At 60.1% G+C, this 115343-nt stretch carries 88 protein-coding genes and 1 pseudogene (2 of these 89 cut by a window edge); 37 read left to right on the forward strand and 52 right to left on the reverse strand.

Annotated elements, in window-relative coordinates:
- The 4 genes from nuoD to CRI93_RS02805 form a co-directional block, all read right to left on the reverse strand.
- On the reverse strand, nt 1–455 hold the 5' end (the start) of the coding sequence (gene nuoD, locus CRI93_RS02790; protein ID WP_098061098.1) for an NADH dehydrogenase (quinone) subunit D. Its footprint begins 928 nt before the window's first position; only the first 455 of its 1383 coding nucleotides appear in the window; the start codon lies at nt 453–455; the stop codon falls past the left edge of the window.
- 50 nt (nt 456–505) lie between these two features.
- Nucleotides 506–1198: an NADH-quinone oxidoreductase subunit C gene (locus CRI93_RS02795; protein WP_098061099.1), complete on the reverse strand. Its 693-nt coding sequence runs from the start codon at nt 1196–1198 to the stop codon at nt 506–508.
- A gap of 73 nt (nt 1199–1271) precedes the next feature.
- Nucleotides 1272–1871, reverse strand: a complete 600-nt coding sequence (locus CRI93_RS02800; RefSeq protein ID WP_098061100.1) for an NADH-quinone oxidoreductase subunit B — start codon at nt 1869–1871, stop codon at nt 1272–1274.
- A gap of 293 nt (nt 1872–2164) precedes the next feature.
- Nucleotides 2165–2542, reverse strand: a complete 378-nt coding sequence (locus CRI93_RS02805) for an NADH-quinone oxidoreductase subunit A (RefSeq protein ID WP_098061101.1) — start codon at nt 2540–2542, stop codon at nt 2165–2167.
- A gap of 272 nt (nt 2543–2814) precedes the next feature.
- On the opposite strand from CRI93_RS02805, the gene CRI93_RS02810 reads away from it, so the two are divergent.
- Together CRI93_RS02810 and CRI93_RS02815 are read left to right on the forward strand one after the other, a co-directional pair.
- Nucleotides 2815–3876, forward strand: a complete 1062-nt coding sequence (locus tag CRI93_RS02810; RefSeq protein ID WP_098061102.1) for a DNA-methyltransferase — start codon at nt 2815–2817, stop codon at nt 3874–3876.
- Nucleotides 3877–4363: 487 nt separating this feature from the next.
- On the forward strand, nt 4364–5320 hold the full coding sequence (locus CRI93_RS02815) for an aldo/keto reductase (protein WP_098061299.1): 957 nt from the start codon (nt 4364–4366) through the stop codon (nt 5318–5320).
- 59 nt (nt 5321–5379) lie between these two features.
- Here CRI93_RS02815 and CRI93_RS02820 read toward each other — a convergent pair whose 3' ends face one another.
- The gene (locus tag CRI93_RS02820; RefSeq protein ID WP_176521644.1) at nt 5380–5853 is read right to left on the reverse strand and encodes a DMT family transporter; all 474 of its coding nucleotides are present in this window, start codon (nt 5851–5853) and stop codon (nt 5380–5382) included.
- A gap of 57 nt (nt 5854–5910) precedes the next feature.
- On the reverse strand, nt 5911–6345 hold the full coding sequence (locus CRI93_RS02825) for a DMT family transporter (RefSeq protein WP_176521645.1): 435 nt from the start codon (nt 6343–6345) through the stop codon (nt 5911–5913).
- Between the two features lie 289 nt (nt 6346–6634).
- On the opposite strand from CRI93_RS02825, the gene rpe reads away from it, so the two are divergent.
- The 3 genes from rpe (at nt 6635) to CRI93_RS02840 (ending at nt 10055) form a co-directional block, all read left to right on the forward strand.
- Nucleotides 6635–7309: a ribulose-phosphate 3-epimerase gene (gene rpe, locus CRI93_RS02830; RefSeq protein WP_098061105.1), complete on the forward strand. Its 675-nt coding sequence runs from the start codon at nt 6635–6637 to the stop codon at nt 7307–7309.
- Between the two features lie 52 nt (nt 7310–7361).
- Nucleotides 7362–8240: an SDR family oxidoreductase gene (locus CRI93_RS02835; RefSeq protein ID WP_098061106.1), complete on the forward strand. Its 879-nt coding sequence runs from the start codon at nt 7362–7364 to the stop codon at nt 8238–8240.
- Nucleotides 8241–9299: 1059 nt separating this feature from the next.
- Nucleotides 9300–10055 carry an SDR family NAD(P)-dependent oxidoreductase gene (locus CRI93_RS02840; protein ID WP_098061107.1) on the forward strand — a complete coding sequence of 252 codons (756 nt, stop codon included), beginning with the start codon at nt 9300–9302 and terminating at the stop codon, nt 10053–10055.
- Nucleotides 10056–10531: 476 nt separating this feature from the next.
- Here CRI93_RS02840 and CRI93_RS02845 read toward each other — a convergent pair whose 3' ends face one another.
- From CRI93_RS02845 to CRI93_RS02950, 23 genes are all read right to left on the reverse strand, one after another.
- On the reverse strand, nt 10532–12976 hold the full coding sequence (locus CRI93_RS02845; protein WP_098061108.1) for a T9SS type A sorting domain-containing protein: 2445 nt from the start codon (nt 12974–12976) through the stop codon (nt 10532–10534).
- Between the two features lie 128 nt (nt 12977–13104).
- On the reverse strand, nt 13105–13320 hold the full coding sequence (locus tag CRI93_RS15030; RefSeq protein ID WP_141491535.1) for a hypothetical protein: 216 nt from the start codon (nt 13318–13320) through the stop codon (nt 13105–13107).
- Nucleotides 13321–13417: 97 nt separating this feature from the next.
- Nucleotides 13418–19786: a T9SS type A sorting domain-containing protein gene (locus CRI93_RS02850; protein ID WP_098061109.1), complete on the reverse strand. Its 6369-nt coding sequence runs from the start codon at nt 19784–19786 to the stop codon at nt 13418–13420.
- A 1241-nt stretch (nt 19787–21027) separates the two neighbouring features.
- Entirely contained in the window at nt 21028–22188 is a 1161-nt protein-coding gene (locus tag CRI93_RS02855; RefSeq protein WP_098061110.1) for an ARMT1-like domain-containing protein, read from the reverse strand.
- A gap of 51 nt (nt 22189–22239) precedes the next feature.
- Nucleotides 22240–23292, reverse strand: coding sequence for a zinc-dependent alcohol dehydrogenase (locus CRI93_RS02860; RefSeq protein ID WP_217992490.1), 1053 nt, complete (start codon nt 23290–23292; stop codon nt 22240–22242).
- Between the two features lie 287 nt (nt 23293–23579).
- Nucleotides 23580–24284, reverse strand: a complete 705-nt coding sequence (locus CRI93_RS02865; RefSeq protein ID WP_098061112.1) for an L-ribulose-5-phosphate 4-epimerase — start codon at nt 24282–24284, stop codon at nt 23580–23582.
- A gap of 3 nt (nt 24285–24287) precedes the next feature.
- Entirely contained in the window at nt 24288–25973 is a 1686-nt protein-coding gene (locus tag CRI93_RS02870; RefSeq protein ID WP_098061113.1) for a ribulokinase, read from the reverse strand.
- Nucleotides 25974–26037: 64 nt separating this feature from the next.
- Complete coding sequence (locus CRI93_RS02875; protein WP_098061300.1) at nt 26038–27084, reverse strand: LacI family DNA-binding transcriptional regulator; 1047 nt, start codon at nt 27082–27084, stop codon at nt 26038–26040.
- Between the two features lie 107 nt (nt 27085–27191).
- Nucleotides 27192–27872, reverse strand: coding sequence for a fructose-6-phosphate aldolase (gene fsa / locus CRI93_RS02880; protein ID WP_098061114.1), 681 nt, complete (start codon nt 27870–27872; stop codon nt 27192–27194).
- Between the two features lie 63 nt (nt 27873–27935).
- On the reverse strand, nt 27936–29951 hold the full coding sequence (gene tkt / locus CRI93_RS02885; RefSeq protein ID WP_098061115.1) for a transketolase: 2016 nt from the start codon (nt 29949–29951) through the stop codon (nt 27936–27938).
- A 64-nt stretch (nt 29952–30015) separates the two neighbouring features.
- Nucleotides 30016–31026: an arabinan endo-1,5-alpha-L-arabinosidase gene (locus tag CRI93_RS02890; RefSeq protein ID WP_176521646.1), complete on the reverse strand. Its 1011-nt coding sequence runs from the start codon at nt 31024–31026 to the stop codon at nt 30016–30018.
- A 110-nt stretch (nt 31027–31136) separates the two neighbouring features.
- The gene (locus CRI93_RS02895) at nt 31137–32810 is read right to left on the reverse strand and encodes a sodium:solute symporter (protein WP_098061117.1); all 1674 of its coding nucleotides are present in this window, start codon (nt 32808–32810) and stop codon (nt 31137–31139) included.
- Between the two features lie 167 nt (nt 32811–32977).
- Nucleotides 32978–34396 carry an L-fucose/L-arabinose isomerase family protein gene (locus CRI93_RS02900; RefSeq protein WP_098061118.1) on the reverse strand — a complete coding sequence of 473 codons (1419 nt, stop codon included), beginning with the start codon at nt 34394–34396 and terminating at the stop codon, nt 32978–32980.
- 91 nt (nt 34397–34487) lie between these two features.
- Nucleotides 34488–35579, reverse strand: coding sequence for an aldose epimerase family protein (locus CRI93_RS02905; RefSeq protein WP_217992491.1), 1092 nt, complete (start codon nt 35577–35579; stop codon nt 34488–34490).
- Between the two features lie 115 nt (nt 35580–35694).
- Nucleotides 35695–37245 (reverse strand): alpha-N-arabinofuranosidase, encoded by a 1551-nt coding sequence (locus tag CRI93_RS02910; RefSeq protein ID WP_098061120.1) that lies wholly within the window; start codon nt 37243–37245, stop codon nt 35695–35697.
- Nucleotides 37246–37313: 68 nt separating this feature from the next.
- A complete protein-coding gene (locus CRI93_RS02915; protein WP_098061121.1) occupies nt 37314–38462 on the reverse strand; it encodes a glycoside hydrolase family 43 protein in 1149 nt (382 codons plus the stop codon).
- Nucleotides 38463–38502: 40 nt separating this feature from the next.
- Complete coding sequence (locus CRI93_RS02920) at nt 38503–39546, reverse strand: arabinan endo-1,5-alpha-L-arabinosidase (RefSeq protein WP_098061122.1); 1044 nt, start codon at nt 39544–39546, stop codon at nt 38503–38505.
- A 115-nt stretch (nt 39547–39661) separates the two neighbouring features.
- Entirely contained in the window at nt 39662–40696 is a 1035-nt protein-coding gene (locus CRI93_RS02925; RefSeq protein WP_217992492.1) for an arabinan endo-1,5-alpha-L-arabinosidase, read from the reverse strand.
- A gap of 44 nt (nt 40697–40740) precedes the next feature.
- On the reverse strand, nt 40741–42330 hold the full coding sequence (locus CRI93_RS02930; RefSeq protein WP_098061123.1) for an alpha-N-arabinofuranosidase: 1590 nt from the start codon (nt 42328–42330) through the stop codon (nt 40741–40743).
- 73 nt (nt 42331–42403) lie between these two features.
- Complete coding sequence (locus tag CRI93_RS02935; RefSeq protein WP_176521648.1) at nt 42404–43897, reverse strand: RagB/SusD family nutrient uptake outer membrane protein; 1494 nt, start codon at nt 43895–43897, stop codon at nt 42404–42406.
- Nucleotides 43898–44001: 104 nt separating this feature from the next.
- Nucleotides 44002–47058, reverse strand: a complete 3057-nt coding sequence (locus CRI93_RS02940) for a SusC/RagA family TonB-linked outer membrane protein (protein WP_098061125.1) — start codon at nt 47056–47058, stop codon at nt 44002–44004.
- Between the two features lie 916 nt (nt 47059–47974).
- Entirely contained in the window at nt 47975–48673 is a 699-nt protein-coding gene (locus CRI93_RS02945; RefSeq protein ID WP_098061126.1) for a type 1 glutamine amidotransferase domain-containing protein, read from the reverse strand.
- 151 nt (nt 48674–48824) lie between these two features.
- Complete coding sequence (locus tag CRI93_RS02950; protein WP_098061127.1) at nt 48825–50006, reverse strand: pyridoxal phosphate-dependent aminotransferase; 1182 nt, start codon at nt 50004–50006, stop codon at nt 48825–48827.
- A 464-nt stretch (nt 50007–50470) separates the two neighbouring features.
- Between CRI93_RS02950 and CRI93_RS15580 the strand changes: the two genes are divergently transcribed.
- From CRI93_RS15580 to CRI93_RS02970, 5 genes are all read left to right on the forward strand, one after another.
- Nucleotides 50471–50995, forward strand: coding sequence for a TIR domain-containing protein (locus CRI93_RS15580; RefSeq protein WP_098061128.1), 525 nt, complete (start codon nt 50471–50473; stop codon nt 50993–50995).
- Nucleotides 50992–51849 (forward strand): macro domain-containing protein, encoded by an 858-nt coding sequence (locus tag CRI93_RS15035; RefSeq protein WP_141491536.1) that lies wholly within the window; start codon nt 50992–50994, stop codon nt 51847–51849. The genes CRI93_RS15580 and CRI93_RS15035 overlap by 4 nt, the downstream gene beginning before the upstream one ends.
- Nucleotides 51850–52158: 309 nt before the next feature.
- Nucleotides 52159–52947 carry a hypothetical protein gene (locus CRI93_RS02960; RefSeq protein WP_141491537.1) on the forward strand — a complete coding sequence of 263 codons (789 nt, stop codon included), beginning with the start codon at nt 52159–52161 and terminating at the stop codon, nt 52945–52947.
- A gap of 203 nt (nt 52948–53150) precedes the next feature.
- A complete protein-coding gene (locus tag CRI93_RS02965; RefSeq protein WP_141491538.1) occupies nt 53151–54095 on the forward strand; it encodes a DUF2971 domain-containing protein in 945 nt (314 codons plus the stop codon).
- Between the two features lie 240 nt (nt 54096–54335).
- Nucleotides 54336–55295, forward strand: a complete 960-nt coding sequence (locus CRI93_RS02970) for an OmpA family protein (protein WP_098061130.1) — start codon at nt 54336–54338, stop codon at nt 55293–55295.
- A gap of 324 nt (nt 55296–55619) precedes the next feature.
- Here the strand turns inward: CRI93_RS02970 and kbl are convergent, their stop codons facing one another.
- The 10 genes from kbl to CRI93_RS03020 all read right to left on the reverse strand — a co-directional run bounded on the left by kbl (nt 55620) and on the right by CRI93_RS03020 (nt 65475).
- Nucleotides 55620–56798 (reverse strand): glycine C-acetyltransferase, encoded by a 1179-nt coding sequence (gene kbl / locus CRI93_RS02975; RefSeq protein ID WP_098061131.1) that lies wholly within the window; start codon nt 56796–56798, stop codon nt 55620–55622.
- Nucleotides 56799–56929: 131 nt separating this feature from the next.
- Entirely contained in the window at nt 56930–57889 is a 960-nt protein-coding gene (locus CRI93_RS02980) for an NAD-dependent epimerase/dehydratase family protein (RefSeq protein WP_098061132.1), read from the reverse strand.
- 159 nt (nt 57890–58048) lie between these two features.
- Nucleotides 58049–58939 carry a mechanosensitive ion channel family protein gene (locus tag CRI93_RS02985; protein WP_098061133.1) on the reverse strand — a complete coding sequence of 297 codons (891 nt, stop codon included), beginning with the start codon at nt 58937–58939 and terminating at the stop codon, nt 58049–58051.
- Between the two features lie 355 nt (nt 58940–59294).
- On the reverse strand, nt 59295–60152 hold the full coding sequence (locus CRI93_RS02990) for a hypothetical protein (protein WP_098061134.1): 858 nt from the start codon (nt 60150–60152) through the stop codon (nt 59295–59297).
- A gap of 98 nt (nt 60153–60250) precedes the next feature.
- Nucleotides 60251–61192, reverse strand: a complete 942-nt coding sequence (locus CRI93_RS02995) for a porin (protein WP_176521649.1) — start codon at nt 61190–61192, stop codon at nt 60251–60253.
- Between the two features lie 164 nt (nt 61193–61356).
- Nucleotides 61357–61719, reverse strand: a complete 363-nt coding sequence (locus CRI93_RS03000; protein ID WP_098061136.1) for a NirD/YgiW/YdeI family stress tolerance protein — start codon at nt 61717–61719, stop codon at nt 61357–61359.
- A 151-nt stretch (nt 61720–61870) separates the two neighbouring features.
- A complete protein-coding gene (locus CRI93_RS03005) occupies nt 61871–63298 on the reverse strand; it encodes a HAMP domain-containing sensor histidine kinase (protein ID WP_176521650.1) in 1428 nt (475 codons plus the stop codon).
- Complete coding sequence (locus CRI93_RS03010) at nt 63291–63968, reverse strand: response regulator (protein WP_098061138.1); 678 nt, start codon at nt 63966–63968, stop codon at nt 63291–63293. The genes CRI93_RS03005 and CRI93_RS03010 overlap by 8 nt, the downstream gene beginning before the upstream one ends.
- 52 nt (nt 63969–64020) lie before the next feature.
- On the reverse strand, nt 64021–65226 hold the full coding sequence (locus tag CRI93_RS03015; RefSeq protein WP_176521651.1) for an NAD(P)/FAD-dependent oxidoreductase: 1206 nt from the start codon (nt 65224–65226) through the stop codon (nt 64021–64023).
- A 36-nt stretch (nt 65227–65262) separates the two neighbouring features.
- The gene (locus CRI93_RS03020) at nt 65263–65475 is read right to left on the reverse strand and encodes a YgaP family membrane protein (RefSeq protein WP_098061140.1); all 213 of its coding nucleotides are present in this window, start codon (nt 65473–65475) and stop codon (nt 65263–65265) included.
- A gap of 127 nt (nt 65476–65602) precedes the next feature.
- On the opposite strand from CRI93_RS03020, the gene CRI93_RS03025 reads away from it, so the two are divergent.
- Complete coding sequence (locus CRI93_RS03025) at nt 65603–65965, forward strand: DoxX family protein (RefSeq protein WP_098061303.1); 363 nt, start codon at nt 65603–65605, stop codon at nt 65963–65965.
- 182 nt (nt 65966–66147) lie between these two features.
- On the opposite strand, the gene CRI93_RS03030 is transcribed toward CRI93_RS03025, so the two are convergent.
- Nucleotides 66148–67803: a S8 family peptidase gene (locus CRI93_RS03030; protein WP_217992493.1), complete on the reverse strand. Its 1656-nt coding sequence runs from the start codon at nt 67801–67803 to the stop codon at nt 66148–66150.
- A gap of 394 nt (nt 67804–68197) precedes the next feature.
- Here CRI93_RS03030 and purB point away from each other — a divergent pair, with 394 nt between their 5' ends.
- On the forward strand, nt 68198–69493 hold the full coding sequence (gene purB / locus CRI93_RS03035) for an adenylosuccinate lyase (RefSeq protein WP_098061141.1): 1296 nt from the start codon (nt 68198–68200) through the stop codon (nt 69491–69493).
- 317 nt (nt 69494–69810) lie between these two features.
- Here the strand turns inward: purB and CRI93_RS03040 are convergent, their stop codons facing one another.
- Together CRI93_RS03040 and CRI93_RS03045 are read right to left on the reverse strand one after the other, a co-directional pair.
- The gene (locus CRI93_RS03040; protein WP_098061142.1) at nt 69811–71124 is read right to left on the reverse strand and encodes a 1-acyl-sn-glycerol-3-phosphate acyltransferase; all 1314 of its coding nucleotides are present in this window, start codon (nt 71122–71124) and stop codon (nt 69811–69813) included.
- 54 nt (nt 71125–71178) lie between these two features.
- Nucleotides 71179–73032, reverse strand: coding sequence for an ABC1 kinase family protein (locus tag CRI93_RS03045; protein ID WP_245850279.1), 1854 nt, complete (start codon nt 73030–73032; stop codon nt 71179–71181).
- A gap of 242 nt (nt 73033–73274) precedes the next feature.
- On the opposite strand from CRI93_RS03045, the gene CRI93_RS03050 reads away from it, so the two are divergent.
- Nucleotides 73275–74336: an SDR family oxidoreductase gene (locus tag CRI93_RS03050; protein WP_245850281.1), complete on the forward strand. Its 1062-nt coding sequence runs from the start codon at nt 73275–73277 to the stop codon at nt 74334–74336.
- A 1096-nt stretch (nt 74337–75432) separates the two neighbouring features.
- Here the strand turns inward: CRI93_RS03050 and CRI93_RS03055 are convergent.
- Complete coding sequence (locus CRI93_RS03055; protein WP_098061144.1) at nt 75433–76662, reverse strand: MFS transporter; 1230 nt, start codon at nt 76660–76662, stop codon at nt 75433–75435.
- A gap of 188 nt (nt 76663–76850) precedes the next feature.
- Here CRI93_RS03055 and trxA point away from each other — a divergent pair, with 188 nt between their 5' ends.
- Entirely contained in the window at nt 76851–77189 is a 339-nt protein-coding gene (gene trxA, locus CRI93_RS03060; protein WP_098061145.1) for a thioredoxin, read from the forward strand.
- A gap of 339 nt (nt 77190–77528) precedes the next feature.
- Entirely contained in the window at nt 77529–79292 is a 1764-nt protein-coding gene (locus tag CRI93_RS03065) for an alkaline phosphatase family protein (protein ID WP_098061146.1), read from the forward strand.
- Nucleotides 79293–79645: 353 nt separating this feature from the next.
- Here CRI93_RS03065 and CRI93_RS03070 read toward each other — a convergent pair whose 3' ends face one another.
- Both CRI93_RS03070 and CRI93_RS03075 read right to left on the reverse strand, forming a co-directional pair.
- Complete coding sequence (locus CRI93_RS03070; RefSeq protein WP_176521652.1) at nt 79646–80650, reverse strand: glycosyltransferase family 4 protein; 1005 nt, start codon at nt 80648–80650, stop codon at nt 79646–79648.
- Between the two features lie 5 nt (nt 80651–80655).
- Nucleotides 80656–81315 carry a DUF2459 domain-containing protein gene (locus tag CRI93_RS03075; protein ID WP_098061148.1) on the reverse strand — a complete coding sequence of 220 codons (660 nt, stop codon included), beginning with the start codon at nt 81313–81315 and terminating at the stop codon, nt 80656–80658.
- Between the two features lie 116 nt (nt 81316–81431).
- Here CRI93_RS03075 and CRI93_RS03080 point away from each other — a divergent pair, with 116 nt between their 5' ends.
- From CRI93_RS03080 to CRI93_RS03090, 3 genes are all read left to right on the forward strand, one after another.
- Nucleotides 81432–81914 carry a DinB family protein gene (locus CRI93_RS03080; RefSeq protein WP_176521653.1) on the forward strand — a complete coding sequence of 161 codons (483 nt, stop codon included), beginning with the start codon at nt 81432–81434 and terminating at the stop codon, nt 81912–81914.
- A 356-nt stretch (nt 81915–82270) separates the two neighbouring features.
- Nucleotides 82271–85468, forward strand: a complete 3198-nt coding sequence (locus CRI93_RS03085) for a transglutaminase domain-containing protein (RefSeq protein ID WP_098061150.1) — start codon at nt 82271–82273, stop codon at nt 85466–85468.
- Nucleotides 85469–85715: 247 nt separating this feature from the next.
- Nucleotides 85716–86234 carry a Uma2 family endonuclease gene (locus tag CRI93_RS03090; RefSeq protein ID WP_098061151.1) on the forward strand — a complete coding sequence of 173 codons (519 nt, stop codon included), beginning with the start codon at nt 85716–85718 and terminating at the stop codon, nt 86232–86234.
- Nucleotides 86235–86269: 35 nt separating this feature from the next.
- On the opposite strand, the gene CRI93_RS03095 is transcribed toward CRI93_RS03090, so the two are convergent.
- Nucleotides 86270–86545 (reverse strand): polyhydroxyalkanoic acid system family protein, encoded by a 276-nt coding sequence (locus CRI93_RS03095; protein ID WP_098061152.1) that lies wholly within the window; start codon nt 86543–86545, stop codon nt 86270–86272.
- Between the two features lie 244 nt (nt 86546–86789).
- Between CRI93_RS03095 and CRI93_RS03100 the strand changes: the two genes are divergently transcribed.
- Complete coding sequence (locus CRI93_RS03100) at nt 86790–89363, forward strand: M14 family zinc carboxypeptidase (RefSeq protein ID WP_098061153.1); 2574 nt, start codon at nt 86790–86792, stop codon at nt 89361–89363.
- Nucleotides 89364–89989: 626 nt separating this feature from the next.
- Nucleotides 89990–90235 carry a GIY-YIG nuclease family protein gene (locus tag CRI93_RS03105; protein ID WP_098061154.1) on the forward strand — a complete coding sequence of 82 codons (246 nt, stop codon included), beginning with the start codon at nt 89990–89992 and terminating at the stop codon, nt 90233–90235.
- Here CRI93_RS03105 and CRI93_RS03110 read toward each other — a convergent pair.
- On the reverse strand, nt 90232–91221 hold the full coding sequence (locus tag CRI93_RS03110; RefSeq protein WP_098061155.1) for an integron integrase: 990 nt from the start codon (nt 91219–91221) through the stop codon (nt 90232–90234). The genes CRI93_RS03105 and CRI93_RS03110 overlap by 4 nt on opposite strands.
- 163 nt (nt 91222–91384) lie before the next feature.
- On the opposite strand from CRI93_RS03110, the gene CRI93_RS03115 reads away from it, so the two are divergent.
- From CRI93_RS03115 to CRI93_RS03165, 10 genes and pseudogenes are all read left to right on the forward strand, one after another.
- Nucleotides 91385–91819 carry a hypothetical protein gene (locus tag CRI93_RS03115; protein WP_098061156.1) on the forward strand — a complete coding sequence of 145 codons (435 nt, stop codon included), beginning with the start codon at nt 91385–91387 and terminating at the stop codon, nt 91817–91819.
- Nucleotides 91820–91866: 47 nt separating this feature from the next.
- Complete coding sequence (locus CRI93_RS03120) at nt 91867–92217, forward strand: hypothetical protein (protein ID WP_098061157.1); 351 nt, start codon at nt 91867–91869, stop codon at nt 92215–92217.
- A 539-nt stretch (nt 92218–92756) separates the two neighbouring features.
- The gene (locus tag CRI93_RS03130; RefSeq protein ID WP_098061159.1) at nt 92757–92987 is read left to right on the forward strand and encodes a type II toxin-antitoxin system Phd/YefM family antitoxin; all 231 of its coding nucleotides are present in this window, start codon (nt 92757–92759) and stop codon (nt 92985–92987) included.
- On the forward strand, nt 92984–93379 hold the full coding sequence (locus tag CRI93_RS03135; RefSeq protein ID WP_098061160.1) for a type II toxin-antitoxin system VapC family toxin: 396 nt from the start codon (nt 92984–92986) through the stop codon (nt 93377–93379). Before CRI93_RS03130 ends, CRI93_RS03135 begins: the two co-directional genes overlap by 4 nt.
- Nucleotides 93380–93571: 192 nt before the next feature.
- Nucleotides 93572–93853, forward strand: coding sequence for a DUF2442 domain-containing protein (locus tag CRI93_RS03140; RefSeq protein WP_098061161.1), 282 nt, complete (start codon nt 93572–93574; stop codon nt 93851–93853).
- Nucleotides 93846–93995 (forward strand): annotated as a pseudogene (locus CRI93_RS03145) (DUF4160 domain-containing protein); the annotation flags it as partial. The gene CRI93_RS03140 and the pseudogene CRI93_RS03145, both read left to right, overlap by 8 nt.
- A gap of 231 nt (nt 93996–94226) precedes the next feature.
- On the forward strand, nt 94227–94769 hold the full coding sequence (locus CRI93_RS03150; protein ID WP_098061163.1) for an OsmC family protein: 543 nt from the start codon (nt 94227–94229) through the stop codon (nt 94767–94769).
- Nucleotides 94770–95480: 711 nt separating this feature from the next.
- Nucleotides 95481–95885, forward strand: a complete 405-nt coding sequence (locus CRI93_RS03155; RefSeq protein ID WP_098061164.1) for a hypothetical protein — start codon at nt 95481–95483, stop codon at nt 95883–95885.
- A gap of 57 nt (nt 95886–95942) precedes the next feature.
- Nucleotides 95943–96344 (forward strand): hypothetical protein, encoded by a 402-nt coding sequence (locus CRI93_RS03160; RefSeq protein WP_098061165.1) that lies wholly within the window; start codon nt 95943–95945, stop codon nt 96342–96344.
- Between the two features lie 37 nt (nt 96345–96381).
- Nucleotides 96382–97017, forward strand: coding sequence for a hypothetical protein (locus tag CRI93_RS03165; RefSeq protein ID WP_141491539.1), 636 nt, complete (start codon nt 96382–96384; stop codon nt 97015–97017).
- A 22-nt stretch (nt 97018–97039) separates the two neighbouring features.
- On the opposite strand, the gene CRI93_RS03170 is transcribed toward CRI93_RS03165, so the two are convergent.
- Nucleotides 97040–101341 (reverse strand): two-component regulator propeller domain-containing protein, encoded by a 4302-nt coding sequence (locus CRI93_RS03170; RefSeq protein ID WP_098061167.1) that lies wholly within the window; start codon nt 101339–101341, stop codon nt 97040–97042.
- A 218-nt stretch (nt 101342–101559) separates the two neighbouring features.
- On the opposite strand from CRI93_RS03170, the gene CRI93_RS03175 reads away from it, so the two are divergent.
- Both CRI93_RS03175 and CRI93_RS03180 read left to right on the forward strand, forming a co-directional pair.
- Complete coding sequence (locus CRI93_RS03175; RefSeq protein ID WP_141491540.1) at nt 101560–102582, forward strand: cation diffusion facilitator family transporter; 1023 nt, start codon at nt 101560–101562, stop codon at nt 102580–102582.
- 165 nt (nt 102583–102747) lie between these two features.
- Complete coding sequence (locus CRI93_RS03180; RefSeq protein ID WP_098061169.1) at nt 102748–103455, forward strand: PPC domain-containing protein; 708 nt, start codon at nt 102748–102750, stop codon at nt 103453–103455.
- Between the two features lie 33 nt (nt 103456–103488).
- Here the strand turns inward: CRI93_RS03180 and CRI93_RS03185 are convergent, their stop codons facing one another.
- The 4 genes from CRI93_RS03185 to CRI93_RS03200 all read right to left on the reverse strand — a co-directional run bounded on the left by CRI93_RS03185 (nt 103489) and on the right by CRI93_RS03200 (nt 109850).
- A complete protein-coding gene (locus CRI93_RS03185) occupies nt 103489–106089 on the reverse strand; it encodes an efflux RND transporter permease subunit (RefSeq protein WP_098061170.1) in 2601 nt (866 codons plus the stop codon).
- 314 nt (nt 106090–106403) lie between these two features.
- Entirely contained in the window at nt 106404–107441 is a 1038-nt protein-coding gene (locus CRI93_RS03190) for a hypothetical protein (protein ID WP_098061171.1), read from the reverse strand.
- 234 nt (nt 107442–107675) lie between these two features.
- Nucleotides 107676–108410, reverse strand: coding sequence for a DUF3047 domain-containing protein (locus CRI93_RS03195; RefSeq protein WP_098061172.1), 735 nt, complete (start codon nt 108408–108410; stop codon nt 107676–107678).
- A 375-nt stretch (nt 108411–108785) separates the two neighbouring features.
- Complete coding sequence (locus CRI93_RS03200) at nt 108786–109850, reverse strand: hypothetical protein (RefSeq protein WP_141491541.1); 1065 nt, start codon at nt 109848–109850, stop codon at nt 108786–108788.
- A 213-nt stretch (nt 109851–110063) separates the two neighbouring features.
- Between CRI93_RS03200 and CRI93_RS03205 the strand changes: the two genes are divergently transcribed.
- From CRI93_RS03205 to CRI93_RS03230, 5 genes are all read left to right on the forward strand, one after another.
- The gene (locus CRI93_RS03205) at nt 110064–111188 is read left to right on the forward strand and encodes a glycosyltransferase (protein ID WP_098061174.1); all 1125 of its coding nucleotides are present in this window, start codon (nt 110064–110066) and stop codon (nt 111186–111188) included.
- A 33-nt stretch (nt 111189–111221) separates the two neighbouring features.
- Nucleotides 111222–112766 carry an oligosaccharide flippase family protein gene (locus tag CRI93_RS03210; RefSeq protein ID WP_098061175.1) on the forward strand — a complete coding sequence of 515 codons (1545 nt, stop codon included), beginning with the start codon at nt 111222–111224 and terminating at the stop codon, nt 112764–112766.
- A gap of 544 nt (nt 112767–113310) precedes the next feature.
- Complete coding sequence (locus CRI93_RS03220) at nt 113311–113814, forward strand: hypothetical protein (protein ID WP_098061177.1); 504 nt, start codon at nt 113311–113313, stop codon at nt 113812–113814.
- 55 nt (nt 113815–113869) lie between these two features.
- Nucleotides 113870–115000, forward strand: a complete 1131-nt coding sequence (locus tag CRI93_RS03225; RefSeq protein ID WP_098061178.1) for an HTTM domain-containing protein — start codon at nt 113870–113872, stop codon at nt 114998–115000.
- 120 nt (nt 115001–115120) lie between these two features.
- A protein-coding gene (locus CRI93_RS03230) for a hypothetical protein (RefSeq protein ID WP_098061179.1) crosses the window boundary here: on the forward strand, nt 115121–115343 show its 5' portion. 284 nt of this gene lie beyond the right edge of the window; only the first 223 of its 507 coding nucleotides appear in the window; the start codon lies at nt 115121–115123; the stop codon falls past the right edge of the window.

The raw sequence follows: 115343 nt of genomic DNA on the forward strand, positions 1-115343 counted from the left end.
TCTACCGCCAGGCACCACGCCACGTTGTTGGAGTAGGGCGAGAGGTAGTCCATGCGGTCGGTGTACGGCATGAACTCCTGGTACGTCTTGTGCTCCGCGAGCTTCTCGATGCCGCGGTGCAGGTAGCCAATGTCGAGCACGGCCTTCTCGATGGTTTCGCCATCGAGCTTCACCACACAGCGCAGTACGCCGTGCGTAGCCGGATGCTGTGGCCCAATGTTGAGCGTCATCTGGTGGTCGAGCGGGTCCTCCGCTTCGAGCGGCGCGCCATCGCCCGAGGGCTGCGTCGTCAGGGCTTCAGGCGATCCGTCGCCTGCGGCTTCGGCAGCCGCACGCTTCTCTTCGATCCAGGCGTGCTTGCTCTCCAGCCGCTCGTAGATCTTCTCGTTGTGCTTCGGCCAGAACCGAAACTTGTCGCCTAAGTCGAGTCCAGGAAAAGACGGAGCTTCAGCCATAACAGCGGGGCAAGAAGGAAGTAGGGGGAGGCAAAGGGCGCAGCAGGGTGCTACTCGTCTTCGATCTCAGGTTCGTTGTAGCTTTTAGCCGGCTTGGAGCCATGCGCTGCAGCAAACGGATCCATCGTAAGCTCGCCGTCGGGCGCCTGGGGCGGCAGCGGCAGTGAGCCGGGCACGCCAAGCTGCGGAAATTCTTTGCGCAACGGATAGTACTCGAAGTCCTCGGGCATGTACATGCGCCGCAGGTCGGGGTGGCCGTCGAAGATGAGCCCGAGCATGTCGTAGGCTTCGCGCTCGTTCCAGTTGGCCGAGCGATAGACCGAGGTGACGGTGGGCACGTGCAGGTTGTCTTCGTCGACACGCACCTTCAGGCGGAGGCGCTGCTTTGCCTCCATATTAACCACGTTGTAGAACACCTCAAAGCGCCCCTCCTGCGTAAACCGGTCGATGCCGCCCAGGTCTGCCAGGTAATTAAAGCCCTGCTCTTCCTTGAGGAAGCGACACACATCGGCAATGCGATCCTTGGACACGTACACCGTGTCTTCGTTGGCATACGTCTCAACCGGACCGATGACCTCGTCGCCAAAGGATTCGGTCATTGCGTTAATGACCGCCGGGTTGTGCGTGGTGGCCTTGGCGTGTGGGTTGTCCTCACTTCCCGAAATGGCCGTATCGGCCGGGGTGTAGTGGAACTTGAGGGCCTCCGACTTGGAAGGCGCGTTCGAGGATTCGTCAGCGGGCATGGGGCACAGCAGCGAGACAAGGAAACAGAGCAGCAGGCAGACGCCGTATGCGGCAAGCTATTCGTTCAGCAAGCTATGCAGCAACAGGCGTCACCGGCGCTGAAGGCGTATTGGGTTTTTCGAGCTGTCCGGGATACTGGACTGTGTTTTCCGGAATCAGGGGCGCGTTTTTGTACGGGTCGCCGTGCGTATAGTCTTGCGTGATGGAGTACTCGTTGCGCACCTTCTCTTGGATGTCCATGAGCGCATGCAGCACCGCCTCTGGACGCGGTGGGCAGCCGGGGATGTACACGTCGACCGGCAGGAAATTGTCGCAGCCCTGCACCACGCCGTAGCAGCGATGCATGCCACCCGTGGAGGCGCAGGCGCCCATCGCAATGCACCACTTGGGGTCGGCCATCTGATCCCATACGCGGCGCACAGCATGGCTCATTTTGTAGGAGACCCAGCCCGCCACGATCATAAGATCGGCTTGGCGAGGCGAGAAGCGCATGGCTTCGCTCCCAAAGCGCGCCGAGTCGTACTTCGGTCCTGCAAAGGCCATCATTTCGATGGCGCAGCAAGCCAGCCCCATGGGCATGGGCATCAGTGAGTTGGAGCGGGCCCAGTTCACGACCGCATCCACGCGCGTCGTGAAGAAGTTTTCACCGCCAAACGGGGAGGAACCAGCCATGACAAACGTTGAAATCTGTGGAGAAACAGGCGGACTGCAGAACGCACGCCCTAATCGATTTTCGTATCGGTTCTAATGGTAGAGGCGCGCGCCCTGTTTCAGTACACGACCGCGCATCCCTTAAATTATTGCAAGGCGGGCACAATCCAACCCTTCTTTTTAACGCGCACTCGCTTCATGCACCTATCCACACATGTTTAGGGTATTAGCACCCTGCTGGAAGTCACGTGCGCTGCCCCTGCGAAGCGCCCCCGAACCTGCCTATTGGAGATGCCAGGGCCAGATTGAGCCACTCAGTCGAACTCCAGTCCGCCTTTCTTGATGTCGTAGACCAGACCCAGCGTGAGAATGCCCACGAACAGCCCGACTACCGTCATGACGCCGACGGTAGCCACGAGGCCGGCATCAATGAAGTCGTGGAAACTCACGGCCCACGGATACATGAACACGACCTCCACATCAAACACGATGAAGATCATGGCTACCAGGTAAAACTTAACTGAGTAACGCTCGCGTGCCGACCCAATCGGATCCATTCCGCTTTCGTATGGCGTACGCTTGATCTTGTTGGGCCGCTTGGGTCCAATCCACGACGCTGCTGCCAGCAGCGTAAGGGCAAGCCCCAGCGCAATGGCGATAATGACAAACAGCGGGATGAAGTCAGCAAACATGGGCAGGCGGGTCGGTAGTGGCAGTATGCCAGACGGGTCTGTAGCATATCCAGCCTACCAAGACCACACGCCGGATGCAACGCACGGCTGCCCTTCCATTCCGAAAAGCCGGTAAAGAAGAAGGGCTGCCGTATTCCTTCCGTACAGATAGCAGCAGCGAAGGCATTTGCTCACGTTCTTGCACTGATGGGATACGGTTGTTCTTGGGCACATGCAGGTAATCGCGCCGTAACAATGGTATGTTCTGGTTTTGCTCTTTCGGCTCCTGCTTCATGACAACGACAACACAGCTCCACATCGGCAACGCAGCACAGATGGAGGCGATCGACGATGCTTCCGTCGACCTGATCGTAACGTCACCGCCGTATCCCATGATTGAGATGTGGGACGACCTGTTTGCGGATTGGGTGCCCGAAAGCGAGCAGGCGCTGACGGGTGGTGACCCGGATGCCGCTTTCGACGTCATGCATCAGGCTCTTGACGCTGTATGGGCAGAGTGCGCACGCGTCTTGCGCACAGGCGGCATCTGCTGCATCAACATGGGGGATGCGACACGCACCATCGGCGGCACCTTTCAGTTGTATCCAAACCATGCCCGTACGGTTCAGGATATGACAGCGCACGGGCTGCACCAGTTGCCTGGTATTCTGTGGCGCAAGTCGACCAACAAGCCCAATAAGTTTATGGGATCTGGCATGATCCCGCCCAATGCGTACGTGACGCTTGAGCACGAACACATCCTGATCTTCCGCAAGCAAGACAAGCGCACCGTAAAGCCGAACCGGCGCGCAGACCGCTACGAAAGTGCCTACTTTTGGGAGGAGCGTAACCGCTGGTTTTCGGATTTGTGGACGGATCTGCGCGGCACTACGCAGTCGCTTGCAACCAGCCATGGCGATCTACGCAGTCGCTCTGCGGCCTTCCCGCTGGCCCTTCCGCTTCGCCTCATCAATATGTACTCCATTGCGGGCGACACCGTACTCGATCCGTTTTGGGGCACCGGTACCACCTCCCTGGCTGCCGCTATGCTCCGCCGCCACTCAGTCGGGTACGAACTGGAGCCGGGGTTCGCCGCCGTATTTGAGGACACGGTACACACGCTCCCTGAGCGATCTCATCGCTACAACACGGCCCGCATCGAGCGGCATCGTCGCTTTTTGCGTGAGCGCGACACTCCATGCAAGCATACGAATACGTTCTACGACTTTGGGGTCATCACCAAGCAGGAAACCGAACTGGTCTTCCACGATGTGGACGACGTGACCCGCACGGCCCCCAATCAGTACGATTTTGCGTATCAGCCCCATGGGGTGCAGACGGAAGCCTTTGCGTAGGGACACTGATGCACTTGGGGACTACTGATGGATCCAGGCTTCGCTATTCTTGCGCGTGAACGGGGCAGAGCCCCTAAACGAATGCGTCACAAGGCAGAGCCTTGCGACGAGAGAGGCGGTAGCCCGTATCATTGGTCACTTCCATAGCCGGATAACTTGTGCCGAACGCTATAGGCATCGCTTGCATCTCCGGGGACGATGCAAACGAATAGATCCGACGCTGCTGGTCAAACGCAGGAGAAACGTCATCCTGAACTTGATTCAGGATCTACCCACGGGGCATGCAGACGTGTGCATTTTGTCCCCGACTGGCGCAGGAAGTGGCCGGTCTCCGTCCACTTTGAATGCACCGCCAGATCATATTTATCTACCTCCCCTGACCGTTACAATCGTCTGATACGTGGGCATACGAGGAACTCCTTGTTGCAACGCACGCTATGGACACTCGGCATCACGCGCTGTTTTTCTCTTGACCGCTCCCGACTTTATGCAAACCCTTTCCTTCCGCAACGACGATGAGATGCCGATTCTTGGACTGGGCACCTGGAAGTCGGCCCCGGGCGAGGTGTACGATGCGGTGAAGGTGGCACTGCAGGCCGGGTATCGCCACATCGACTGTGCGCTCATCTACGGCAACGAAGCCGAAGTGGGGCGTGCGCTCACCGAGTCGTTCGAACACGGCGTGGTCGATCGCGACGATGTCTGGGTGACGTCCAAGCTCTGGAATGATGCCCACGCGCCTGAAGACGTGCGTCCGGCACTAAAAGAGACGCTGAGCGACCTCCAACTCGACACCATCGACCTGTACCTGATGCACTGGCCCGTGGCGCTGAAGCCCGGCGTGGGCATGCCACAGTCACCCGACCAGCTTATCAGCCTGGAGGAGCAGCCGCTTGCTGAAACCTGGGCGGCTATGGAAGACCTTGTGGATGACGGGCTGGCGCGCCACATCGGCGTGTCTAACTTCAGCGTCCCCAAGCTGCAGTCGCTGCTGGAGGATGCAGAGCGCTATACTCCCGAAATGAATCAGATTGAGCTGCATCCGTATCTGCAGCAATCTGATATGCTCGACTTCGCACAAGCGCACGGCGTCCACCTGACCGCCTACTCGCCACTCGGGTCCTCGGATCGCCCCGACAATATGAAGGCCGATGACGAGCCGGTGCTGATCGATGATGAGACGATTGCCTCCATTGCCAGCAAGCACGACGCCACGCCCGCACAGGTGCTCATCAGTTGGGCCATCCATCGGGGCACAGCGGTGATCCCCAAGTCGGTGAACGAGGGCCGCATCAAGGAGAACCTGGCCGCGGCTGATGTTGACTTGACCGACGCCGACATGCAGGTGATCGCCAAGCTCGATCGCGAACGCCGCTACGTGGATGGCGGTGCCTGGACGATAGGCGACAGCCCGTACACGATGGCGAATCTGTGGGATGCGTAGGTTCGCTGTGGGCGATGAGCGCATCGCTGTGTACAGAGCGGTGCGCTGCGCCTCCCCCCTTACGACGCTGTGCTATCGTGCTGGTCGGCGTGTCGCATCTGGCGGCCCTTCAACGTAAGTGCCACACCGCCCAGAAGAAGCGTGAGCCCCAGCAGACGCAGTCCGCTCATGGGCACCGGCTGTCCGCCCAGCACACCGTAATGGTCGAGCACTGCCGACCCGATGAGTTGCGCAGCCACGAGCAGCATGCTGCCCAGCACCGCGCCAATGCGGGGAATGGCGTAGTTATTGGCCGCCACAACGAGCACGCCCATGCATCCGCCCGCAAAGTAGAACCACGCCAGGTTGGGTGTGCTCCACGCGGTTACGCCTACGCCAAACGCCACCACCACGCTCGCCACCACCGCACCGACCAGGTGGTTAATCCCCGATCCCAGCAGCGCTCCGGTCGCCATAGCCAGCACCGCATTGGCCAGGCGACTCCCGGCCTCGCACAGGCCGTTAATCACGGTAAGTAGAAGCATCCAGGCCATTGGAAGGAGCCGATCGTTTAGGAGATTCGAAGGGTACGGGATGCGCATCCGCGCTGCTTATCCCAATGTGACGCACACTACCCCTGCTACAATACAGACGATACCCAGTGCTGTGCGCACCGTCATGCGGTGCACCGGTAAACCAAACCATCCGAAATGATCGGCCAGAGCAGATACGGTGAGGCTCGTGGCAATAACGATGCTCAGCGTAAGCGCCAGTCCCAGCACCGGCACCACGGCATTGGCCAGCGCCACGATAGCTACCCCCAGCACGCCGCCCGTCCACGCATACCACGGAATGCTACGCCAGTCGATGGGGCGCGGGCGCCGGGGGTCGAGCACGGCTCGCGCTGCCCAGAGCAACGCAGCGAAGAGCGTGCCCACCACGTGCACCACCCAGCTCGATGCGACTACGCCCATGTGCACCCCGAGCGTCGCGTTGAGGCGTACCATAAGGGCCACAAGCGCTCCGGCTCCCAGCGATATGATCACAGCTATAAGCGCACTCGGTGTGAGAGACATACGCGACGAGACATCGGAAAACAAAGACATAAGCACCGAGGTTAGGATAGCCATGGACAAGAGGGCAACGTTGAGCCCCTGCAACATACGTTGCGTGCTGTACATTGCACCTTCTGACTAAATGTAGCGATGCGCAGCCCCCGTGCACAGGGATCGGACACAGGTTCACGGAAAGATAGCGAACCCTACCCGTTGCCTCGCGTGCGCCCGCTTGTGTTCTCTATCTGTCTTTGCTTTCCCCTGCTCTACCTGCTGCCCCATGGCCCTGCTTGCGTCCTCTGTCATCGCTGCCGACTACGGTCACCTACACACCCAAACCAACGATGCGCTGGAGGCCGGCGCCAACTGGCTTCATCTTGACGTGATGGACGGCCAGTTCGTGCCCAACCTTACCATTGGTCCGGGCCTTGTGCAAGCCATGCGCCCCATTGCCGATACCCATGATGCCTGGCTTGACGTACACCTCATGATCGACGATCCAGGTCGCTTTGTGGATACGTTTGCTCAAGCCGGGGCCGATGTCTGTACCGTACACGTGGAGGCCTGCACGCACCTGCACCGCGTCGTGCAGCAGATCCAACAAGCCGGGATGAAGGCGGGTGTAGCTCTGAACCCCGGCACGCCCCTTTCAGCACTTGACGCTGTGCTTCCGCTGGTCGACCTCGTGCTCGTTATGTCTGTCAATCCTGGATTTAGCGGACAGCAGTTTATTCCGCAGAGCACCCCACGCATCCAAACACTACGACGACAGCTTAACGCCCTTGGCTCTGATGCCTTCCTGCAGGTAGATGGCGGCGTAAAGCCCGCTAATGCCAAGCGGCTCATACAGGCCGGTGCCGATGTCCTCGTAGCCGGAAGCGCCATCTTTGGTGGATCTGCTTCCATATCCGACAACATAGCGGCGTTTCGAAGTGCCCTCACGCTCAAAGCGTAATTGCTTTTCATCTCCACCATGTTAACCATGTTAGGCCGCTAACGGCTTTTTTATGGATACGCCTGTTGCACTCGTTACCGGAGCAAGCTCCGGCATTGGCAAGGCCACCGCGCGGGGCCTCCTGCAACGCGGCTACCACGTTATTTTGTGGTGTCGTACCACCGCCTCGGCCCACGACACTGCTGCCACCCTCCGCCGCGACGAACACTCTGCCGCCCTTGATACTGTAGCGGCCGACCTTACGGACTTCACCGCTGTCCGCCGCGCCGCGAAAGACCTGAAGGCGCAGTACAACCAGATTGACGTGCTTATCAATAACGCGGGGGTGCTCAAAAAGGAGCGCGCTACAAACGAAGAGGGCGTCGAAGAAACGTTTGCCGTAAACTATCTGGCCCCGTTTCTGCTGTCGCACCTGCTGCTCGATCCACTCTTACGCGCTGCCAATGCCACCGGCGAGGCGCGCATCGTGAACGTGGGGTCGGATGCGCACCGCGGGGCCGTCAACTTCAGTGCCGACGCCATGAGCGACGGCGACGCGGGTCTCACCGCGTACATGCAGTCGAAGCTGGCGCTGGTGCTCTTCACCAACGAGCTGGCACGGCGCCTGAAACCTACCGGTGTAACTGTAAACTGTGTACATCCGGGCGTGGTAGCCACTAATATCTGGCGCGGACCGGGCCTGCTCTCGTGGCTTGTACGTCGGATACAATGGTTCTTGAACTCGCCTGAGACTGGTGCCGAGGGGCCCCTCTACCTGGCCACCTCCAGCGAGATCGAGGGGGTCACCGGTGCTTATTTCGATGGCACCGACCGCACCACTCCCTCCATTGCTGCCTTCGACGAAAAGGCCGCCGCTGAGCTCTGGGACCGCAGCATGGAGCTGGTGGATCTCGATCCCAACGATGTTTCATATAACCACGACAGAATATAGATGGATCCTGCAACTGTATAATATGGTACCATTTCATATATACATGTAGCCGTGCATCGCCTGTTATCTTCTCTGTTCAGCACCTCTCCACGTTCAGGTCGCACCCTACATCTCCTTCTTTCCCTGAAATCAAACGCTTCCAATCGCCTTTAATTGGCTCTTCTATGAAGAAGTCTGCCCATTCCCAAAAAAATCAGTCGTCATGTATATATGTTGCAACGCGCAAAAACATTAGGAATGGGGCTGTGTATCGGGGCCTTGAATAATCCAAATTTACCGATCGCACCCGCACAATGCATTCCACAAAGCGAATAACAAGACGTTCACGTTTTAACTTCCGTCATGCGGTCGGCCTGATTGGCTTGCTCATAGGTCTGCTTGTGAGCAGTTACGCTCCACTTCCAAGTGTAGCCCAGCATAACACCTCTTGGGCTAATCCTTTTGACGCGTCGTCGGCACAGGGCACCAACGCTCCTGCATCATACAACGCCTGGGATGCGCCCCGCACAGCCTCAACCACCGAAGGGTATGATGCGGATGATCCATGGGGTACCGAGAATGCGTGGAGCACGGATCACCACCGAGACGAGTCTTTCTCAGATGGAAACTGGTCCTCTGATTTTTATGAGAGTAGCCCCGGCGATCATTCTCGTCCGGCAGGCAATAGCCCCACCACGCACTCCGCCTCTTGTGGGTCACCTGGCAACCCTAACAACAAGGCCTGTGTAAAGGCTTGCAGCAGGTCCAATCCGCCTCCAACCTGTAACTTGGCCTGCAATACCGATCCAGGTGGGGAAGCCTGTGAGGCCTTTCAGGATTCATGTAGAGAAAACCCAAATACCGCCGCCTGTCAGCGATTCGGCTCTCAGGGAACAGGCAACCCCGCCAATGCGCCCATCCCTGGCCTCGTCTACTTGCTCTTGGGAGGCCTCGGGTACGGCGGATACAAACTGCGCAACACGCAAACAGCATAACGCATCGGTTGCACCTCACCGGTAGAATCAGTTTGTTGGATGCGTTGACTCGTTCGCTTTGTAGACCGTCCCAGCGCCTCCCCCTATGCTCGACCTTTCCGGACAAACCATTCTCGTAACCGGTGCCAGTCGCGGTATCGGAAAAGCCATCGCAGAAACGTGCGCTCGCGCCGGGGCCGCCGTGGCCGTGCACTACGGACACAGCGCCGACGCCGCGCTGGAGGTCGCCGATACCTGTGGCTCCGACGCCCACCTCTTCCAGGCCGACCTCACCGACCTCGACGCCACCGACGCGCTGTTCAACGCCGTAGCCGACACCTACGGGCGCGTTGACGGACTCGTGCTCAACGCCGGTGTAGCCCGCCACATGCCGCTCGATGCCACCACCGACGACTGGCACACCGACTGGCAGAATACCATGCAGGTAAACCTGCGTGCCCCCGAGCTGCTCTGCCGCCACGCGCTCCGCCACTTTCGCAACCAGGGCGGTGGGCGTATCGTGGGCATCGCCTCGCGGGCCGCCTTCCGCGGTGACACACTCGACTACATGAGCTACGCCGCCTCCAAAGCCGGACTCGTTGCCCTCATGCGCTCCATTGCCCGCGGCGCCGGATCCGACAGCGTGAAAGCCTTCACGATTGCACCTGGCTTCACCCGCACCGACATGGCGCAGGACTTCATCGACGAGTACGGCCCCGGCATCGTGCGCGACGACCTGGCGCTGAATGACCTCACCGAGCCCGCCGACCTCGCCCCCATGGCTGCGCTCTTGCTCTCCGGCCACGCCGACCACGCCACCGGCTGCACTATCGACATGAACGCGGGGAGCTACGTGCATTGAAAACCTGTTTGGGTTTTGGTTTGACGGCAAGAGCGAGCGCCGGTGGAGCGAAACGAGAACCACGATAGTCATCCCGGCCTCTTCCACCTCACGGGATCGGAGAATCCCGCGGGTGCGAGCCAGATCCAGAAGCGCCTTAACATGAGCAGACATGATGGAGGAACGTGTGATGGGGCCCGGTTGCGCCGCTTTATGCAGCAACTGCTTTACGCAGCATTAGATATCACGAGCGTGACAAAACGTAGGCAGGTCCGCAGAACTGCCTACGCTTTGCTTCTTGTCGATGGCCTGTACAGTTTGAGTTGTAACGGACCGGATAGGGCACAATGCCTGATAACAGACAGGGACTATGAGGGGTCTCGTGCGTCGCTCAACGGCCTATCCAACAAACTGCGGAGGCGCACCTCAGTGGCACACCTCCGCAAGCAATTGTTCAGAATCGGTCGGTTTTGTAGATACCCGTTACCGCACATCGGCTACCGCACGACGGTGATGCGCTGGGTTTCGGTATGGCCCTTGGTTTGCATACGCAGGAAGTACGTGCCGCTCGCCAGATCGCTCACATCAAGCTGCGCTTCCGTGCGGCCCTCCACATTGGTATCTACCACCGTGCGGATACGGCGGCCCATCAGGTCATACAGGTCGATGCGCACATCCTGCCGCTCTGGCACTGCAAACCGCACGGTGGCCTGACTGCGCACCGGGTTCGGATACGTCGGCAAGAGCTCTGTGGCCTGCACCGGACGCGCAACCGTGATCGCTTCACTGAAGGATTCGGTGCCGTCGGTGTCGATCTGGCGCAGGCGATAGCTCAGGCTATCGACGGCATAGGGCAGATCGGTGTCTGTGAACTGGTAGGACTGCGGGGTGTCCGTGGTGCCTGCGCCGTCGAGGGTCGCGATGGTCTGCCAGGATTCGCCTGTAGAGACGCCCCAGTGGGACGTCTCTACGGATTCATTTACAGACCCGGCCGCGCGCTGCACCTCAAAGCCCGCGTTGCCGGTTTCGGAAAGGGTTTCCCACACGAGCACGGCGTCTTCGTCGTTTAGCGTGGCATCAAAAGCGCTGAGTTCGACCGGTAACGGACCCGATGTGCTCACGAAGACGAATTCGCTGAAGCCGTCCACGGTGGCGACGAGTTCGGTGACCCCGTCGTTCGTTTCGACGGCGGTCGGCACATCAGTAAAGGGGCCGGTGCCGACGTCAGGGCGCGAGTAGACGGTCACGTCACCCGGCGCGGTGATGCCGCCGAACTGGCTCACGTCGAAGCGCACCTGCGTTCCGGGGCCAACGGTAAGGCCCGCGTCGGCAGTGATGACGATGCGGTAGCTACTCACGTTGTCGCCTGCGGGGAGGCCGTCGGTGTCTGTGGGCGGATCATCGAACGGTGAGACGACAAGGCACGCGCCTGGTCCGGTGGTGCCCGGGGCAAAGTCGATAGTCACCCCTGTCGCGCCGTAGGAGAGCAGGCCGGGCCCGGACACACAGGTCGGGCTCCCATCCAGCGACAGCACGTACGCCGTTCCGGAATTGAGCAACCCGTCGTCATCACGCCGGGCGCCAACGAGCACATCGGGCACGCCGTCCCCGTCGACGTCTCCAAGTCCCGCCGCGCCACGGCCGAACTCGTCGCCGTCCGCGATTGTGCTGCCCGACAGTCCGCCATTCCCATTGCTGATCTTCTGCTGGGTGTTGACTGTGCCGTCGGCATTCAAAAACAGCACATACGCCGCTCCAACATTGATCCCCCCGTCGTCGTCCTGGGTGGCGCCAACGAGCACGTCGGGCACGCCGTCGCCATCAATGTCCCCAAGTCCTGTCGCGTCGATGCCGAAGGCGTCGTTCTCTTCGAGGAGGCCGCTGGGCAGCCCACCGGCCTCGTTGCTAATCTTCTGCTGAGCGTCAACTGTGCCGTCGGCATTTAAAAACAGCACGTACGCCGCCCCGGAATTACTCGCCCCGTCCTCGTCCCCGTAGGCGCCGACGAGCACGTCGGGCACGCCGTCACCGTCGATGTCCCCGAGTCCCGCCGCGCCGTTGCCAAAGAAGTCGCCATCCGCGAGCGTACCTGGAGCCAACCCACCGGCCTCGTTGCTGATCTTTTGCTGGGTGTCAACCGTGCCATCGGCATTCAAAAACAGCACGTACGCCGCTCCGGCATTGCTCGCCCCGTCGTCGTCCTCGACGGCGCCAACGAGCACGTCGGGCACGCCGTCCCCATCGATGTCCCCGAGTTTCGTCGAGCCGATCCCGAAGAAGTCGTTCTCTTCGAGGAGGCCGCTGGGCAGCCCGCCGGTGCCGTTGCTGATCTTCTGCTGGGCGTCAACCGTGCCGTCGGCATTTAAAAACAACACGTACGCCGCCCCGGCATTGCTCGCCCCGTCGTCGTCCCCGGGGGCGCCAACGAGCACGTCGGGCACGCCGTCCCCGTCGACATCTCCGACTCCCGTCGCGCCGATGCCGAATATGTCGACCTCCGCAAGCGTGCCCGAGGCCAACCCACCGGCCTCGTTGCTGATCTTCTGCTGGGTGTCAACCGTGCCATTGGCATTCAAAAACAGCACGTACGCCGCTCCGGCATTGCTCGCCCCGTCGGCGTCTCCAGGGGCGCCAACGAGCACGTCGGGCACGCCGTCACCGTCGACATCCCCGATCTTCGCTGCGCCACTGCCGAAGTTGTCGCGATTTTCGAGCGGGCTCCCCGCCAGTCCGCCAACCCCGTTGTTGATCTCCTGGAAGCTCAGCACCTCGCCGGGTGTCTGCGCGCGAACGGGCAGAACCAATGCCCACAGGAGCAGTGCGCTCAGTGCACCCACTGTAGCATAGAAGGGCCAGACCATTAAGGAGGAAGTCGCTGTAACGGTTTTGTATTGCATAGTGTAGAGACGTACCGGATTGATCAGAAGAAAGAGAGCAGACATTTTGTTTCTTTCGGCGGCCTATACAGTTTGAGATATACCTCTTATACGCAGTGTCTTACACGCAGTGTATCACTCAGCCTATACAGGAGATGCCGCAGGAAGGGGGCGCATGAGATTCCTCTCGGCCATCACCCCGGATTGCTGGGCAGTGGGGGATTGGCCATCACAGACGTCGCCATGCCTGTGCGCTTTGGCAGGGTGCCCAAGGGCTTCAGCATGGGCGGCTCATACCCGGTGGGCGGTCGGGCCTCCGTATCCACCTCGGAGCGATTCGACGCGGGTGGTGCATGAGAGGAGGCCCTATGCAGTGTATTATGCGAGATACTACTATCAGAACGAGCCATGGCAACGGGAGACTGTGATTGAGAACAAATAGGTTGACAACAAACAGAAGAGGGGATTAGCGGCTAACTCCCCTCTGCAGCACGGCTACGGTGCCCGTCACCGCACAACGGTGATGCGCTGGGTTTCGGTGTGGCTCTCGGTCTGCATCCGCAGGAAGTAGGTGCCACTGGCCAGGCCGCCTACGTCGATGGTCTGCTCGGTGCGGCCCTCCGCGTCGGTGTCGACTACGGTTTGCACGCGGCGCCCCAGCATGTCGTAGAGCTGAATGCGCACCGGCTGCTGCTCGGGAACCGCAAACCGCACGGTCGCCTGACTGCGCGCTGGGTTCGGGTACGTGGGGAGCAGCTCGGCCTCGGTCACCTGCCGCGCGATGGTCACCGGTTCGCTAAACGACTCCGTGCCGTCGGTGTCGATCTGCCGCAGGCGGTAGCGGAGACTGTCGGCCGCGTAGGGCAGGTCGGTGTCTTCGAACCGGTAGGACTGCGGCTCATCGGTGGTGCCGGCGCCGTCGAGGGTCGCGATGGTGTGCCACGATTCCCCCGTAGAGACGTCCCACTGGGGCGTCTCTACGGATTCATTCACAGACCCGGCCACACGCTGCACCTCAAACCCGGCGTTGTTCGTTTCCGAGAGGGTCTGCCATTGCACGGTGATGGCCTCATCGCCCGAGCGCTGCGCTTCGAAGCGGGCCAGTTCTACCGGCAAGGCGCCGGTGTTCGGCGCAATCTGCACGACGAACCGTTCGGTTTCCGGATTGGCGCTGAGGCTGCTCACGTCCACCGGGTAATCCATGCCGGGCTCCAACGGCACCGTCTGGTCGTCGCTGGTATCAGAGGTGCCTTGCGTGTCGATCAGTTCCGCGGCCCACGTGTCGGGCAGGTCCCACTCGCGCACCTGAAGCGTGAGCGTGCCATCGGAGGGCAACGCATCGCCTTGAACAGCTACCGGTACCGCCGTAAGGTCCGCGTCTGAGTCTGGGTCTGCAGCGTCCTGTGGCCACGGGCGGCTCTCGACCGCTTTGGCAACGTCGCCGCCGCTCTCGCCTGGGCCCTGTGCGCTGAGCGCTACGGAGGGCGCTTCCAGCGGCGCGAGCTTCGAGGTATCCCATGCGTCCCACCCATCGGTCGCGTTCTCGTGAAAGCGCACCCCAATGGCCTGGTCGGTGGCCACCGGGTCGCCCGACGCGTCAGTCACGACCCCTTTCAGCCACAGCGTGCCCCGCTGCACGCCTTCCGAGGCTGCCGTTGGGCCTTGCATCTCACTGCCGATAAACGGCGCACTGGCATCGGTGCGCCCGCCGGGGTCGAACGTGACCTCTGTGGGTCCAGTGCCGGGAGTGCTCCGCTCGATGAATGCGCCCTGCCACGCGGCCAGCGTCTCGGTTTCTGTGTTTATGATCGCCCATGTGCCGCGGGTCGCGTCATAGACCTGGGCATCTGCCTTGAAGCCGTTGCCCGCCAGGGGACTGCCACCGGTCGGACTGCTGCCGGTGGTGAGCGCTGACAGCTCGTAGTCCGTCGGGTACGGGTTGCCCAAAAGGTGCCAACGCGCGCTCTGCGTGAGATCGTCGCGCACAACCGCGCTGGTGCCGTGGCGCGTAGCGCTGGAGCTCTCATTCAACGAGACAGTGAGCCCACTGGACTCGACCGGGTCGCGGGCGTCGTCTTCGAGGTAGAGCAAGAGGCCATCGCCCAGGCCCAGCGGCGTGCTGGCGTCGGCCGTCGTGTACGCCCCGGTGCCGCCGGTGCTTTCGTCGGGGTCGCTGTCGTCCCATACGGCCATGACGTTCAGGTTGAAGCGCGGGGCGTTGGTGCCCGCGGAGGAGGCCATGCGCACATCGCCCGCCACCGCGCCTGTGTAGGGCACGCTCAGCACGCGCCATCCGGCGTCGTTTTCGGTGCCGTTGGTGCCGGTGATGGTGACGCTGGGGGCAATGGGCAGACCGGGCGTTTCGTAGGCGCCCAGGTTCACGTCGTCGGTGCCGTCCTCGTTGCCGTCTTGGGTGCGCAGGTCGCCGATCAGGTCGGTCGTGACGCCGTCCGGCACCGCGCTGTTGTCGCCGGCGTCGACGGCGGGCGAGTTCTCGGCGATGCGCAGCCCGTCGTCAGCGGTCGCAAAGCGGCCGTCGGGGCCTGCGGGCTGCCCTGCATCCACAAAGAGCGGGTCGGTGTTGAGGTTACCCGGGCCTGCATTCGCGTCGCCGCTGCCTTCCGCATACGTGGCTTCGTCCACAACAGAGTAGGTCACGTCGACCGCGGCGTCAGGGTCACTCACCGACTCGGTCGTCCCGGCCATGCCTCCGTTGCCCCAAAGAATGGAGTTGACGACCTGTAGGGGCGTCCGCCCGCTGTCGTAATACCGGATATCGAACGCGAAGTCCGTTGCGCCAGTGAAGGTCGAGTTGATGAAGACTGGAGATTCGCCGGCGTTGCCGTCATCGAAGGCAATATGATCGGCCCCGTTATCCACAAAGATGCTGTTTGCGATCTCAGCCGCAATGGAGCCTCCATCTCCAAAGAAGTAAAACGCGCCGCCCTGGCTGGTGGCTGCATTGTTGACAAAGGTGGCGTTTGTGATCTGTGGGGCTGCTTCGCCGCTTTCTCCGTAGAAATATATTGCTCCCCCGCGGTTAGCCTCGTTGTTCGTAAAGGTGGCATTTTCGATCTCTGGTTTGCCTGTACCAAAGTTGCCATCAATGTATATCGCACCGCCCGAAGTCTGCGCAATGTTTCCGTCAAAAGTCGCCGACCTGATTACAGGGTTGCTTTCGCCATTGGAGACCTCACCAGCGATCGCTGCACCAAATGTGGCGGAGTTGCTCGTAAAAGTCGAGTTGATGACATGCGGACTGCTCGTCCCCAAGAAGGCATCATTAAAGAGTGCACCGCCCTCTTCGCTCGCCGCATTCTGGCTGAATGTGATGTTTGCCAAGGTTGGGCTGCATTCGTTGCCGGAGCTCCCTCCGTCGCAAAAGATACCGCCGCCCTGACTGTTCGGATCACTACTCTCATTTGCATTCCCTCTCGTTACCGTTACTCCATTCAGTTCGGTGCCTGTCGTAATGTTAGGGGCTGTATTATCGCCGATGCGGTTTCCCCCGTTGAAGACAACAACATGATAGGCGTTATCGGAGGCATCGCCTGTCGTGCCGATATCGCCGGAGAGAATGGTTTCGTTCGCAGCCGGGTCGCGCTCGCTACGGGTGGTTTCGGTGCCGTCGAATCCGCCGTAGATCTGCAGCCCGTCGAGGGCGCCGGTAATCTCAAAGGTCGCCGTGCGCGGTTCGTCTGCATCGAGCGGTTCGCTGGGCAGATAGGTGCCTTCGGCGACCCAGATCTGGTCGTTGGCTGTCGCCGCATCGAGGGCCGCTTGCAGCGTGGCGAAGGCCCCGCTCCAGGACGTGCCCTTGTTCGCGTCGTCGCCCGTCGCGGCATCGACATAGAACGTCAGGGCCAGGTCGGCGCCCCCGCCTTCGTAGGCCCCAAGATCAATGGCGTCGTAGTCGCTGTTTCCGCCCGAGCTCGACCCTTGCACCCGCGAGGCGCCGGTGAGGTCGGTCGTGATTGTGCGCAGCGAGTCGACGGTGCCCGTGCCGCGTGCGACGTTGTTCGGCTGCAGATGCAGACCGTCGTCTGCGGTGCGGTACGTGCCGTCGGGGCCTGCGGGCATGGTCGGCGCGACAAACTTCGGGTCACCCGTCTGGTTGGAGCTGTTGGCGAAGTCCACCGGATCGCCGCCGAAGTCGAGATAGGTGGTGGTGCCGCCGTTGGTTGTGCTGGTGCCTGCGTCTCCGCCTTGCACGAGGGTGTGGGTGAGCAGCGTGGTGCCCTGTGCCTGCGTTGCGATTTCGTCGCCGGTGCCGCCCGAGCTCACTTGGTTATCGTGGAAGAGGCCATTGGTGACCGTGACCGTTGCGCGTGAGTCAGGAAAACGGTCGTTGCCTCCACTATACAACGCGCCTCCTGCATCCTCAGCGGTGTTGCCAGTAAAGGTCACGTTCGTCAGTGTAGTGCGGAGACGGCTTTCACTAAGGTTTACCCTGTTGGCGATAGCCCCGCCTTTCCCTCCAAAGGTATCTCCATCGGGGTTTAGGGACCGGTTGTTGACGAACGCCACATTGGTGAGGCGCGCCCTGGACGCCCCAGCAATATCCCCTGCGCTGATCGCGACCCCTCCTCCATCATTGTTAGAGGCTTCGTTCCCGACGAAGACACTGTTTGTGATGCGAGGCGCATCCAATGCTCCGTCAAGGCGGAGAGCCATACCCCCTCCTCCCACATCCGACCGGTTCCCGGCGATGACGAGGTTGCGGAACTGGGCACTGCAGCCCCCCGAGTCGTCGCTCTCGCATGTGATGCCACCTCCTACGCTCGAGAGAAGATTGTCTTTTCCGGCGGTGATCGTCAGCCCGTCAATCACCGTCTGCGAGGTGATCGGCTGATCACTGGGGCCACTGGACCCTTCCCCATCCAGGACCAGGACCGAGCGATTGGTGCCGACCTGGTCGCTGGCATCCATAATGATGCCGTCCCCATCGGGGTCCACGTCGTCGCGGCCTACATCGCCGCTGAGGATGCTGCGGTGGGTGGTGGGTGCGCGCTGGTCCCAGCGCGTCTCAGAGCCTGAAAACCCGCCGTACAGCTGGATGCCGTCCTGATCTCCTGTAATCCGAAACGCTTCGTCTCCGAGATTCCCATCGGGAAAGTCGGGCGCTTTGTCGGGCGTGTACACGCCTTCAGCAATCCAGAGCTCATCACCAGCCTGGGCTGCGGCGAGCGCATCCTCCAGCTCGTTGAAGGCGGTGCCCCAGGAGGCCCCATCGCCCCCGGGGGCCGCGTCGGTATCCACGTAGACCGGCTCCACCGGACGGCTTCCCGCGTAGGCCCCGAGCGATACCGCACCGTTTGCCCAGGACGCCCCGGTCAGATCTGGGCCGGTAGGCGCCGCCCCGATGCCTGCGCCCACGGCCGGGCTGGTGTCGCGCAGCTGCAAGCCGTCGTCGTCGGTTGCAAAGGCGCCATCGGACCCGGCGGGACTGTTGGGCCGATAGTAGCCAGGCTCATCCTGCTGGTTGGTGCTCTCATCGAACGGCACAGGCTGCCCGGACGCGTTGAGGTACTGGACGGATCCGCCGTCATCAAGCTTCACGTCGTCGGGGCCCCATTGTAGCAGCGAATTCGTCATGGTCATTGACCCGCCATTGAAGACCAGAACAGCCGTTCCATCTCGGGGACCATCGGTCTCAATCGGCGAAGGTCCGGAGACCATGACATTGGTGAGCGTCACGTCATGTGTGGTTACGATTGCCTTTCCGCCTCCCACTCCATTTTGGCCGTCAGATACGGAGTAGTTTTGTTCGAACGTCGTGTTTGTAATCTGTAGATCGAATTGGTCGTAATTGACTGCCCAGAGGCCTCCGCCTTGACGTTTCGCCGCATTGTAGGCAACCAATGATCCAAAAATTTCGGCTTCGGACGCAAGAGCTCTTCCAGAGAAATATCCTCCGAAGTTGATACCGCCCCCAGGTAGGATGTTGGGTTCAGCAGTGTCGTCAACATCGATAATATCGACGACCGTATCGTTACCTACTACCGCCGTGCGGGCAATGCGGGGACTGGTCTCGCCGCCATCAGCCCTGAACAGGATGCCGGCTCCCGTCGCAGCCCGGTTGCCCACTACCCGCAGACGCGACAGAGTTGGGCTGCATTCAGCTCCATCCCCCTGGCAATAGATTCCACCGCCACCGACCTGTGGACCGCTCACGTTTGCCAGTGCGCCTGTCATCGTCAGCCCGTTGAGGACGGTGCCCCGCGTGATGGGCCCGGAGCCGCCCTCTGCGCCACTACGCCCGTCTATGTAGACCACCGTGTAGCTGTTCTCCCCAACGATATGATCGGAGCCGTTGGGCGTGCCCGAAATGCCGTCGCTGTCGGTGGTGGGATTGAACGGGCGGTCGTTTGCGTCAATGTCGCCGGAGAGGACCGTCTCGTTGGCCACCAGGTCGCGGCTGCCCAGTTGGGCATCCACATCTGCAGGACCTGTAAACGACTCGGTTCCACTCCATCCGCCGTAGATCTGGAGGCCGTCCTGGGTGCCGGTAATCCGGAAGCGGTCGCTGCGGTCGGAGCCGGGCGTGTAGGTACCCTCGGCAATCACAATCACATCATTGCCGGTGGCAATGTCCAGCGCGCTGTTCAGGTCAGAGAACGCCGTCTCCCAGCTATCGCCGGGGCCGCCGCCTACATCGGCATCCACGTAAATGATGTCGCCGGACTGCGCCTGCGCAGCGGGTACGCCAACCAGCGGCGTGCAGACAAGTAGGGCGCCGAGGATCATGCCCAGCATCATACCGCAGGAACGAGTCAGGGGCAACAGGCGAGCCAGCCCCTGGGAAAGGAGACGGATGTCCTGAGAGCACACGTTGGAGCCGGGCGTATCAGTGAAGCTGGGCGTATCAGTACGCATACCAAGGAAGTAGTTGTAAAGTGCACATTCGGCCTGCAATGCCTCGGGCCCTGAGCAATGCACGCGATGAAGCAGCGCGGGCGATGAAGCAACGTGCACTTATTCTACCGGATACGCGGCCGTATTGCGTTATCTGAGCGTGTCAATCTGTTGCGTGAGCGTGTCAACCCTGTGTCCCATCAGTGCCAGACGGCCTCTTAGAAGCGCTGAGCGGGGATTTGCGGGTGGTCCCTGTTTTCAGGGGGATATGTCAGGCATTGCCTCCTCCGAGTCCTTCGCATCGCCTGAATCTGTCGTCTCTGAACCTAAATCACGCAGTGTGCGAGTTTTTCGATGGTCCTTTTGGGTTGGGCATCCCCCTTTGTCGCTGCGCGACATTTCCCCCTTCGCGAAGGGGGAAAGGCCCGAACAGCGTGAGGGAATGGGGGATGTCAGGACCGCGCATTCTACCACAAGGCGGCGATCAACAAAGGAGGAAGGAAACCTGCACATGCCGTTAAATCGGTCCGTTCATCCGAGGTGCGCAGCGTGGCTTTTAGGATGCTCAGCTCCAGGCGCGTACGCTGTGAGAGCATGCCAAACGCTGCTGATGACAGGCCGGGTTTGCTGGACGAACTGGGTTCGCTCGTAGTGTTGCCGTTGCCTGTAGGGCGATGGGGGGCCGGCAGGGCTATGCGATGAATGGGCCGGAGGCCTCCTATCTGGATAGGTCGGCTATTCCCTGCTCCCCTGTTCCTTCGATTCTGGCCGATGAAGCTGCTTACTAACCCCTTTTCTGATCTCGATGACCCGCGCGAAGACGGAAACGTCCGCTACCCGCTCTCAAGTGTTCTGCCTCCCAAGCATTCTGGTGATTGCCACACAGATCATAGATCAGAAAGCCAATGGGCACCGCTTTCTTACTTACTCACGTTGAAGGCCAGTCACAAAACGGCCTATAGAGGCGTTCAGGACCACTTTGGAGACCGTTGCTTCATCCTGGGGCGGCGAAGCGCAAGGTAGACTCCGAGGACGCCGCAAAAAGGCCGGCTGGGACAATGCCTACATGAGCAAACTCCTTCACAATAATCCCATGCGTTAGCCCTGGGGGTTGCCGTTCGGATAGGCAAAATCAACCAGAAACGACCCAGACTGTGATCCGCCGGTCGAGTCACGGATCGTGTCTGGGGGCAGCTATCTTCAGACCAACTCGCGTTCGCCTCGACTTCTCTTTTCCAGGCCTATCTTTCAGAAAGGACACGTCAGGACGCAAACTGGACAACCCCGTAGGTGCCTTTCGTCCGCCAATGTTCTTCTTCCTGGTTCAGCCGACGGACCGTGGCGGGCTCAACGCCAACCAGGGTATCGCTCTTGATGGTGCGGAGCGCGAGGAGGGGAGCCGGGAAGGGCCCTGCGGCATCGGCCAGCGTCGCCTCCTCAGGCCAAAGGGCATCGTTGGTGATACGCCGGTAATTCGCGTCGCCTTTGGATATGACCAACTGTGCCCTGCGAAATGGCTTCTCTAAACGCGACGGAATCTCGCGGAGACTGGCGTCGGTGCCCCAGAAGAAGTCGGGCACGATGTGAAGACGTCCTTCTTCAATGCATGCCCGTACCCGACTGGCCAGCCGATCCAGGGGAGCACCGTATTTCTCCATCACGTTGAGCAGCCAGAAGACGTCTTTTCCTAACACGTCGCTCACCAGAATCGGTGCCATCTTGACGTGAAGCGTAACAGTCTGAGCGATGTCTTCCTCCAGCAGTAGCGCCGCCAGCGCAAGGTCAAAGGCTTCCTCGGTACCAGCATTGTCCATAATCACATGGACGTGTCCGGCGGGCCCTTCCATCAGATGATCGACGACCTCAGGGACGTCATTGGACAGCAGGTGTTCGGCCTTTGCGCTCGTCCCCTGCTCCAACACACTCTGCATGCTCAGGTCCATCCGGTTTCCCCAGAGGCAATCCACGAGACGGTGTCCCAGCCGCTCGCGGAGCGTTCCTCCTTTGGTCAGTGCCTCGCCGACGGCGTCTCGCAGTTCGTCCGAGTGGAGTTCCTCTTTCTTGTACGGATGAAAGGGGTCACGCTGCGTGGTCCAGTAGCGGCAGGCCGCCAAAAGCTGACGATAAGCGAATGTTTCTGCAAAAAACCACGTCGTATCCAGCCACGATTCCTCCTCATGCGGCTCGAACCGGCGCGTCCAGAGGTCGTGATCAGGCGCGGGCGGGTCAAAGAGGGTCAGCGGCTCATCGTTCTCAATTGCATCGCGCAGGGCTTGCACGTTATCCTGAATGGCTGTCGGATAGTCTGGATTGCGCACAAGAACCTCTTGGAAGATCCCCGATACACGTTCGGCCATCGACCGACGGGCAAAGGCATTGCTCCCATCGGTGCGGATTGGAGCCGGATAAGGAGGATGGGGCATAAACGTGTGTACTCAGTTCGTAGTATGAAGTGGATAAAAACATCGGGTGAGTCACAAGCCTGCCTCTTGATAGACGGCTGCCTTGATAACACCATCGTCGTAGCGTGACTGCAGCGCGAGGGCTTCCGGGCTTTCACTCAGCGGGAAACGGTGGGTGATAAGCGGGTCGATCGCCACCCGGCCGGACTGTACCATACGAATGGCGCGGGGGTAGACGTGTCCCATTCGCCGCGACCACTTCACAGTTGCCCCCTTTCGTCGGGCGGTGGAGGCCGTAAGGATATGCTCGTTACCTTCGGGGATGCCTACCAGCACCACGTCTCCCCCGATTCGTACGCTGTGTAGAGCGTCCCCGATTCCCTTCGGGTCGTTCGTCGCCTCGATCACCACGTCCACCCCGCGCCCGCTAGTCCACTCCTCGATGGCCGAAAGATCTGTGGCGACCGCGTCGGCCCCAAGGTCAGCAGCCATTTCGGTCCGGTATTCAAGGGGATCGACAACGTAGCACGATCCCGCTCCTACCGCCTGAGCGACCTGAGCGCAGAGGAGCCCGATGGGCCCTGCTCCCAGTACCGCAACCGTGTCCATGACACGGAGCTTGGCGAGGTCCAGGGCGTGAATGGCAACGCCCAGTGGTTCGAGGAGAGCTGTTGTGTCGGCGTCAAACGACTTCGGCACCGGGATAATCTCGTCTGGATACGCCATCAGATACTCGGTGAGGCCGCCACGGTGGGCCTCCACGCCCTTAAACTCGACGTGGGGACACAGATTAGGGTGGCCGCGCTCACACCACTCGCATCTTCTGCAGGGATGCGCCGGGTCGACGGCCACCAGCGTGCCCGCTTCCAAGCCCAGCGTGTCGGCACTCTCGGGCGGTACCTCCGCCGCGATTTCGTGGCCGAGGACAAGGGGGCTGTCCGGTGCGTTGCCGCCCGTGCTGCCTTCGCGGTAGTGATGGAGGTCGCTTCCGCAGATGCCCACGCTCCGCATGCGTAGGCGCACCTGCCCGTTCGCGACGGGCGACGGGACTTCGACTGATTCAACGCGCACGTCGCCAGGCCCGTGCAGCCGCACCGCTCGCATCGTTTCGCTGAAAGCAGTCATCACTGATCTGTTCTCATTAGAAGATGGGTAGCGGTTCAATGGTAAGTGATTGTCATATGGCCGACATCATCGGAGCCAGACAACCCCCTCTGTCTATCGACATCTCCCCCTTGGAAAAGGGGGAGAAACCCAAACGAGTCCGCAGGACGACTCATGGAGCGCAGCGGAATAAAGGGAGAGGGGGTTCGAACAATACAAACCTACATTCTGCGATAGCCTTATCACTTAGCGTCTACCCACTACCAGAAGATGTTGTCTCGCTTCTCTCCACCTCTTGCTCCCTCGCTTCACCTCTCCTGACCGTAGTACGCATTCTCACCGTGCTTGCGCAGATAATGTTTGTCAAGGAGCGTCTGGTCGATCGGCTTGGCGTTCGGGTTGATCGTGTAGGTCTGCATTGCCTTCTGGGCCACCGATTCGAGGACAATGGCATTCTCGACGGCATGCGCCACATCCGCGCCCCATGTGAAAGGGCCGTGGCCTGCCACCAGCACACCTGGGACCTGCGCTGGGGCTATGTCGTCATCACGAAAGCGCTCCACGATGACCGCCCCGGTGTTGTGCTCGTAGTCGGACTGGATCTCGTCTTCCGCCATGCGGCGCGTGACTGGGACTTCGCCGTAGAAGTGATCGGCGTGGGTAGTACCAAGACAGGGAATCGGCTCCGCGGCCTGTGCCCAGCTTACTGCCACGTCGGAGTGGGTGTGTACGACCCCACCAATTGACGGAAACTGTTGGTAGAGGACGCGATGGGTGGGCGTATCAGACGACGGATTGAGGTCGCCCTCCACCCGCTCGCCGGTCTCTATCGACACCAGCGGAATGTCGTCGGGACGCATCGCGTCGTAGTCTACCCCGCTGGGCTTAATGGCGAAGACTCCGGCGTCGCGGTCCACGGCGCTGGCGTTGCCCCAGGTGAGCTCCACGAGGCCGGCCTCCACAATGTCGAGGTTCGCCCGGTAGACCAATTCCTTGAGTTCATGGTGTGCCATGAGTTAACTCCGTACTTTGTCGCGAATATCGAGCAGGGTCTTCATTACGTCGTAGAGGTCGTCCTCCGTGCCCTTCACCCCAAAGGCGTCGTGCACGCGACGGTAGAGGTCATAGAGGCGATCATAAATCTTGCGATGTGCTGGGTCGGGCTCGAAGACTACGTCCTTTGTGCTCGTCATGGCGTCGATGGCCGCATCGAAGTCGGGGTGCCCGCCTGCCACAACGGTCCCGGAGATGGCGGCGCCGAGGGCCGGGGTCTGCGAGCTACTGGAGATGCGGAGGGGCCGCCCCAACACGTCAGCGTAGATCTGCATCACCATCGGGTTCTTGTCCGAAATCCCCCCGCAGTTGACGATGCGTTCAACCTCCACACCGTATTCCTCGTAACGCTCCATGATGACGCGCGCGCCAAAGGCCGTCGACTCGACGAGAGCGCGGTAGATCTCGGCCGGGGTGGTGTGGAGCGTCATTCCCATCAGCATGCCCGTGAGGCGCTGGTCCACCAGCACCGTCCGGTTGCCGTTGTGCCAGTCGAGCCCCAGCAGTCCACTCTCGCCCGGGGCCAGTTCCTTCGCCCCCTCTGTGAGCTCGTCGTGACTCATGCCGTCTGGCTTCACCACGCGCACGAACCAGTCGAAAATGTCACCGACGGCGGACTGTCCGGCCTCCAGGCCGTAATGCTCCGGCATTACCGAGCCCGGGACGATACCACAGAGCCCGGGAATGTCGGCCAAGTCCCGCTCGATGGGGGTAATCATGAGGTCACAGGTGGAGGTCCCAATGATCTTCACCAGCGTATTGGTCTCGATGCCCGCCCCCACTGCGCCCAGGTGTGCGTCGAACGCTCCTACCGCTACGGGAATGCCCGTCGGCAGTCCCAGTCGCTCGCTCCACTCCTCCGTGAGAGTACCGGCTGCCTCAGAGGCGTCGTAGGTCTCCTCAGGAAGCGTCTCCCGTAGTTCCACCAGTCGCTCGTCCAGCTCAGCCAGGAATTCGGCATCTGGGTAGCCTCCCCACTCTTCGTTGTACATCGCCTTGTGGCCCGCTGCGCACACCGAGCGCTTTAGGGTATCGGGATGGTCGGTGCCTGTGAGGACAGCAGGGATCCAGTCGATGTGCTCGATCCAGGTGTGGGCCGCCTCGTATGTCTGTGGCGCTGTGCGCAGGCAGTGCAGAATTTTTGACCAGTACCACTCGGAGCTGTACGTGCCGCCGCACTTCGCCAGATACTCCGGGCGCAGTTTCCGAGCCGTTTCGGTGATCTCCTCCGCCTCGGCGTGGCCGGTGTGGTCTTTCCACAGCCACACATGGGCGCTCAGTTCATCCGAAAACGCATCGTGTAGTGCGAGAGGAGTCCCCTCTTTGTCTACTGGCATCGGTGTTGAGCCCGTTGTGTCGACCCCGATGCCAATCACCTGCTCTCTCGAAAAGGCATCGTGGGTCTCGGCCTCAGCCAGCGCCCGAGCCGTGCTTTTCTCCAACCCTTCCAGGTAGTCTGCCGGGTTCTGGCGGGCGAGGTGAGGGCGATCCGGATCTACCAGTATCCCATTCTTACCGGAAGGGTACTCAAACACACCGGTGCCTATCTCCGTCCCCGTCGCTACGTCTACGACGATGGCACGCACCGATTGCGTTCCGTAATCCAATCCAAGGGCGTAGCGTCCCGTCTCAGCAGTCGAATCCGTCATCGAAATGTGGCTTTCTATTTCGTAGGGTCAGTGTGCTCCTGCTTCCGTGCAAAGTCCGTTCGGACTACGCCTTTACCGTCGTGGGGGCCGGCGCCGTAGAGGCGCGTACTGTCATCTTTGGCTCCAGATTGACCACCTCTGGGGTGTGGTCGCCCTCCGACTCGATGTGGCGTAGCAGCACCTCCACCGCCGTTTGGCCCATTTCCTCGGTGGGCACTCCTATCGTGGTGAGAGGCACTGGTGCGTACTCGCAGATCTCAATGTTGTCAAAGCCCGCCACCGACACCTCCTCTGGCACGCTTACCTCCAATTCGCGGAGAGCACGGAGCAGTCCGATAGCCACGAGGTCGTTATAGCAGGTGACCGCTGTGGGCCAGTCCGCCCGGTCCGTCTCCTGGAAGTACGTCATACCGGTCTCGTACCCGTCTCGGAGGTGTGCTCCAGCCCGTACCACGTAGTCCTCACTATAGACGAGCCCCGACTCGAAGAACGTGCGCCGGAAGCCTTGAACTCGCTCTTCGCTGTGCATCGAGTACTCGGGACCAGAAAAGTGGATGATGTCCTCGTGACCTCGATCAATCAGATACGTGGTCAGTTCCTGGGCGGCCTCTACGTTGTCGATGTCAACCAGACTCGCTTTGAGCCCATGTACCTCCTCCAGCAACACAAACGGAATGTTGCGCCGCTTGAGTTCGAAAAGGTGGGACAGGTCCGCTTCCCGGTCCAGCAGCGGGTTGATAATGATGCCGTCGACATCCTTCTCTACAAACAACTCCACGATCCCGCGCTCTGTCTCTCGGCGGCCCTCGGAGCTGGACAGCATAATCTCATAGCCCTCTTCCTCAGCCTTTTTCTGGACGCCCACCGTCACATCCGCGAAGTAAGGGTTGTGGATCTCTTTCACCACGAGCCCGATGCTGCTCCGCGTTCCCTTCTGAAGGCGGCGCTGAGCCGACGCATTCGGGCGGTAATTGAGCGCCTCGACGGCTTTGAGCACCGTCTTCCGCGTGCTCTCGCTCACCTTCCCCTTGTCGTTCATCACATTGGAGACGGTGGCGCTCGATACTCCTGCTCGCTCCGCTACATCTTTGATTGTGGTTTTAGATCCCATCGCGAATAGATGTTGTTTAGTTAATCGCTTCACCGCCATGGAAGACTTAACCTCTCCAGAAGGTCCATTCGGTGCAGGCAATTGCCAGCGAAGACGGTGTAGCGGTATCAACTTGCACTCACGGTCGTGCGGGTCTCTTTGTACGCCTCCCAGTCTTCAAGAAAGCGCTCCAGACCTCGGTCCGTAAGCGGATGGTCCAGAAGCGACGTGAGCGTTCCGAATGGCATCGTGGCCACATCTGCTCCCGCGAGCGCCGACCGCTTCACGTGCGTTGGGTGTCGGATCGACGCCGCCAGGATCTCGGTGTCCAGCGCTTCATAGTTGTCATAGATCTGGCGGATCTCCTCGATCAGCCCCATCCCGTCGGAACTGATGTCATCGATTCGACCGATGAACGGGCTGATATAGTCTGCTCCTGCCTTCGCTGCCAAAAGCGCCTGCGTCGGCGAGAAGCACAGTGTGCAGTTCGTCCGGATTCCCTCCTGGTCGAGCGCCCGCAGAGCTTTGATTCCTGCCTTGATCAGGGGAATCTTTACCACCACGTTCTCGTGGAGAGGCGCCAACTGATGGGCCTCCTCCATCATACCCTCGAAGTCGGTGGCCGTCACCTCTGCGGACACGTCGTTTCCTTCTCCCACAATCTCGCAAATGCGAACGACATGGTCATGAAAGTCGATGTTGCCCTCAGCTTTAACCAGCGAGGGGTTGGTCGTCACCCCGTCGAGGATGCCCATATCCGCTGCTTCGCGTATCTCCTCAAGGTTGGCTGTGTCTACAAAAAACTTCATGGCTCTGTTGCTAATTGGGGCGTAGAATAGTGAATGACATATGGTGCGGCTGATGGCTGGTCGCTAACCGATCAGCTTGCGCGCGGCATCGGCCACATGCTCGGCGGTGATGCCGTACTTCTTCATAACCTGCTCGCCCGGGGCCGAAGCGCCGAAGCGGTCAACGCCGAGCGCGACTCCGTCGTCCCCCACGTAGCGCTCCCAGCCTTGCGTCACCCCTGCTTCGATCGACACCCGCGCCGTAACCTCTGGCGGGAGCACCGTGCGCCGGTACGTCTCCGACTGCGTCTCAAAGAGCTCCCATGACGGCATGCTCACCGCCCGCGCCGCAATGCCGTCGTCAGCCAGCGCATCGGCGGCCACCAGGGTGTGCTGCGTCTCGCTTCCGGTGCCAATGAGGATAACGTCTGGTGAACCGTTGGTATCTTGAATCACGTAGCCGCCGCGCTGCACGCCCTGAGCAGGCGCCAGCCGGGAACGGTCCAGCACGGGGAGCTTCTGCCGGGTGAGGACGAGGGCCGTGGGGCCATCTGTGTTCGTCACAGCCGCTTTCCATGCCTCCACGGCCTCGTTCGCGTCGGCGGGGCGGATAAGCGTGAGATTGGGAATGGCCCGGAGTGCCATCAGGTGCTCGACCGGCTGGTGTGTGGGTCCGTCTTCCCCGAGCCCAATCGAGTCGTGGGTGAATACGTAGACGACCGGCTGCTCCATCAGCGCGCTAAGACGAAGCGACGGACGCAGGTAGTCGCTAAAGATGAGGAACGTGCCGGCGTACGGCTGGAGGCCGCCGTGCAAAGCCATGCCGTTCGACATACCGGCCATCGCGTGCTCTCGCACTCCAAATCGCAAGTATCGCCCGCCGGGGTTGTCCTTCTGGAAGTCCGTTCGGCCATCCACGTCGGTCTTATTCGAGCCTGTGAGGTCAGCCGATCCACCTACGAGATAACCCACCTCGGGCGCGAGGTCGTTCAAGGTGATGCCACTTGCCTTCCGGGTCGCGTACTGCTCACCTGCCTCGAAGGTGGGCAGTGCCTTCTCCCACCCTTCCGGTGGCGTCCGGCGCATCCACCGCTTGTACTCAGCCGCCTTCTCGGGGTGGTCGTTCTGGAACGCCTCAAGCTTCTCTTCCCAGTCCGTCTGGAGCGCCTGTCCGTCGTCCACCGCCGCCCGCATGTGATCGTAGACCGCCTCGGGCACGTAGAACGTCTCGTCCGCGGGCCAGCCAAGGGCCTCCTTTGCGCGACGCAGTTCGTCCTCGCCCAGCGGCGCCCCATGGGCCCCGGCCGTGTCCTGTTTGTTGGGACTCCCGTAGCCGATGTGCGACCGGACGGCAATAATCGAAGGGCGATCCGTCTCGGCTTTTGCCTCTTCGATGGCCAGGTCTACAGCGTCGAGATCATTGGCATCGTCAACGCGCTGGACGTGCCAGCCGTAGGCCTCGAAGCGCTGACCCACGTCCTCGGTAAAGGAGAGGTCTGTGCCGCCGTCAATCGTAATGCGGTTGTCGTCGTAGAGGTAGACAAGCTTGCCGAGGCCAAGGTGCCCCGCCAGCGAGGCTGTTTCCTGCGCGATGCCCTCCATCACATCCCCGTCGCTCACGAGGGCATAGGTGTGGTGATCGACAATCTCATGCTCTGCCGTGTTGAACTGGTCGGCCAGCAGTTGCTCGGCAAGGGCCATGCCCACGCCGTTGGCAAAGCCCTGCCCGAGAGGACCGGTCGTGGTCTCGACGCCCGCTGTGAGATGCGCCTCTGGGTGACCGGGCGTTTTGCTTCCCCACTGCCGGAAGTTCTTGAGCTCCTGCATCGACAGATCGTAGCCCGTGAGGTGTAGCAGGCTGTAGAGCAACATCGACGCGTGGCCGGCTGACAGCACAAAGCGGTCACGGTTGGGCCACTGCGGAGCCTCGGGACTGTGGCGCAGGTGCCGCATCCACAGTGTATACGCCACCGGAGCCAGCCCCATTGGCGCGCCCGGGTGCCCGCTTCCCGCACGCTCCACCGCATCGGCCGACAAAAACCGAATGGCATTGATGGTCTGGGTCTCAATGTCAACGTTTTCGAGAAGAGGGTGAGCCATAGCGATCGATTCTTGCAGTTTAGATTGGGTCGTGAAGGTCAGCGTGTTGCTGGATCGTCTATTCTTACTGGGTCATGGGGACAACCGGCCAGCCGTTCTCCCACTCTATCGGCGAGATGCGTAGGTGCGGCGTGCCATCCTCCGACACCGAGTACGCATGATAGACAAGGTACGTCTCTCCATCCTCCTGCAACACAGAATTGTGACCGGTACCCTTCCAGTTTGGGGTGCTCTCAATGACAAGCGTTCCGCCCCCCTCCGTCATCGGGGTCCCGTCCCGGTCTACGTACGGACCCGTTATGGACTCGGACCGGCCGACCCGCACGTTGTAGTCGCTGTCGACGCCCTGACAACAGTGGCCAAACGATACGAAGAGGTAGTAGTAGCCATCGCGGTGGATGAGATATGGGGCCTCGATGGCGTTTTCGGCCGCGTTGGGTCGGTTGGCCAGCTGGTACAGGGTCGAGTCCGTGTCGGAGGGCATGCCGGTTTCTGGATCGAGGCGCCGCATGCGAATCCCGGTCTCGTTCCAACTCCCGAAGGCCATCCACACCCGGTCCTGGTCGTCTACGAAAAGGGCAGGATCAATAGCGTTATACGAATCGGACTCGTACGACTCGATTACTTTCCCATGATCCGTCCATTCGTAGTTGGCACGGTCGGGACTTAGTGTAGGGGTTGTTGCAACTCCAATGGCTGAGCGGCCGCTTCCAAAGGTGGAAGCCGAGTAGTAGAGATGATATTGCTCATTGAAGTACGCTACATCTGGGGCCCAGAGGTCGCCTTCCGTGATAGGCTCGGCCCATGCGGGCACCTCGCCGAGCACGTCCCCCTGATAGGTCCACTGCGTTGTCTCCGACGAGCGACGCCATTGAATTCCGCCCCCAGTTGAGTACAGGTAGTACTGGCCGTGGGCCTGGATGATTGCAGGGTCGTGCACATCCTGCAAATCTCCCGTGAGGGTTACCATCTCGGGCACCTCCGTCGGCTCGGGGTCTTCTTCAGGAGCCCTTGTAGCCTCCTGACTATCACATCCCACCCCGAATATCCCGAGGGCTACCATGAGAACTGCCATGCCCCACCTGTACGATGATTGGAGCGAACGCTCCAACGTTGGGTGTTCCTTGATCTTGTACATACTCACAACTGTTGTAATGCGCAGATGTCGAACGCTACTGTCGAACGCTACTGAAGCCAAAAGCTGAAGTATATGTACACTGCTGCAACAAGAACCAAGACGGCCACCGAGGCCCAAACGGCCGCTTCCCCCACCGCCCGATTCTCTGTCCGTTCCTCCGGCGTCACGTTTCCGTAGGTAAACTCCAGTTTCTCCTTCTTCGGTGCTTCCCCCATGAGCGAAACTCCTATGATGATCGCTAAGCTAATGAGAAGCAGCACACCCGTGAAGTAGTAGCCGTTGAAGATGCCGATGCTGTAAAGCATGCCTTCGGTTCCCAACGCCCCGCTTTCTGCCATCGCCTGTAAGGTGAGCTTGATCATGCCGATCACAAATCCGGCTACCAGCCCCCACACTGCTCCTCGGGCATTGACACGGTCGTAGAAGAGTCCTAACACGAACACCGACACAATGGGCGGCGCCAGAAGACCCTGCACCTGCTGGAGGTAGTCGTAGAGCCCTCCGCCGCCCTCCGCCATTTCCTTCATAATCGGAATCCAGAGCAGCCCAAAGCCCACGACTACGCCCGTCGCGATCCGCCCGACACGGACCAGGTGCGTCTCCGACATGCCGGGGCGCAACTTCTCGTAGATGTCTTTGGTGAAGAGCGTCGCACACGAGTTGAAGAGCGAAGAGAGCGAGCTCATGAGTGCCGAGAGCACGCCCCCCACCACAAGGCCGCGCAGCCCCATGGGAAGTAGCTCTCTTACCATTATAGGGAAGACCATATCGCCATTGATCTTCTCTCCATCCGGTCCCATCGGGATCGACAGCATACCTTCCTGCACCATAGCATATCCGATCATGCCGGGTACCATGAAGACAAATATGGGCCACACCTTCAGAAATCCGCCCCACACAGATCCCAGTTGGGCATCGGAGAGCGACCGAGCCGCCAGCGTGCGCTGCACGACATACTGGTCGGTGCACCAGTACCAGACCCCGATGATTGGCGAAGCGATCATGACGCCCAGCCAGGGAAACGATGGGTCATCCAGCCCCCGCCATAGCGCGAACCGCTCGGGATTCTGGGAAAGGGTAGCCTGCAACTCGCCCCATCCCCCAAGCTGGTAGAGGCCGAAGATGGTGATAAAGACTGAACCGATCAGCAGAAGGCCCGTCTGCAATACCTCTGTGTAGACGACGGCCCGCAACCCCCCAAATACCGTGTACAGGCCTGTGAGGATGACCGTTGAGAATGCGCCAACCCAGAACGCATTCTCCGGCGTGCCGAAGGTGGTCGGCAATAACGTTTCGAAGACCAGCGCCCCGGCGTACACTGTTACCGATACCTTCGTAAACACGTACGCCACCAACGACACCGTGGAGAGCACCCAGCGCGTGCGCCCGTCGAACCGTTTCTCCAAAAACTCGGGCATCGTAAAGACATCCGCCCGGTAGTAGAACGGCACAAAAATCCAGGCCAACATCACCAGGACCCATGCCTGCAGCTCCCAGTGCGCCTGGGCCATGCCGTTGAGAGCCCCGCTGCCAGCCAATCCCACGATGTGCTCCGACCCGATGTTGGATGCGAACAGGGAGGCCCCAATGGCAAACCATCCCACATCTCGTCCCGCCAGGAAGTAGTCGGACGAGGTGCTAATCCCCATCGCGGACCACCATACAATACCTATCAACAGGGCGAAGTATACGCCCACAACGGCCCAATCAAGTGGAGTCATAACGTCGAGTCGTTGAAGTCAGGAAAGGATGACTGCTATCTCTACACGCTGCCGGTCGGAGCGTAGGCGGGCAGAGAAGCAAGAATGTGTGTTGTGCTTCGGGCCTCCTTGGATGCGAATCTCAGAGGAAGCAAGCTCGCGCAAAAATGGCGACACCGAATTTCTTTTTATACGTGCACGACCTCAATGTCGAGCATGTCGCTCCACATCTCCCAGCGACGGCTCACGTCGCCGAGATGAAGGCATTGATGATGGGTTCCCCCATTCTTCAGCCACCCGTCCAGGCAATCACGCACGCCTGAGTCAGGACGAAAGTGGAAATACGGCATCTCTACATTCGGCAACTCGTCGGTGTCGAGGATCTCGCCATTTGCCACCACGAGTCGGTACTCGTCGCTTCCCACCGGCGCGAGCGACACGAGCGTCGCGGGCCCTGGCTCGGCCATAAAGAGCACTGTGGGCGGGTTGTCGAGTCCGCCGATCCCCAGCGGCCGGTCAATCAGCTTCACCGGCCGGTCCTTCCGCGCAATTTTCCAGTTGCCCTCCCCCATGTGGCTCTGGAGGATAGAGTCACGGTCGAAGTCCATCGCATACATTTCGGTGAAATGGGCATCGGACGCCAGTCGGTGTCCCGCCGTCACGAGGCTTGTACAGCAGGCGTCGCCCTCGGCGGCGTAGCCGTAGCCCTTCGCCATCAGGTTCGAGGCTGCAAGCATGTGAAGTTGCTCAAACCGCCCGTCGTCTCCCACCGCGTCAAAGTAAATGCTGAAGCCATCATACCCCTCTTCTTCCAGCAGGCTCTGAATGGCGACCTCGAAGCGCGAGGCATACTCGTGCGCGTCGTCAGACAGGTCGTCGTCGATCTCGAAGCGCTTCGCGTCGGCGGCCATGGCAGCGGCCACGGCCTCGTCGGACACCGCGCGCATCCGTTCGTCGATCAACCCCATGCTGAGCCGATCCACTTGCGGACCGAGGTGCTTCATGAACGCATGCTCGCTGGTTGTAATGTCTCCCATTCCTGGCATCTGCCCAAACTGGGCAACCCGCATGTCTCGCATTGAGCGCTCGGCGCGCGCAGCATGCGCCCAGTCCGTCACAAACTCTACGAACCGATCCGAGCGCCAGTCTTCCGAGATAATCGGCGCGTCGATGCCCAACCGGACCAAGGTGTTGGCAAGATCTTGCGCTCCATGCACGCCCTGATTGTACGTCAGGTCGTCCATGTCCCACTTCTTTGTGATGTTGCGCTCTGGCTGTACGTTGGCGAGCATAACAGGCAGTTCGTTCTCCGAGAGCGCCCGTACGGTGCGCATGGCCGGGCCGTAGGTGAGCATCACCAGGACAACGCCATCGAGCCCCTCGTCATTGAATCGCTTCATCTGCCGTTCGATGTCCTGCCGGTTGCGAGCCGGGCCCTCGAACGTCACATCCACCGGGCCGTCGAGCCGATCTACGATGTTCTGGGCGTACTCTCCCTGTGTCTCGGTGATGCCGGGAATCATGTCGTCGTAGAGCTCCTGCATAATGCCCAGCAGGCCTACGCGGGGGGGATTCTGCGAGGAAGGGCTGGATTCGAGTCCGTTCATGAGGTAAAAGTTTACTAATTAAAGTTAATCGTTTCATCTCCCATAACCAACCTCTTGAAAGGGATGAGCACGGGAGAGGTTCAGGGAGTCGCTACGGCCCCGTGTTGAGGGAGTCGGGCGTCGAAAACCCGTACACGGTTCGTGAGCGGTAGGTCTCGTTGGGACGGAGCAGCGTGGAAGGAAAGTCCGCTTGGTTCGGCGAGTCAGGGAAGTGCTGCGTCTCCAGAGCAAACCCGGCGTGCTGCCGGTAGGGCGCCCCGCTCTTGCTGGTAAAGGAGCCGTCCAGAAAATTGCCTGAGTAGAACTGCAGACCCGGCTCGGTCGTGCGCACGGTCATGAGCCGCCCACTCTCCGGGTCGTACACCTCCGCTGCCATCCGCAGGCTGTCGCTGTCCTCGCGCGCCAGCACAAAATTGTGGTCGTACCCCCCTGCGATACCAATCTGACGGTTCTCTGCGCCAATGCGCTCTCCAATCGGCGTAAACGAGGTGAAGTCAAACGGCGTGTCTTGCACCGGGCGGTACTCCCCAATCGGAATGAGCGTCGAGTCGACCGGCGTATACGCCTCCGCGTGGATCTTGAGGCGGTGGTCCAGGATCGATTCGCTATCGCCGCCTCCGAGGTTGAAGTAGCTGTGCTGGGTCAGATTGACCGGGGTGGTTTCAGTGGTCGTTGCCTCGTAGTCGATCACCAACTCGTTTCCGGGCGCGAGGGTGTAGGTGACGGTCACGTCCAGGCGGCCCGGGTAGCCGCCATGTCCGTCGGGACTCGTATGGGTGAGGGTGAGCCCGACTGAGTCGGCCCGATGAAATGGCTCGGCATTCCACACCACCTGGTCGAAGCCTTCACGGCCTCCGTGGAGGTGATTGGGCCCGTTGTTCGTGGCCAGGGTATACGTGTCGCCGTTCACCGAGAAGCGCCCCTCGTCAATGCGATTGCCATAGCGCCCAATGACGGCACCGAAGTACGGGTTAGCGCTTCGGTAGGCATCCCGCGTATACGCCGCGAGGGAATCGAAGCCGAGAGCCACATCCTCCAGAGCGCCCTCCCCGTCTGGCACCTCCAGAGACAGGATGATGCCACCGTATGTCATGGCTTCCATCTGCATTCCGTCTGCACCTTGGAGCGCGAACACCGCCACCGAATCCCCTGAGGGGGTTACCCCAAAGTGGGACTGTTCCACGCTTGGAGAGGTGTCGGGGGCCTCTGCACAGCCGCCTAAAAGGGGTATTGCCAACATCAAAACTGCCAGGAATCGAATCCGCATCGGTGTATTGAGAGATTAAGGAAAGAGAGTGCTACCGCAATTCCAGCGACACGACAGACTTCGCCGGCAACTCTATTGTGAGCGTATTACCGTCAAGCTGCGCGCCGTCGAACGAGGAGGGGGTGAGCCGCTCCGGCTGCTCGAACGTGTTGTGCGCGTTCATCTGCTCGGCAGTGAGCACGCGTCCGGTGACCGAGGACACGTCTTGCCCTCGCAGCTCGGTCGTCACCGTGCGCGACTGATTCGGGTCGGTGTTGGCCAAAGTGACGTGGATGCGCCCCTCCTCGTCTTGCGAGGCCGAGGCACTAACCGCTGGGGTTTCTTCCCCATTGTGCTCATAAACGCCCTGGTCAAAGGCCATTGGGAGGAGCGTGGCGTCCTGGTGGGCCTTGTACATGTCGAAAATGTGGTAGGTGGGCGTCTTCACCAGCTGGCCGTCGTCGTAGAGGACGAGCGCCTGCAGCACGTTCACTGTCTGGGCAAGGTTGGCCATGCGTACGCGGTCAGCATGCTGGTTGAAAATGTTGAGGTGAAGCGCTGCCACCAGGGCGTCCCGCAGCGTGTTCTGCTGCTTCAGAAAGCCCGGGTTGGTGCCTGGCATGGGGTCGTGCCACATGCCCCACTCGCCAACGATGAGAGACGTCTCCTTCTCTGGATCGTACTGATCCATGATCGTGGAGTGACGCGTGAGCAGCTCATCCATGTAGTGCGATCCCTGCATAGCCTCAAACCAGCCGTCTTCCGCAAAGTCGGTAGCCGAGCCCTTGTTTTCCCACGTGCCTACGATTGTGTAGTGGTGCAGGTCGATGCCGTCAATCATGTAGCCGGCCTCTTCCATGAGCGTGCGCATCCACTCGTAGTCGTCCCCGTTTGGTCCGGCGGCGATGCGGTACGGATCCGTCCCGACCTGCGGCCGCAGATACTCTGCGAAGCGCCTGTAGAGGTCGGCGTAGTACTGGGGGCGCATCTGGCCGCCACACCCCCAGCTCTCGTTCCCCACTCCAAAGTATTCGACACCCCACGGCTCTTCGCGTCCGTTTTCGGCGCGGAGATCAGCCATCGGGCCCGGCCCTTCGTGGTTCAGATACTTCCACCAGTCGTTCATTTCCTCAACCGTGCCGCTGCCCACGTTGCCCACGATGATGGGCTCGGCGTCGAGGCGATCGACGAGGCCCATGAATTCGTGCGTGCCGAAGCTATTGTCCTCCGTCACAGCGCCCCAGATGGTGTTCACCTGGTCGGGGCGCTCATCGCGCGGGCCAATGCCATCCTTCCAGTGGTAATAGTCGGCGAAGCAGCCGCCGGGCCAGCGCACATTTGGAATGTTGAGCTGGTTGAGAGCATCGATCACCTGCTGGTTATACTGCCAATTGTTCTGATCGTCTTGGATCCAGAAGCCGCCGTATATGTCCTCGCCCAGGTGCTCAGCGAAATGGCCATAGATGTGTCGGCTAATGGTAGTCTCGCCCTGGTCGGCGTTGATGGCGCCACGCAGGGGTTCGGTCTCTTGAGCCTGGGTTGGAGACACCATCAGCAGCCCAGCCAAGAGCAGAAACAGAAGCACGGATAAGCGTCGAGCCATAGCGGAATAAATTGGTTTAAGGATTACAAAAGCGGGTCAGCTCAGCGTACGAAGCAGCGTTCGCTCTGTCAGTTAGCGGTTGCAGGTATGGGGGAGGCGGTAGAGGGACTGGCGTTTTCGATCCGAGGCCACCCCTCCTCATACACAATGCGGTCCATCAACATCACGCGCCGGTCCCAGCGCATGCCTGTGCCGGTGGGGCGGGTGGGCTGGGCACGGTTGATGGCGTGGTACACCATCCAATCCGTGCCGTCGGCATCGCGAATCACGGAGTTATGCCCGGGAGCCTTCCAGGTGTCGTTGGCGGTGAGAATGGTGCTCCGAGCTGTGCCTTGCGCCTCGCCCCGCGTTATAAAGGGTCCAGTGGGATTATCAGCCCGTGCCACCATCACGGCGTAGTGCGCATTTTCACCGCAGCAGTTGTCGCCGGAGTAAAAAAGATAATAGGTGCTGTCTCGGTAGATCGTCCACGCACCCTCGATTAGGCCACCGTAGGGCGCATCCGGGTTGGGATGTACGACGGCAGTGGGCTCGGTGTCGTCCTCAAACTCAGTGCGGCTGTCGGACAGCGGCTGCGCACGGATCGGTTCGCCGTGGGAGCCCCAGTAAAGGTAGCTCGTACCGCTTTCGGGATCGTCAAGCGCCATTGGGTCGATAGCTTTAAAGCCGTCGCCGCAGCGGAGGGGCTCGCCGTCGTGCTGAAAAGGTCCCAGGGGATTCTCGGACGTGGCCGTTGCCAGGCACTTGGTATCTTTCTGATCGTGATGGGCCGAGAAGTACATGATGTAGCGGTGCTGCTCTGGCGCGTAGACGACATGGGGTGCCCAGTAGCTTCGTCCCTCCTCTGCCCAGTCGACCCCCGTGGGCATCGCGTCGCCCTCCCACGTCCAATCCACAAGAGTCTCGGAGGTGGCCACCTGGATGTTGTAGAAGGTGCCGTCGATCAGCGTCTCGGTAGCGTAGGCGTAGTACGTGCCATCGGGTCCCTGGAGCACCGCCGGATCGGGAAAGTCCCGCCCCAGCACCGGGTTTTCGTACGCGGGTCCGTCAACCTCGCGTTCGTCGTTCTCTTCTGCGGATGACATGGTCGGCGCCTGTTTGTCGCAGGCTGTCATGCTCCCCAGAGCCAGGACGACGACCAGTAGCGCGGCGGGCCGGGAAAGGCCCGGCGACACGCCACGTGGACAGCTGAAACCGGTGGTAATGAACGTATACATGGTGTCAGTCGGCCCCTGCCGGAGCGTTCATCGCGGGGTGTTATTCAGTGAAAGACACTACGGGCCATCCATCGCGCCACTCGATTTCTTCGATCATCAGCTTGGCGGTTCCATCGTCCTGCGCATCATAAGCGTGGAAAACAAGGTAATCGGTGCCGTCGAACGTGTAGGCGGAGTTGTGGCCATGCGCAGCCCACCGGTTGTGGTCTTCGAGGCCATGCACCACCAGCGAGCCACCACCGTGTCGCAGGGCCTCGCCCTCCTTATCCACGTAGGGCCCTGTGATGCTTTGAGACCGACCCACAACGACTTTGTAGGTGCTTTCCACACCGCGACAGCACCGGTCCCACGAGACGAAGAGGTAGTAGTAGTCGCCATGCTGGAAGACGAACGGCGCCTCTATGGCTCCACTCTCCGAGTCGCGGTTCAGCTCCACGATCTGCTCAGTATAGAGCGAGTCGTAGTTGAGCTCTGGATTAGCCGAATCGCCCGCGTCTCGCGGGTGGACCTTCCAGTAGCGATGCCGCTCGGCCACATGGCGCCACTCCTGCGGCGTTGCCAACTCGGTAAGCGTGCTGTCGAGCCTAACCATCTTGATGCCGAGCCAGTGTGACCCGAACGCAAGCCAGGGCGACCCGTCATCGTCGAACGCAAGATTGGCATCGATTGCATTCCACCGGTCGCGCTCCGGCACAGACTGAATGACGATGCCGTGATCAGTCCACTCGTGGTTCGGATCGTCCGAGTCAAGGGTAGGCGTCGTCACCACACCGATGGCCGACGAGTTGCGTCCAAACTGGGACACCGAGTAGTAAACGTAGTAGCGGCCCTGGTGCTGGCGCACATCCGGTGCCCAGATGACGTTGTCGAAATTGGGAACGACCTGGCTGGTCCACTCGGGGGCCTCGTCAAAAATCGAGGGCTCTTGCGTCCACTCTCCATCCAGTTCGGATGCAGACCATACCGCGATTCCCTCCCCCGTTCCAAATAGATAGTAGCGGTCCCCGTCCTGTGCCATCACCGGGTCGTGGATCGGCGTCTCTGTGGGCTGTGCGGCAACAGAAGCAACGAGCGGTCCAGCCATAGTCAGCACTGCCACTGTAATGAGCAGTGCTGGCCAACGTATGAGGAATCGTGGCGCAATCATAAAGGCAGAGTCGTCAAGCAGAAAAAGCAGTAGTAGGGCGTGTCGGAGTGGTCTACTCAAGCGAGACCTTGGGCCAGCCGTGGAACCATTCGATCTCGCGGATCCAGAGCTTTGAGTTGCCGTCGTCCTGTCGGTCGTAGCCGTGAAAGGCAAGGTAGTCGGTGCCGTCGAACGTGTAAGCGGCGCTGTGCCCGACCCCGGCCCACCGCTCATTGCCATCCACCACGAGTGACCCGCCACCCAGCCGCATCTCCTGGTCTTCCTTGTCCAAGTATGGCCCCGTAATGTCCTGTGAGCGCCCCACTACGACTTTGTAGGTGCTCTCCTCGCCCCGGCAGCAGAGCCCCCACGAGGCGAAAAGGTAGTAGTAGTCGCCGTGTTTGAAGAGAAAGGGCGCCTCGATAGCCCCATTCATCCGATCACCTGCATCCCTCGGATCGAGCTTCCGGTAGCGATGCTGCCCAGCCAAGTTGTGCCATTCAGCATCCTCAGCCAACTCAGTAGGCGGTGTGGCCATCTCCACCAGCTTGACCCCGCTCCAGAACGAGCCAAACGTGAGCCAGGGCTGCCCGTCCTCGGCCACGATCAAGTTCGCATCAATCGCATTCCAAGCGTCGCGCCCCGGCACCGACTCCACCACAATGCCATGGTCGGTCCATCCGTAGTCATTCGCGTCTGGGTTCAGTGTCGGCGAAGTCGCCACACCAATGGCGGAGGCATTGCTGCCAAACGACGAGACAGCATAATAGAGATAGTACGTGCCGTCGTGCTCGGCAATGTCGGGCGCCCAGATGCTGTTGTCGAACTCCGGCACCACCTCGGTCGCCCACGACGGTGGCTCGTCGAACACCGCCCCCTGGCGCGTCCAAGTTTCGCGGTCGGGCGACGACCACATCGTGATGCCCTCGCCCGTGGTAAAGAGGTAGTAGGTGCCGTCTTGCTCCGCCATCACCGGGTCGTGGGCCGGGATGCCGGGTGTAGCGTCCTGGGCTGCACTCGGCGACGCGATGGCCAACGTCCCAATTGCTACGAGGAGCGCCACCAGTCGTCGGGCAGGCAGGCAGAAACGTGGAATCCAGGTATTCACGGGCACGGGTAGATTCGGTGGAAAATGGTTGCGGAATGAGGGACCTACTGCGCGATCCGACCTTTCAGCATTGTGACGGAGTGGGGCGGGAAAGTGTACGTGAACGACTCACCGCCTCCCTGTACGTCGTCAAGTTGCTCGGTCTGCACCGGCTGCTCCTCAAAGGTATTGCGTGCATTGACATCCGGCCCGTTGATCTCGTAGACCTCAAACGGGCCCTCAAAGCCCCCGGTCTGCGAAATGAGATCGGTTGTAATCGCCTCATCTCTATGTCGATTCACAACGTTGATGATGACCTCACCGTCGTCCTGATGGGTGGCCGAGACATCGAGGTAGGGCACGTCGGATTGCTGCGTCTGCTGCTCCCCGAGTCCGATGAAGAACTCGTCGGTGTCGTACGTCTCGCTGTTGACGTGCACGTCGAGCGAGGTGCCGTAGGCGTGCTCGGCGTAGAGCTGGATCGGGTAGTAGATCGTCTGCTTGAACATGTCGTCTGGCGTCGTAAACATCGTCCCGATCACATTCACGAGCTGAGCCAGATTAGCCATCTTCACGATGTCGGCCTGCCGGATGAAGCCGTTCAGAAAGCCGGCAATGACGAGGGCGTCGGACAGGTTGTAGCGTTCCTCCAGGGCTGTCTCTCCTTCCATATCGGAGCCAGACCGGGCCCGGTACCAGACGTTGTACTCGTCCCAGGCAATCTTAATCTCGTCCTCGCGATCTGCGTCTTGCATGGCGATGTCGATGAGCCCCTCCACCAGTTCGGTCCGCTCTTCCATCACGTGGGGCGTTGACTGGAAGTTGTAGTAATTGTCGTTCGGATCGCCCACGTAAATGTGCAGGGCAATATAATCGACGACGTCTTTCAGTTCATCCAGCACGATGCGATTCCAGTGCATCGGATCGGCGTCGGGGCGGAAGTTGGACGCCCCCGCAGCGACGAGACTGAGGTCTGGATCGGTGCGCGTCATCATCTTGGCGGCCTCGCGGGCCTTTTTGCTGTAGTCCTCGGCGTTGAGGTGGCCGATCTGCCAGTAGCCGTCCATCTCGTTGCCCAGACTCCAATACTTAATGTCGTAGGGCTCCTCGTGGCCGTGCTCCTTGCGGAGCTCCGAGTAATAAGTGCCGCCCTCATAGTTGGTATACTCGACCCACTGCTGCGCCTCCTCAATGGTGCCAGTGCCCAGATTGACGGCAAAGTAGGGCTCGGTGTCCACCGCCTCGGCGAACTCCATAAATTCGTTCGTGCCGAACTCATTGGACTCGATCCGGCTCCAGGCCAGCTCCAGCCGGTTGGGCCGCTCTTCGCCCACACCGTCTTCCCAGTCGTAGTTGGACACGAAGTTGCCGCCCGGGTAGCGCATCAGCGACACGTTCAGATCCCGCGTTGCCTGAATCACGTCTTCGCGGAAGCCCTGTTCGTTGGAAAGTGGGGAGTCTGGGTCGTAGATGCCGCCGTAGACATTGCGGCCCAGGTGCTCCACGAAGTTGCCATAGATCAGCGAGTCGACTTCGCCGATGGTACGATCGATGTCGATTTTGATCTCGGCGTTCTGGGCTGCCGTCGGGGCCGGCACGAGAAGCAGGCCCACGGTCAGCAAGAGTCCGGCGATAAGAGTGGGGCGGGAAGGCATAAGCGGGATGTTGTGATGAAGGAGATTGACGTCGCGCTCTCAGGGCCAGGAGGATGCGAAGGACTTTCCCTCTCTAATAGCCCGGATTCTGCTCAGCTGCCGGGTTCGTGTCGAGTTCGCCCTGCGGAATAGGCAGGTACTCTCGACCATCTATGTATCCCTCAAAGCCCGGATCATTTTCGATCAGCTGCTGCATTTTATCCGGGTCGTCGAGCCAACCCCATCGCCGGATGTCGTCGAAGCGCTTGCCCTCACCGGCCAGTTCCAGCTTACGCTCCTGGGCAATGCGATCCCGCATCTCTTCCTGGGACAGCGCCGCGAATTCCGACTCGCGGTCCGGTAGGTTTGCGCGATCGCGCACCTGTTGGATGTACTGGGCCGCCGTGACCTGATCCCCAATCTCATTCCGCGTTTCGGCGTACATGAGGAGCACGTCCGCGTAGCGCATCGCTCGGATGTTCAGGCCGCTTCCGGTATCCGGCTCGCCGCTGCCTGTGTCGGATTGGTACTTCCGCCAGAAAATGGGATTCTGCCCGGCGTTGATCTGGTCGGCATACACCTCCTGAAAGTTATCGCCGTAGATCGTTTCGCCAGGTTGGTTGTAGAACATCGTCGCGCCAAGCCGGGGATCATCCTCTCCATTCACCGTCTCCTCGTTCTGGAAGTCGTCATAGAGCGACTGCGTCGGCTCCACGTCGGCGAATCCATAACCCACTGGTGAGAAGGTGATCGACCGCCACTGCACCTCGCCCCAGTTGGGGGCTGGCACCCCGCCGAACCCGACGTCATTGCCACCGACCTCCGTTGTAAACTGAATTTCCCAGATTGACTCCGCGTTGTTCTCGTGCTGGAGGTCGCCGTTCCAGCGCGGATTGTCGACCAGATTGTACAGCCCGGAGTTGATGATCTTCTCGAATTCGGCGTCGGCCTGCTCCCAGTTTTCGTTGAAGAGATGCGCCTTTCCAAGATAGGCCGTCGCGCTTCCCCACGTTGCTCGTCCCACATCTGCGTCGTACGTCTCGGGAAGGTTATCCTGCGCAAACTCAAGATCGCGGATGATCTGCGCCCATACGCTGTCCGGGGCAGCCTGCGGACGCGCCACATTGCTGGGATCGGTGACTTCCTCCGTGATGAGCGGAACGTTGCGGAAGAGCTTCACCAGTTTAAAGTAGTAGTGAGAGCGCAGGAAGCGGGCCTCCCCCAGAATCCGGCTCTTCAACTCCTCGTCCATGTCAATGTCTGGGACGTTCGTAATCACCTGGTTCGAATAGTACACGCCCTGATAGGTCTGATCCCAGATGAGCGTAGCCATCAGATCGGTGGCCGGAGTGGCAAATTCATCTGCATTGCTGTACGGAGGAAACGGGCTGTCTGCCACAGCCTCATCGCTTCGGATGTCCTGCGCGGCGTGTACCATGCGGTTGTACATTCCGTCGTAGGTGAGCGGCTCGTAAGCCGCGTTTACCCCCTGGAGCGCCTGATCTCCGGTGCTCCAGAAAGACTCTGACGTCTGCTGATTCGGGTTCTGAATGTCCAGAAGCCCGTCGTCGCACGATGAAAGGACCAAGAGGAGGGCGAAGAAAAACCCGACGATGCGAAGCATTCTCATTGTATTGTGCTGGCTCAAATCAAAGAGAGCGTACAGTTGGGAGCGTACCCGTGAGGATCCACCTAAAACGTTACCTGAACCCCGGTCTCGAAGCGCCGCGGGTGTGGCCACGCTGCGTCGGCGTATCCCCGGCTGAAGAGCCCGTCGTTCGCGATGTTGTTGTTGTCTACATCGCCAGAACTGGTACCCAGGGCGGGGTCAAGGCCGCTGTAACCGGTAAGCGTAAGGAGGTTCTGGCCGGAAATGTAGACCCGTGCTTGCTCCATCCCAACGCGACCGATGAGCTCCCGCGGAAGCGTGTACCCGAACGAGACGTTTTTCAGACGCATGTACGACCCATCTTCGACCCAGCGGTCTGAAGCCCGGATGTTTTCGTTCGGATCGTTGTATACCGGCCGCGGGAATCGGACGTCGTTGTGCTGGTTTTCAGGCGTCCAGTGGTTCTCATAGATCCGCACCGACGAGTTATTGAAGTCCCGCACATTCTCGACATACTGCCGGGTCTGGTTGTAAATCTTGTTCCCGTAGTTGCCCTGCACGAAGATGGACGCGTCGAAATTGCTGTACTGCAGGTTGGCACGAAAGCCGTACGTGAAGTCAGGAGTCGGACTGCCAAGGTACGTCCGGTCGTCGGCGTCGATGTCGCCGTCGTCATCCAGGTCCTTGAATCGAATGTCGCCCGGGGCCGTGCCTGGCTCCTGCGTTGCGTGCTCTTCAACTTCTTCCTCATTCTGGAAGATGCCATCGGTCACGTATCCGTAGATTTCTCCCACCTCGCTCCCAACGGCTGTCCGACTCGCGGCCCCGAAAATGGGCTCTCCGTTTCCAAGTGAAACGACCTCATTGTTCTGGGTGCTAATGTTCGTGCTGAGTTGGTACTGAAGGCCTCCGACGGTATCGTCATAGCTCAGTGAGACGTCAAAGCCCGAATTGCGGATACTTGCAGCATTCACTTCTGGAGCTTCAGCGGCTCCCAGAGAACCCGGGATCGGGATGCCGACAAGAATATCCTCCGACTTGTTGCGGTAGTACTCTACCGAAGCGTCGAACCGGTCGTCGAAGAGCGTCGCGTCAACGCCAACCGTCCGAGAGACTTGCGTCTCCCACTGCAGACCCGGATTCGACAGGGCCACCTGAATCGCCCCGTCCGCGAGTTGGTTGTTAAAATTGTAGTTCGCATTGGTATTGATGAAGGAGGCCGTGGCGAAGTCTCCGATGGCCTGCCGACCGAGCTCTCCCCAACTGCCCCGCAGCTTCAGGTCGTTGACCCATCCGACGTTAAAGAACGTCTCTTCGCTGACTCGCCATCCCAGTGATACGGAAGGGAAGTTTCCGTAGCGATTCTGCGATCCGAACCGCGACGAGCCATCCCGCCGGAGCGTGGCTGTCAGCAGGTAGCGAGCATCATAATTATACTGCACACGCCCGAAGAAGGAGCGCAGCGCACTGCTGGTCTCAAACCCTTCGGACTGGTCGGACTCGGCTGCGTCGATCACCTTGAAGAACGGACGACTGTACCCGACCCCGCGAGAGATATTCTGATCGAATCGAGCCCGCTCTTCCGAGTACCCCGCTACAATGTTGAGGTCGTGATATCCAAACGTTGGATCGTAGGTCAGCGTATTTTCGAGCGTCGTGTTGATCAGTTCATTCCGCACCTGATTGAGTTGACCGTCCGTTTCCTGATAGAAGAACCCAAGATCGTAGGTTGGCGTGAAGAACTTCTCGTTGAAGCCTCGAGTGTCGTAACTCGCATTAAGCCGATACTCCAGGTTTTCCAGAATTTGAAGCTCTCCCCAGGCATTCGCCAGCACACGATTCACGTCTTGCTGTCGCTCAAGCAAATTGTTCGCGCCCACCACGTTGAGGGCAATGGCTTCTTCCTGGCCCGTATCGGACCCACCGTAGCCGCCGAGGCGGTTGTCGTCGTACACCGGGATCGTAGGTGGGGCCTTGATGACCTCGGCGAAGAGCGAGTTCTCCCATCGGGAGGTCTGTGGCCGGTTGGTCGACCGAGTGAGAGCAAGGTTCTCGCCCACTGTCAGCCGGCCAATTTCGTGCTCCGAATTGATGCGGGCCGTATATTGCTCGTAGTACGGCGCCGGTCCTTCCATGTGACCTTCCCGGCTTGAGTAGCCTCCTGAGAGACTGTACGTGCTGGTCTCGTTCCCGCCCGAGACTCTTAGGTTGTGCTCGGTGCTGTATCCCCGATCGAGTGCGGCCTCCTGCCAGTTCGTGTTGATGTCGTTCACGAATTCGGGAGAGTTCGGATTGTTAGCCGGAGCCGGAGCCAGTCCTGCATTTTCGCGAATTGTGTTGTTGAACTCCTGATACTGCTCTCGCCCCAGCACTTCGATGCGCTGATGCACTCGCTCAGTCCCTACTGACGTGTTGTATGATACCTGGACGTCTCCTGCCTCTCCACCGGCCGTCTCAATAATCACAACTCCGTTGGCGGCACGAGATCCGTAAATGGCCGATGCTGCTGCGTCTTTCATGACCTGGACCGACTCAACATCATTGAGATTGAGATCGATGATGTTATCAATGGGAACTCCGTCCACCACATACAGCGGATCTGTCCCTCCAAAAGTCCCAATCCCCCGGATATTAATAGCCGGGCTCTCCCCAGGAGCACCACTCGTTTGCACGGATACACCTGCCACTTGGCCTTCCAGGGCCCCCGCGATACTCGACTGTGAGGATGCCTTCAGTGCGTCGGTGTCGACAGAGGCTACAGAGCCCGTGATGTCGGATCGCTGCTGCGTTCCGTATCCGACCACAACAATTTCTTCCCCCTCAAGCGTCGCTGGTGCCAGCGTGACATCAATGTTCGTCTGTCCCTGTATGGGGACCTCCTTCGACTCAAATCCGACGAACGAGAAGACGAGGGTATCTCTCGGGCTCGGCGCCGTGATGGAATACCGCCCCTCCTCGTCGGAAACGCTTCCAATCACCGTTCCCTTAACGGTGATATTGGCGCCCGGAAGCGTCTCTTGCGCCGTGTCTGTCACCATGCCCTCCACCGTAATCTCGGACTGGGCAGATGCTGTCGGTTGGAAAAGAAAAAGGGCCGCGAAGACCGCCGCGAAGACCAGATTGTACCGTACCGTATTCATGCCAAGAGGGCCTTCTGTTAAATTAAATTACGCTGGTAAAACGTTTCGGAAGCGTTTACACGTTAACCTCCTGGAATGAGAATGTCAAATACGATCTTCTTGGTTTTCTCAGAACAGTGATTTCTGCCTGAGCAAAATTGCATTTTTTCCTGCCACATTCCCTTCTTGATAAACTCTGGATGGCAGACATCACCTATGTGCCAACACGGGCTAAGTAATGCAGTGTGCGAGTTTTTCGATGGTCCTTTCGGGTTGGGCATCCCCTTCGGGTTGGGCATCCCCTTTGTCGCTGCGCGACATGGACTCCGCTTCGCGAAGGGGGAAAGGCCCGAACAGCGTGAGGGAATGGGGGATGTCAGGACCGCGCATTCTGCCACAAGGCGGCGATCAACGGTAGCAGTTCAATGCGAAGTGGTAGAAGGAATGGGCCTGTAGCCGGAGACTGGGAGGGCCCCCGGCGCGGACGTCTCCGGCGGAGGCGAACGGGGGACCGTTCGCCTCAGGAAAGGTTTTTTATCAGGGGAGCCATCACTTAGCGTCTACCCACTACCCGATCAACGGTAGTGGATAGAAGGTTAGTGATCGCTGAAGGCCTCATCCGCTGTTCATCATGGCCCTCGACCACCGTCGGGGGGACGGATCTCAACGCCCCCTGTTCACGCTTGGAATCGCGCCTCGCACTGGAGCACCGCATCGCGCGTCCCCGAAGCAGGGGCTCCGTCCGCGTGACCTGCGATGCTTCACTGCGTTCCCCATGACGATAGCGGCTATACGGGCGCATCCCGTATGCATCGTATCACGTAATGTCTGACTACTACCCTATTTGGGGGTGACGTTGCCACAGCGCACCCAAAAAAGTACGCCCCGCTGGCACTAAGCCAACGGGGCGTAACTGTTCGGTACCAGATGTAGTCTGTTAGGCTGTAGCGGTCGTGCCTTTCAGCACGTGAATGAGCCCTTCGCCCACACCCGTGGCCGAGGCGGGATTCTGACCGGTAACCAGGCGTCCGTCGATGACGACCTGCGGCTCAAAGTCGTCGGCAGTCTGCACCTTGGCCCCGCGTTCTTCGAGCGTGCTTTGCAGCAAGAAGGGCACCACATCATCAAGCTCCATGGCGCGCTCCTCGCTGTCGGTGAAGCACGCTACGCGCTTGCCGTCTACGAGGTACGAGCCGTCAGAGAGCGTCACGTTCACGAGTCCCGAGGGGCCGTGGCAGACGGCTCCCACCGCGCCGTCGTTTTCGTAGATGGCTGTGGTAAGCTCGGCCAGGTCCTTGTTTTCGGGAAAGTCCCACACCGTGCCGTGACCGCCCGCAAAGTAGATGGCGTCGTAGTCCTCGGCGTTGGCATTGGACGCCGCTTTGGTCTGCTGCAGCGCCTGTTGCACGGTTTCGTCATCTAAGAATGCCGCGTTGGCCGGGTCCTCCAGATCGTGGCTCGACGGATCCATCGGCACATCGCCGCCCTGCGGACTGATGAAGTCGATTTCGAATCCGGCATCGCGCAGTACGTGGTACGGGTGCGCGACCTCGGACAGGAAGTACCCGGTCTTGTTACCGGTGTCGCCCAGTTTGCTATGACTGGTGAGGATGAAGGCAATACGGTTGGTCGCCATAACAGAATCTGGCTTGGTTACGAGGGATGCAATTCAGTTTTGTTTAATGCCCGGCCCATGCGTCCGTTGGAGCGCGTTCGACCTTGTTGCATTCGTGTATGTGGAATGAAGAGCGACGGTTGCTTCCCTTACGCCCATTTGCGCCAACAGGCTACGCGAGCGCCGTGCGGAGCTGCGTGCAAGCCTGCTTCAGAATGGGAAGCTCTTTGGCAAAACAGAAGCGCAGCTTCGTGCGCCCGTCCTCAGGATGCTGGTAGAACGAGCGCCCGGTTACGCTGGCCACGTGCGCGTCTTGCACGAGCGTCTGGCAGGCCGCTTTGTCATTCTCGAAGCCGTCGTGGGTGGCTTGCAGCGGGGCAAAATCGGCCAGCACGTAGTACGCGCCCTCGGGCCACGGCACATCGAACCCGATGGCCTCCAGCGTCTCGCACAGCATCTGGCGGCGGGCGGCATAGTCGGATTGCATCTGCGCAATGTACTCATCGCCCAGGTCCTCCAGTGCTGCCAGCAGACCGTGCTGCAGGGGACGCGGCGCGCAGATGTAGAACAAGTCGTTGAGCAGCCCCATCTTTTCGATCAGGTGCGGCGGAGCCACGGCATAGCCCATGCGCCAGCCCGTTACGTTGTACGACTTCGAGAAGCCGGATAGCGTGATCGTCCGCTCGTACGCGCCCGGAAGCGAGGCCAGCGACACATGCTCGTGGTCGTCGTAGAGCATATACTCGTAGATCTCGTCGGTAATCGCCACGAGGTCGTGCTGCTGCATAAGATCAAGCAGCGTCTCCAGCTCATGCCGTGCCCACACCTTACCGCTTGGATTTACCGGCGTAGTGACGATAACGGCTTTCGTGTTCTCGTTGATCGCGCGCTCCAACGCTTCTGTGTCGAGCGTATCGCCGGGCCCGCTCAGCGGCACGTAGCGGATTGTAGCGCCCGTAAGCTCCAGAATGTTGCGGTGATAGCCGTAGAACGGCTCAAAGAGAATGACCTCGTCGCCGGCTTCGAGAAGCGCCATGGCGGCAGTCACGAACGCGCCCGTTGAGCCTACGCTTACCATCACCTCGTCGATGTCGGTCGCGGGCAGGTCGTTGTAGGATTGCGCCTTCTGCAGAATGGCCTGCCGGAGCGGGGCAATGCCCGCGTAGTGCGAGTAGATGGACTGGTCGTCGGTAACGGCCTGCCGCGTGCGCTCGCGGATGGGCTCGGGCGTGGGCAGGTCGCAGATCCCCTGCCCCAGGTTGATGCCATCCACCGCGTTCACCTGCTGCGTAACCGCGCGGATGTCGCTTTGCTTGAGGGCATTGGTGCGTTCGGCAAGAGAAATCGATTGCATAGGCAGATAAAAGCGGTTCCAGGGGGATACGATACGTTATCGGGTGTCAACAGGCCACACCGATCTCCGGCAGTATCGTCTCTCGCAGACCCATGCGGCATGGGAGACGTGTACCGACGCCCGTTTTGAAAGATCATCCCCGCTCGCAGACGGCGTTGGGCCTAATGCTGTGCCCCCCTGAGCAGCGCGTTGCTGCTTCGGCAAAGAAACGCCCAGCCCCCGGCGTAGACCGGGTTACGTAGCGATCACGCAGCCGTTGGGGACCAGCTTGCATGTAGGCGGTGTGAGGGATACACTATATGTGTGCGTTGACACATTGGTACATGCTTCACAGGCATCACTCACACGCACCGCCTCCCATAACGTGTTATGTCAAGTGTGTTGATATAAGTATAGGATATGCGGCATCAGCAGAATTCGAAGATGTATTTTCATCTACTCTATTTCTCAATCCAGCCAATCGGATGGCATACAGAAATAAAACTTTCGTAAGCTTTGACAGCGAAGACCTCCACTACTATCGCTTGATGTGTGCATGGAAGGAGAATGAAGGAATCGACTTTCATTTCTTGGATGCGCACGACCTCAATACAGCTCGGGACACAAGTCAACCTAAAACAATCAAGCGCAGACTACGGGAGAGGCTTTCCAATACCAAACAGGTGGTTATGCTGATAGGGGATAACACTCGCCAAAAGGCAGCTCGATCATATTCATTTTTGCATTACGAGGTGACCACGATAGTAGACTTAGAGATTCCTGTAGTGTTTGCCAATCTGAATAAGTGCAAGGAGTCTGAAAGCCACCGAATCCCGAAGGCTCTTCTTGATCGTTACAGCATGTCCGTTGCATTTGGGCCATCTATAATCAAATATGCGCTAGATAACTTCCCGTCTAAATATCATGACAATCTAGACTCTGCAGAAGATAGTCAAAAAACAGGCCCTTACTATTATAAGAAATCGGTATATACAAAAATACAAAGATGAAATATTCTAACTATTCGGCGTGGGGATCTCGTGCGGCGATACTCAGGTTAAGCAGACGATTCGTGCAGGTTCTCGGGACATTTTGGTTGATTATTGAACCGATGGGCCTTTGGTTACCCCAAAAGTTCGATTGGGGGCTAGAAGGTTACATTGGTTTAATATTGTTTAGTTTGTTTGTTGCTACTACATGGGCTTGGCCAAAAGATGCTATTACCAGAAAGCTTCCACTCTCTGATACTCGGATTACTGTTGAAGTAAGTGATCTTTTGGATCAAAATGACAACATTATTGTTGGGGTAACTGATGTTTTTGACACTGAGATAGGGGATGTTATTTCGTCCACAAGTGTGCAGGGACAGTTGCAATCTCGAGTATTTCCTAACACTGGCGACTTAGATGATCTGATCGATAATTCTCTAGACGGAGTTGAGATTAGCCGGGTCGACAATAATAAAAAAAGAGGAAAAAAAGAAAGATACCCCATCGGAACTGTTGCTGTTGTCAATCAAAACGGAAGGCGTTACTTTCTATCCGCTTACAGCAAAATGAGGGCCAACCTTCAGGCCAAATCTGATATTTGTAGACTCACGAGTTCACTCGAGAAGTGTTGGGAGGAGATTCGAGTGAATGGACAACATCAACCTGTCCACATGCCGATTGTTGGTTCTAGTCTCTCACGAACGGGGTTACCCCGAGCATTGCTACTGCAGTTTATTATTCTTTCGTTCCTTGACGAGGAGAGAAAATCAAGTCTTACTAGTCACCTGTATATTCACGTACACCCAGACGACCGAGATCATGTTAATTTCGTGGACTTAGAAGAATGGTTATCAGGGTTGACACGCGCTGTTTAGGAGCCTAATGTTGCAGAAAACCTCGCTCTTATTACGCCAAACTGAAGAGCAAGGTTGGCGCATAACACATGTTGCACCTGAACCCGGGCTGCTGTCATTTTCATGCGTTGCAGGTAGAGCGGTTCGCTTCTTTCGAGCGGTAGTGATGATGCGAGCGAAAGGAAACGTTGTCGAACGCAGCCGTTCAGGCGGTGTGAATACAAGTCAAACGTCTTCCTACGCCCGGGTCAGGTGAACGAGTCCGTTATCCAGAGCATACAGAATTAACCGGTGGTACAACTCAATAGCACACCGCAAGACACAACCGTAGTGTCCGAGACGCTAAGTCCTTATCCGTTAAACCATCCAGATTCATGGACAGCGATTGCTGATTCGATATCACGGCTGACAGCGGATACCCTCAAGGTGAGTGTCTTGGACACCAGTCCTTGGTACACTGAGGTGACAGTCGTGGCGTCACTTCTTGCTGTGGCCGTTTCTTTTGGGACGCTCTTTTTTCAATTTTTCTATTGGGGCTATTTAAAACTTGCGGAGGTGAACTCCTTCGGGATGTGGATCAAATATTCCGGTTCTATACCTCGGCAGCCCACCCGCAGTGAGATGCGTTTGCTGATTCAACAGGATACGCCGACTGGAGAGCCCAACAGGGTTCTTTTCGTTTTGCCTTTATTATTCTGGAATACAGGAAACAGGAATAAGGAAATACTGAATATGCGCTTGAAGGTCAACTTTGGCGATGGGGAGCAAATCTTCAAACCAAACCGCTTTGTCGAAAATATGGGGATGGGAGAGGATGGAAGCCACGAGCACCCGACACCTGTAAACTGGATTCACCAGATCGTGCTCAGGGAAAAGGAATCGGAGCTTCGTTTCGTTGAGTTCTTTGGAGAAGTTAATCCAGACTTAATGATTTTCGACAGAGGAACGACTATCTCATTTAACCTTGAGGTTAAAACAGCTAGAAGTGGAAGTTTCCAATCTTATGGACGCTTTACCGCTTCCATGAATGACATCATAGACAACAGTGGGGGATCTGAATATACGGTCTATTACACTGAGAAGGGAGCACCTGAAAAGGCAACTCAAAGCTCTGCATAACCCCCGATAGAGGTGACGGAGGGCCAAGGTTGTCATCAATCGAGGTCTGGTGGGCGGTTTCGACTTCGCTGGTCGGGAGTGGCGATGCCGTAGAATGGAAACTCCGTCCGGTGTTGTTATTTTGTCGGCTAGCGCTCCGGTTGGGCGTTTTCCCGCCCTCCGCACCTCAGCTTCCACGTTATGCGTCATGAAAGGGGCTATCTATGATTCTCTATAAGTATGTCACTCCTGAGAGAGTTGACATTTTAAAGGACAAACAAATTCGCTTTACGCAGCCGGGCAGCCTGAATGATCCGTTCGAAACCTTGCCCGTCATAGATGCTATCGTGGATCGTGATCAGATCGGTGGTGTGATCGAAGGCTTCTTTAACCTCGCAACTTTCGACCAAAACAAGTTCAGTCGACTTTATCAACAAACGCTGGAGGAGGTCTTCGAGGAGCATGACATCCCAGAAGAATACCAGAGCTTAGTTCGGCAATATTCAGAGAAGGAGGCGCTTCGCTTGGGAAAAGCAATCGCTACTCCACTAATGGAAGCCGCGCTCGGCCTAGAATTTGACGGGGCAAGGCAGAAAGCTCCCCAGCTCTTGCAGGAGAGCCTGAGTTCCGAGCTGGGAATCCTCAGCTTAGCAGAAAAGCCTGACAACCTACTGATGTGGTCGCATTACGCGGGTTGTCATGAAGGATTTCTAATCGGCTTCGACGCCACCCATGGCTTTTTCAATCAGCGGAAGAGTTCGAAGGATCTGATCAGAAAATTGGAAAAAGTTCAGTATTCAAAGACGCGACCTAAATTTGAAGGGCTTGACTTCAACAAGCCAGAGGTTCAACCGGCAGAAAAGATTGCCAGCACTTTCTTCTTCACCAAGAGTGAGCACTGGAAGTATGAGGATGAGTGGCGAATGGTACAAAGCTTAGAAGATGCTGATACCGAGTTTGAAGCCGACGATGAGCGTATCTGTCTGTTTTCAGTTCCGGAAGGCGCGTTCTCGGAAGTCGTTCTTGGAGCGAGGATGAATCATGAAAGACGTGATCACTTGATTGATGTGATCAGGAGTGAAGAGGCATTCGGTCACGTTGCAATAAAACAGGCGGCGGTAGACTCCGAAGAGTTCCAGCTTAATATTATATCAGTCACAGATACTTAGGTAGCCTGTTGTCGCATAACAACACGCTGCACCGGACGGTGTCGGTGTACGCCTTGTGAGGAATGCCGCGTCTCGACTGCTCACCGCATGGCGTGGCGTGAGCATCGGTGTCCGGCACAGCCCCGCACTTCCGCTCTGTTCTTGTGGATGCAACATCAGCCGTTTGTATCCGCTGCAGGCCGTTGAAGCGTTCTCTTCTGCCACATACCGATCTCTCTCCCAGCGTCCCCATTGCGCATCATGCGTTTGCTCCCCCGCCCCGCATCGTGCATCCGCGTCTGCCTTTTTGCGTTCAGCGCGCTCATGCTCACGCTCTGCACTGCCCATCCGGCCATGCTGTATGCTCAGGATGCGCCCGAGTCCCGCGAGCCGGTGCGTATTGAGGATGCGCAGGGCAACACCATCACGTTTGAAGTGGGCGAGGCCGCGTTTGCCGATTCGGTGACTTCGTTTACGCCCGGCGACCCGATGTCCGCCCAAGACGCCACGCAGGGCACCCTCGCGCTCGGGCTGCCCAACTACGAGCGGGGGCAGGGCATCTCGACCGCCATCACCCTGGGCTGCGGCGGCGTGCTCCAGGTGCAGTTCACCGACAATGTGCTGGTGGATGGCCCCGGCCCCGACCTCCACATCTTTGAGGTGGGCCCCGACGTGGAGCCGACCTTCGTGGCCGTATCGACCGATGGACAGGCGTGGCAAGACGTGGGCCAGATCGAAGGCGGCACCGCTTCGGTCGACATTGCCGCTGTTGCGGATTCGGACGATGTCTTCCGGTTCGTGCAACTGACCGACGACGGTGAAGACTGCAGCGGCAGTTACCCCGGAGCGGACATCGACGCCGTGGGTGCGATCAACGCAAGCGAGGTCGTGGAGCTTGCCGGAGCCCTCCTGTTCGATGTCGACAGCAGTGCGCTCCGCCCTGCGGCCCAGACTGCCCTCCGCGACATTGCCACCACGCTGCAGGAGCGCGGCGTCACGTCCGTCACCATCGTCGGACACACCGATGCACAAGGCGACGCCACCTACAATCAGACGCTTTCTCTGGAGCGTGCCCGCAGCGTACGCACGTACCTTGTGGATACGCTGGGCGTTGCCGACATGGACGTCGCGGTGCGCGGCGCAGGGGAATCTGAACCTGCAGCATCGAACGACACCGCCGAGGGCCGCCGCCAAAACCGCCGCGTCGAGTTTATCTTTTGAGAACGGGTTGTGCTATAGGTTCAGAAGTCGCACAGCCCCCCGACGCCCGTCATCCAGATCCGGAGCCGAGCGAAGCGACGCACGAAGTAATCCATTCGCCGTTTGAGGGCGAACTCACTTCGCTAACGCATCCCTCCATTGGGGCATGGATCCCAGATCGTCTACCGACTGCTGTCGGCATCCGTCTGGGATGACGGTGTGGGGTCGCTTCTCTGCACGACACCAAATGTACGTCATCTGTCCGCCTCGCGTGGGTGTGGATGGACGAATGGATGGATGTTGTACTCCTCCAACCGTCCACACGTCCATCCCTCTATACACCAGCTACAACACCCCGTGCTTGGTTGCCACCTCCGTAAACGCATCAATGGCGCGGTCGAGGTGGGCGCGGTCGTGGGCGGCAGACATCTGCACGCGGATGCGCGCTTCGCCTTTGGGCACCACTGGATAGCTGAAGCTGATCACGTAGATGCCGCGCTCCAGCAGATCGTCCGCAATGGCCGCGCTGGACTTGGCGTCGTACAGCATGATGGGCACAATCGGATGATCGCCCGGCTTAATGTCGAACCCGCGCTCGGTCATCTCTTGGCGGAAGTACCGGGTGTTGGCCCAGAGCTGCTCGCGACGCTCGGCACTCTCGGTCAGCATGTCGAGCACCGTCAGGCTCGCATTCGCAATCATGGGCGCCACCGCGTTCGAAAAGAGGTACGGACGCGATTTCTGGCGCAGCAGGTCGATGATCGGCTGCTGGGCGGTGGTGAATCCGCCCGTGGCGCCGCCCAGGGCTTTGCCCAGCGTTGAGGTGATGATGTCCACATCATGCAGCGCGCCCTTCGATTCGGAGGCGCCGCGCCCGCCCTCGCCCATGAAGCCGGTCGCGTGGCACTCGTCCACCATCACGAGGGCATCGTACTGGTCGGCCAGCGCGCAGATCTCGTCGAGCTTCGCCACGTCGCCGTCCATCGAAAAGACGCCGTCGGTGGCAATCAGGCGGATGCCTGCATCCTGCGCATCCTGAAGCTGCGTCTCCAGGTCGTCCATGTCGCTGTGCTGGTAGACGTAGCGGTCGGCCTTGCACAGACGAATGCCGTCGATGATCGAGGCGTGGTTCAGCCGGTCGCTGATAATGGCATCGTCGGGGCCCAACAGCGTTTCGAACAGACCCGTATTCGCATCGAAGCACGAGTTGTAGAGGATGGCATCCTCCTTTTCGTGGAAGTCAGCCAGCGCATCCTCCAGCTCCTTATGCACCGTCTGCGTGCCGCAGATAAACCGCACGCTGGCCACGCCAAAGCCGTACTCGTCCACACCGTCCTTGGCGGACTGCATGATGGCGGGGTGGTTGGCCAGCCCCAGGTAGTTGTTCGCGCAGAAGTTAATCACATCGCCCGAGGCCACAGAAATGTCGGCATCTTGCTGCGAGGTGATGACGCGTTCCTCTTTGTAGAGGCCATCGTCTTTAATCTGTTGCAGTTCGGATTCGAAGGCGGAGAGATCAGACATAGGTCGGATGCAGAAGTTAGCAGGTGCGTCGTACGAATGGCGTGGATTTCGCGCATGTAGCAGTCCCTTCGCGGCCCCAGCGTACCGATGCAGCCAGCAAGCTTAGGGACAGCGTGAGAGGCCCATCATGTTCACGCATGCTGCGGCTGCGTGTTGGCTTTGGGCAGATGCGCCAGCATGTCGGCGGTCATGGCGTCGAGGTCGTACTCGGGCTGCCACGCCCAATCGGCACGGGCAGCGCGGTCGTCGATGGTGGCGGGCCAGTTGTCGGCAATGGACTGGCGGTCGTCAGGATCGTACGAGACGGCAAACCCCTCGGCGGCGTGCTCACGCAGGTGCGCGGCGAGTTCCCCGGCACTGAAGCTGAACGCCGTGAGGTTGTAGCTGTCGCGCACGGACAGCGCGCCCGGCTCCGCCTCCATAAGACGAAGCGTAGCACGGATGGCGTCGGGCATGTACATCATGGGCAGGCGCGTGTCGGGGCGCAGGTAGCAGGTGTAGGCCGTGCCCCGCGCCGCCGCCCGGTACATGTCGATGGCGTAGTCGGTGGTGCCGCCGCCGGGCTCGGTCTGGTGACTGATAAGGCCCGGATAGCGCAGGCTGCGCACATCGACGCCGTGGCGCTGGTGGTAGTAGCGGCAGAGCAATTCGCCACTGCGTTTGGTAATGCCGTACATGGTGGTGGGGTTGAGCACCGTTTCCTGCGGGGTGTCGTGGCGCGGCGTAGACGGGCCGAAGACGGCGATGGAGCTGGGCCAGAACAGCTTCAGGCTGTGCTCACGGGCCAGGTCGAGGATGTGCTTCAGCCCGTTCATGTTCACATCCCACGCCCGGTCGGGGTGCTGCTCGCCCGTGGCCGAGAGCAGGCTGGCCAGATGGTACACGGTGTCGATGTCGCGGGTGGCAATGACCTCGTGCAGGGCCGCTTTGTCGCGCACATCGGCCGTGACGTGCGGGCCCGGCGCGCTGCTTTCATGCGCCGGATGCAGGTCGAGCCCGACGACCGCCTCGAGGCCGTGGCGCTGCCGGAGCATATCCACCAGTTCGCTTCCGATTTGGCCGTTGGCTCCTGTAACCAGGATCGTTTCCATAGAAAGATAGCAGGTGGCTGTGCAAGGGGAAAGCACGTACGGCTCAAAAAACGAGAGGTCCCGCAGCACGTTCGGAACCGCTTCCACTATTCGTGCAATGTCCACGCATGGGCCACTTTTCGATGCGCAGGACGTGCAGGGACACGGTGCGCCGTGCCTCTACGCCGACGTACTGGAGGCAGCATCGGATGGGCGAGGCGGAGCTGCTTTGCCATCGATGCGCACCGGCATGGGAGTGGTCTCGCTGCCGGTGTAGAGCGTGCGGTGCGGGAACGGAATCTCGATGTTGTGCTCATCGAACGCAGCTTTAACGGCGAGCGGAATCTGTGTGCGAATCTCCAAGAAGTTATCCGACAGCGCCCATACCGAAAACTGGAAGTTGATCGACGACTCCCCAAAGCCCTTAAACAGCACCATGGGCGCAGGCTCATCGAGGCTGAGCGGATGCTCGTCGGCTACGTTGTTCAGCACCTCACGCACGCGGTCAAGATCTTCCTTGTACGCGACACCAATTTGCAGATCGAAGCGGCGAATGGGAAAGCGCTGCAGATTGGTGATTTCGGCCTTAATCATGGTTTCGTTGGGGATGCGCACAAACAGGTTGTCGAATGTCCGCAGCTTCACCGACAGCAGGTCAATAGCAATGACTTCGCCCGTGGTGGTGCCCACGCGCACGACATCGCCCACGCCGAAGGGCTTTTCGCCGAGCAGAAAGAGTCCGCTGATAATGTTGGAGGCCGACGTCTGCGATGCAAAGCCCAACGCCACCGTTAGGATGCCCGCTGCGCCCAGCAGAATGCTCAGATCCATCCCCAGGTCAGACAGGGCCGAGGCGATGAACAGCCCCAGGATCCCGTAGAAGGCCACGCGGCGCGTAAGCATCGAGCGGTGCGCATCATCCTGCTGGCCAAGCAAGCGTACCAGCCCATGTCCGGCCAGGCGGGCCAGCACGAAGCCCACCGCGATCTTAACGATCGCCCAGAACACGCCTACGGCACGCGGATGCCCCAGCAGCGATTGAGCCGTCGATTGCAGCAATTCCAGATCCATGGCGCAAACTGGCGGGTAAAAAGGGAGTAGCTGGAAGGCGCGAGCGAGCATCAAGGAAATGCGTCAACGTTCTGGGCCTCGACTCACTTCGCTTATCCAACATAAGAAAAAGATGGAGAGCAGTTCGCAGACCAATGAAGAGAGCGTCTGTCTGACTACTCCCCTGGGTCATCCTGAACCGCGATCCCTGTCGAGGAAAAGGATCTCAGCGCCTCCCACACGCCCCCTACCCAGGCCAATCGGCGTCTCACTGCAGGCGCGGTAGCAACGCTTCCCAACGGCACATGCTTGAGATGCTTCACTGCGTTCAGCATGACTATAACGAATGGGCAGTCACGCCACTAAAAGAAGCAGCTTACGAGCCGAAGAGCGCGCCCACAGCGCTGAAGGTGCTTACAAAGAGGTTGCGCCGCACGGGCTCGCGCGGCTCAGTAAGGCGCGTTGCTCCCTCGGCTTCCGGCGGTGCCCCAGAACGAATGTGCACGGCTGCCGCCGGGCCGGTGGCCCCGCGATTGGCCTCACGCTCCAGGGTCAGCGCCTGCGTCCACAGCACCGCCTCATCGGTTTCGTAAAGGGCCAGGTGGGTCGCCGGCATCTGCACGCGCTCCAGAAGCAGCGTGTCGTGTGCCTGATTGCGAATACGAATGGGCGTGATGGCGCGGTGCGGACGGCGTGGCACGTTACTCAAGTGCAGGCGTCCGGTCGTGCGGGCGGCGTAGCAGAGCTCACCCGCTCGGGTCGACGCCCCAAACCACGTGTCCGACAGGCGCACGGTGGGCATTTCGAGAAGCTGCTGTTCACGCTCATGCACCATGATGCGCATCCATAGCGGCGTGCTCACAAAGAGCGTAATCGCTTCGTCGGGCGGAATGGAGATGGGGTGCTCAGGGCGCACCACCAGCGCACGATCGGCCAGAGCAGGCTGTACACGCAGCGTGGCCTCGGTAGCATGCATGCTGTAGCGTGCCAGCGTGTACGCGTCGGGCGGATCGTCCCACGAGAAGGCGGCCTCGTCAGCCGCCGTGGGCCCTTCGCAGGTGTTGGCATCGTGGAGCGGATCGCGCCCGGCCTCCCAGGCCACGCGCCACTCATGCGCATCCCGAAGAATCCAGCTGTGCAGTGCCCCCAAACGCCAGTGGTACATCTGCTGCACGGGTACAGTGTAGGGGCCCCACCACGGGGTCACAGGCGCATCGGCAGGGACAGTTGGCATGGCGTGAGGTTGTCACATCAGAAAACACCGGACGGTTCATGATAGACGCTGACGCCATGAACAGCAACCGCTGTGGGCAGCTGGGATCTGCCTTTGCCCTAAAAGTGCACCTGCACCTGCGTGCGTAGCACTACAGGCTGCACCGTGCTGTCATCAATCGGCGCAACAGCATCGGTTTCTACTCGCAGGTAGGAGGTCGGCTGGTACGTGTAGCCGACGCCCAATTGCGTAGGCGCCTGCGGAGCGGGTCCGTTGTAGCGCACCCAGTCGGTTCGCGCTCGGAGCGTGTGGGCGGATGCGACCTGGTACGTGCCAGTGGCGTACGCGCCCGTCTCAATTGTGCCCGGTGCCGCCTCGGTGCGCGTCAGGGCCTCTATCGTAAGACCTACCGCACGGTGCCAGATATGCACATTACCGCTGTAGCGCGTGCTTGGCCCATTCTGCGCTGCAGCGCCTGCCGGATCGTGGGCCACGCCTGCGCCCACGGCGGCACGCCCTGCATCCCACTCGGGCGTCCAGGCCAGCCGCCCTACGTAGAGCAACTGCTCCTCAGCGGTTGACTGGGCAGGCGGATCCAGACGCTCCGATTCTGCGCCCAGACGGGCCCCGTTAAACACACCGGCCTGTACGCGCCATGCACTGCGCGACTGATACGACACGGCGGCGCCGGGCGTACGGCTTACGCCAAGGGCGCGCACGCTCCGCGCCCGCAACACAAACGGTGTAGCCGACGACGACACAAGCTGTCCGTAGCTGAACGCCGGACGAAACTGTCCGCCCCGTAGCATCCAACGCGGGTGGAGCTGCAGGTCGACATGGGCGTCGGTAACGATGAGATCATCCACGAAGTCGCCCTCCAGTTCGTAGCTCACCCCATCCACCGGGGCGCCCGACACGGCAAAGCGGGCCCGGTCTACGCCAAAGCCGTCGGTGTAGAGCGTGGGATGGCTCTCGGCATGCGCCGAGGCCTGCACCAACACGCCGATGGTGGGAACGTGTGTGCTGTCTGGAGCCGACTGCGCCTCAACGGAAACGGGCATTCCCAACAAAAGAAGAAGTGACGACAGCACCGCTCCGCTCAAAATGAGAGCCCTGTAGGTGGCAACTTGCGATATGACAGATGAAACCGATTGGTCTCCAGAAAGAGCGTTCTGCATGCGCATGGCGATTTGCGTGAGGAAGAGACGGCGAGCCCAAGAGCAGTTTACTCATTTACGACAGAGAGCTCCTCCACATCAATCTCTGGACTCCGCATGAAGTCCTTCTCGACTTCGCCATAGATGGCAACCGTCATATCGGGCGTGATGCGCTGGTTGCGGAACAGATCGTCGTCGATCTCAACGCGTATTTCGCCGGTGCCATCAGTGAAAATGTATTTTTCGTCGCCGACCTGCTCGATGATGGTTCCTTCCAACTGTACGGTTTGGTCGTCGTTGGCCTGATCGGCAACCACCTCAACCGTAGTCAATTGACTCTGGGCGCCGGGCCCTTCGAACTGGGCCTGTGCAGGCTGTGTGCTTACGCTAACAAGCGCCAGCATCATGAAAACAAACAAGGAGATCCGCATATCTCGTGTGGGCCTTGGTTAGGGGAGTGTGCGTTTATTTCGTTCCCCTATACGACCGGTTCCTTGCAGACAGCTTACCGCCCGCTTACAGTTTTGTAAGGTTGGGTGGTATGCCAGGAGATGCGACGGCGGGGCCGCTTTCGCGACTGTGTTACGGCAGCCAGACGTGCATGGCAGTTCCTTCGTTTGTCTCGCTCTCTACCTCGATGCGTCCCTCGTGCGCCTGTACAATAGCCTGCACCAGGCTTAGCCCCAACCCCAACCCGCGCTCGGTGCGGCTCTGGTCGCCACGGTACAGCCGATCCCAGATACGCGGCTGTTCATGTGCCGGAATGCCCATCCCGGTGTCGCGTACCGTGAGGCGTGCGGCGTAGGTATCATTGGCGGGCAGAGCAGCTGCCTGCACAGTAACGCGTCCGCCCGGGGGCGTGTATTTCACCGCATTGTCGAGCAGATTGGCCAGCGCCTGCCGCATGCGCCCCGCATCCACCTGAACGAAGAGCGGTTGGGGGATGTCTGTGGTAAGCGTGATGTCTTTCTCATCGGCCACGAACTGGTAGGCGTCCACAACGGTCGCGGCGAGGTCGCTCACAGCCATGCGCGATCGCTGCAGCGACACCGTGCCGGTTTCCATCTCCGCCACGTTCAGGATGGTTTCCAGCACTTCGAGCACCGTATCCGAGGCGTTCAGGGTGTTGGCCAGGGCATCGCGGAGTTCGTCTTCGGTCGTTGAATCGCTACGCACTGCGAGTTCGGCCTGTCCGCGCAGCCGCGTCATGGGCGTACGCAGGTCGTGGGCTACGTTGTCGAGCGTGGTGCGCATGCCCTCTACCAGACGCTCGATGCGGTCGAGCATTTGGTTGAACAGGTGAGCCAGTTGCGCAAACTCGCCCTGCACCTCGGGCACCGGGGCGCGCTTTCCGACATCTCCGGTTTCAATGATGGTCTCAAACGTATGCACCACGGTGCGCAACGGGCGCAGCGCGCGGTGGGCCAGCAGCATCCCGCCAATTAGGGCGATGAGTAGCACAGGGAGCGCACTGGCCAGAAACACCCACTTCATTGAACGCAGAATCTCGTCGCTGAGCGGGGCATCCATTCCCACTTGCAAGATGCGGGCGGGGGAGATGCGTAGTGCAAAGGCCTCGATGGGGTCCTGGTCTTGCGCGGCCCCCAGCGGAATCCATGACGCGGTATCAGGCGAATCTGCAGCGGCCAGGCGATCTAAGTCGGGGGCCTGCCAGTTATCGGGGTTGTGCAAGAAGAATGTATCCCCTTGGTCGTTGGTAAGACGCACCACCAGTTCCTGATACTGCTCATCGGCCGCATTTCTTTCCAGCATGCGGCGCATCGCCTGCGGACCGCCTGCTTCGTACGTGGCAGCCAGCTGGCGTGCCTGCGTCTCCATAAACGCACGGTCGGGCTGCTGCAGGAAGTAGACGAGGAGCCCATACGCCAACGCTCCCAGCACAATGACACTCCCAATGAAGAGCACCGCATAGCCCGCCACCAGGCGCCACCCGAGTGGATACTGCTTCCAAACCTGCAGGTCTGATATGCGAGAAGGGGCTTTATTCATCGACTTGGAGGACATACCCAGCACCGCGTACGGTATGAATGAGCTTCTGATCGAAGGGCTTGTCGATACTACTGCGCAGCCGGTGCACCAGCACCTCAACCACGTTGGTCTGCGGCGTGAAGTTAAAGTCCCACACATGCTCTAAGATCATCGTTTTCGAGATGATCTGCCCTTCATTGCGCATGAGCAGTTCCAGCAATGCAAACTCGCGTGGCTGCAGCGCTACGGACGCCCCGGCACGCGTTACCGTCCGGTCCAGTAGATTCATAGCAAGTGGCCCCGCCACAAGCTCGGTCGATTCGGCATGCCCAGAGGCCCGCCGAATGAGTGCGCGAACGCGGGCCAACAGCTCGGTGAACGCAAATGGCTTGGTGAGGTAGTCGTCGCCTCCAGCCCGCAGCCCTTCCACACGCTCATCGGTGGAGCGTTTGGCGCTTAAGATAAGCACTGGTGTGTCTACCCCGCGCTTGCGCAGGTGCTGAATGATGTCGAGCCCATCGCGACGCGGCAGCATCAGGTCGATGATGGCAGCAGCATACGATTCGTTCAGCGCGTAGCGATAGCCTTCCTCGCCATCGGCGGTGTGGTCTACGGCATAGCCCGCTTCCTGCAAGCCCTGCGTAATAAAGTCTGCGATCTGATCATCGTCTTCAACGAGAAGAAGGCGCATCGGCAGAGAGATTCAGGTACAGCACAGTGTGCATCGGACCCCGCTTACGCAGCTACGCCGGATGCTGTGCCGACCGGGCGTGCGCGGCGCTCAAGGGCGACCAGGTAGACTGATGGGGGAGGCGATAGCGATTCATCCAGCGAAGGTCGACAAGATGCTTCATACGAAGCGCTGCCGGGCGCATCCACCAGACCGGGCCGGCGCGCCACAGGCCCTGTTCGGTGCCGGTGGATAGGATGAGCGGCGCGACCGGGTACGGCTTAAAGGCACGCAGTCCGGCGCTGTGATAGGCCCGTTCAGGCGGGTTTCCGTTGCGCAGGTGTTTCAGCATGTGGTCCACGTTTTCAGCAAGGACCGGCCCTTGCTTTACGGCATGCACACCGATGCGGGGGAGGTCGGCGTATCCGTCGACGGCGGCGCAGTCTCCAGCAGCAAACACGCGCGGAGCCGAGGGGATCTGCAGCGAGTCGATCACCTTCACGAAGCCCTGGTCGGTGCACGAAAACGGCGTACACTGCCAGAGCGGCGGCCCCACCGATCCGGTGGCCCACACGAGCTGCGTGCAGGGAAGTCGTGTACCGTTGTCGAGCACTACGCGATCGGGGGGACGATGCTGCACGCGCGCCCCCGTGTACAGGCGTCCCCCCTGCCTGGCAAACAGGTCGGCCACGCGTTGGCTGGACCCCTCTGGAAACAACGGAATCAGCCGATCGGCCGGTTCAACCACGGTGATTGTGCATGTGCGCGGCGCGGTGCGGCGGATGCGGGCCTGAATGTTCAGTGCCAACTCGGTGCCCGCGGCCCCGCCTCCGGCAATGACCACGTGCTGCTGCGACGTGCGTTCGGGCAGCGTACGCAGCCATGCCTCCAGCCGTGCAATCTGGTGCATGGGCTTGGTGCCCGTAATCTGCGCTGATCCCTCCGGCGGAGTGGGGTTCGATGCGCCCACATCAACAACCGCAACGTCGTACGGCAGCGTCGTGCCGTAGGCGGTCGTGGCGGTACGGGCGGTGGGATCCATGCGCACCACACGCCCTCGGTGCCACGTAATGCCGGTATGCTGGCACCAGCCTTTCAGGTCAATGCGCACCTCATCTTCTCCGTACACGCCCCCCAGGTGTTCAGGCACCATGCCCGAATAGTAGAGATGCGGATGATCGGAGACCATCGTGATGTCAATGCCGCGTTTGCGCCACGCTACAGCGCGCTCAAACAAGGCCACACTGGCGTGGCCGCCACCAATTAGAAGCAGATGCACAGAGGCGTACCCGTTTTGTATGTGGGATGCGAAGGCTTACGCGGTGGAGTCTACCGGACACGTGGATACGCCTATGAGGCGATACAGCGGGCAGAAGCTCACCGCTCCCGTAAGCAACAGCACGCCGCTTACTACGCCCAGCCCCAGCGCCCACGTGCCGCTGATCACGCCGCCTGCGTACAGGCCAGCTACCACCAGCGCACTTCCAATGCGAAGCATTCGGTCGATCGTTCCTACGTTGGTATCCATTGTAGCTTATTCTATTTGTAGTTACAAGGTCAGCTTTGTGTTATAATATGGGCCCACGGGAAAGTTACACGGCTCCATGCATTCGATGCGACACCGGACCTTCTTTTTCGACAGCGACACCCGTATCATGCAAGCTTTTTCGCTTTACGCCATCGCAGCAATGTTCATAGCCGCAGGCGTAGCGCATTTCATAAAACCGAGCATCTTTACACGTATCGTACCGTCGTATCTACCCGCACCGCGCCTGTTGGTGTATGCCAGCGGCGTCTTTGAGATTGCTGGAGGCGTGGGGGTGCTCATCCCAAGCACAAAAATCTATGCCGGGTGGGGACTCATTGCTATGCTCGTGGTGTTTCTACCCGTACACACGTACATGGCCCGCGACCCCGACAGCCGGTTCTCAGATCTACCTGGCTGGATGCTCTGGCTCCGCATTCCCGTTCAGTTTGTGATCATGGCTTGGGTGTACTGGGCCGTGCTCATGGGGTAAGGTTACCTACAAGATCGCATCGAGGGATCACAAGGCTATGTATTGATGATTCCCACAGTAACACAGCAGCTTCCAGACGCATCCCCAAACAACACTGCGCCGAACGCCCCAAAGGACGTCCGGCGCAGCACAGGATTCGCATAAGCACACCGCACAGCGTGCAGCGTACTCGTTAGAGCCCGTTACTCAATGTACAGCGTGTAGCTTCCGCTTCCGCTATACGACTCAACGACCCACAGGTAATAGCCCGAGGATCCGCTGTAGTCAATGGATTCGCTGGAGCTTGCCGAGGTTGAGGAATCAACCTCACTCCAGTTCCAGCCGTTCCAGCGGTAGAGGTACAGGTCGAAGTCGGCGCTGCTGGGCCCTTCGAGGTAGGCCGTCTCCGAACCGTCGCCGGCGTAGTACGAGCCGTTGGGTTCGTTGGCCGTATCGCCCGATCCGCTCAGCGAGCCGCTGTAGGTAGCGCAGGAGGAGCAGGGGGTGTCGCCACCGCCACCGTCATTGCCACCATCATCGCCGCCACCGTCATTGCCGCCGTCATCGCCGCCGCCGCTGCCGTCAAGGCCGCTGTACAGCAAGAGATTCGGCGAGCTACCAATGCCCGAGAGCGCCCCCGAGGTGGCCGTGTCCGTAAGTCCAGAGAAGACCGATGCGGGCGAGGCGCTGGGGTTGGATTCCAAGTAGAGCGCAGCTACACCGGCGGCGTGCGGAGACGCCATCGAGGTGCCGCTAATGGTGTTCACAGCGGTATCGCTGGTGTACCAGGCCGAGGCAATGTCGGAGCCCGGCGCCCAAATGTCAACGCACGAACCGTAGTTCGAGAAGCTGGAGCGCTGATCCGACGATGTGGTCGAGCCCACGGTGAGCGCATCGCCTACACGGGCAGGCGAAGCGGTGCAGGCATCCGTGTTGTCGTTACCTGCTGCAGCCACGACGAGGATTCCGTCGTTAATGGCGTTCTCCACAGCCGTATCGAGGGCCGAGCTGGCACCACCGCCCAGGCTCATGTTCGCTACTGCTGGGGGCTGGTGGTTGGCTGCAACCCAGTCTACGCCGTCTATAACACCACTCATGGTGCCGCCGCCGCCACAGTCGAGCACGCGGACCGCGTGCAAGGTGGCGTCTTTGGCAATGCCATATGTGCTACCGCCCACGGTACCGGCTACGTGCGTGCCGTGTCCGTTGCAATCCTGTCCGTTCTGCCCGTCGTTAAAGGCATCGAAAGAGGCGACGGCACGTCCGCCAAAGTCGTTGTGGCTCGTGTTAATACCAGTGTCGAGGATGTACGCATTTACGCCATTTCCAGAGGCGTTGTACGTGTAAGTATCATCGAGTCCAGAGCGCTGGTCCACGCGGTCGAGGCCCCACGGGGCGTTCGACTGTGTGTCTACCGCATGCACGGTCTGATCTTGCTCCACGTACGCCACGTCGGGGTGAGCGGCAAGCGCTTCAGCTTCAGCCTCGGTCACGTTGGTAGCCGAAAAACCGCTTAGCGCGTGGCCGTAGGTGCTCCGCACTTCAGCATTGCTCGACGACTTCGCGCTTAACAGCGCTTCGGCCTGTGCCACACGGGCGGCTTCGCTTTTCGCTGTTACCGCACCGTCTTCATACACGACGATAAACTGCCCGTCAATGGGGGTGCTTACTTGCTCGGTAGGCAGCTCGGTAGCAGATGGCGCATCCGCAGGAGGCGTGGTGCTCATGCTTACGGGAGCCGACTCGCGCCCGTCATCCTCAACCGAACTGGGCGAGGAGTCGTCGCATCCGGTCCAAACGAGAGAAGCGGCAAGCACTGCTCCAAGTAAGAGATTGCGATATAGGGGGTGGGTGTTCATGGGTGAAAGCTTGCTTACGCAAAAGAAAAAACGACCCATCCGCCGTGAAAACAACATGCGCAAGGGCATCCTGGTGGGGTCGCCTCACGCTTTCATCAACAGATGTTGATCCCACGTTAACAGTTGCGTTACACTATTTAAACCATTCATTACAATTTACCTGAATCATCACAATATGGCATAACCGTGCTCATTTGTCGTTATCCCGGCTGGGAACCCACCTCAGCCCGCGTGCAGCTTTCCGAAGAATGTCCGCTGCGCCAATGATGCGTCCTGTGTGAAAGCTACACGCCTATCTGGCGTTATACACATCGACCGGTAGCATTCGACCCCAGGGCTCCTGTATGTTGCAAGTGGTCTTTTACCTTGCCTCCCTCATGCCGCCGATTTTGCTATGATCGACCGTTATACCCGTCCCGAAATGGGCCGCCTCTGGAATGCCGAACAACAGTTTCAATCGTGGCTCGATGTGGAGCTGGCTGCTTGCTGGGCGTGGAGCGAAATCGGTGCCATTCCACCTGCAGATGTCGAGAAGCTCTACGAAAACGCGTCGTTTGATGTCGAGCGCATCCGCGAAATTGAGCAAGAGACCAAGCACGATGTGGTCGCCTTTACCCGGGCGGTCAGCGAAACCCTCGGCTCCGAAAAGAAGTGGGTGCACTACGGGCTCACCTCGACCGATGTGGTTGACACGGCGTACATGGTGCGGATGCGCAAGGCCAATCGCCTCATCCGCACCCAGCTTGATGCGCTCATTGAGCAGCTCGCCGAGCGCGCCCATGAGCACAAGAACACCCTTACGATGGGCCGCACCCACGGTGTGCATGCCGAGCCCACCACGTTTGGACTGAAGCTGGCCCGCTTCTACGACGAAATGACCCGGCAGCGCGAGCGCTTCGACCGCGCCGCAGAGGAGATGCGCGTGGGCAAGCTCTCGGGCGCGGTCGGCACCTTCGCACACATTCCACCCGAGGTAGAGCGCCTGACCTGCGAGCGCCTCGGACTACGCCCGGCGCCCATCTCTACGCAGATCCTTTCGCGCGATCGGCACGCCAACTACCTGAGCGTGCTCGCAGGCATCGGGGCTACCATAGAGAAAATCGCAGTTGAGATTCGCCACTTGCAGCGCAGCGAAGTACGGGAGGTGGAAGAGTCGTTTGGATCCGGCCAGAAGGGCTCGTCGGCCATGCCCCACAAGCGAAATCCGGTGGGCTCGGAGAACCTGACAGGATGCGCCCGGCTCCTGCGCGGATACATGGTGAGCGAGTACGAAAACGTGGCGCTGTGGCACGAGCGCGACATCTCGCACTCCTCGGTCGAGCGTGTGGTGCTGCCCGATGCTACGACCATTGTGCACTACGCCTTGCGCCGCATGGCGGGCATTATCGAGCACCTGACGGTGTATCCGGACACGATGCGCGACAACATGGAGCGGACCTATGGCCTCTACAACAGCCAGCGCCTCATGCTGAAACTGATCGACGCAGGCCTCTCGCGCGAGGACGCCTACGACCGTGTGCAGCCCCTGGCCATGCAGGCATGGGAAGAACAGCGCCCCTTCCACGACATTGTACGCGAGGCCGATGCCATCACCGAGCACCTGTCGGTCGACGCCATCGACGAGGTCTTTGACCCGAGCTATCACGTGCGCAACGTGGACCTCATCTTTGAGCGTGTGGGACTGGCTTAGTGCTGTGCCACAGGTGATTCATAGGGTGACGCATGGACTCCCATTTTATAGTCATCCCGGACAAGGCGCCCCTGGCGCCGCTGATCCGGGATCTTTTGTCACCTTCCATGACAATCACTCGTCCGCGTCACCCAACCATTGACGTGTGACAGAGCAGTAGTCTCCGGTGCGACTTGGGCTCTCGGTACGGGCGAACGGGGGACCGTTCGCCTCAGAGGGTTTCCAGAATGGCAGCGGGTGAACAGCCCCGACGATATGAGAGCTCTGCCCCGCGTTTTACGCGATGCTCGATAGCGGCAGCGCCTTAGAGCCTGCACTCACGGCGCTTCGTCGGGCGTGCTGTCGCCCGTGGGGCGTGGAGGCAGCGGCTGGTCGTCGAGGGACCAGCGGTAGGAGCCTTCGGTGCGGCGCTTTTCGTCTTCACTGAGGCCGCGATAGCCGTAGGGCGGCTTGCGCAGCTTGCGAATCAGCGCAATCAAGAACCACCCAAACGGCATGTACCAGGCTGCAATGTCGAGGTCGCGCACGATCTTGTGCAGCCAGTTCTTGGCCGGGGGGCGCTGGCGGTTGCGGTCGTGCGTCACAAACGAAAGCGGCCACCCCAGCGGCGTGGTGCGCAGCCGCTTGCCCTTAATGGCATTCATCTCACGCTTGAGGCTCTCCCAGTCGTAGGGGTTGTCCCCGTGCTCCTCCACCGCCGTATTCAGATCGTGCTGGGCGCGCTCTTGAATCCGCTCGGCCACGCGCACTACCATGTCGCGGCTGGGCGCGTCCACGTCCGTGCAGCCTTCTTCCCGGAGCATCTGGCGTACGTTTACGGGACGCTGTACCACGAATGTCATCTGGCATGGAAATGCCAGGTAGAAGATAAACGGAAAGAGCAGGGCCAGCGGCGCAATGGGGAGCGGCAGGAAGGGAATGCCGAGTACCTTCCGAAACAGCTTGTCAATGGGTTCGAATGTAACACTGGTAGGATTCACCCATTCGGCATTTACCACGCTGACCGGGTACACCGGCGCGTCGTGCTTGGCCGCCAGCACGACGAAGCTGGAATGGAAGTGCTGAAGCTGGTAGCGCCGCGTGAAGCCCTTGCCGATGCCGGGCACCCCCTCGGGATAGTAGATGACCCGGTCGCCGCGTTCCAACAGCCTGTCGTAGTTGGCGAACGTCATATCCACGCCACCGCCCCGCCGCCACCAGTTGTCAAGGTCGAACGGACGCATCCACCAGGTGGCAGCCAACTGGGGCGTGTACACGCTTCGGAATTTGCCTGCCCGGGTGTATCCGGTAGCCCGCCAGAGCGCAGCATCAAGCACAATAGCATCGTGGGGAAAGGCATTGCCGCTGTGGTTGGGCGCCAGGATGAGCGGCCCGTCGTCGGGGAGCTTTTCGTGGCCAATGAGCTTAGCCCGAAAGTAGCGATCCATGACGTCGCCCATAAAGCCGTCAATGAGGCTGTACAGGTAGTCCCAGTCGATGGGATCGTGTGGCGTATCGGTGCGCGCCAGGTTAGGCGCAGGCCCCGACGGCATCTGCGCCTCGTGCCGCCACGGGTCGAACGGCTCAAAGAGCTCCTCCAGATCCTCCGGATCCAGCGTCACGTCAATTGTAAAATCGGATTCAGCAGCCATAGAAGGCGACCAGAGGCCGTTGATGAGTTAAGCAACGAGGCAAGACCATGCAAGTCAGGTCTTGAACAGCGCAAGTAAAAAGCCAATCGCGAAAAGTGGGAGCCAGAGCCAGATGGGGCCGCCCTGCACCACGCCGAGCGCCCCGCCAATGATGCACGCCCCCGCCAGGATGCTGCCCCGCAGCCCCGGAAACGGGTCGCCGGTGGGAGTGCGGTCGTTGAGTCGTTCTTCAACGTATGCGGACCCTGAACTCATGAGCCGGGGCAACTGCACAATGGTGTCGATGAACTCAGGTGCGTTGCTCAGCAGCTCAGTGCCCAACGTGCGGGGGTCAAAGCGCTCACGGAAGATGCTACGCACATGGCGCTGCGACACCGCCACCACGTCCAGGTCGGGCTTCATGGTGCGGCCCACCCCCTCGAACGTAACCAGCGCCTTCACCATCAGCGTCATTTCCACGGGGAAGAACACGCGGTAGCGTCCACCCAGACTGAGCGACTCCAGAATAAGCTGGGCGATGCTGATGGTGCCCGTCTGTCCCTGTCGGGCAAAGTAGCGCGACAGATCCGACACCGCCCGTCGAAAGCCCTGCGGGTCGCCGCCCTCGCCGATGCGCGCAATGTCGAGCAGGTAGCGGGCCACGTTCTCCACATCGCCCCGCACGAGCGCGTAGAAGTAGTAAAGCAGGCGTCGCTTCACCTGCGGACTGAACCGCCCGACCATGCCCATGTCGATAAATCCAACTTTAATCGGCTCATCGGGGCCGCCTTCAATGATCTTGAGGTTGCCCGCGTGTAGATCGGCATGGAAGAAACCATCTTTGTACAGCATGCGGATAATGGCCGCCGATCCCAGGTCGATCACGCGCTCGCGTTCATCCTCGGAGAGCTTCATCGAGGCGGCCGAGCCCGGACGAATACCGTCGATGAACTGCATGGTGAGCACATCATCGGAGCTCAGATCGCGGTAGATCGTGGGAAAGACCACATCGGGCATATCGCTGAAGTTGGCCGCAAACACCTCGGCGTTGGTGGCCTCGAACGAGTAATCGACCTCGCGCTTCGTGTACTCGCTGAACTCCTCAATAATCTGCCGAGGCCGGTACTCCGGGATGATCCAGTTCAGGAAGATGCCAAAAAACTCCAGCAGCTTCAGATCCGAGTTGATGATTTCGCGGATCCCCGGCTTAATCACCTTAATGACGACATCGTCCCCCTCAATGGTGGTAGCGCGGTGCGCCTGCGCAATGGAGGCGGAGCCGAGCGGCTCGCTACTCAGTGTCGCAAACAGCTCCTCGGTCGGCGCGCCCAGATCACGCTCGATGATGTCTTTCACCTGCACGAACGGCACCGGCGGCAGGTGGTCCATCAGGCTTTCCAACTCGCGCGTAATGGCGGGCGGAAGCAGATCTTCGCGAATCGCCAGAATCTGACCCAGCTTCGTAAAGGTCGGCCCCAGAATCTCCAGCCGCTTGCGCAGCTGCACCGGAAAGGGCAGATCGCGTAGCGAACGATCTACAAACGGACGAAAGATCCATGCCACCATGCGTTTACCAATCGAACGCATGCCGCGTGTTTGCACGTTGGGCAGCGAGCGCACATAGGCAATGTGCCCGCCCATGAGCAGCCCCATCACATGCCGGTACACCACAAAGAAGCGTCGGACTGCTCCTCGATAGGGCGCCAGCGGATCAAAGTCGGCCAGCGGCGAGCGGTGATCGGCCTCTGAGGTCGCCCCCCCCGACGTAGCCCCGCCATACGTAGGGCCCGAAGCGGTGCCCTCTCCCTTCCCCTGCATTTGCCCATTCGTGGAGGTCGATGCCTGCGCTTCCCCCTGCGATGCCGCCGTCTCCTCTCCCGAAGCAGAGGCAGTCCCCGAGGCCGACGCCGTCTGCGAAGAGGAGCTCATGGAAAGATGGGTTGATTACGTGGTTGAAAACGCACCGTGCGCTGTGCACGGAGAGGGCGCTCCGCGTAGGTATGAGTTGGTGTGGATTCATGATGAACCGAAAACACGACCACGGGTTCACTATCGTGGCCCCTTCAGGTATGTGCTCCGGTTGCAGCACTACAGTTGATCTGCAACGCAGCACATACGAGCAGCATCCAGGGGCAACCTCGTATTTTACTCACTGCACACCGCTTCGTCTCATGCTTTTCCTGACCGGCTTTCCGGGATTTCTGGGCACCCGCCTTGTTGACACGCTGGCGCAGCAGAACCCGTCGCTCTCGTTCCATCTGCTCGTGCAGCCAAAGTTCGTCCCCGACGCCCATGTTGCCCTCAACCGGCTGGGGCTCACCGAGCGCGCCACCGTGCATGCGGGCGACATCACCAAGCCCAATCTGGGGCTGGGCGATGCGTACGGCACCGTGGCCGAGTCGATGACCCACGCGGTGCACCTGGCTGCGGTGTACGATCTCACGATTCCGCGCGACATCGGCTGGCGCATTAACGTAACCGGTACGCAGCATGTGCTTGATCTTATGGCCCTGGCGCCGCAGTTGCAAACGTTTGGCTACGTGAGCACCGCCTATGTGGCTGGAAAACGCACCGGACGCGTCTACGAGACCGATCTGACGCACAACGCGGGCTTTAAGAATTTCTATGAGGAAACGAAATACCATGCCGAAATGCTGGTAAAACAGCAGATGTCGAATATTCCTACCATGGTTTTTCGTCCGGGTATTGTTGTAGGCGATTCGGAGACCGGCGCCACCGATAAGTTCGACGGTCCGTACTTCATCTTGCAGGCGCTGCAACGGCTCCCGCGCTACACGCTCATGACGCGCATCGGCGACGGTACCGCCCCCGTGCACTTGACCCCGGTCGATTATGTGGTGGATGCGATGGCGTATCTTCTGCACCAGCCTCAGCACAACAGCACCACGTTTCACCTCACCGATCCCAACCCGCTCTCCACGCAAGAGATCATAGAGACATTCGTGCAGCAGCTCGACATGCACGTAGCGTACGTGCCCGTGCCGCCCACCGTAGCGCGTACACTCATGGGTACCAACGTGGGCCGCTACCTGGGCATTGCCCCTGAGATGATCGACTACTTCGACCACGAGGTGTACTACGACACCGCGCAGATTGAGGACGCCCTGCAGGGCAGCGGCATCACGTGCCCCTCGCTACGTGACTACGCGCCCCGCATGGTGCACTACATGAACGAGCACTACGCGCAGGCCCGCTCCGAAGCTATGTACTAAAGGACGAATCGCACCACACAGCCTGACGCACTGCTGCTTATTTATAAAATAACGGATATAAAGGAGGCTACTTACATAGATCCGGCTTCAGGAGCGGCAAAGTTATCCACAGGCTATCCACACCCCCTTATGGCTCGTAACGCATAACAGATATTAAGTCCCTTGACTCTAAAACCGGCCTCAGCCCGTGCTAAGCGGGTTTCAGGAGGAAATTCGAAGATACGGATCGAATTGAGCACAGTTATCCACAATCTCCCAAAAGTTATCCACAGGTTGTACACAGGCTACACACAGGATTCAGGAAGTTATCCACAATGCCTGATTACCTCCACTTTTGAATATCCGTTATTTACAAGAGGTGGTTTTGTGGGATTTGGAGGCCGATTTTGCTTCTCATCAATCGACGTAGTGCTCTGTCAATCCTCATTTTGATGGTTGCTCTGTACGGTTGTGGAATTAGACGCCGTACGCTACGACGCTCGCCCACAGGGATTTCTCATAGCTGGGTAACTTGTGCCGAATGCTATCGGCACCGCTTGCGTCCCCGGCGAGCATAAGAGAATAGATGCGACGCTGCGGGTTGGACGCAGGAGCGTCCTCGGCCCCATGGCGCCGACGGAGGACCGTCGGTGCCAGGTCCTGTGATTCATCTCACAATCTCACACTGCAATTATTCCCCAACGAAGTCTGTCATGGTGAGCGCCTTGCTAACGAACGCTTTCGGTAGCAGAAGTGCTTTTAGAGTGCAAGCGAAGCGCGTCGAACCATCTCCTTGACGTTCAGCAGAAACTATTCGGGACGGCACGGCACGCGTATCCATCTTGGTTTAACCCACAGAATGACCTGCGACAGAGCAGTAGTGCTCTGTCCCGTGTGATTGTTTAGGTCGTTTGAGCGCACGGAATCCCTCCCCCTAAATCCCCCTCCTCTGAGGGGAACTTCATGAGGGCGCCCTATGGTTCCTTTCTCCTCGGGAAGGGTCCTGAATCGGCGTCCAGGACAAGCACGATGGAGGGGAAAATACGCATCTGAATCCAACCTTTCAGGGTTGTTGACACTGCAGTAGCTTCCACAGGTTGACATGTGTACAGTGCCGTCACGTCGCTATCATATGACGGCGTTGGTAAGCCAGATAGGCACTGCCTACTGCACCCAGCCCCGCAAATCCAGCCAGCACCGCAAAGAGCACAAGCGGGGTTGACCAGTACAGGATGCTGCCCGCAATACCGGCTCCGAGTGCACCCACGCCAAACACGCCCAGGTAGGTAAATCCGTACGAGAGCCCACGTGCCTCAGACGGCGTGTACTCGGCAACCATCGCCTGGTACAGCGGCTGCACCATAAAGAGCGCCACGCCCAGCACTGCGCTTACGGCCAGGAGCGGAGCCGTCCCCATCTGCGCCAGTGGCCAGAACGCGATGCCCAACACAGTCAGCAGAACAAATCCCCCGGCAAGCGCCCACTCGGTGCGTCCCTGATCGGTGAGCCAGCCGCCCAGGTACTGCCCCGCCATGCCCACCATGAGCAGCGCAGCGTAGACATAGCGGCTGGGGTCCAGGTCTACCGCTCCATCAAGCACGAACACATCTTCGAGCAGATTCGGCAAGAACGTCAGGATGCCGCGGTAGTAGAGTCCCGACAAAATGACAATGCCAAACACGATAGCAAAGCCCGAAGCAAAGAGCACACGCGTATGCGTCCACAGTTGAGTGGCTGAGGCGGGAGCCGCCGGACTTGATGCAGTGGTTGCCACCTGGGAGCTGGCGTCTGCCGCGGTTTCATTAAAGGAGGCTTGCGCAGCATAGCCCGTAGCGGCCAGCGCAGGCAGCGCCAGACAGGCCGCCACCACGCGCCAGTCTACAACCAGCAGAAGCAGCGCTGTGCAGAACGGACCGAGTGCAATACCTGCATTTCCTGCCATCCCGTGTAGTGCCAATCCTTTACCGCGCTGCACCACCCCGCGCGAGATGAGCGTGAGTCCCGCCGGATGGTAGATGCTGGCCGCCAGTCCCCACAGCACCAGCGCGGCCCCAATCGTCCACAGCCCCGGTGCCAGGCTGAGCATCAAAAACGATGCCCCCATGCCCGCAAGGCAGGCCACAATAAGGCGCCGCGAGCCCCAACGATCCGCCAGAATGCCTGCAGGCAACGCCCCCACACCGTACAGTCCGTACCCTACGGAAACAAGCGCCCCAAGTAGTGCCGTTGAGGTCCCAAACTCAGTGAGCCACAATGTCATTAAAATGGGGATCGACAGCTCGTAGGTATGCACCATCCCATGCCCCAATGACGTAAGAGCGATGATGGCGCGGTCATTGCTGCTCATATGACTGACTGATTTGTGAAAGCCTGCTCAGAGTGTTCTGTTAACGCGTAGTGGCGGCGGGCATGAACGCTTCACGCATTGGGGTGTTACGATAGCGGCACCTGTGGTACCCACTGCATGGTGCCGGGAACGACGCACCGCTGTACCCGAATAAGAAAAGCATTTGTTTCACAACCGAACGTATTACCATGGCCGAATCTACCCTCGAACTTTCCGACAGTACCTTTGAGGACGATGTCCTCAACGCTGATCAGCCCGTGCTGGTTGATTTTTGGGCGCCCTGGTGCGGCCCGTGCCGCCAAATTGCTCCGACCGTAAACGCGGTTGCTGAGGAATACGAGGGTCGTGCCAAGGTAGGCAAACTGAACGTCGACAACAACCCGAAGACGGCCCAGGAGTACGGCGTGCGCTCCATCCCCACGCTGCTCGTCTTTCACAACGGCGAGGTCGTTGACCAAGTGCTGGGCGCTGTGCCGAAGTCGGAGCTCACCAAACGGCTCGACAAGCAGCTCGCGCAGGCAGCGTAACTCCCGCGCGCAGCTCACGTACAGCTATGCAACACGAGGCCTGCCTTCTACCGAGGGCGGGCCTCGTTTTTGGATTCGCCTGGCGGATGCGAACAGGCAATTGTTGTACATTTACTCGCTCGCATCCTAACTAACCCAAGTTGCAGGGTATAACACCCTCCACCACATTTTGTCATTCTGAAGAGCGGAGCGATGAAGAATCTCCCCCACTGAGAGCAAAACAGGTGTGACAAGGAGATTTTTCGACTGCGCTACGCTCTGCTCAAAATGACAGCCTTGTAGGGGACAACTTGCGTTAACGACTCTCGTACCTTCTACCAACAACCGGCTTTACACCGCTTGCGTCGCCCCCTCCCCCACGCTGCGCCCTCGCCCCTCTTCGTGCCCTTTGCAGCGGCGCTCGTGGTGCTGTCGGGCCTGCTGATGCTGCCCGCACACCTCATGCCCATTCCCATTTCGCCATTCGCTCCGTGGACGCCCGAGGCGCTCGTTCTGGCGACCCTGCTCGCGGCAACGATCTATGTGCCGAGAAAGCGGTGGATACGCGGCATCGGGGTCGCGGTGGTCCTGGTGTACTGGACGTACGCCTGGTACGATGCGCTCGTGTACACCGCGTTTCAGCGGCATGGCGTGCTCTACGAAGACATCCGGTTTGTGGTGGATGCACTGTACCTCATCCCCGAACTGGCCAGTCCCGAGCGTGCCGTGCTCGGCGTGGCAGCCCTTGGAGCAGTGGCAGGCATGATTGCCATGATCCCGCGCCTGGTGCGTGCATTTCAGGAGGCCGGGCGCCTGCGTGCCACCTGGGCGCTGCTGCTCGCCCTGCACCTGATGGCCTGGCCGTACATCCTCTGGCACGCGCCTGCCGAAGAGTGGGGCGTAGAGCACCAGACCTATCGCGAAATCCGCGAGGACGAGCGCCTGCGCACCCTCACCGCACAGATCCACGCGAACCTCGATGCTTCGCGCGCGCTCCACGACCTGGTAAACACGCTTGACCAGGGCCGCACCGACTCTACATATCACACCTACGCCGACCTCGAACTGCAAGAACGTCCCTCCATCTACTGGTTTCTGATGGAGTCGTACGGACAGGTGCTCTCTACCCATCCCGAGCTTAAAGCGCCATACGCTGCGCTCATCGACAGCGTGGAGACGGCGCTCCGCAGCGATGGCTGGCACATGGCTACAGCGGTGGGTACGGCGCCTATTCGTGGCGGACGCTCCTGGCTCTCGCATGCCACCTTGCTCAGCGGCGTGCGCATCCACCGGCAGCTGCTGAACGATCGGCTGGTGCGCCACCCAAGCTACCCCTCTATCGTACGCACACTACAGGCACAAGGCTACCACACCGTCGGACTCAAACCGCCCGTCCGGGCGCGCCCGGGACTCCCGCTCTCTGACCCGTACGACTTCGACCGCATGTTCTACCTGAACGACCTAAACTACGAGGGGCCGCGCTACGGGTGGGGCATCGTGCCCGATCAGTACAGCCTGCACTACACGCACGAGCAGGCACTCGACGACAACGATCCGTTCTTCCTCTTCTTCTCGATGGTTGACTCGCACGCACTCTGGAAGCATGGCCTCATTCCGTACGTCGACGACTGGCGCGTCTTCAACGACGGCCCCGGCGTGAGCGATGGCGGCGACCGCCGGTGGATCCGGCAGCATCGGCGCGAGGACCGCCCCGAACTCGTGCCCGACAGCCTGTCGAATCGATTCATCTTCCAACAAGAGCCCCACCTGCGCTACTTCCGTACCATTGCCCACAACTGGCGCCTGCTCCGCGACTACATCCGGGCGGATGCGCCGGAGGATGCCCTGGTCTGGGTGATGGGCGACCACCAGCCGCCCGTGCTGTCGAGCGAGAGCGCGGATGTGCCCATGCACGTCTTTGCGCGCGACCCGGAGCGGCTGCAGCCATTTCTGGAGCAGGGCTTCACACGTGGCCTCACCCCGAACCCCGATGCTCAGACCGTATGGCCGCTGGAGGGGCTCTACTCGCTCACCATGCGCGCGCTGGCGCAGTACAACGACCTGCCGCCCGAGGCCGCCCCGCTCCGTCCCGAGGGCGTGCCGTACCGGATGCTCGCGCCGTAACTGGACGTCGACGCTTCTCTTGGACTCAATCATCCTTGAAGAAGCCGCCCAACAAACCACCCTGCGTCCGACGGTCCCCGTCGGACGTATACAAGGACGCTCCTGCGTCCCTGAGACCACGCACAGGCGCAGACTTTTGATGAGCGCACCTGCATCCCGGGGGCTTGCGGAGGCAGAGCCTCCTGGGTGGGCGTCACGAGGCAGAGCCTCGCGACGAGCGGAGAAGCAGCGGCTTGTGATGCGTGCAACCTGCATCCCGGGTGCTCGTCGCGTAGCACAAAAAGCATGACCTTCGGCCCCTCCGCCGTGCGACGCCGGCTGTTCAGGGGCTCCGCCCCGCTGAAAGACGTGCATCAGACGGCCACCTGCTGCACAAACTGGCGGATGCGCCACGCCGTCTCGGCCCAGCAGGGGGTGCCTCGGCTTACGCGCACCGCCTGCCACGCAAGCTGCGTGTGGAGGCGCGGGGTGGTGAGCACCTCGTGCAAGCGTGTACGCAGCACCGCAAAGTCGCCCGCAGGCACGAGGCATGCATCGGACAGCGTGCCGAGCGTTTCGGGGAGGCCGCCTACCCGAAAGCCCAGCACCGGCACGCCCGCCGCCAGCGCCTCGCGCGCGACCATGCCGCTCGTCTCGAAGCGCGATGGGCACAGCACCACATCGGCGCGAGCGTAGGCGGCGCGCACCTCCTGCGCCGACGCGGCTCCCTGCACGTGCACCCGATCGGACACAGGCGAGGCGGCAACGGCCTCGCGGAAGGCGGCGGCGTGCCCCGGGTCGAGCGTCTCATCGCCAATGACGTGCCACTGCCACGGCACTGCGCGCAGGTCTTCGAGCATGTGCAGGCACGGAATGAGCTGCTTATTGGGGAAGCGGTTCGCCACGGACAAAAGATGGGCGGGCGGATCGAGGGCTGTCCCCGCCGCGTCGCGGCCTGTGCGGAAGGTGTGGTCCAGTCCGGGCGGCCCTACGACTACGCGGCGGGGCGCAATGCTGTGGGCGCTGAGTTGCTCCTTCACAAAGTGGCTGGGCGCTACGTATCCCCCAAACAACGACAGGCGGTCGGCTTCTTCCTGAGCGGCGGGCGTGTCATGCTGGGTCGGATCGGCCAGGTGCAGGTAGTGCGCAGTGAGTACCGCGGGCGGCCCCGTAGCCCAGGCCTCGAGCAACCCGTCATCGCGCAGGAGCAGGCTGTCGACAAGCCAGGCGTCGGCCTCGGCAGGTGCTTCGGGCCATGCTGTGCCCGTGGTGCAGGTATCATTCGAGGGCCAGGCAGTGCGCAATGCTGCATTGTAGCGGTTGCCGCCCGTGGGATGCTCGGCAATGTCGGGATTGCAGAAGTGGATGTGCATAGGCATGCGCTTCAAGGAGCAGATTGGATCCAGCGGCCACAGGACTGCGCATCGTGCATCAGGCGCGTAACACGCAGGGTGCGGGTGGGCACCATGTCGCATCCGGCAGCACGCAGCGCGTGGGCGGCCCACTGGTTGCAGTTGTTGAGCCCATGATACGGAAGCCGAGACAGAAAAAAAGCGCTTTCGTGGTAGTGTCCAGACGCCACCGGATCAGGATGCGCGTTGTGCATGCTCTGCCGCACGAACGCAGCCACCTGATGCAGCCCGGCCCTGGATACCTGGATGGCGGCGATGTCGTGCTGCGGAAAGGCGTCGGTCACCGGCTCGTCGAACACGGCCATGTGCACCACACTTTTGGTAGGCCACAGCCCGGCGCGCAGGAGCGTGCCAAGCCCCGCATCGGGATTCGGGTAGTAGGCGGCCTCGCCCCAGCCCACTTCGACGTATGCGGTGGGCGGAAAATCACCGAGCACGGGCCATGCCGCATCGCCCAACGCCGCACGCGGCATCACGAGTCCGGCATGCCAGCCGTGACGCACCACGTAGACGGTGTGCGGTCCCGATGCCTCTTCGACAGCGTCAACCGTGGGCTGCTCGCACTGTACGGCCAGCACTGCGATCCACACGAGGAGTGCTCCCACCAATCCGCGACGTAGCCAGCGGGTCATGAATGTAGCAACCTATGCACTGTGTACAAACGGCGGCCTGTATGCCCCCTAAACATAGCATAGGCGCGCCCCGTCTGATACGCAACTGTTTCTTTTCCTCAAGCTTTCCTGTTGCCATGCACGACGCCCTGCGCCAGCACATCCGCAAAAGCCTCACCGGCGACTTCCCCGCGCACGCCTCGTTTCAGGATGCGGTGGCCGACTGGCCCCACGACCAGCGCGGCGTGCGTCCCGAGGGCGTGCCCTACTCCGGATGGGAGCTGGTCGAGCACATCCGCCTCGCGCAGGCCGACTTGCTGCGCTACAGCCAGAACGACGACTACGCCCCCGACACCTGGCCCGATGCCTACTGGCCCGACACCCCGAACCCGCCCTCGCGTAACGCCTGGCATACCAGCTGCGAAACCGTCGTCGCCGACCGCGAAACGCTCCTGGCCCTGCTCGACGAGTCGAACCCGTTCGAGCCGGTGCCCAGCCACGACACGCACACGCTGCTGCGCTCCGCGCTTATTGTGCTCGACCACAACGCCTACCACACGGGTCAACTCGTCACCGTGCGCCGCCTCCTGGGCTGCTGGCCGCCGGCAGATACGGCGTAGGTGTCGAGGTGTGGATGTTCGGAAGTGCGGAGGTTTGGACGAGATGCCCACGTGAACACAGCATGAACCAGCACGTAGAGGAATTACAGTACGTATCCTGCTGCTTTCTTCGCTGTGCATGGCCATATCATGGCACGCATGTCGCGGTCTCTCCCCCAGACGCACCAGGATCAGTAGAACGAGATCGTAGCCACGCCTGCGTTTGAGGGACTCCCCGACAAGGTTGCAACCAATCGCCAGGGTCCAGTCGATCGCTCCGCGCTGAAAGCGCATGAACGATGTCGGCGCCCATGACGACGGCTAACGCGCGTGCTCACCGCTCTCTTTCGCTCTCTTTCTGCCCTTGGCCCGCTGCTATGCCCGACGAATCCACACCTGACGAACCGACGCCTGACAAGTCACTCGCCGAGGCGCTCCTCGCGCTCCTCGACGGTACCATCGACCGCCGTGCCTTTCTAAAGCGCAGCGCTGGCCTTGCCGGAGGCGCCGCGCTGGCGGCCACGCTGCCGGGATGCATCCCCGGCTGCGAAGGGGAATCCGCACAGGAATCCCCGAACATTGAAGGCGCGCTGCCCTATGCCGTCTGGGAGCAAATGCAGCAGGCCCTCCGCACCTCGCCCGATCACCTCCCCGCCCAGGCCGACCGCCTCGTTGAAGCAGGCGACCCCGAAGCGATTTTCCGGTTCGTTCGTGACCGCATCGCCACCTATCCGCCCCCCACGTCGTATTGGGGGACGAACGACCTCGTGAATGGCGTACGGTGGGGAACGCGCGCCACCCTACGTGGCGGGGCCGGCACGCCTCGCGAAAAGGCGGACCTGCTGGCCGATCTGTACCAGCGCGCTGGCCTGGAGGCTGAGGTCGTCACATCGCCGGAGACCAGCGCCGCAAGCGAGCGCGAAAATGCCTTCTACCATCCCGTCGAAAATCCCTTCGCGCCCGAGATCGATCCGGAAACGGTGACGTACTGGCGCACGGAACTGGGCCTTCCCGAAACCGCCGCGAAAGACGCCGTCCCGCGCATCGACGAAGACGGCCAAGAAAGCGCCGCACTGGCAGAACGCCTTCTCGATGTGCTTCCCGAGGACGCCCAGGCCGCCGATGCATTCGACGCGCGCTGGCAGGAGGCCGTAGGCGTGCGCTTGCACGACGAAAACGGCCCGGCGCGCTACGCCAACCCCTCGCGCCCGAACACCTCCCTTGGCACCCCGCCGGTGGAAAACGATCAGCTCACGCCCGCCGATGCGGCCAACGATCCGCTCGCCGTGGAAGTCACCCTGGAAGCCGCCGTCTCGTCGGCTCCCGAGGAGCGCTTCGAGCTCGTCAGCGGGCAGTGGACGGCCGATGAGGTGGCCGGGCGGCAACTCCTCGTTCGCATGGCGCCGACGATGGAACTGCGCGAGTTGCTCGAAGCGCGCCTCAACGACGTGCGCGTTTTTGCCCCGCTTCTGGCGATGCAGGCCCCCGACCTCTCGAAGGAGGAGGCTGCTGAGCTTTCCGAGCGCGGCGACGCCGTCACGATTGCCGGCGACCGCCTCGAAGCCCACGACGACGGCACGCTCACCTACAACGGACGCGCGTTGCAAGGCCCCGGCGACGGCGCCGACCCCGCGAGCGTCGAGACCATCGAAATGCAAGCCACGGCGGATCGCTTTCCACAGGTGACGCTCCAGGTGCGCCCGCTCGACGCCGACGGCGAGGTCGTCAGCGGACTGCCGGCCTCTGCGTTTGCGGTGGAAGACGAAGGTGAGGCGGTCGGCTTCACACTCAGCGCCAACCGCGATGCGCCTATCGTACGTATCCTCGCCGACCAGTCGACAAGCATGCCCGAGCCGTTCCAGGGCGCAAGCATGGAACAGCTCGTGGACACCGTGCGCGAACAGGTGCTCGCGCAAAATCCTGACGCAGATGTGCGCTTCAAAGAGACCAACTCCGATCAATGGACCGCGCTCAAGAATGCGGCTCGCAGCGACGCCAACCTCATCGTCTACGCCCACGACGGAGAACCCACCGACGGCCTCAACGACGAGATTCGCCGCCTACTCGACAGCGGACCGCCGGCCGTCATCCTCGATGTGACCGACCGTCTGGACACACTGCGTGCCGACGGAGCAGAGAACCCCTTCGATGAAATGGCCGAGGCCACCGGCGGGACCGCGTTCCCTGTCAGCGGCGGCGAGCGCGAGGCGGCGCGCGAAGTCATCCTGGACTACCTGGACGACTTCGAGGTAACGGACCCGTACCGGCTGGACTACCGCGCCCCCACGGAGTCGACAGGGGAGCGCACCGTGCGGCTTCGCCTCAACGATGGCGGCACCACCGAAAGCACGGCGTCCTACACCGCCGAGGCTGTCGAACCACCAGTGCAGCTCAGCAGCCTCCACCTAACGGTAAAGGTTGGAGACACTGAGGTAACACGCACCCTTGCCGGGTGGGACGAACAGAGCGAGAGCGGTCCCACCGACACCGACCTGCGCGCCGTGCGCGGGGCGCTCTTCGGCACGCACCTGCTCTCGTTCGAGGCCGCCGCGCCCTCCACGGCCATCGTCGCCGACGACTTTCTGGCCGCCAAGATCACGCACAAGCCCGTCGAACTGGCAGTCCGCGACGGGGCCGGGCTGCAACGCATTAAAACGAAGCTGCGCCAGGGCACGCGCTTTCTTCCCAGCGAGCCGCTGCTCTTGCACGCCCCGCTGCCGACCCCGGCCAACGGCAGCGCGCGCACCTACGAGACGGGACTGCGCGCCGTCCTCTTCAGCACGCACTTCACCTTTGGCGAGGACTACGTGAGCAGCCGCGCCGACGTGCTCCCCACCGCGGGCTTCGCCACCGCCGCTCCAGATCGCCGCGTCGCATTTCGTCGCACGCTACGCCAGACGGCCCGCCTTGCCGTGACCGAACAGACGCTCTTTTCCGAGACCACCCGATCACGCCTGGCGGGCCGGCCGCTCCGAACGCTCAACACGTACACCCCCTACTACTACGATGCAGACAATATGCCCGACGCGCAGAAGGTGCCGTGGCGCCGCGCCGCACGCAACGCCTGGACGCAGCGAGATCAGTATTTCCTTGGTCCCGAAGACGGTGAAGGCCCACCTGCCTTCTGGAGCGTGACGCAAGACACCGGCGCGCTCCTGGGCCTGCTTGCCGACGGCAGCGGCGGCGGGAGTCGGCGCGAGCGCATCGAAGAATCCATCGACGCCCTCTCGCAAACGTTCGCACTCCTCAACCTCTATGTTGGCGGCGCAGTATCTTCCGGCGCAATCAATCCCATCGGCGGGGTCGCGCTCGGGGCCGTGGCGCTACACGGGCAGGTGCTGGCGCGCATGTACGGCGGCGCGGCCATGGCCGTCGCGCTAATGGACGCCTCCCAGCTGGACCGCTATGCACGGCGCGCGGTGCTATTCGCTGCCTGCGAAGCCAGCAAGATGCTGATTCTGGGCAGCTTCAGCGGCGGCTTCAGGGTGGTCGAGCGGGCTGCGGAGGCCGTTGGAGACATGGATGACATGCTTGGAGCCACCGGCGCGCCCAATCCGTTCTCGTGCCCGGGTTGAGCTGCTCAGTCCTCGGACCAGGAGATCCCGGATTGCCGCCCGTCGGGACCTGCCCCGGAAGATGCGATTGAACGAAACGCCTACGCCCGGCGCGGAGTGCCAGGCCGCCCGCGGATACGGCGTAAGTGTCGAGGTTCGGAAGTGCGGAGGTTTGGAAGCGACGCCCATGCGAACGTGACATGAATCAGTGCGTATGGAAAAAACACATCATTCATTCCGTGTTCTCTTCGCTGTGCATGGCCGTATCATGGCACGTACGTCGCCGTCTCTCATCCAAGCGCACCAGGATCAGTGGAACGAGATCGTAGCCACACCTGCATTTGAGGGGCTGCCCTACAAAGTTGAAACCAATCGCCAGGGTCAGATTGTCTTGAGTCCCCACACCAACAAACATTCCGATCTACAGGCGGCGCTCTTTCAACTGCTTCTTGAGCATGCTCCCAAAGGCCACGTCTCGGTTGAATACGCCCTGGCCACACCCGGAGGCGTAAAAGTGCCTGATGTGGTGTGGATGAGCCCATCACGCCGAAAGGCGATGCAGGACACAGGCGATCCCTCCACCAAAGCGCCCGAGATCTGCGTCGAGGTAATGAGCACATCAAACACCGATGCCGAGATGCAGGAGAAGCGAGCGCTCTACCAGGAGATCGGAGCCGAAGAAGTCTGGGTCGCTGCGCCCGATGGCACGCTTCGCTTCTTTGCCGATACAGAGCAATCTCGCTCAGCGCTCATCCCCACCGTTCCGCAGACCGTAGAGGAGCCATAGCACCACCTCCACCTTTCCACACATCCACCCCTAACCTACTTCAAATACTGATCCAGGTAGCCCTGCGCCTGCTTCTTCACCGTGCCCTTCATCGCCGAGAGCAGCATTCCCAGTTCGATCTCAACACGGACCTCTTCCGGCTGCACATCGATCGTGCCACTGGCCCCGCCTCCATCAAACTTCAGGGTATCGTCCTCCCAGTGATAATCGGCCCCGAGCTTCTGCTTGAGCTGGTCGGCCACTTTCTCCACAGCGGTGCGGGCGCCGCTGGTGCCCATGCTGTGCGATTGCGACAAATTGATGGTAGACATACGGTATACAGGCTAAAGAATGAACAGCGCGTAAACGGTTTGTGCGCTACGGAAGCGATTTTCGTGCGTTCCCACACGCACCTCATTCGTTTAGGCCGCCTTCGGACTGGACACCGACCCGCGCATCCCCTACCTTGTATGTTTAGGGAAAGCGGTAGGCACCTGCCTCGTGCAGCGTGCGTACCGATCTCCACTCGCCCCGCCCCACTGCTGGCTCGTATCGCTCATGTGCACGCTCTCGCCTATGTCCCGACTGCTTCGCCTCATCTTATTCAGCGTTCTGCTCACTGCCCTCGCTGTTGCACCGGCGCGCGCACAGTCCGCAAGCGACCTGCAATCGCCCGCCGACTTCCTGGGCTATGAGATGGGATCGCAGTTCACGCCGCACCACCGCGTCATGGATTACGTGCAGCACGTGGCTGCGGCCTCGCCCAATGTGGAGGCCGAGCCCTACGGCGAAAGCTACGAAGGCCGCACGCTCATGGTGGCGTACATTAGCACTCCCGACCTGCTGGACGAGCGCGAAACCGTCCGCCAGAACAACCTGCGCCGCATCGGACTCGCAGACGGCGCGCCCACCGCCGATGATGCGCCCGCTATCGTCTACCTCAGCTACAACGTGCACGGCAACGAGAGCGTGAGCACCGAATCCGCCCTGCAGACGCTCTACGAACTGGCCGATCCCACCAACAGCCAAACGCAGCCCTGGCTCGACAACACGCTTGTGCTGCTCGACCCGCTTGTAAACCCCGACGGCCGCGCCCGCTACGTCAACTTCTACCGCGAATCCGTGGGCGCGCAGCCCAACGCACGCCGCATGGCCCGCGAGCACCAGGAGCCCTGGCCCGGCGGACGCGCCAACCACTACTACTTTGACCTGAACCGCGACTGGGCGTGGGCCTCGCAGCAAGAGACGCAGCACCGCCTGGAGCTCTACAACCGGTGGATGCCGCACGTCCACGTCGACTACCACGAGCAGGGCATCGACAGCCCGCACTACTTTGCCCCCGCCGCCGATCCGTTCCACGAAGACATTGCCGCGTGGCAGCGCGAGATCCAGACCGAAATGGGCCGCAACCACGCCCGCTACTTCGACGAGAACGGCTGGCGCTACTTCACCCGTGAGCGCTTCGACCTGTTCTACCCCGGCTATGGCGACACCTGGCCCACGTTTAACGGCGCCATTGGCATGACCTACGAGCAGGGCGGCTCCGGGCGCGCCGGACTCATGGTGCACACCGCCGAGGGCGACACCCTCAGCCTGCACGACCGCTTCGTGCGGCACCATGCCACCGGCCTCTCCACCGTCGAAACCGCCGCCCGCGAGGCCGACCGGCTCGTTAGCGAATTCGTATCGTATCACGAAACCGCCGCCTCGAATCCCCCCGGCGACTACGCCGCCTACCTCGTCAAAGCACGCGACGCTGCAGACCACGGCGTGCCCAACACGCCCGATGACCGCATCCACGCGCTGCACGAGCATCTGGAAGGGCAAGGCATCGCCTCAACGATTGCTGGAGATGGAACCGACATGCAGCGGAGCGGCCTGCGCTATGCCGACCAGACCGAGCAGTCTGCCGCCATCGAACCGGGCGATCTCGTCGTGTCGCTCAACCAGCCCAAGGGCCGCCTTGCCAAAGTGCTGATGGAGCCGCAGACCACCGTCGTCGACTCCGTCACCTACGACATGACCGGCTGGAGCCTGCCCTACGCCTACGGACTGGAGGCCTACGCGCTGGAGCAGTCCGTGTCGGTGTCGGGGGATACAGAGGCCGCGCCGCCGACCCTGCAGGGCGCCGACACCGACACGCCGTACGCCTACCTCGCCAACTGGCACAGCATCGCCGACGCCTCGTTCTTGTCCGACCTGATTGAGGCCGGCGTGAAGGTGCGCTTTGCCCGCGAAGCGTTCGAGCTGAACGGACGCACCTTTGAGCCCGGCACGCTCGCCATCTTGCGCGCCAACAACCGCAATATGGGATCGGACTTCGACCGCATCGTACAAGAAACTGCCACCGAGCACGAGCGCTCGCTCTACCGCACCGCCACCGGCTTCATGGACGAAGAGCCCGACCTGGGCTCCGGCAACATCCGCTACATCGACGCGCCGCATGTGGGCGTGCTGGCCGGCAGTCCGCTCTCCTCGCTGAACGTGGGCGAGGTGTGGCACTTCTTCGAGCAGCAGCTTGGGTATCCAGCCACGCTGCTCGAACCGGGCAACTTCCGCGACGAATGGCTAAGCGACCTGGACGTGCTCGTCATGCCCAGCGGATCGTACGGCGACTGGCTCACCGACGAACGCACCGAGGCCCTGCAAGGCTGGATCCAGAACGGCGGTCATCTCATTGCCCTTGGCGCCGCGAACAGCGCCCTGTCGGGCCGCGACGGCTTCGATCTGGCCGCGCCGCCCGCAGACGCAGACAGCGCTGCCGCATCCCCCGAACTAACCCGCTACGAAGACCGTGCCCGCGAGGCCGCCACGCGGGGCACGCCCGGCAGCGTGCATGCCACCACGCTCGACGGCTCGCACCCGCTGGCGTTTGGCATCGAGCGGTACTTCACGCTGAAGCGCTCCGCCCGCGCCTTCGCCTACCTCGACAGCGGCTGGACCGTGGCTGCGCTCGAAGACACCGCTCCGCTCACCGGATTCATGGGTCACGAAGCCCAGCAGGAACTCGACGACACCCTCGTCTTTGGCGTGCAGTCGTACGGACAGGGGCGCATCACGTACCTGGTCGACAACCCGCTCACGCGTGGCTTCTGGCACAACGGCCAGCTCCTCATGAGCAATGCCGTGTTCTTCGTCGGGAACGAGTAGTGCTGTGTCAATCCTCATTTTGATGGTTGCCCTGCAATCAGCCCCCACGAAGCCTGTCATGGTGAGCGAGCGAAGTACCGACCATTGTCGGTACGGAGAGCGCCGAACCATCTCCTGCACACCGGGCACCTGCTGTTGCAACAAGCGGCCCAAACGCCGGGGATGCAAGCGATGCCGATAGCGTTCGGCACAGGTTGCCCGGCTACTGATTTCCTTAGCCCGGGATCAGTATTCCGGCAGCTATCGGAAGGATATTCCGGGCGCTGATTACCAAGACAAAAGGAACCCACGCCGGTAGACAAAGCGATAAGCAACGCGTGCAATCTTGTATTACCGACAACAACCAACACGAACGGGCCTCTTTCCAGTTGTGAGCCTCTTCGGCCTCGAAGAAGTGGGCCGCCCGGACGTAGCCAGTGGGGACGCGTCCAAAATTGACCCTGTTTGAGCGAGCCTGTGAGCGAGTTTGGTCAATTTTAGCGGCCCAGCGGGCGGAGTCAGGCCCAGTTCTTCCAGCCTTGATTTTTTCAGTCCCTTTTGTATCAAGACAAAAGGGACCCCCGCTGGTAGGCGAAGCGATAGGCAACGCTTGCAATCTTGTGTCACCACCAACAACGAACTCTGACATGGCGCACCACGTCTATATCCTCGAATGCGCGGATGGCACCTACTACACCGGCTACACCACCGATGTGGAGCGCCGCGTGGACGAGCACAACGCCGGGACCGGGGCCAAATACACTCGCGGACGCACGCCCGTCGAAGTCATCCACACCGAAACCTACGACAGCCAATCCGCCGCCATGCAGCGCGAATACGCGATCAAGCAGCTACGGCGCCCCGCGAAGGAGGAACTGGTGGAAACGGCTTAATCCGCCAGCGCATCCAGCGGACTCGCAACGCCGCGCCCGCCTTTGTTGAGCACATGCACATACTTTTGCGTCGTGCGGATGTCGTTGTGTCCCAACAGCTCCTGCACCGTGCGGATGTCGTATCCGTCTTCAATGAGATGCGTAGCAAAGCTATGGCGCAGCGTATGGCACGACACACGCTTCGACAGTCCCGCTTGGGCAACAGCATTCTTGACCGCTCGCTGCACCGCCGAATCCGAGCGATGATGCCGCCGCACCGTGCCCGTCCGTGGATCGGTGGATCGGTTGCGGGAGGGAAAGACAAACTGCCAGATCCACGATGATTCCGCGTTCGGATACTTTCGGGCGAGGGCATAGGGCAGATGCACCGTTCCGTATCCCGCATCCAGATCTGCGTTATGCAAGAGCTTTCGAGCCTTGATCTGATGCGCGAGCCGCGGCTTGGCCCGGTTCGGCAGCATGGTCACGCGGTCTTTGGCGCCTTTCCCATCGCGCACCGTGATTTCGCCGCGCTGCAGATCGACATCCTTGACGCGAAGGCGTAGTGCCTCCGAAAGGCGCAGTCCCGCACCGTAGAGCAGCAGCGCCACAAGCTGATTCGTACCCGTCATGCGCTGCAATACCGCCCGCACCTCCGCCCGCGTACAGACCACCGGCAGCCGCTTCGGGCGCTGCGACGGCGTGATGTCTCCAATTGCGCCCAGTTCGATCTCCAACACGCGATCATAGAGAAACACGAGCGCATTGAGCGCCTGGTTCTGCGTGGAGGCCGCCACCTGCTTGTTGACTGCAAGATGGTTCAGGAACGCTCGGACATGACGTGCGGCGAGTGTGTTCGGATGGCGCGTGTCGTGGAAAAGCACATACCGCTTTACCCAGCGCACGTATGCTTTTTCGGTATGGATGCTATAGTGGAGCCGTCGACACGCGTGGCGCACGCGATCCAGCAATTTCGGCGAACGGGGCATCGATGAGCGGTCGGGCATCGGCTTGCATGTAGGCCATGTAAAGTATATCCTATACGTGCATAGACATCACACGCGTCACCAGCACGACCCATTCGCCCCGCATGCCATAACGTGCTATGCCCACTTTGTTGACATAAGTATAGGTTATGCACCTTCACCTACCACTCAATTGACTTAGTCTATGAAGACACAAGAAAAGGATCTATACCACGGTGCGGCTTTGACTCAAGTAGTTGAGCACGAGTCATTTAAGGCACTTAACAAAGCCACTACGAAGTATGGACACTATCAAATCAATCACGATCGACGCTTAATCGTCAAGTACACAAAAGGGAGCAGCTCACCGTGGTCTTTTACATTTCAGAAGGAAGATGTAGGGGTGGTGGCTGATGATATCAGTGCTGGTCACAGCACTTATATTTGCCTCGTGTGCGGTGACGAAACTGTCTGTGCGTTGAATGAAGAGCAGATCCTTCAGGTAATTGACCTTGACGGCGGAACACAATGGATCAAGGTTGAAATGCCACCGAAGTCAAGTTTGCGAGTGAAGGGCAGCAATGGTGAGTTGAGCAAAACCGTGCCCAATAACTCTTTTCCCAAGAAGCTTTTTCGGTAAGCAAGACGAATAGTCGTTAGCTGTAATTCTCAATCACATCCGACCTCATGAAATCAATGTCTTACGAGTTGCTTGTCCGGCATGCTCACGCCTACGAGACAAGAGCTCCTGTCAAGCGCTTCGGCCATCCGAAAGCAAACGCTGATCTTTACAAGCAAAGTCGTCTCCATGATGCCAAGGAAGGGCTGCGCTATGCCTTCGACACTCTCACCTCTGCCGTTCTCGGAACATGTAGTCTGAGCGTAGAGGAACGTGACAGGTTGAACAGATTCATATCTCGCCTGGATGAAGCGAGCGATGTCGTGGAAACGTCAGAGGTTATGGATGATTTCCGAAGCAGTGTGTTCGACAAGTACTTCGATATCAACGGTCGGGTTGTGCCTAAACTGGAATGCTGATCGGCTTAGGGACTACAGCTATTCCCAAGCTGATATACGTAAAAAGTTAGCGGTTCAAAACAAATTTAAAACAAAATCAAGTCACTATGGCTCAGTACAAATACAGAACTCATCTTAATCAGGGTAATTCGTCTGTTTATGACAATCTTTACAAGCCGGGGGAGAATTGTCCAAATTCAGGGATTTACCGATGTGACGTCTGTGGGGACGAGATTGCTTCAAATAAAGGGAACCCGTTTCCCCCACAAAATCACCATCAGCATGCTCAGGGACGAGGGCCTATACGATGGAAGCTGCTAGTCTATGCTCAACAAAACAAATAGTCTTCGATTAGAGCCGCATAACCAGGCGCTGCACCGGACGGTGTAGTTGTACGCCTTGAAATGACCGCTGCGTCTCGGTTGCTCACCGCGAGGCGCGGCGTAATCACCGCCGCAGAGCTCTCCCGTTATAGCGCCTCGTGGGTCATTTCGAACCGACCGCACCGTTGGAACGTATCTCAATTGCAGTGTTGCCACGATTGAACGAGAAGAACAGTCATGCGCAAGATCAGTGTTCACGACGCCGAGAAGCAGCTTCGTCGCCTCATCGATGAGGCCGACCAAGGAGAAGAAGTGGTGATCACCCGCGGGGATGGTGCTTCCTTCCAGCTTGTCCCCCTCTCGCAGTCGAAGCCGCGTCCCACGTTTGGGAGCGCCGAAGGAGAGATCTGGATGAGCGAGGACTTCGACGCGCCCCTTGACGATTTTGAAGACTACATGCCGTTGTGAAGCTTCTTCTGGACACCCACACATTGCTCTGGTTTATCGGCGGAAGCGACAGGCTGAGCTCCCATGGGAGAGAGCTAATCGAGGATGAAGACAATGATCGCTATCTCAGCGTAGCCAGCCTATGGGAGATGGCCATTAAGGTGAGTATCGGAAAGCTCGACGTACCGCTTCCGTTTACGCGGCTCGTCCGCCAGCACGTAACAGGCAATGCTATTGAAGTGCTCCAGGTTGAGCCAGAGCACCTGGACGAGCAGCGGAAGATGCCTTTTCACCACCGAGATCTGTTTGATTGGCTCATCATTGCACAGGCAATTACGGAGGAAATGATGGTTGTTGGTCGTGATGACGCGTTTGAGGAGTACCCAGTCCATCTCGTTTGGAAGCAGCAATAAAGAGGCGCTATAACCCCACATTGCACCTGACCGTGGGCTGTTGCCAATTTCCGCACAATGGCGCTTCAGTTGCATGATTCGTACGGTAATGCTGCCCAAGACAGGTGAATTCGACCGTTATAGCGCCTGGAAACGAGTCTGCAAGGCGGTGCGTTTATTTCCTTGATTCATTTTCCAAAGCCGCTGGTCCACATGTTTGAGCCCCTCGAAGTCAAAGCACTTGCGGATTACCGCATCTGGATCCGCTATGCCGACGGCTCGGAGGGCGAAGTGGATCTCTCGCACCTCGTCGGGCGCGGCGTTTTCAAACTCTGGGAGGATGAGGAGAAATGGAAAAACGTCCGCATCGCCGACGATGGAGCCATTCGCTGGAGTGAGGAGGTTGAGCTATGCCCGGATGCGACGTATCTAAAGCTGACCGGCAAATCCCCCGAAGAGGCCTTTCCTAAACTGAAGTCGACAGCCCATGCCTGAGCTTTGCCGGTTCTACGGGGTGCGGATCAAGATGTACTACGACGACCACAACCCACCGCACTTCCATGCCGAGTACGCCGGAGACGAGGCGCTGATCACGATTGACACGTTGGATGTGATGGCAGGTGAGCTTCCGAGTCGGGCCTGAGAACCTGTTTTGATTTCTTATTTTGGGCTGCAAGCGGTTCCCCTACGCTGCTGCGGATGACGGGCGCAGGGCTTTTCGGTGGGCCTGAAACGAGTGGCGCTTCTCGTTCCTGCTTGATAGGTTACCGGTGCCTTCGCCGCAGGGCTTTGCCGTTGTGCGGTATCACTGAAGAGCATATGCCAGCACGCGGTACGTCCACATCCAACAACCAACAGGTACAAACCGATGACTGAGCACAACACAGCGAGTGTACAGGAACGGCAAGCCCCTTTGCGCGAGCGGTACAAGGATGCGCCCAGCGAGGCTGCTATCACCGACCAGGCGCGAACTACGGGGGGCACCGATACCGATCCCTTTCACGGCCACGTCGTACCCGGGAGCGAAGACTACGGTGTTACGTGGCCCTTTGGCATCCATCGCGCCGTCGGCGGTCATCACGATGCCCCGAATCCCGGAGACGTGCTTTGTGCGGCCCTCGCCGTCTGCCTGGACTCAACCATCCGGATGATCGCCGATCGTCTTGGCGTCACGCTGAACTCTCTTGAGGTGGATGTCGAGGCTGACGTGGACGTCCGAGGGACATTGCTCGTCGAGAGAACCGTCCCTGTCGGGTTCCAAACCATGCGATGTCACGTCGATATCGAGGCGGTCGAGGGGACCGACCCGAAGGTGATGCAGAAGCTCCTGGCCGCTGCCGAGCACAGTTGCGTCGTTTTACAGACGCTGCGTTCAGGCGTCCCAGTTGAGACGAGCTTCGACGGCGCGTAGCACGTCCCGATCTGTGAGAACCTGTTTTGATTTCTCATTTTGGGCTCCGAGCGGCTCCGCTGGGCTGCAAATTGCCCCTAATCTCGGCCCGTAGCCCCGGCTACGAACCTCGATTGGGGTCCAATTTTCGCCTCAGCGTCTCGCGCTCTCGCCGTCAAACCAAAACCCAAACAGGTTCTGAGCCCATGCCACGGCTGCCTAACCGGCGGCTGCAGGGGGACGCAGGGGAACGGTCCTGCCCCGTCCGAACAGCCGCGTCTATTTTGCTTTGTTCAACCGCCGCGGTGGTTCGTAGCGTGGGAGTTCCAGGATGCCGTGTCGGACGCCGCCGGCGCTTTGGCTCGATAAGACCGTGGCGCTTCAGAATGGCTCCTACGGTGCTCGTCGCGAGAAGCCGCACCGCTGGGTGGCCACGCGAGAGGTAGGCGACGGGCTTTGTCAGAAGTGGTACCCGTGTATCCGGTCCGTACAGCAACGACGTATAGCATCCTACTGCTGCTAACGAAAGACCGGAGCTTTCTTGCTTGGCGCATGGTTGGTCAAGGGCGCTCACGGGTCAAAGACGGCAGACTACACTGCTCTTATAAAAATCGTTACTTGATGTTGAATGACCCTTCTTTTTATACTTACTTAAAACATCAAGACCCATCGCAACCACGTTTTATTGTTGCGTAGTTTATTTCTGTACGCTGGCAAACGAAGAGAGTGACCATGATCATGTATGCTTATCTCGCTCGCCGGTGCTACGTCCTACTATTCCTTACAATATTTTTTGGTGGATGCGACCTCGCTGGCGCTTCGGAAGACGGAGCCGTTGCCTTCACTGCAGATCAGCCGTCGTATACGGCGGGAAGCACAGCGCAACTGCACCTTGAGAACCGCTCTGACGACACATTTCGTGTAGGCAGCCTCTGTGCACTGCGCCTGTATCGAGAGGTATTGGGCAGCTGGAAAGCGGTCTGGCAACAGCAAGGCTGCCTGACCGTGGTCATTGAGGTGGAGCCGGGCGCTCGCCAAACGTTCCAGCCGGTTGTCCCTGAAGACGCTACCCCAGGCACCTACCGCTATGAACTTGGCTCTGCGGTCAGCAATACGTTTACCATAGACGCTCCGTAATGCAGCCTCCGTCACCGATTCATCGGCCCGTACTCTTACAATCAGAGCCCAAGGACCATGACCCGTGATCTATCTATCAGCGAAACAACGGTCGTTGCCACCTACGCAAATCGTCAGGATGCGGAGATCGCCAAGACACAGTTGGCAGATCACGACATCCTCGCCCTCATAACCGCCGACGATGTGCATCCGCCCCTCCAAATGACCGAAGGGGTGAAGCTTCGCGTCTTGGATCACAAGGCCGAGCAGGCGCTCAACATCTTGGACGTTGACGCAAAGCCCGTTCCAGCAGGCTCCGATGCGGAGATGCCCGATGCGAAGATGCACTCCGACGACGAGGCCGATCTTGCGTTTTCGCGCAATGGATTCGTGCAGGCCACAGCCTGGACGTACGTCGCGGCGTTCCTGCTTATGGTTGCTGTTATCGTTGCGGGGCTCTGGGTCAGTTCGTTCGCGTAGCCCGCACGCGCTTCATTTTCTTGCACTCCGACCGCTCATGCTCCGTCTACTGCTTATCGCATCTGGGCTTTTCATACTCGTAATGCCAGCCAGTGCGCAGTCGACAGCCGAGGATTCGGTGCAAACAGACCGTACGCCGGGTGCGCTGGAGGTGTCGGTGGAGCGAAGCTTCATGCGAATGTCGAAGGGCACGGCCACGGTAGCGCCTATTACGGGATATGGCGTGGCCATGCGCATCGGGTATCGTCCGGCGGCACTGTCGCGCCGTGCGCTGTTCGAAGCCTATGGGCTGCATGCGCCCAGCGACGCAAGTTCGTTCAGCAAGGCTCCGCAGGTCAGCACCGTAGGGTTTGCTGCAAGCGTTCTGCTCCGCAAGCCTTACCGACGCATCAACCCGTACCTGATGGTGGGTGGAGGCGTGTACCATGTAGATGCGCAGGAGGGACGGCCCTGCCGCCCTGAGGATGGCTGCTTGGACGAGAGCGGGGTCTCGTTTCGAGATGCCACGCTTGGATCGGCGTTAATGGATGCCGGGCTGTACGTAACCCTCTTGCGCCAGCTTGCTGTGCGCGCCGGGGCGCAGCTCTACATTCCCCTTCGCGCCCCCAGCCGCGTACGCGACAGCGGAAGTACGCGTCCGGCGGTAAGCCTTGGCATCACCATCCGTCCCTGATGGTTGTTGCGGACTCTGGATGTCAGTCCGATGCCTGGGCAATTACCTCGGAGGGAGGGGCATCGTAGTATTTGCGGAACGAGGTGGAAAAGTGAGAGAGGCTGTTGAATCCCACCGCATAGGCGACCTCCGAAACGTTCCCCTGCTGCGCACGCAATAGCGCGCGAGCCTGCTTCAGACGCTCGTTTCGGATCAGCGCGCTTGGCGTCTCGTCGGCCGCTTCACGCAAGCGCCGGTATAGATGCGACCGGCTGATGGACAGTGCATCTGCCAGCTCGGCCACCCCAAAATCAGGATCATTCAGGTTGGCCCGAATCACCTGAATGACATCTGCAGCAAACGCGCTCTCTTCAGATTCATTGTCTGAAGGCGTGCCCGCAGGCGTATCCGGCGCGGCCTCCTCTTCATACAGCGAGCGCAGGCGCATCCGCTTCTGAATGAGGCTTTGCACCCGTGCGCGCAGCACGCGCTGCTCAAACGGCTTTACCAGATACGCGTCGGCCCCCACATCCAACCCATCGATTTCGTCTTGAGGGCGAGCGCGGGCTGTCAGGTACAGCAGGGGGATGCCTGCCGTCATCGGGTCGTGCATCAGTTCCTGTCCCATCTCGAAGCCATCCATTTCCGGCATCATCACATCGGCCACGATGCAGTCGGGCAGATGCGTGCGTGCTGCGTCGCGTCCGCGTGCTCCGTTGTCGGCCTCGATGACGGCAAAGCGCTCGGCCCCTTCCGGATCTCCAGACGCTGGCGTCTCCAACACCGAGCGCACATAGCGACGCACATCCGGGTTGTCGTCGACGACCAACACCACGGGGCGATCCTCGTCGTTGGGCGGCGCCGTCGGTGTTGGTGATGCCGCCTTGGCAAGGGCCGCGCCCTCGGCAGGGTCGGCGCCGGTGGGCGACGGCACGGGCGCTACCGATGCGCCGTTGGGAAGCGCCTGTCGCGCCGGGAGCGTAATGGTAAACGTAGCCCCCGCATCGGGGGCGCTGTCCACACGAATCTGTCCGCTATTAGCGTGTACCAGCTCCTGGGCCAGACTCAGTCCAATGCCCGAGCCTTCCTGGGTGCGTGCTGCGGCACGGCCTCCACGCTGAAACCGGTCGAACAGACGCTCCTGCTCGTCTTTGGGGATGCCTGGCCCGGTATCCCTCACTACAATCTGCGCCGTGAGCAACGTAGCGGCTCCGTTCGCTTCGTTCCTCGACTGCCGACCGTCCTCGGGCGAGAGCGTCACGGCAACGCGTCCTCCCGTGGGCGTGTACTTGACCGCATTGGACACCAGATTTTGGATCGCCGTCTGCAGATGGGCAGCGTCGATGTGGGCGTACAGCGGATCGGCTGGGGTGTCTATCTCGAACGCGAGCTGCTTGCGCTCCGCCAGCGGTGCAAAGACACCTGCCGCAGCGTGCACCACCGCACTCAGGCGATACCACTTCGGATCGGCAGCCAGGCGTCCGTCGTCAAGTGCGCTCAGATCGAGCAGCTGATTGATGAGCGTCTGCAGCCGCTTGCCGTTTCGGTACACCATTTCCACGCGCTCGGGGGCGAGCGGCGCCTGTTGCTGGAGCGCATCGCGTGTGGGTCCGAGTAGCAGCGTCAGTGGCGTACGAAACTCGTGGCTCACGTTTGCGAAGAACCGGCGCTTTGCTTCGTTGAGCTCTTTCAGGCGGTCGGCCTGTTCGGCCAGCGTCTCGTTCTGGGCCCGCACCTGCTGAGTGCGGTCGTGGACGGCGGCCTCCAAGCGGCGCGCGCGTCGACGCTGCATGTAAAACACACCCCCAACGCCTCCCCCAATAAGCATTACGTAGAGCGCGTATGCTATCCATGTGCGCCACCACGGCGGTGCAATATGCATCTGCAACGCCGCAGCCTGCTCGCTCCACACGCCGTCGGCGTTAGCTGCGCGGACGCGAAAGGTGTACGTGCCTGCCGGAAGGTTGGTGTAGGTCGCCTCGCGCCGCGTGCCTGCGTCGACCCAATCGGTATCGTATCCTTCCAGTTGATACTGGTAACGGTTGCGCTGTGGATTCTTGAAATGCAGCGCTAAAAACGCAATCGTGATTGGGTCCTGGTCGTGGGCCAGATCGATCTGCTCGGTGTGCGCAAGCGGACGCGGCAACGGCGCGTCGGCCCCCGCCTCTACGCGTTCGTTTGATACGTACAAGTCGGTAAGCACAACGCGTGGGGGAATGCCATTGCCTTCGAGGGCACGGGGACGAAACACATTCAACCCGTTCACACCGCCCAGGTAGAGCCGCCCGTTGTGGTGCACCGCCGCGTGCTGGTTGAACTCCAGGCTCTGCAGTCCGCTCTCCAGTCCAAACTGCTGCACCGGACGATGCGGCGGCCGGGTATCCGGATCGAAGCGGACCAGTCCGTGATTGGTACTTAGCCATAGTTCCTCACCTGGACCGGGCAAGATGGCGTAGATGGTGTTGTCGGGCAGATTCACCGTGTTGGTCGTGTAGTGCGTTACGGCTCCGCTCTCTGTGTCCAGGCGGTCGAGGCCACCGCCGTCGAGGCTCGATACCCAGAGCACGCCAGGCTCGCTTGGACGTTCATGAATCCAGCCAAAGCGCCCTTTTGTGAGCGTGGACGGGTCGTTCGGGTCATGATGGTAGTGGGTCGTGAACGTGCCCGTAGTACGGTCGAGCTGGCACACGCCCTGCCTGGTCGCCACCCAGAGCCGCCCCTGCTGATCTTCCATCACGTCTCCAACCCAGTCGGTACCGTCGGCGTCTGGCGGGGTGTGCATATACCGCTGGAAGCTGTCGGTATCCTCCTTGTAGCGGTTGAGTCCGTCAACGGTGCCTATCCACAGCGTGCCTGCTCGGTCGTACCGCAACACGTTGATGTTGTGGCTGCTCAAGCTGTTGGAGTCGGTGGCATCATGCCGGTAATGACGAAAGCGGCCAGTGTCGGGGTCGTAGCGATCCAGACTGCGCCCGGTGCCTATCCACATCGTGCCGTCGTGGTGCTCGGCAAAGTCGTACGCCGTGGCTGCGGGTTGCGTAGGCTGCAGCGGGTCGTCTGGATCGGCCTGCCACACCCGCACAGTGCTGGTTGAGTCAATGCGGTGCAGATATCCCTCGTCGGTACCCACCCACAGGGCTCCGTCGCGGGCCACGCCCATGCCCCATACGTTCGGATGTCGGAGCGGGCCCGCCCCCCCAGCCCGGTAGTGCTTAATGCCAAGCGTACGCGGATAAAACGAGTTGATACCCGCTCCGCCGGTACCTACCCACACCACGCCTGAACGACTGGTGTACACATAAGTACTTGCCAGATCGAGCAGGCCGTGACGGTCGGCAGGCGCACTTCGATAGCTTGTAAAGGCTCCCGTATCCGCATGAAAACGAATGAGCCCGGTGCCAGGTGTAGCCACCCACAGCACATCAGCATTTGCCGGGTCGGGGCTTACGTTCATAACCGCACGGGGCTGGGTACGATCGGATGCGAGTGGGGCGACGCGCTCGACCACACTGCGCTCGGTATCAAACTGGATGAGCCCGCCCTCAGAGCCGATCCACATGCGCCCCGGCGTCTGCTCAGAGACGTATTGATGATGCAGCACGTGTTTGGGGACCGGACTTACCGCATCGGGCGGCCCCGGCGCGTGCAGGTAACGCTCAAAGCGGCCAGGCGTATCCAGATCCATGCGGTTGAGTCCGTTGGCCGTAGCCACCCAGAGGCGTCCCTGGGCATCCTCCCGAATCGACCGGATGCGGTTGTTGCTCAGGCTGTGGGTATCGGACGGGTCGTGCTCGTAGTGTGTGAAGTGCCCGACCCGGTCGGGGTGCATGCGGCTCAACCCGTTCTCCATACCCACCCAGATAGCACCGCGACTATCTTCAAACACCGCGTTTACCGACCCCGATCGCAGACTATGGGGCGTGTCAGGGTCGTGCTGGAAATGCGTAACAGCATCCGTAACCGGGTTGAGCCGGTTCAGTCCCCCAAACCGCGTAGCTACCCAGATGAATCCATCTCGGTCTTCGTGCAAGCTGTTCACGGTACCATCCGAAAGCGAAGCGGCGCCAAACGGATCGGGGTCGTACACCTTAAAGTCGTGCCCATCGTAGCGATTCAGTCCGCTCTCGGTGGCAAACCACATAAAGCCCCGGCGGTCTTGCAGTATGTCATGGATGTGCCCCTGCGAAAGCCCATCGGCCAGCGTGAGCCGACGGAAGCGAATGGACGGACTCTCGGCAGTTGCGACAACGCTGCGCTCTTGCGCATATCCTGCTTGGGCACCAACTGTCGTTACACCAGCCAGCAGAAGGCCCATCATATACAACACGATGCGAAAAAATCGCATGCTCAGACCGCTTTGCTATAGGAGGATTCGGCATTTTGCAACATATTGAGTAGCCTGTATAAATACCATACGTTTGCAAGAAACAACGACTTATTGCCCAGATCGGCACGTGAACTGCGCAAGGGATATGCCAAAAACAGCGGGCTTGGCTACCCGTTTAGATTGTGTTATACATTGCACTGCTGTGCCCGCTATTCGTCCTCGTGTTGGATGCCATTATGCCTGATTCTGCCCCGTTATCTTCCCCCAAGCACTCGGCTTCGGCTTCCCAGGAGGATGCACACGACCACGGCAATCACGGACACAGCCACCGCCCGGATGCAGATGTGGGCACTACGCGACTGGTGCTGGCTATCGTTTTCAACGCGCTCATCACGGCTGCCGAGTTTGTAGCGGGATTCGTGGCGGGCAGCCTGGCCCTTATGGCCGATGCCGCACACAACCTGAGCGACACCGCGTCGATGGGTACCTCGCTTGTCGCGCGCAAGATTGCCACCCGTGCTGCAGATGCCCGCCGTACGTTCGGATACGAGCGGGCCGAACTCATTGGTGCGTTCATCAACCTGCTCACGCTTGTGCTCATTGCACTGTACCTGCTGGTTGAGGCCGGGCAGCGCTACTTTGCTCCTACATCGATCGACGGCACGCTCATGATATGGGTTGGAGCGGCCACCCTGGTGGGAAACGTGGCTACGGCGTTTGTGCTGCATAAGCCCGCGCAAGACAGCCTGAACATCAAAAGCGCGTTCGTGCACATCGTGGCCGATGCGCTGGGATCGGTGGCGGTGGTGGCGGGTGGCGTGCTCATCCAACAGTATGGGTGGACGTTTGTGGATCCGCTACTCACCGCACTAATTGCAGGCTACATTCTGGTGCACAGCTACGGCATGCTGCGCGAGACCATCTCCATTCTCATGGAAAGCGCACCCCGTGGTTTCGATATCGATGCCCTGATTGAAACAACCGAGCGCATTACGGGCGTCCGCAACATGCACCATGTGCACGTGTGGCGCCTCGACGAGCATCGCGTGGCGCTGGAGGCACATGTGGACGTGGAAGGTATCCGTGAATTGGACGAGCTCGACCGCCTCAAGCAGCGCATCAAGACGCTGCTACACGATCAGTTTGCTATCGATCATGCCACGCTGGAGCTGGAGCATGGTCGGTGCACTGATGCTGACGCATTGCCCACTGGACCTGCTCAGGGATGTACGCTGTCGGCCTCGGGGTCTCCCGAATAAGTCCGCTTGCGTCTCACATGTGCGCATCCTATTATGAAACCGAACCATGTCTCATGCAGGTTTAGTGAACTAAGGCATCCGTATTCTGTGTCTGCTGGATGCCGATCTCCTGCCCAGATGGTTTGGCACCCTTCGTTTGCTCTCCCTGATTATTCGAATTGTACTATGCTTCGCTACGTATCCCTCTGCTTCATCGCCTTGCTGCTGGTGTCTCCAGCGGTGGCTCAAGACTACAGTGGCACCCTCACCGAAGACGCGCCCTCCCGCAGTAACGGCACTCCTTACAACACGCATACCTTTACGGCCGAGGCCAGCGAAGAGATCACGGTTCGCATGGAGGCCCCCACCGACGACTTTGACACGTACCTGCTCGTGCAGGCCCCGAATGGAGAAACCTATGAAAATGACGACTTCGGGGATTGCTGTGATGTCTCTCAGGTCACCTTTAACGCCCCTGTAGACGGCGAGTACGAAATCTGGGCCAGCGCATACTCATCGGGCGATAGCGGCGACTATACTGTGACGGTTGACCGCACCACCTACGAGGTGATACAGGAGGTCAGTGGGCGCCTTGACCCCGAAGACGATCAATCTATCAAAGGCGAGTACTTTGACTCGCTCACAATGGATGTCCCGGATGGACCATTCACCGTAGAGCTGCGCGCGCTGGGCTTTGACGGCTACCTGCGCGTCGTCTCCCCTGACGGCGAAGCGTGGCGCAATGACGACTATGGTTCGTCAGAGAGTTCGTATCGCCTCTCACGCGTGGAAGATCTCCCGGGCGACGGCGGCACGTGGCAGGTTGACGTGACCACGTACAGCGAGGGCGAAACAGGGGCCTATGACGTGCGCATCATCACCCCCGATGAGTAGGAGCCCACACGGCTCTCAACATGCTGAGACGGATTAGCCCGCATTGGACGATGCCGCTTCGGGGGCAGAGGCCGGTGCGGGCGTTTCATGTACAGTGTCGGTCTGTCCGTTTTTGGCATTCGAGCGCTCCCGGTCAGTCCACAGGCCACCTCGATCTTCGAACCACTGCCACAGCGCAGGCAAGAAGGTAAGCGCCGCCAACAGCGTGGCCCCGATGCCCACTACCGCAAGCAACCCAATGGATCGGAGTCCGGGATGAAAGCTCAGCAACAGCCCCCCAAACCCGATGATGGTGGTGAGCGAGCCGATGGTTACGTGCTCGCCCGTTGATCGCAACACAGGCCAGATGCGCCCGAAGCCCTCTTCGCGATACCGATGCACCAGATGCACGCCCGCATCGTTGCCGATGCCCAGCACCGCAGGCAGCACTACCATGTTGTAGAAGTTGAGACGCAGGTCAAAGATCTGCATGATGAGCAGCATCCAGAGCACGCCCACGATCAGTGGGATGAGCGCCAGCGCCGCCCAGCGCACGCGTCCAAAGTTGACGTACATGAGCACCATCACGATTAGGAAGGTCGCGCCGATCATGTAGGGCGCTTCTGCCTGCATCAGGCGCAGCATGTCGGCAGCCACAATTGAGGTGGAGCCTGCGTGGTAGGTCGTGCCGTCATCGAGCACAACGGTGCCCACCTCTTCGGCAAACGCCATGGAGTTACGTCCGTCCGAGAGCCCCACGCTTGGGTACACCATCACGAAGCGGCCCAGCTCGCCGTCGCGGGTGGTAAACTGCTCACGCAGAAAGTCGGGCACGCTATCGAGCGGAATGGGCGCGCGTGTCTGCGCGGCGCGGCGCAGCTTCTGCATGTCGTCGGAGGTATCGTCGCGCAGGTACCGGTTTTCGTTGACCGTTTCGCGAATGGATGCAATGCGGTCGAGCTTCGCCTGCTGGGTGGTGTCAGTAATCGGAAAGCGCTCCTGCAGGCTTTCAACAGCTAAAATCGTGGAGGTGGAGTCCTGGGCTTTCTCGCGCAGCGCGTTCACAATGCGCGGCACATCGGCCTGCGTATCCGCCACAATGTACGCCGGGTTGCGGCGATCCCCATCGCCCGTGTTCACCTCATCAATGACATCAGCGCGCTCCTCATACGCCTCATATTCCGGCTCCAGCGTACCAAAGTCGTACTCAAACTCGGCCTGTGGAAGCAGCGCCAGTGCGGCGACAACCGCAAGTGCACTGGCTGCTACAATGGGACGTGCTGCTGGATACCGGCGTGTGTCGATATCGACCGCAGCCTGGGCCGCAGCGTTCTGCCCGCGCAGGTCAATGAGCGAGAGGCGCTCCAGCACGGTGAGCATGGCGGGCATCACCACCGTCATCGCCAACAGGGCAAACAGCACCCCCGTGCCCGCAATGACGCCAAACTCGCTGAATCCCTTAAAATCGGCCACCCCCAAAACAAACAGTGCGCCCGCCGTTGTGAGCGCGCCAATGGTAATGGCCTGCCCGGTACTCTCGAATGTGGTTTCAATGGCCTCGGTAATGCGTGCCCCGCCGCCGCGCTCCTCGGCATACCGACCGTAAAAATGGATACCAAAGTCGATGCCCAGCCCAAACAGAACCAGTCCAAGTGTAGAGGTCATCAGGTTAAGCGTACCAAACGTCAGATACGCCACCCCGCCCGTCCAGAGCAAACTCATGAGCAGAGGAAGAGCAATGATGAGCGCCATGATCGGGGCCCGCATCATCTCACTGGCCAGCACCCGTCCGTTTAGCGTGCGGCCCACGCGAGCGCTGTACGACTTGTACATGAAGTAGAGCATCACAAAGAGCAGCAGCACACCTACGCCCACCCCAAACGAGCTGGCCACATCGTTCTGAATCGTCTGAATCTCGGTGAACTGCCGGTAGACGCGCCCAGCCAGCGTCACCTCCATATCGGCCTGATACGTTGCAGGCTCCATCTCGGCCACGAGGCTGTCGAGCGTATCGTAGAGGGCCCGCGTCGACCCGATGTCCGTGTTTGTGCTCGTCGGATAGAAGCGGACGACCATGGTGGTACTATCGTCCGAGATCGGATACTCAGTACCAATCAGCCGGTTGTACATGGCTTCGAGCTCTGCGCCATCGTCATCGGAGGCCGTATCGTCGTCGTCCTCCACATCGAAATAGAAGGGGTTGGCTTCAAGTTTGGCCTGCTCAATGGTCTCATCCAGAAAGGATTCGACGCGATCGAGCTCCTCGGTAGAAGCGAAGTAGAGGGCGTTGTCTTCCAGAAACTCCGTGTCGCGCTGAAACTCAACGCGCGACAGATACGGCTCTCCGTTATCGTTGGTCAGGTCGAGCGCCTGTGGAATAAGCGCCTCGGCGAAGGTTTTGTTGGCTTCGAACGAGGGACTCTGAATCCCCACGGCTACGTCGCTTTCGCCCCCTACCGTTTCCCGCAGGCGTTCGAGCGCCTGCACGCTGTCGTAGTCGCTCGGAATGAGCTTCGCAAAGTCGGTATCGATGCGCAGGTGCTGTGCGTAGAACGCACCCATTGCCGAGAGCAGAACGGCTCCGGCCACGACCCACCCTGCATAGTGCACTACGCAATCAATAAACGGACGAAGCGCACGAAAAAGTCGACTCATAGCACAATATCAATCACTTTCAACAAAGCGGGAACGCAGGTACAGTGGGGAGCCCTCGCGCTCAAAAGAGGCGTACCTCAAGAATAACACCCCGAGCGCAGTATAGCTGTACGCCATAGCTGCAACAGGGTCATACGCATAACAAGAGCCGCCCGTACAGGGCAGCAGGTATCGCACCTGTCGATGAATTTTCAGGCAGATAACGTTTCAGGGCTGAGAACCTGTTTGATTTCTTATTTTGAGCTGCGAGCGGTTCCGCTGCTCGTATCCCCACAACGCGCTAACCAGTTGCAGAAGCATACCACTCGTTCGGCTTACGACGACTCATGGGGGGCCGGTGGGTTCGGCTCCTTCTCTTTCAACGCTGCTTCGGACGGCATCTCTTGCGGCAACGATTGGCGGGCCATATTCTTACGATCCCACGCCGATACGGCCATAAAGAGAAGCAGATTCAGGGCTTTGTCCATTACGCTGTGCACGAGCATCAGGCTGGCAATGAGCGCCTCGGGCACTTGCGTGGCACGGGCAACCTCGATAGCAAACCCGACCCCCACCAGATCGCGACTGGGCACAAACGGAATGCTTTCTGCGATAATCTGTACGGCCAGAAACGTGAACCAGGCCTGCAACGGAATCTCAGGAGCGACCACCACCCACTGCGTGACCTGTAGGCTTTGAATCAGCAGAAGCCGTGCCGTGTGCAGGGCAAAGAGTGTGAGCAGCATGGCCCCCGAGAGCTTCAAAATGGAACGCCGAAACCGTATTCCGAGCGCGATCATCCCCCCTATAACAAGGACGACCACAGCGGCATAGGCCATGTTATGCTCCACTAACATCTCGGGAAGCACCACCAGACCGCTAAAGAAAAAGGTCGCCAGCAAGCTAAAGGCAACCACCGTCGCCGTAATCGAGGACACGATAGTGTTGTCTTTAATGCCATGCAAGATATTCAGCGCAGGCATGTCGATGCGATCGCGGGCCCAGAAGTAGAGATACACCTCCCCCGAATAGCTCATCACGTCTTTGTTGTAGACCCGCTTTTTGAGGGCCGCGGGAAAGATCGTCCACGGCGACGTGCGAAAGATGAGCCCGTAGATGATGGTCTGAAAGATGGGAAGCGTAAGGTAGATCGCTCCAAACAAAATGTAGAACCACGGCGTGCGCGGCAGCGAGGCCCAGATCTCGCCCCATCCAATGGTCGTCATACGATAGCCGAGGTAGCCGACGATTACCACTGTCAGCAGGTAGCGAAGCCCTTTTAGGATGCGACGGCCGCGCCGTGTTTCTTGAAACGTATGCCAGCGCGCCTTTGCACGTACGGCAAACTTGGTAAGCAATCCTGGCGGGGTCATACAACGGTGAGCTTAGGTGTTCGCACGCGGGCACAACCCGTCCACGACATGAAATCGATAAAATCACTAAACGGCCTGTTCGACAAGGCAACTCACTGCCCCATGCTACGCTTTCCAGCGCCCTATGGTGCGCCCCCTGGTATTCCCCCTGACCTGCTCCTGTGGACTGGCAGTCTATATTCTAAGTTAGCAATATCTGGACAGGGTACGCCCCTCCCAATTGGTAGTGGCAAACTACAATGGAGGAATCAGCCGGATCGCATCGAAGTCGGCCTCGGAGGTCTGACCGCTTATCGTGTCAGAGTCGTTCCAGATGGTGATTGAGACGGGATCGTTGGGCGGGTCTTCCCCAAACAGTTGGCGGTAGTCTGACCGGATATTGCGGCGCATGGTCTTCCAACGGCCCAAGCCCGGTTCGTTGGCCGAGTCGATGACCATCACGCGAAGCGGCCCCTGCTGGTCGGTGGTTCCTACAGGCAGCGACGAACTAAACGTGTACTTAATGCTCCTGGGACGCCCGAGCCAGTCGCTTCCGAAGGTAACGTACATGGCCGCAGCGGTGTCATTGCGACGACGGTCGTTTTCGGCAGCCCCTTCGGGATAGGACCGGATGCGCCACTTCCACTCGAACCACGGATGCTCGTCGAGCGCCCAGTCGAACTGTTCGCCATTCAGCAGGCTAATGCGCAGGGCCTCGTTCTCGGTGAACGTTCGCAGGTACGCGCGGCCATTGTTGCGCTGCACGCGGGCCCACTCATTCTCGCTCATCTGCGTCTCTATGTCGAGCACTTCCTGGTTGCTGGCGACAAAGACCCACTGGTTGGGGTACGTGCCTTCTTCATCATCCTGAAAATCATCCACGACCACTGCATCATCTTGCGCATTGGCCGACGGGGCCATGCTTCCATACAACGCCAGGGTCAGGCCCAGCATCAGAAATACTATAGCAATCTGCAGTCGAAAAAACATAGAGTAGTTACACTGTGCAAAAGAAAAGCGAGAATCTGCGAACCCGATCTGTACGGTCCGTTCTATAGTCTATCAAGCGGGATGCCAGGCTACTCCTGCTGACTGTAAGGAGCATCTCATGTACAACCGGTGTGCGCATCCTGCTAAACTGTCTATCATAATGGACGTGCGCCACTGTCGTATCCAACCCAGGTCGCAAAGCGCAGCACCGCTCCTGCACGTTTTGTCATTCTTAAGGAGCAAGGAGATTTCCTCAACATCTGCCGGTATCGGAAGGCTCAAGATGACAGTCCTCCAGGGGGCGACTTGAGTTATCTACTTCCTGGTACGCACTCTCATGAGCCGCTTTTTCACGGCTTAGGGTATCATTGCACGCTATGAATTTTCATGTGGTGGCTTACGGGGCTCGTCCTTGGTCGTGTTCTCGGGGGCCTCATGGGCACGGACCGTATCCTGAAACGCAGCTTCGTTATCTGCTACCCTGGTGTCGATGTACTGCGTCAGCTCGGGAGCCTCCTGCGTGCGCTCCCAAAGGAGAGTAGCCCCAAAGAGTCCGGTATTCAAGATGCGATCGAGCGCGCTACGCACCAGCAGCATCCCAGCCATGGTAGCTGCAGGGATGCCGAGTCCACTCGCCATACCGATGCCGGCTCCAGCAAAGAACAGATCGCGTGAGGGCAGCAGCGGAATGCGATTCGTGATGATTAACACCGCCAGCAGCGTCGCCCATGCGCTAAACGAGGCTTCGGGGATGACCACCCACCACTGTATCACCTGTAGTATGTTCGAGAGCAAGAAGCGCCCGCCGTGCACCCCAATCATCCAGCCGATTAAATCGCGCGGCAACGTAAAGATGGAGCGGCGAAACTGTACCACAAGTCCAATCGCAAAGACCAGCGCAGCCCCGCCTGCCACCAGGTAGCCCGGCGTCGGGTTCTCCATAACGTCGCCCGGCGTTACGTATCCCGTAGTCAGCAAGGCTACCAGAATAACAACCGCCGAGAGCACCGACATCATCGACGAGATGATGAGGTTGTCTTTGATTGCCATTGCAAGCGGGCGCACATCGTTGGTGCTGATGTGCTTCTTGGCCCACGTAAACAGATACACCTCGCCCGAGTAGCCCACCACGTCGGTGTTCAGCACGCGCTTGCGCAGCAGAATGGGAAGCGACTCACGCGCGCTGAGGTCCCACACGCGCCCGTAGATGAGCACCTCGGCCAGGGGCAGAATGGCATACATCGCCAGCACCGTTACGTAAAACCACGGCGTGGTCGGCAGCGAGCGGAGCACCTCGGCCCATCCAATGCCCGCCAGCCGATACGCCAGGTACGCCAGAATGCCTGCCACAAGCAGATAGCGAACGCCCTTCATCGTCCACGTGCCGACTTGCGACGACGCAAACGCCTCCCACTTCTGCGTAATCGTATCCAGCAGCATGCGCAGCATTGGTTGTGAGTAAAGGCAACGCGATGTGCAACGGCGAGCCTCCATGAAGGATGAGGCGCTTGCGTGGACTTTCTGGCATTTTGTGCGGTTGTCCGTGCATTGACCTGCTCATCCGTTACCCACGTCAAACGATATGTGCTGTTATGCGTGCAGAGGGTGTTCGCTGTCTGTCGTTCGCTGTCCATTGTTTGCTCCCGCGCCAGTATGTCCACTCCTCGCGTAGCACTGTTTGTGCGGCGCTTTCTGCCGTACTCGCAGACCTTTATCCACGACGAAATCAACGCGCACGAGCGGTATGCCGTCGATGTGTTCTGCCAAGAGCGCCTGCACGCTGACCGCTTTCCACACGACCGCGTGTTCACCCCCGAAGGCTGGCTGGGTCAGCGTATCTACGAAAACGTGGGCTACTGGCCCGACTTTGACCAACGCCTGGGCAGCGGCGATTACGACCTGGTGCATGCGCACTTTGGCACAGCCGCCGTATACGCGCTTCCGTATGTGATGCGCCACGACCTGCCGTTTGCGGTTACGTTTCATGGCATTGATGTCGGAGACCTCTTTGGTCCGCGCCGCTTTCTGCCGCTGCAATGGCGGTACTGGGCGCTCTCCTCAAAAATATTCGAGCACGCTGACCTGATGCTCTGCGACAGCATTGAACTGCGCGAGCTGCTGGGCGAACTGGGTGCGCCCCGCGAGAAGATGCAGGTGCATCGGCTGGGCGTAGACCTGTCGCAGTTTCAGCGCGCCGATGAGGAGCGCACCGTGCCGCGTATCACACTGGTAGGGCGATTTACACCCAAGAAGGGCTTCACCTATGCGCTTCGGGCATGCGCTCGTGCCTTCCGGGTCGGATACGAAGCCGAGGTGGTCGTCTTGGGGTCGGGCGAGCAGGAGGATGAGCTGCGCGCGCTGGTGCACAAGCATGACATGGCCGCGCAGGTTGACTTCCGGGGCGCTGTGCCACACGACGAAGTCGCCCGCGTGCTGGCCCGCACCGACGTGATGATGACACCCAGCGTGGTAACACGCACCCACGACCGTGATTCGGGCATTGTCGTGGCCAAAGAGGCCAGCGCGTGCGAGGTGCCTGTCATTGGCACGTATCACGGCGGCATCCCCTCAATTATCGACGATGGCGAGACCGGCTTTCTGGTCCCCGAGCGCAATGTAGAGGCGCTGGCCGACCGGCTCATCACGCTGCTCGACGATCCAGAACGCCGACGCGCCATGGGCCGCGCCGCCCGTGCTAAGATGCGCAGCGATTTCGACATGGTTAAGCAGTGCCAGGCGCTCGAAGGCTATTACGACCGCATCCGCCACACTGCCTAACTCTTGTGCTTTTACTCATAAGCCTGCTGCCTGATGTCTGAATCCACCCAAGACGAGCTGCGGCGTGGGGCGCTCGTCAACACGCTGGGCACGCTTGGCAAGCTCGCCGGGCCGTCGCTGCTCATCGTTGTCACGCGGCTATACGGCGCCGATGTGTTTGGCATCTTCATTACAGCGGTGGCTTTTATCGAGGCCGGGCTTGCATTTCTGACTGCCGGATTCCGTGACGGCGCTCTTATTTCGGTGGCTCGCCACGCCGACCACGACGACGAAACCGACAAACTCTACCAGCTGCTCTCAAACACGCTCGGCTGGAGCCTGGGCTTTGCTGTAATTTTAGCGGGGCTTGTGTTTGTGGCAGGGCCGCAGCTCATCCCTCTGCTGTACGATTCCTACGGCACGCGCCTGCTGCACATGCTGCAGTGGATGGTGCTGGCGCTGCCTATCTTGGCGTTCGACCGCATCGTAATTGCGGCTACGCAGGGCCTCAAAATCATGAAGTACGATGCCATCTCGAATGGCGGACTCCGCCCGGTTACGCTGCTCGCTACCGGCGCCGGGTTCTGGTTCTGGATGCCGAGCGAAACCGGTATGGCGCTGGCCTACGTATCCACCCAGGCGCTTTTGGGCGTCGTGGCGCTCTACGTCTACTCGCGCGAACTGGAGTGGAAACCGCTGTGGCAGGCGTTTCGCACGTTTACGCTCGACCGCGAGCTCATGCGCTTTGCCATCCCGCAAAACCTGAATATGACGCTGGAGCGCTTCCTCACGAATATCGATGTGCTCATGCTGGGCATGTTCGGGGTGAGCGCCCGAACCACCGGCTTCTACGGTGCTGGAGCCATGATCGTGCGCGAACTGCTGAGCATCAAGCAGGTGTTCTCGAATGCCTACGCGCCGTTTATCGTGCGTTTGCATCGCGCCGGACGCACCGCCGAGCTCTCGAAAACCTATTCGCGCACCACGCTCTGGGTCATCACGATCGCCATTCCGGCCCTGCTGGCGGTGGGGGTGATGCGCAACGACCTGCTGCGGCTTGTATCGCCCGAGTTCGCCGGGCTCGATACGCTGTTTATGCTGCTTCTACTGCCCATTCCCTACTTGCAGTGCAGCTTCAGCCTGGCGGGCAACATCGTTGTGATGACCGGCCACTCGCGCCTCAATCTGCTCAACAGCACCATCACCGGCGTGCTGAACGTGCTGTTGAACGTGTGGCTCATTCCCGTGCTGGGTCTTGTTGGCGCAGCCCTGGCATCAACCATCGCCACAAGCGTGAAGATGGCCCTGGAGGTTGTCGAGGCGCACTGGGTCGCCAACGCTCGGCTGCTCATCTCCGAGATTTTCCGACCGCATCTGGCGGGCGCTCTGGTTGTGGTTGGTCTGTGGAGCGCCGAGGTGTTCTGGGGGGATGCGACAGGCACGCTCTTCGGGCGCGGCCTGATGCTCGCTACCGGGCTGGCCGCCTATACAGTTATCCTCATTGTGCTGAACGGCCGCATCCCAGCCATTCCCGGCATTACCACCGAGCGCGAACCGCCTACGCTCAACGACGATCCGGCGGATCAGTCCGACGCATGAAGAGGATCGTTTCGTTGAAGCTTTCTGCACATCCGCCCCACTTGTGGGGCACAAGACGCATTTCTTTCCATCCAGCGCGCGCTTACCAATAGCAGTATGTAGCCGCATCGCCTGCTCGATAGGGGCCAATACCAATTCGGATGTACGTCGATAACCGGCAGTGGTACCCACCAGCAGTGTAACGCTTGCGGCGTATCTGGGTCGTATGCTGTGCACGATGCCCGCAATTGTGATGCGAGTAGCCATCAGCCCGAGCCGCGCCTACATATCTGCATGCCCACTGTGAATTGTGCGTATCTGCATGCCCATAGCGTAATACGCTTGTAACTACGAAAACAGGTTTACCATCGCAAGGTACCGATTATAGATCTTGGTAGCAACAGGTTGTAGCCCCAATGCCGGGTTGATCCTAAACACAGTTTTGTTCTTAATCAGGTGGATGGCCATGGCAACCGACTTTTCCCAAGCTGCCCCTGAACCACGACGACCTGCACACGACGCACCAGACTCATCGTCGGAGGCCAAGGCGTCTGCTTTGCTCCGCATGTTCTGGTCACCACAGTCGGTGCGGCGGCTCGTGCTGGGCGTAATGGTCGTGCTGGTACTTCAGTATGCGCTTGTTGGCATTGTAGGTGTCGTGCTGCGCGAGCCCTGGCCTACGCTGGTGCTCCCGGCGTTTCAGAACGTATGGGATGGCGATGACGAGCTGGCAGTACCCCGCGCCCGTCTTATCGCTATTAGCAGCGATAGTACGTCGTTTGAGGTCCCTGTTGATGCGGTGTGGAGTGCCGTTCCCACTTCGCAGCAGGCTGGCTTTCTACGCGAGCAGTGCCGCCCACAGACGCTCAGCGGCACGCCACGCACCGAGCGCTGCACGCTGCCCGAAGCCCGGGCGTGGATGCGCACCCAGCTGCAGGACCGCTATCCGCTGCATCAGATTGAGCGCCTCGATGTGGTGTGGGAGGAGGTCTTTTTCAATGTGAACGAGCGGACGACCGCCCAGGCTCCGCGTGCCCAGCCCACCGACACGCTGCGTGTGCCCCTGTAGCTCTCAGAGCCTCCTTCTGGTGTCATCACTGCCCCACGGCCATCTTCACTTTTCCATGCGTGCTGCTCTCGACCGCTGGCTCTTCGACACCTTCACGGCCTCGCCCGAGGGGCTGGGTCTGTACCGCATTCTATATGCCAGCTTCGTGTTATTTGCCTTCACACCCGGACACGCTGAACTGCTCGACTTTTCGTTCGTCGGCGCGCTCCCCAATGCGTTCTTCTTGCCTCCTCCGGGTCCCCTGATGCTACTGCCCGGCCCGCCGCCCTCCTGGCTGCTCGACGCCTTGCACCTATTGCTCACAGGCAGCTTGGTCGCGCTTCTTGTAGGCTACCGCACGCGCTGGGCCTCTTGGGCCGTGTTTGGACTCCTGCTCACCGGCTATGGATTTGCATTCTCAGTCGGCAAGATTAACCATGTGATGCTGTTTGTGCTACTTCCGCTGGTGATGTCGCTCACCAACTGGGGCGCGGCCTACTCAATGGATGCACAGGCCCAGCGCACGCCCCGTGCTGTGCAAACCTGGCCCCTGGCGCTGCTCGCTCTGCTCATAGGCTTTGCGATGTTCACCGCGGGGTTCTCTAAATTAATCGGCGGCTGGCTCGACCCCACCACCCAGGCCACGCAAGGCCACTTTGTTAAGCAGTTCTTTGCCCGCGGACGCCAGGACTTCCTGGCCCCATGGCTGCTTCAGGTCGATTCCGTCGTGTTTTGGGAGCTGCTCGATTGGGGGACCGTGTTGTTTGAAATGGGCTTTCTGGTAGCGGTCGTCCGAAAACAAACCATGCGGCTGTTTCTCGCCGCAGCCATTGGCTTCCACCTCGGCACGCTCCTGATGCTCAACATTGCATTTGTGTTCAACTATATCGTGTACGCGGCCTTTATAAGTTGGGGTCCTCTGGCCAAACGCCTGCAAGACGGGCTTGCCCACCTGCCCAATGGGGCCGCCGCGCCCCGTCTCATCCTGCTCGTAGGAGCCGTTGGCACGCTCGGCCTCTGGGCGTACGGCTCGCCGCTCCTGTGGGGCTCTCTTTCTGCTGGCCTCGTCTCCGATCTAACCTGGATTGAGGTAGGCTGTGCTGCTGTAGCCGTGGCTGTCGTGCTGGCCGAGGGGGGGCGCTACCTCCGGAATGTGTTGCATCGGACCCATCGCCAGCAGCACCCTACGATGAAACGCAGTGGTTGAAGGGCCTGGGGAAAGCAGCAGAATGCCGAAACCTCCCCTTAGCCATGTGCTCTAACCTCATGCATCCGGTTCTATTTGGATGCGCAGACCTTCGCATTTTTATAACTGTGTTGCCCCTCTATGTCTGCTTCTTCTGCACGCAAACGCGCGCGTCGCACGCTGCTGGGCACGCTGCTGGTGTATGGTCTGCTGGTGGCTACGCACCTGGGCGAGTTCTGGCCGTTTAGCATCTATCCCATGTTCTCGCAGGGAGGCAACGACTGGTCGCGCGCCGTTGTGCGCACGGTGCCCGACACGCTCAGCCCCGACTGGCAGACGGCCACCGAAGCCGAACAGCTCCCCG

Source organism: Longimonas halophila (assembly GCF_002554705.1).
Classification (GTDB): domain Bacteria; phylum Bacteroidota; class Rhodothermia; order Rhodothermales; family Salinibacteraceae; genus Longimonas; species Longimonas halophila.

Bases quoted from the DNA above. Each gene is read 5' to 3' on its own strand.
- CRI93_RS02895 (WP_098061117.1), bottom strand. From the start codon at position 32,810: ATGACTCCACTTGATTGGGCCGTTGTGGGCGTATACTTCGCCCTGTTG.
- CRI93_RS03165 (WP_141491539.1), top strand. From the start codon at position 96,382: ATGCTCCGTCTACTGCTTATCGCATCTGGGCTTTTCATACTCGTAATG.
- CRI93_RS03110 (WP_098061155.1), bottom strand. From the start codon at position 91,221: ATGCCCGACCGCTCATCGATGCCCCGTTCGCCGAAATTGCTGGATCGC.
- CRI93_RS03020 (WP_098061140.1), bottom strand. From the start codon at position 65,475: ATGGATACCAACGTAGGAACGATCGACCGAATGCTTCGCATTGGAAGT.
- CRI93_RS02980 (WP_098061132.1), bottom strand. From the start codon at position 57,889: ATGGAAACGATCCTGGTTACAGGAGCCAACGGCCAAATCGGAAGCGAA.
- CRI93_RS03100 (WP_098061153.1), top strand. From the start codon at position 86,790: ATGTCCCGACTGCTTCGCCTCATCTTATTCAGCGTTCTGCTCACTGCC.
- CRI93_RS03190 (WP_098061171.1), bottom strand. From the start codon at position 107,441: ATGACCCCGCCAGGATTGCTTACCAAGTTTGCCGTACGTGCAAAGGCG.
- CRI93_RS02870 (WP_098061113.1), bottom strand. From the start codon at position 25,973: ATGACGGATTCGACTGCTGAGACGGGACGCTACGCCCTTGGATTGGAT.
- CRI93_RS02970 (WP_098061130.1), top strand. From the start codon at position 54,336: ATGCGTTTGCTCCCCCGCCCCGCATCGTGCATCCGCGTCTGCCTTTTT.
- CRI93_RS03205 (WP_098061174.1), top strand. From the start codon at position 110,064: ATGTCCACTCCTCGCGTAGCACTGTTTGTGCGGCGCTTTCTGCCGTAC.
- CRI93_RS03045 (WP_245850279.1), bottom strand. From the start codon at position 73,032: ATGAGCTCCTCTTCGCAGACGGCGTCGGCCTCGGGGACTGCCTCTGCT.
- CRI93_RS02855 (WP_098061110.1), bottom strand. From the start codon at position 22,188: ATGCCCCATCCTCCTTATCCGGCTCCAATCCGCACCGATGGGAGCAAT.
- CRI93_RS02820 (WP_176521644.1), bottom strand. From the start codon at position 5,853: ATGGCCTGGATGCTTCTACTTACCGTGATTAACGGCCTGTGCGAGGCC.
- trxA (WP_098061145.1), top strand. From the start codon at position 76,851: ATGGCCGAATCTACCCTCGAACTTTCCGACAGTACCTTTGAGGACGAT.
- CRI93_RS03005 (WP_176521650.1), bottom strand. From the start codon at position 63,298: ATGAATAAAGCCCCTTCTCGCATATCAGACCTGCAGGTTTGGAAGCAG.
- CRI93_RS02910 (WP_098061120.1), bottom strand. From the start codon at position 37,245: ATGGCTCGACGCTTATCCGTGCTTCTGTTTCTGCTCTTGGCTGGGCTG.
- CRI93_RS03130 (WP_098061159.1), top strand. From the start codon at position 92,757: ATGCGCAAGATCAGTGTTCACGACGCCGAGAAGCAGCTTCGTCGCCTC.
- CRI93_RS02940 (WP_098061125.1), bottom strand. From the start codon at position 47,058: ATGAATACGGTACGGTACAATCTGGTCTTCGCGGCGGTCTTCGCGGCC.
- CRI93_RS03175 (WP_141491540.1), top strand. From the start codon at position 101,560: ATGCCTGATTCTGCCCCGTTATCTTCCCCCAAGCACTCGGCTTCGGCT.
- CRI93_RS03000 (WP_098061136.1), bottom strand. From the start codon at position 61,719: ATGCGGATCTCCTTGTTTGTTTTCATGATGCTGGCGCTTGTTAGCGTA.
- CRI93_RS03075 (WP_098061148.1), bottom strand. From the start codon at position 81,315: ATGACCCGCTGGCTACGTCGCGGATTGGTGGGAGCACTCCTCGTGTGG.
- CRI93_RS02835 (WP_098061106.1), top strand. From the start codon at position 7,362: ATGGATACGCCTGTTGCACTCGTTACCGGAGCAAGCTCCGGCATTGGC.
- CRI93_RS03170 (WP_098061167.1), bottom strand. From the start codon at position 101,341: ATGCGATTTTTTCGCATCGTGTTGTATATGATGGGCCTTCTGCTGGCT.
- CRI93_RS02985 (WP_098061133.1), bottom strand. From the start codon at position 58,939: ATGGATCTGGAATTGCTGCAATCGACGGCTCAATCGCTGCTGGGGCAT.
- CRI93_RS02800 (WP_098061100.1), bottom strand. From the start codon at position 1,871: ATGGCTGGTTCCTCCCCGTTTGGCGGTGAAAACTTCTTCACGACGCGC.
- CRI93_RS03070 (WP_176521652.1), bottom strand. From the start codon at position 80,650: ATGCCTATGCACATCCACTTCTGCAATCCCGACATTGCCGAGCATCCC.
- CRI93_RS03105 (WP_098061154.1), top strand. From the start codon at position 89,990: ATGGCGCACCACGTCTATATCCTCGAATGCGCGGATGGCACCTACTAC.
- CRI93_RS02950 (WP_098061127.1), bottom strand. From the start codon at position 50,006: ATGCAATCGATTTCTCTTGCCGAACGCACCAATGCCCTCAAGCAAAGC.
- CRI93_RS02860 (WP_217992490.1), bottom strand. From the start codon at position 23,292: ATGACTGCTTTCAGCGAAACGATGCGAGCGGTGCGGCTGCACGGGCCT.
- CRI93_RS02795 (WP_098061099.1), bottom strand. From the start codon at position 1,198: ATGCCCGCTGACGAATCCTCGAACGCGCCTTCCAAGTCGGAGGCCCTC.
- CRI93_RS03095 (WP_098061152.1), bottom strand. From the start codon at position 86,545: ATGTCTACCATCAATTTGTCGCAATCGCACAGCATGGGCACCAGCGGC.
- CRI93_RS02845 (WP_098061108.1), bottom strand. From the start codon at position 12,976: ATGTCTGCTCTCTTTCTTCTGATCAATCCGGTACGTCTCTACACTATG.
- CRI93_RS02915 (WP_098061121.1), bottom strand. From the start codon at position 38,462: ATGTATACGTTCATTACCACCGGTTTCAGCTGTCCACGTGGCGTGTCG.
- tkt (WP_098061115.1), bottom strand. From the start codon at position 29,951: ATGGCTCACCCTCTTCTCGAAAACGTTGACATTGAGACCCAGACCATC.
- CRI93_RS03115 (WP_098061156.1), top strand. From the start codon at position 91,385: ATGAAGACACAAGAAAAGGATCTATACCACGGTGCGGCTTTGACTCAA.
- CRI93_RS03030 (WP_217992493.1), bottom strand. From the start codon at position 67,803: ATGAACACCCACCCCCTATATCGCAATCTCTTACTTGGAGCAGTGCTT.
- CRI93_RS03140 (WP_098061161.1), top strand. From the start codon at position 93,572: ATGTTTGAGCCCCTCGAAGTCAAAGCACTTGCGGATTACCGCATCTGG.
- fsa (WP_098061114.1), bottom strand. From the start codon at position 27,872: ATGAAGTTTTTTGTAGACACAGCCAACCTTGAGGAGATACGCGAAGCA.
- CRI93_RS02850 (WP_098061109.1), bottom strand. From the start codon at position 19,786: ATGCGTACTGATACGCCCAGCTTCACTGATACGCCCGGCTCCAACGTG.
- kbl (WP_098061131.1), bottom strand. From the start codon at position 56,798: ATGTCTGATCTCTCCGCCTTCGAATCCGAACTGCAACAGATTAAAGAC.
- CRI93_RS02810 (WP_098061102.1), top strand. From the start codon at position 2,815: ATGACAACGACAACACAGCTCCACATCGGCAACGCAGCACAGATGGAG.
- CRI93_RS03200 (WP_141491541.1), bottom strand. From the start codon at position 109,850: ATGCTGCTGGATACGATTACGCAGAAGTGGGAGGCGTTTGCGTCGTCG.
- CRI93_RS15035 (WP_141491536.1), top strand. From the start codon at position 50,992: ATGAAATATTCTAACTATTCGGCGTGGGGATCTCGTGCGGCGATACTC.
- CRI93_RS03050 (WP_245850281.1), top strand. From the start codon at position 73,275: ATGCTTTTCCTGACCGGCTTTCCGGGATTTCTGGGCACCCGCCTTGTT.
- CRI93_RS03010 (WP_098061138.1), bottom strand. From the start codon at position 63,968: ATGCGCCTTCTTCTCGTTGAAGACGATGATCAGATCGCAGACTTTATT.
- CRI93_RS02920 (WP_098061122.1), bottom strand. From the start codon at position 39,546: ATGGCTGGACCGCTCGTTGCTTCTGTTGCCGCACAGCCCACAGAGACG.
- CRI93_RS02805 (WP_098061101.1), bottom strand. From the start codon at position 2,542: ATGTTTGCTGACTTCATCCCGCTGTTTGTCATTATCGCCATTGCGCTG.
- CRI93_RS02815 (WP_098061299.1), top strand. From the start codon at position 4,364: ATGCAAACCCTTTCCTTCCGCAACGACGATGAGATGCCGATTCTTGGA.
- CRI93_RS03090 (WP_098061151.1), top strand. From the start codon at position 85,716: ATGGCACGTACGTCGCCGTCTCTCATCCAAGCGCACCAGGATCAGTGG.
- CRI93_RS03185 (WP_098061170.1), bottom strand. From the start codon at position 106,089: ATGAGTCGACTTTTTCGTGCGCTTCGTCCGTTTATTGATTGCGTAGTG.
- CRI93_RS02995 (WP_176521649.1), bottom strand. From the start codon at position 61,192: ATGCCCGTTTCCGTTGAGGCGCAGTCGGCTCCAGACAGCACACACGTT.
- CRI93_RS03025 (WP_098061303.1), top strand. From the start codon at position 65,603: ATGCAAGCTTTTTCGCTTTACGCCATCGCAGCAATGTTCATAGCCGCA.
- purB (WP_098061141.1), top strand. From the start codon at position 68,198: ATGATCGACCGTTATACCCGTCCCGAAATGGGCCGCCTCTGGAATGCC.
- CRI93_RS02840 (WP_098061107.1), top strand. From the start codon at position 9,300: ATGCTCGACCTTTCCGGACAAACCATTCTCGTAACCGGTGCCAGTCGC.
- CRI93_RS02865 (WP_098061112.1), bottom strand. From the start codon at position 24,284: ATGGCACACCATGAACTCAAGGAATTGGTCTACCGGGCGAACCTCGAC.
- CRI93_RS03040 (WP_098061142.1), bottom strand. From the start codon at position 71,124: ATGGCTGCTGAATCCGATTTTACAATTGACGTGACGCTGGATCCGGAG.
- CRI93_RS03225 (WP_098061178.1), top strand. From the start codon at position 113,870: ATGCGTGCTGCTCTCGACCGCTGGCTCTTCGACACCTTCACGGCCTCG.
- rpe (WP_098061105.1), top strand. From the start codon at position 6,635: ATGGCCCTGCTTGCGTCCTCTGTCATCGCTGCCGACTACGGTCACCTA.
- CRI93_RS02965 (WP_141491538.1), top strand. From the start codon at position 53,151: ATGATTCTCTATAAGTATGTCACTCCTGAGAGAGTTGACATTTTAAAG.
- CRI93_RS02990 (WP_098061134.1), bottom strand. From the start codon at position 60,152: ATGCCAACTGTCCCTGCCGATGCGCCTGTGACCCCGTGGTGGGGCCCC.
- CRI93_RS03195 (WP_098061172.1), bottom strand. From the start codon at position 108,410: ATGTTTTTTCGACTGCAGATTGCTATAGTATTTCTGATGCTGGGCCTG.
- CRI93_RS03120 (WP_098061157.1), top strand. From the start codon at position 91,867: ATGAAATCAATGTCTTACGAGTTGCTTGTCCGGCATGCTCACGCCTAC.
- CRI93_RS15030 (WP_141491535.1), bottom strand. From the start codon at position 13,320: ATGGCTCGTTCTGATAGTAGTATCTCGCATAATACACTGCATAGGGCC.
- CRI93_RS02930 (WP_098061123.1), bottom strand. From the start codon at position 42,330: ATGCCTTCCCGCCCCACTCTTATCGCCGGACTCTTGCTGACCGTGGGC.
- CRI93_RS03150 (WP_098061163.1), top strand. From the start codon at position 94,227: ATGACTGAGCACAACACAGCGAGTGTACAGGAACGGCAAGCCCCTTTG.
- CRI93_RS03055 (WP_098061144.1), bottom strand. From the start codon at position 76,662: ATGAGCAGCAATGACCGCGCCATCATCGCTCTTACGTCATTGGGGCAT.
- CRI93_RS03155 (WP_098061164.1), top strand. From the start codon at position 95,481: ATGATCATGTATGCTTATCTCGCTCGCCGGTGCTACGTCCTACTATTC.
- CRI93_RS15580 (WP_098061128.1), top strand. From the start codon at position 50,471: ATGGCATACAGAAATAAAACTTTCGTAAGCTTTGACAGCGAAGACCTC.
- CRI93_RS03220 (WP_098061177.1), top strand. From the start codon at position 113,311: ATGTTCTGGTCACCACAGTCGGTGCGGCGGCTCGTGCTGGGCGTAATG.
- CRI93_RS03210 (WP_098061175.1), top strand. From the start codon at position 111,222: ATGTCTGAATCCACCCAAGACGAGCTGCGGCGTGGGGCGCTCGTCAAC.
- CRI93_RS03080 (WP_176521653.1), top strand. From the start codon at position 81,432: ATGCACGACGCCCTGCGCCAGCACATCCGCAAAAGCCTCACCGGCGAC.
- CRI93_RS03085 (WP_098061150.1), top strand. From the start codon at position 82,271: ATGCCCGACGAATCCACACCTGACGAACCGACGCCTGACAAGTCACTC.
- CRI93_RS02945 (WP_098061126.1), bottom strand. From the start codon at position 48,673: ATGGCGACCAACCGTATTGCCTTCATCCTCACCAGTCATAGCAAACTG.
- CRI93_RS03160 (WP_098061165.1), top strand. From the start codon at position 95,943: ATGACCCGTGATCTATCTATCAGCGAAACAACGGTCGTTGCCACCTAC.
- CRI93_RS02875 (WP_098061300.1), bottom strand. From the start codon at position 27,084: ATGGGATCTAAAACCACAATCAAAGATGTAGCGGAGCGAGCAGGAGTA.
- CRI93_RS03180 (WP_098061169.1), top strand. From the start codon at position 102,748: ATGCTTCGCTACGTATCCCTCTGCTTCATCGCCTTGCTGCTGGTGTCT.
- CRI93_RS02900 (WP_098061118.1), bottom strand. From the start codon at position 34,396: ATGAACGGACTCGAATCCAGCCCTTCCTCGCAGAATCCCCCCCGCGTA.
- CRI93_RS02890 (WP_176521646.1), bottom strand. From the start codon at position 31,026: ATGGCAGTTCTCATGGTAGCCCTCGGGATATTCGGGGTGGGATGTGAT.